The organism is Staphylococcus delphini (assembly GCF_900636325.1).
GTDB classification, from domain to species: domain Bacteria; phylum Bacillota; class Bacilli; order Staphylococcales; family Staphylococcaceae; genus Staphylococcus; species Staphylococcus delphini.
In genome coordinates this window covers 749,729-865,071 of record NZ_LR134263.1, presented here as the reverse complement: position 1 = coordinate 865,071, position 115,343 = coordinate 749,729, and the positions used below count along the sequence as shown (strand labels likewise).

Annotated in this window: 103 protein-coding genes, 6 tRNA genes, 3 rRNA genes, 1 CRISPR repeat array and 2 riboswitches (1 of these 115 cut by a window edge); of the genes, 16 read left to right on the top strand and 96 right to left on the bottom strand. The window is 38.5% G+C overall.

What is annotated here, in order from left to right:
- Positions 1–248: the 5' portion of a copper-sensing transcriptional repressor CsoR gene (csoR, locus tag EL101_RS03890; RefSeq protein WP_019165818.1), read on the bottom strand. It extends 40 nt beyond the left edge of the window; the window shows 248 of its 288 coding nt (coding positions 1–248); it begins with the start codon at positions 246–248; its stop codon lies off the left edge, out of view.
- Between the two features lie 131 nt (positions 249–379).
- Between csoR and cls the strand changes: the two genes are divergently transcribed.
- On the top strand, positions 380–1,870 hold the full coding sequence (gene cls / locus EL101_RS03885; RefSeq protein WP_096597966.1) for a cardiolipin synthase: 1,491 nt from the start codon (positions 380–382) through the stop codon (positions 1,868–1,870).
- 20 nt (positions 1,871–1,890) lie between these two features.
- Positions 1,891–2,547: an HD domain-containing protein gene (locus EL101_RS03880; RefSeq protein ID WP_096597968.1), complete on the top strand. Its 657-nt coding sequence runs from the start codon at positions 1,891–1,893 to the stop codon at positions 2,545–2,547.
- Between the two features lie 53 nt (positions 2,548–2,600).
- Here EL101_RS03880 and yidC read toward each other — a convergent pair whose 3' ends face one another.
- From yidC to EL101_RS03850, 6 genes are all read right to left on the bottom strand, one after another.
- On the bottom strand, positions 2,601–3,467 hold the full coding sequence (gene yidC, locus EL101_RS03875; protein WP_096543018.1) for a membrane protein insertase YidC: 867 nt from the start codon (positions 3,465–3,467) through the stop codon (positions 2,601–2,603).
- Positions 3,468–3,555: 88 nt separating this feature from the next.
- Positions 3,556–4,194: a thiamine phosphate synthase gene (thiE, locus tag EL101_RS03870; RefSeq protein ID WP_096598060.1), complete on the bottom strand. Its 639-nt coding sequence runs from the start codon at positions 4,192–4,194 to the stop codon at positions 3,556–3,558.
- Positions 4,184–4,987, bottom strand: coding sequence for a hydroxyethylthiazole kinase (thiM, locus tag EL101_RS03865; RefSeq protein ID WP_096597970.1), 804 nt, complete (start codon positions 4,985–4,987; stop codon positions 4,184–4,186). Before thiM ends, thiE begins: the two co-directional genes overlap by 11 nt.
- Position 4,988: 1 nt before the next feature.
- The gene (gene thiD / locus EL101_RS03860) at positions 4,989–5,795 is read right to left on the bottom strand and encodes a bifunctional hydroxymethylpyrimidine kinase/phosphomethylpyrimidine kinase (protein ID WP_019165812.1); all 807 of its coding nucleotides are present in this window, start codon (positions 5,793–5,795) and stop codon (positions 4,989–4,991) included.
- On the bottom strand, positions 5,795–6,478 hold the full coding sequence (gene tenA / locus EL101_RS03855) for a thiaminase II (RefSeq protein ID WP_096597972.1): 684 nt from the start codon (positions 6,476–6,478) through the stop codon (positions 5,795–5,797). Before tenA ends, thiD begins: the two co-directional genes overlap by 1 nt.
- A 66-nt stretch (positions 6,479–6,544) precedes the next feature.
- Positions 6,545–6,648, bottom strand: a riboswitch (TPP riboswitch).
- 413 nt (positions 6,649–7,061) lie between these two features.
- Positions 7,062–7,418: a single-stranded DNA-binding protein gene (locus tag EL101_RS03850; protein WP_096547111.1), complete on the bottom strand. Its 357-nt coding sequence runs from the start codon at positions 7,416–7,418 to the stop codon at positions 7,062–7,064.
- 180 nt (positions 7,419–7,598) lie between these two features.
- Between EL101_RS03850 and EL101_RS03845 the strand changes: the two genes are divergently transcribed.
- Entirely contained in the window at positions 7,599–8,033 is a 435-nt protein-coding gene (locus EL101_RS03845) for a YwpF-like family protein (RefSeq protein ID WP_014613354.1), read from the top strand.
- Positions 8,034–8,147: 114 nt separating this feature from the next.
- Here EL101_RS03845 and fabZ read toward each other — a convergent pair whose 3' ends face one another.
- The 28 genes from fabZ to fdaB form a co-directional block, all read right to left on the bottom strand.
- Positions 8,148–8,591: a 3-hydroxyacyl-ACP dehydratase FabZ gene (gene fabZ, locus EL101_RS03840; protein WP_014613353.1), complete on the bottom strand. Its 444-nt coding sequence runs from the start codon at positions 8,589–8,591 to the stop codon at positions 8,148–8,150.
- Positions 8,591–8,788 carry a DNA-directed RNA polymerase subunit beta gene (locus tag EL101_RS03835; RefSeq protein ID WP_241523322.1) on the bottom strand — a complete coding sequence of 66 codons (198 nt, stop codon included), beginning with the start codon at positions 8,786–8,788 and terminating at the stop codon, positions 8,591–8,593. The genes fabZ and EL101_RS03835 overlap by 1 nt, the downstream gene beginning before the upstream one ends.
- Entirely contained in the window at positions 8,781–10,046 is a 1,266-nt protein-coding gene (gene murA, locus EL101_RS03830; protein WP_096597976.1) for a UDP-N-acetylglucosamine 1-carboxyvinyltransferase, read from the bottom strand. Before murA ends, EL101_RS03835 begins: the two co-directional genes overlap by 8 nt.
- Before the next feature lie 110 nt (positions 10,047–10,156).
- The gene (locus tag EL101_RS03825) at positions 10,157–10,387 is read right to left on the bottom strand and encodes a DUF1146 family protein (protein ID WP_096597978.1); all 231 of its coding nucleotides are present in this window, start codon (positions 10,385–10,387) and stop codon (positions 10,157–10,159) included.
- Positions 10,388–10,780: 393 nt separating this feature from the next.
- Complete coding sequence (locus tag EL101_RS03820; RefSeq protein ID WP_014613349.1) at positions 10,781–11,185, bottom strand: F0F1 ATP synthase subunit epsilon; 405 nt, start codon at positions 11,183–11,185, stop codon at positions 10,781–10,783.
- Between the two features lie 22 nt (positions 11,186–11,207).
- Entirely contained in the window at positions 11,208–12,620 is a 1,413-nt protein-coding gene (atpD, locus tag EL101_RS03815) for a F0F1 ATP synthase subunit beta (RefSeq protein WP_096543027.1), read from the bottom strand.
- Positions 12,621–12,644: 24 nt separating this feature from the next.
- Positions 12,645–13,511, bottom strand: a complete 867-nt coding sequence (gene atpG, locus EL101_RS03810; protein ID WP_096598062.1) for an ATP synthase F1 subunit gamma — start codon at positions 13,509–13,511, stop codon at positions 12,645–12,647.
- A gap of 37 nt (positions 13,512–13,548) precedes the next feature.
- Positions 13,549–15,060, bottom strand: a complete 1,512-nt coding sequence (gene atpA / locus EL101_RS03805; protein ID WP_014613346.1) for a F0F1 ATP synthase subunit alpha — start codon at positions 15,058–15,060, stop codon at positions 13,549–13,551.
- A 26-nt stretch (positions 15,061–15,086) separates the two neighbouring features.
- Positions 15,087–15,626 (bottom strand): F0F1 ATP synthase subunit delta, encoded by a 540-nt coding sequence (locus EL101_RS03800; protein ID WP_096597980.1) that lies wholly within the window; start codon positions 15,624–15,626, stop codon positions 15,087–15,089.
- Positions 15,626–16,150 (bottom strand): F0F1 ATP synthase subunit B, encoded by a 525-nt coding sequence (locus tag EL101_RS03795; RefSeq protein ID WP_096534009.1) that lies wholly within the window; start codon positions 16,148–16,150, stop codon positions 15,626–15,628. The genes EL101_RS03800 and EL101_RS03795 overlap by 1 nt, the downstream gene beginning before the upstream one ends.
- Positions 16,151–16,310: 160 nt before the next feature.
- A complete protein-coding gene (gene atpE, locus EL101_RS03790) occupies positions 16,311–16,523 on the bottom strand; it encodes a F0F1 ATP synthase subunit C (protein WP_014613343.1) in 213 nt (70 codons plus the stop codon).
- Positions 16,524–16,565: 42 nt separating this feature from the next.
- Entirely contained in the window at positions 16,566–17,288 is a 723-nt protein-coding gene (gene atpB, locus EL101_RS03785; RefSeq protein WP_019165804.1) for a F0F1 ATP synthase subunit A, read from the bottom strand.
- A 33-nt stretch (positions 17,289–17,321) separates the two neighbouring features.
- Positions 17,322–17,678, bottom strand: a complete 357-nt coding sequence (locus EL101_RS03780) for an ATP synthase subunit I (RefSeq protein WP_019165803.1) — start codon at positions 17,676–17,678, stop codon at positions 17,322–17,324.
- Between the two features lie 168 nt (positions 17,679–17,846).
- The gene (gene wecB, locus EL101_RS03775) at positions 17,847–18,986 is read right to left on the bottom strand and encodes a non-hydrolyzing UDP-N-acetylglucosamine 2-epimerase (protein ID WP_096597982.1); all 1,140 of its coding nucleotides are present in this window, start codon (positions 18,984–18,986) and stop codon (positions 17,847–17,849) included.
- A gap of 22 nt (positions 18,987–19,008) precedes the next feature.
- Entirely contained in the window at positions 19,009–19,638 is a 630-nt protein-coding gene (gene upp, locus EL101_RS03770; RefSeq protein WP_019165801.1) for a uracil phosphoribosyltransferase, read from the bottom strand.
- Between the two features lie 33 nt (positions 19,639–19,671).
- Positions 19,672–20,910, bottom strand: a complete 1,239-nt coding sequence (locus EL101_RS03765; protein ID WP_096597984.1) for a serine hydroxymethyltransferase — start codon at positions 20,908–20,910, stop codon at positions 19,672–19,674.
- A gap of 20 nt (positions 20,911–20,930) precedes the next feature.
- Positions 20,931–21,458, bottom strand: coding sequence for a TIGR01440 family protein (locus EL101_RS03760; protein ID WP_096543031.1), 528 nt, complete (start codon positions 21,456–21,458; stop codon positions 20,931–20,933).
- A 117-nt stretch (positions 21,459–21,575) separates the two neighbouring features.
- The gene (locus EL101_RS03755; RefSeq protein WP_096597986.1) at positions 21,576–22,001 is read right to left on the bottom strand and encodes a low molecular weight protein arginine phosphatase; all 426 of its coding nucleotides are present in this window, start codon (positions 21,999–22,001) and stop codon (positions 21,576–21,578) included.
- A complete protein-coding gene (locus EL101_RS03750; RefSeq protein ID WP_096597988.1) occupies positions 21,998–23,050 on the bottom strand; it encodes an L-threonylcarbamoyladenylate synthase in 1,053 nt (350 codons plus the stop codon). The genes EL101_RS03755 and EL101_RS03750 overlap by 4 nt, the downstream gene beginning before the upstream one ends.
- Before the next feature lie 165 nt (positions 23,051–23,215).
- The gene (prmC, locus tag EL101_RS03745; RefSeq protein ID WP_096597990.1) at positions 23,216–24,058 is read right to left on the bottom strand and encodes a peptide chain release factor N(5)-glutamine methyltransferase; all 843 of its coding nucleotides are present in this window, start codon (positions 24,056–24,058) and stop codon (positions 23,216–23,218) included.
- The gene (gene prfA / locus EL101_RS03740; protein WP_096597992.1) at positions 24,048–25,124 is read right to left on the bottom strand and encodes a peptide chain release factor 1; all 1,077 of its coding nucleotides are present in this window, start codon (positions 25,122–25,124) and stop codon (positions 24,048–24,050) included. The genes prmC and prfA overlap by 11 nt, the downstream gene beginning before the upstream one ends.
- Entirely contained in the window at positions 25,124–25,726 is a 603-nt protein-coding gene (locus EL101_RS03735) for a thymidine kinase (protein WP_096597994.1), read from the bottom strand. Before EL101_RS03735 ends, prfA begins: the two co-directional genes overlap by 1 nt.
- Positions 25,727–26,128: 402 nt before the next feature.
- A complete protein-coding gene (locus EL101_RS03730; RefSeq protein WP_014613331.1) occupies positions 26,129–26,383 on the bottom strand; it encodes a type B 50S ribosomal protein L31 in 255 nt (84 codons plus the stop codon).
- A 122-nt stretch (positions 26,384–26,505) separates the two neighbouring features.
- Positions 26,506–27,819 (bottom strand): transcription termination factor Rho, encoded by a 1,314-nt coding sequence (gene rho, locus EL101_RS03725; RefSeq protein ID WP_014613330.1) that lies wholly within the window; start codon positions 27,817–27,819, stop codon positions 26,506–26,508.
- Between the two features lie 354 nt (positions 27,820–28,173).
- Positions 28,174–29,607, bottom strand: a complete 1,434-nt coding sequence (locus tag EL101_RS03720) for an aldehyde dehydrogenase family protein (protein WP_096597996.1) — start codon at positions 29,605–29,607, stop codon at positions 28,174–28,176.
- Between the two features lie 187 nt (positions 29,608–29,794).
- Entirely contained in the window at positions 29,795–30,124 is a 330-nt protein-coding gene (locus EL101_RS03715) for a winged helix-turn-helix transcriptional regulator (RefSeq protein WP_096597998.1), read from the bottom strand.
- 47 nt (positions 30,125–30,171) lie between these two features.
- Positions 30,172–31,437 (bottom strand): UDP-N-acetylglucosamine 1-carboxyvinyltransferase, encoded by a 1,266-nt coding sequence (locus tag EL101_RS03710; RefSeq protein WP_096598000.1) that lies wholly within the window; start codon positions 31,435–31,437, stop codon positions 30,172–30,174.
- 345 nt (positions 31,438–31,782) lie between these two features.
- Positions 31,783–32,655: a class IIb fructose-bisphosphate aldolase FdaB gene (gene fdaB, locus EL101_RS03705; RefSeq protein ID WP_096598002.1), complete on the bottom strand. Its 873-nt coding sequence runs from the start codon at positions 32,653–32,655 to the stop codon at positions 31,783–31,785.
- 262 nt (positions 32,656–32,917) lie between these two features.
- Between fdaB and EL101_RS03700 the strand changes: the two genes are divergently transcribed.
- Positions 32,918–33,442, top strand: a complete 525-nt coding sequence (locus EL101_RS03700; protein WP_096598004.1) for a DUF2529 family protein — start codon at positions 32,918–32,920, stop codon at positions 33,440–33,442.
- Between the two features lie 96 nt (positions 33,443–33,538).
- On the opposite strand, the gene EL101_RS13195 is transcribed toward EL101_RS03700, so the two are convergent.
- From EL101_RS13195 to EL101_RS03680, 5 genes are all read right to left on the bottom strand, one after another.
- On the bottom strand, positions 33,539–33,700 hold the full coding sequence (locus tag EL101_RS13195) for a hypothetical protein (RefSeq protein WP_164715566.1): 162 nt from the start codon (positions 33,698–33,700) through the stop codon (positions 33,539–33,541).
- 123 nt (positions 33,701–33,823) lie between these two features.
- A complete protein-coding gene (glpT, locus tag EL101_RS03695) occupies positions 33,824–35,179 on the bottom strand; it encodes a glycerol-3-phosphate transporter (RefSeq protein WP_373364889.1) in 1,356 nt (451 codons plus the stop codon).
- A gap of 431 nt (positions 35,180–35,610) precedes the next feature.
- The gene (locus EL101_RS03690) at positions 35,611–37,224 is read right to left on the bottom strand and encodes a CTP synthase (protein WP_096598008.1); all 1,614 of its coding nucleotides are present in this window, start codon (positions 37,222–37,224) and stop codon (positions 35,611–35,613) included.
- A gap of 408 nt (positions 37,225–37,632) precedes the next feature.
- Positions 37,633–38,175 carry a DNA-directed RNA polymerase subunit delta gene (gene rpoE / locus EL101_RS03685; RefSeq protein WP_096598010.1) on the bottom strand — a complete coding sequence of 181 codons (543 nt, stop codon included), beginning with the start codon at positions 38,173–38,175 and terminating at the stop codon, positions 37,633–37,635.
- 878 nt (positions 38,176–39,053) lie between these two features.
- On the bottom strand, positions 39,054–39,917 hold the full coding sequence (locus tag EL101_RS03680) for a GNAT family N-acetyltransferase (RefSeq protein WP_096598012.1): 864 nt from the start codon (positions 39,915–39,917) through the stop codon (positions 39,054–39,056).
- 170 nt (positions 39,918–40,087) lie between these two features.
- Here EL101_RS03680 and EL101_RS03675 point away from each other — a divergent pair, with 170 nt between their 5' ends.
- On the top strand, positions 40,088–41,680 hold the full coding sequence (locus tag EL101_RS03675; protein WP_096598014.1) for a BCCT family transporter: 1,593 nt from the start codon (positions 40,088–40,090) through the stop codon (positions 41,678–41,680).
- Positions 41,681–42,418: 738 nt separating this feature from the next.
- Here EL101_RS03675 and EL101_RS13455 read toward each other — a convergent pair.
- Entirely contained in the window at positions 42,419–42,640 is a 222-nt protein-coding gene (locus tag EL101_RS13455; protein WP_240622762.1) for a VOC family protein, read from the bottom strand.
- Between the two features lie 240 nt (positions 42,641–42,880).
- Between EL101_RS13455 and coaW the strand changes: the two genes are divergently transcribed.
- Positions 42,881–43,678 (top strand): type II pantothenate kinase, encoded by a 798-nt coding sequence (coaW, locus tag EL101_RS03665; RefSeq protein WP_096598016.1) that lies wholly within the window; start codon positions 42,881–42,883, stop codon positions 43,676–43,678.
- 399 nt (positions 43,679–44,077) lie between these two features.
- Here the strand turns inward: coaW and EL101_RS03660 are convergent, their stop codons facing one another.
- The 3 genes from EL101_RS03660 to EL101_RS03650 form a co-directional block, all read right to left on the bottom strand.
- Positions 44,078–44,749 carry a DUF2750 domain-containing protein gene (locus EL101_RS03660; RefSeq protein WP_096598018.1) on the bottom strand — a complete coding sequence of 224 codons (672 nt, stop codon included), beginning with the start codon at positions 44,747–44,749 and terminating at the stop codon, positions 44,078–44,080.
- 115 nt (positions 44,750–44,864) lie between these two features.
- On the bottom strand, positions 44,865–46,055 hold the full coding sequence (gene ldmS, locus EL101_RS03655) for an L-aspartate--L-methionine ligase LdmS (RefSeq protein WP_096598020.1): 1,191 nt from the start codon (positions 46,053–46,055) through the stop codon (positions 44,865–44,867).
- 4 nt (positions 46,056–46,059) lie between these two features.
- A complete protein-coding gene (locus EL101_RS03650; protein WP_096598063.1) occupies positions 46,060–47,178 on the bottom strand; it encodes a M20 family metallopeptidase in 1,119 nt (372 codons plus the stop codon).
- Positions 47,179–47,342: 164 nt separating this feature from the next.
- Positions 47,343–47,448, bottom strand: a riboswitch (SAM riboswitch).
- A gap of 296 nt (positions 47,449–47,744) precedes the next feature.
- On the opposite strand from EL101_RS03650, the gene EL101_RS03645 reads away from it, so the two are divergent.
- Entirely contained in the window at positions 47,745–48,215 is a 471-nt protein-coding gene (locus EL101_RS03645) for an S-ribosylhomocysteine lyase (RefSeq protein ID WP_096598022.1), read from the top strand.
- Positions 48,216–48,275: 60 nt separating this feature from the next.
- Here the strand turns inward: EL101_RS03645 and EL101_RS03640 are convergent, their stop codons facing one another.
- Both EL101_RS03640 and EL101_RS03635 read right to left on the bottom strand, forming a co-directional pair.
- Positions 48,276–48,629, bottom strand: coding sequence for a DoxX family protein (locus EL101_RS03640; protein WP_096598024.1), 354 nt, complete (start codon positions 48,627–48,629; stop codon positions 48,276–48,278).
- 11 nt (positions 48,630–48,640) lie between these two features.
- On the bottom strand, positions 48,641–49,942 hold the full coding sequence (locus EL101_RS03635) for a pyrimidine-nucleoside phosphorylase (protein ID WP_019169564.1): 1,302 nt from the start codon (positions 49,940–49,942) through the stop codon (positions 48,641–48,643).
- Between the two features lie 216 nt (positions 49,943–50,158).
- On the opposite strand from EL101_RS03635, the gene deoD reads away from it, so the two are divergent.
- Positions 50,159–50,869: a purine-nucleoside phosphorylase gene (gene deoD, locus EL101_RS03630; protein ID WP_019165775.1), complete on the top strand. Its 711-nt coding sequence runs from the start codon at positions 50,159–50,161 to the stop codon at positions 50,867–50,869.
- Between the two features lie 238 nt (positions 50,870–51,107).
- On the opposite strand, the gene EL101_RS03625 is transcribed toward deoD, so the two are convergent.
- The 6 genes from EL101_RS03625 to EL101_RS03600 form a co-directional block, all read right to left on the bottom strand.
- A complete protein-coding gene (locus tag EL101_RS03625) occupies positions 51,108–51,512 on the bottom strand; it encodes a thiol-disulfide oxidoreductase DCC family protein (protein WP_096598026.1) in 405 nt (134 codons plus the stop codon).
- A 63-nt stretch (positions 51,513–51,575) separates the two neighbouring features.
- Positions 51,576–53,006, bottom strand: coding sequence for a Na+/H+ antiporter NhaC (gene nhaC / locus EL101_RS03620; protein WP_096598028.1), 1,431 nt, complete (start codon positions 53,004–53,006; stop codon positions 51,576–51,578).
- A gap of 469 nt (positions 53,007–53,475) precedes the next feature.
- Positions 53,476–54,840 carry an EVE domain-containing protein gene (locus EL101_RS03615; protein WP_096598030.1) on the bottom strand — a complete coding sequence of 455 codons (1,365 nt, stop codon included), beginning with the start codon at positions 54,838–54,840 and terminating at the stop codon, positions 53,476–53,478.
- 76 nt (positions 54,841–54,916) lie between these two features.
- Complete coding sequence (locus EL101_RS03610) at positions 54,917–55,153, bottom strand: hypothetical protein (protein WP_019165770.1); 237 nt, start codon at positions 55,151–55,153, stop codon at positions 54,917–54,919.
- A 16-nt stretch (positions 55,154–55,169) separates the two neighbouring features.
- The gene (manA, locus tag EL101_RS03605; protein WP_096543080.1) at positions 55,170–56,108 is read right to left on the bottom strand and encodes a mannose-6-phosphate isomerase, class I; all 939 of its coding nucleotides are present in this window, start codon (positions 56,106–56,108) and stop codon (positions 55,170–55,172) included.
- 406 nt (positions 56,109–56,514) lie between these two features.
- Positions 56,515–57,219, bottom strand: a complete 705-nt coding sequence (locus tag EL101_RS03600) for a FadR/GntR family transcriptional regulator (RefSeq protein WP_096598032.1) — start codon at positions 57,217–57,219, stop codon at positions 56,515–56,517.
- Between the two features lie 185 nt (positions 57,220–57,404).
- On the opposite strand from EL101_RS03600, the gene EL101_RS03595 reads away from it, so the two are divergent.
- The gene (locus EL101_RS03595) at positions 57,405–58,310 is read left to right on the top strand and encodes a lytic transglycosylase (protein WP_096598034.1); all 906 of its coding nucleotides are present in this window, start codon (positions 57,405–57,407) and stop codon (positions 58,308–58,310) included.
- Positions 58,311–58,788: 478 nt separating this feature from the next.
- Here EL101_RS03595 and EL101_RS03590 read toward each other — a convergent pair whose 3' ends face one another.
- The 4 genes from EL101_RS03590 to glmS form a co-directional block, all read right to left on the bottom strand.
- Positions 58,789–59,643 carry an HAD family hydrolase gene (locus EL101_RS03590; protein ID WP_096598036.1) on the bottom strand — a complete coding sequence of 285 codons (855 nt, stop codon included), beginning with the start codon at positions 59,641–59,643 and terminating at the stop codon, positions 58,789–58,791.
- Between the two features lie 74 nt (positions 59,644–59,717).
- Positions 59,718–60,497, bottom strand: coding sequence for an ABC transporter ATP-binding protein (locus EL101_RS03585; RefSeq protein WP_096598038.1), 780 nt, complete (start codon positions 60,495–60,497; stop codon positions 59,718–59,720).
- Between the two features lie 111 nt (positions 60,498–60,608).
- On the bottom strand, positions 60,609–60,872 hold the full coding sequence (locus EL101_RS03580; protein ID WP_096598040.1) for a hypothetical protein: 264 nt from the start codon (positions 60,870–60,872) through the stop codon (positions 60,609–60,611).
- A gap of 206 nt (positions 60,873–61,078) precedes the next feature.
- Positions 61,079–62,881, bottom strand: coding sequence for a glutamine--fructose-6-phosphate transaminase (isomerizing) (gene glmS, locus EL101_RS03575; protein ID WP_096598042.1), 1,803 nt, complete (start codon positions 62,879–62,881; stop codon positions 61,079–61,081).
- A gap of 931 nt (positions 62,882–63,812) precedes the next feature.
- Between glmS and EL101_RS03570 the strand changes: the two genes are divergently transcribed.
- Genes EL101_RS03570 through EL101_RS03555 form a run of 4 tightly spaced genes read left to right on the top strand, consistent with a single transcriptional unit; the run spans position 63,813 to position 68,988 of the window.
- Complete coding sequence (locus tag EL101_RS03570; RefSeq protein WP_096598044.1) at positions 63,813–65,369, top strand: PTS mannitol transporter subunit IIBC; 1,557 nt, start codon at positions 63,813–63,815, stop codon at positions 65,367–65,369.
- A 31-nt stretch (positions 65,370–65,400) separates the two neighbouring features.
- Positions 65,401–67,425, top strand: a complete 2,025-nt coding sequence (locus EL101_RS03565; protein WP_096598046.1) for a BglG family transcription antiterminator — start codon at positions 65,401–65,403, stop codon at positions 67,423–67,425.
- A gap of 22 nt (positions 67,426–67,447) precedes the next feature.
- Complete coding sequence (locus EL101_RS03560; protein WP_096598048.1) at positions 67,448–67,882, top strand: PTS mannitol transporter subunit IIA; 435 nt, start codon at positions 67,448–67,450, stop codon at positions 67,880–67,882.
- On the top strand, positions 67,882–68,988 hold the full coding sequence (locus EL101_RS03555) for a mannitol-1-phosphate 5-dehydrogenase (protein ID WP_096598050.1): 1,107 nt from the start codon (positions 67,882–67,884) through the stop codon (positions 68,986–68,988). The genes EL101_RS03560 and EL101_RS03555 overlap by 1 nt, the downstream gene beginning before the upstream one ends.
- Positions 68,989–69,112: 124 nt before the next feature.
- Here EL101_RS03555 and glmM read toward each other — a convergent pair whose 3' ends face one another.
- The 21 genes from glmM to EL101_RS03450 form a co-directional block, all read right to left on the bottom strand.
- Positions 69,113–70,468: a phosphoglucosamine mutase gene (gene glmM / locus EL101_RS03550; RefSeq protein ID WP_096598052.1), complete on the bottom strand. Its 1,356-nt coding sequence runs from the start codon at positions 70,466–70,468 to the stop codon at positions 69,113–69,115.
- 27 nt (positions 70,469–70,495) lie between these two features.
- Positions 70,496–71,428 (bottom strand): CdaR family protein, encoded by a 933-nt coding sequence (locus tag EL101_RS03545; protein ID WP_096598054.1) that lies wholly within the window; start codon positions 71,426–71,428, stop codon positions 70,496–70,498.
- Complete coding sequence (cdaA, locus tag EL101_RS03540) at positions 71,429–72,235, bottom strand: diadenylate cyclase CdaA (RefSeq protein WP_014613287.1); 807 nt, start codon at positions 72,233–72,235, stop codon at positions 71,429–71,431.
- Positions 72,236–72,466: 231 nt separating this feature from the next.
- Entirely contained in the window at positions 72,467–73,372 is a 906-nt protein-coding gene (rocF, locus tag EL101_RS03535) for an arginase (RefSeq protein WP_096598056.1), read from the bottom strand.
- A gap of 378 nt (positions 73,373–73,750) precedes the next feature.
- Positions 73,751–73,823: transfer RNA gene (locus EL101_RS03530), tRNA-Lys, on the bottom strand.
- A 3-nt stretch (positions 73,824–73,826) separates the two neighbouring features.
- Positions 73,827–73,901, bottom strand: a tRNA-Gln gene (locus tag EL101_RS03525).
- A 4-nt stretch (positions 73,902–73,905) separates the two neighbouring features.
- Positions 73,906–73,989: transfer RNA gene (locus tag EL101_RS03520), tRNA-Tyr, on the bottom strand.
- A gap of 20 nt (positions 73,990–74,009) precedes the next feature.
- Positions 74,010–74,085 (bottom strand) — tRNA-Val (locus EL101_RS03515).
- Between the two features lie 9 nt (positions 74,086–74,094).
- A tRNA-Glu gene (locus tag EL101_RS03510) sits at positions 74,095–74,166 on the bottom strand.
- A 1-nt stretch (position 74,167) separates the two neighbouring features.
- Positions 74,168–74,242 (bottom strand) — tRNA-Asn (locus EL101_RS03505).
- Between the two features lie 9 nt (positions 74,243–74,251).
- Positions 74,252–74,366: ribosomal RNA gene (rrf, locus tag EL101_RS03500) — 5S ribosomal RNA — on the bottom strand.
- A gap of 78 nt (positions 74,367–74,444) precedes the next feature.
- Positions 74,445–77,366: ribosomal RNA gene (locus EL101_RS03495) — 23S ribosomal RNA — on the bottom strand.
- A 544-nt stretch (positions 77,367–77,910) separates the two neighbouring features.
- Positions 77,911–79,462, bottom strand: a 16S ribosomal RNA gene (locus EL101_RS03490).
- The 16S, 23S and 5S rRNA genes sit together here with 6 tRNA genes alongside, the layout of an rRNA operon.
- Positions 79,463–79,990: 528 nt before the next feature.
- A complete protein-coding gene (locus EL101_RS03485; protein ID WP_096598516.1) occupies positions 79,991–81,055 on the bottom strand; it encodes an Mrp/NBP35 family ATP-binding protein in 1,065 nt (354 codons plus the stop codon).
- Positions 81,056–81,393: 338 nt separating this feature from the next.
- Positions 81,394–82,815 (bottom strand): MDR family MFS transporter, encoded by a 1,422-nt coding sequence (locus EL101_RS03480; protein ID WP_096598514.1) that lies wholly within the window; start codon positions 82,813–82,815, stop codon positions 81,394–81,396.
- Positions 82,816–82,920: 105 nt separating this feature from the next.
- Positions 82,921–83,382 carry a SepA family multidrug efflux transporter gene (locus tag EL101_RS03475; protein ID WP_019165089.1) on the bottom strand — a complete coding sequence of 154 codons (462 nt, stop codon included), beginning with the start codon at positions 83,380–83,382 and terminating at the stop codon, positions 82,921–82,923.
- Positions 83,383–83,407: 25 nt separating this feature from the next.
- Positions 83,408–84,751, bottom strand: a complete 1,344-nt coding sequence (gene sdrM, locus EL101_RS03470) for a multidrug efflux MFS transporter SdrM (RefSeq protein WP_096598512.1) — start codon at positions 84,749–84,751, stop codon at positions 83,408–83,410.
- A gap of 470 nt (positions 84,752–85,221) precedes the next feature.
- Entirely contained in the window at positions 85,222–85,422 is a 201-nt protein-coding gene (locus EL101_RS03465) for a hypothetical protein (protein WP_096543231.1), read from the bottom strand.
- A gap of 12 nt (positions 85,423–85,434) precedes the next feature.
- Positions 85,435–86,115 (bottom strand): PAQR family membrane homeostasis protein TrhA, encoded by a 681-nt coding sequence (trhA, locus tag EL101_RS03460; RefSeq protein ID WP_096598510.1) that lies wholly within the window; start codon positions 86,113–86,115, stop codon positions 85,435–85,437.
- A 10-nt stretch (positions 86,116–86,125) separates the two neighbouring features.
- Positions 86,126–87,316, bottom strand: coding sequence for a UTP--glucose-1-phosphate uridylyltransferase (locus tag EL101_RS03455; protein ID WP_096598508.1), 1,191 nt, complete (start codon positions 87,314–87,316; stop codon positions 86,126–86,128).
- Between the two features lie 72 nt (positions 87,317–87,388).
- Positions 87,389–87,895, bottom strand: a complete 507-nt coding sequence (locus EL101_RS03450; RefSeq protein WP_096598506.1) for a metal-dependent hydrolase — start codon at positions 87,893–87,895, stop codon at positions 87,389–87,391.
- Between the two features lie 189 nt (positions 87,896–88,084).
- Between EL101_RS03450 and EL101_RS03445 the strand changes: the two genes are divergently transcribed.
- Positions 88,085–88,345: a SunI/YnzG family protein gene (locus EL101_RS03445; protein ID WP_096543235.1), complete on the top strand. Its 261-nt coding sequence runs from the start codon at positions 88,085–88,087 to the stop codon at positions 88,343–88,345.
- A gap of 154 nt (positions 88,346–88,499) precedes the next feature.
- Here the strand turns inward: EL101_RS03445 and EL101_RS03440 are convergent, their stop codons facing one another.
- The 7 genes from EL101_RS03440 to EL101_RS03410 form a co-directional block, all read right to left on the bottom strand.
- Positions 88,500–89,870: a YjiH family protein gene (locus EL101_RS03440; protein WP_096598504.1), complete on the bottom strand. Its 1,371-nt coding sequence runs from the start codon at positions 89,868–89,870 to the stop codon at positions 88,500–88,502.
- 120 nt (positions 89,871–89,990) lie between these two features.
- On the bottom strand, positions 89,991–90,953 hold the full coding sequence (locus tag EL101_RS03435) for a FecCD family ABC transporter permease (RefSeq protein WP_096598502.1): 963 nt from the start codon (positions 90,951–90,953) through the stop codon (positions 89,991–89,993).
- Positions 90,950–91,975 carry a FecCD family ABC transporter permease gene (locus tag EL101_RS03430; protein WP_096598500.1) on the bottom strand — a complete coding sequence of 342 codons (1,026 nt, stop codon included), beginning with the start codon at positions 91,973–91,975 and terminating at the stop codon, positions 90,950–90,952. Before EL101_RS03430 ends, EL101_RS03435 begins: the two co-directional genes overlap by 4 nt.
- 143 nt (positions 91,976–92,118) lie before the next feature.
- Entirely contained in the window at positions 92,119–93,108 is a 990-nt protein-coding gene (locus tag EL101_RS03425; RefSeq protein WP_096598498.1) for an ABC transporter substrate-binding protein, read from the bottom strand.
- Positions 93,109–93,177: 69 nt separating this feature from the next.
- Positions 93,178–94,254, bottom strand: coding sequence for an alanine racemase (locus EL101_RS03420; RefSeq protein ID WP_096598496.1), 1,077 nt, complete (start codon positions 94,252–94,254; stop codon positions 93,178–93,180).
- 3 nt (positions 94,255–94,257) lie between these two features.
- Positions 94,258–96,021 carry an IucA/IucC family protein gene (locus EL101_RS03415; protein ID WP_096598494.1) on the bottom strand — a complete coding sequence of 588 codons (1,764 nt, stop codon included), beginning with the start codon at positions 96,019–96,021 and terminating at the stop codon, positions 94,258–94,260.
- The gene (locus tag EL101_RS03410; protein WP_096598492.1) at positions 96,005–97,189 is read right to left on the bottom strand and encodes an MFS transporter; all 1,185 of its coding nucleotides are present in this window, start codon (positions 97,187–97,189) and stop codon (positions 96,005–96,007) included. The genes EL101_RS03415 and EL101_RS03410 overlap by 17 nt, the downstream gene beginning before the upstream one ends.
- Before the next feature lie 100 nt (positions 97,190–97,289).
- On the opposite strand from EL101_RS03410, the gene EL101_RS03405 reads away from it, so the two are divergent.
- Positions 97,290–99,248, top strand: a complete 1,959-nt coding sequence (locus EL101_RS03405; RefSeq protein WP_096598490.1) for an IucA/IucC family protein — start codon at positions 97,290–97,292, stop codon at positions 99,246–99,248.
- A 120-nt stretch (positions 99,249–99,368) separates the two neighbouring features.
- Positions 99,369–100,514 carry an MFS transporter gene (locus EL101_RS03400; protein ID WP_019165074.1) on the top strand — a complete coding sequence of 382 codons (1,146 nt, stop codon included), beginning with the start codon at positions 99,369–99,371 and terminating at the stop codon, positions 100,512–100,514.
- Positions 100,515–100,584: 70 nt separating this feature from the next.
- On the opposite strand, the gene EL101_RS03395 is transcribed toward EL101_RS03400, so the two are convergent.
- The 12 genes from EL101_RS03395 to EL101_RS13450 form a co-directional block, all read right to left on the bottom strand.
- Entirely contained in the window at positions 100,585–101,076 is a 492-nt protein-coding gene (locus EL101_RS03395) for an Asp23/Gls24 family envelope stress response protein (RefSeq protein WP_019165073.1), read from the bottom strand.
- A 53-nt stretch (positions 101,077–101,129) separates the two neighbouring features.
- Positions 101,130–101,375, bottom strand: a complete 246-nt coding sequence (locus EL101_RS03390) for a DUF2273 domain-containing protein (RefSeq protein WP_096598488.1) — start codon at positions 101,373–101,375, stop codon at positions 101,130–101,132.
- A gap of 12 nt (positions 101,376–101,387) precedes the next feature.
- Positions 101,388–101,930, bottom strand: coding sequence for an alkaline shock response membrane anchor protein AmaP (amaP, locus tag EL101_RS03385; protein WP_164715565.1), 543 nt, complete (start codon positions 101,928–101,930; stop codon positions 101,388–101,390).
- A 280-nt stretch (positions 101,931–102,210) separates the two neighbouring features.
- On the bottom strand, positions 102,211–103,725 hold the full coding sequence (locus tag EL101_RS03380) for a BCCT family transporter (protein ID WP_096598484.1): 1,515 nt from the start codon (positions 103,723–103,725) through the stop codon (positions 102,211–102,213).
- A gap of 56 nt (positions 103,726–103,781) precedes the next feature.
- Positions 103,782–104,792 (bottom strand): zinc-binding alcohol dehydrogenase family protein, encoded by a 1,011-nt coding sequence (locus EL101_RS03375; protein WP_096598482.1) that lies wholly within the window; start codon positions 104,790–104,792, stop codon positions 103,782–103,784.
- A 180-nt stretch (positions 104,793–104,972) separates the two neighbouring features.
- A CRISPR array of direct repeats spans positions 104,973–106,188; the repeat unit is 36 nt; unit sequence GTTTTACTTCTTTCTAAATAAACATAGTGCTAAAAC.
- A gap of 190 nt (positions 106,189–106,378) precedes the next feature.
- A complete protein-coding gene (locus tag EL101_RS03370) occupies positions 106,379–107,227 on the bottom strand; it encodes a hypothetical protein (protein ID WP_096598480.1) in 849 nt (282 codons plus the stop codon).
- Positions 107,224–107,541 (bottom strand): CRISPR-associated endonuclease Cas2, encoded by a 318-nt coding sequence (gene cas2 / locus EL101_RS03365; protein ID WP_240622758.1) that lies wholly within the window; start codon positions 107,539–107,541, stop codon positions 107,224–107,226. The genes EL101_RS03370 and cas2 overlap by 4 nt, the downstream gene beginning before the upstream one ends.
- A 55-nt stretch (positions 107,542–107,596) precedes the next feature.
- The gene (cas1, locus tag EL101_RS03360) at positions 107,597–108,472 is read right to left on the bottom strand and encodes a type II CRISPR-associated endonuclease Cas1 (protein ID WP_096598478.1); all 876 of its coding nucleotides are present in this window, start codon (positions 108,470–108,472) and stop codon (positions 107,597–107,599) included.
- The gene (gene cas9, locus EL101_RS03355; protein WP_096598476.1) at positions 108,462–112,466 is read right to left on the bottom strand and encodes a type II CRISPR RNA-guided endonuclease Cas9; all 4,005 of its coding nucleotides are present in this window, start codon (positions 112,464–112,466) and stop codon (positions 108,462–108,464) included. The genes cas1 and cas9 overlap by 11 nt, the downstream gene beginning before the upstream one ends.
- A gap of 253 nt (positions 112,467–112,719) precedes the next feature.
- Positions 112,720–113,025 carry a hypothetical protein gene (locus EL101_RS03350; protein WP_126489870.1) on the bottom strand — a complete coding sequence of 102 codons (306 nt, stop codon included), beginning with the start codon at positions 113,023–113,025 and terminating at the stop codon, positions 112,720–112,722.
- Between the two features lie 23 nt (positions 113,026–113,048).
- On the bottom strand, positions 113,049–113,471 hold the full coding sequence (locus EL101_RS03345) for a carboxylesterase family protein (protein ID WP_119529683.1): 423 nt from the start codon (positions 113,469–113,471) through the stop codon (positions 113,049–113,051).
- Positions 113,472–113,877: 406 nt separating this feature from the next.
- Entirely contained in the window at positions 113,878–115,038 is a 1,161-nt protein-coding gene (locus EL101_RS13450) for an MFS transporter (RefSeq protein WP_240622759.1), read from the bottom strand.
- Positions 115,039–115,343 lie beyond the last annotated feature (305 nt).

Here is a 115,343-nt window from a genome sequence, read left to right as displayed (position 1 = left end):
TCCATCGCTTCGTCTTGGTGCCCTGCGTCAATCTTATGCATGATGCAACCTTTCATATGATGATCTAACAGACGCGACGCCACACTGTTTAAAGCCGAACGTGTCGCTCTAATTTGGGTCAATACGTCATCACAATAGACATCTTCGTCAATCATTCGGTTGATTGCTTTCACTTGGCCTTCAATACGATTCAAACGCGACTTCAAGTTACGTTTAATTTCTTCAGAATGATGTGCTTGTTCAGTCATGTCACATCCCCCAGATTCATTTTGATACTTTTATGATATACCCTATATAGGTATATGTCAATGCGTAAAATTCCTCTATTTACTAGAACATGATACAATAAAAGCACTTCACGAAAAAGGAGACAACAGTGATGCCAGAGTTTTTTTACGCGATATTTTACAATCAAAATGTACTGTTTAATTACTTATTAGTCGGTGCATTTTTATTAAATTTAATCTTCATCTTTACCATTATTTTTATGGAACGAAGAAGTGCGAGTTCCATCTGGGCATGGATTTTTGTATTAGGCTTATTCCCGCTTGTAGGCTTTGTCCTTTATTTATTATTCGGCCGACAAATCCAGCGAAAGTCCATTTTTAAACTTGAAAAACAAGATCGTATCGGCTTAGACTCTATCGTGAATGAGCAACTCACTGCGATTAAAAATGGGGAGTTCGAAGCAGATAACCCACATATTCAAAACTACAGTCGCATGATCCAAATGTTACTGTATAACAATGCTGCCTTTTATACGAACAATAACGAAATTGAGTTATTGACAGATGGTAACGAAAAATTCGATCGTTTAAAGGAAGACATTCGCAATGCAGAGCGCTATGTACATATTCAATATTATATATTCCGTCACGATGCGCTTGGTAAAAGTATTTTAAAACTGTTAGAAGAAAAACTCGAACAAGGTGTCGAAGTGAAAATGTTATATGATGACATGGGATCGCGTGCACTCACATTACGCGATTTTAAACGTTTTAAAGAAAAAGGAGGTCATGTAGAATCATTTTTCCCATCCAAACTGCCGCTCATTAATTTACGTATGAACAATAGAAATCACCGAAAAATTGTCATTATAGATGGTCAAATCGGCTATGTGGGTGGCTTTAATGTCGGGAATGAATATCTCGGCTTATCTAAAAAGTTTGGGTATTGGCGTGATACACACTTACGTATTCGCGGTAATGCTGTTAGTGCACTTCAATTGCGTTTCATCTTAGACTGGAACTCCCAATCGCACCGTGACAACATTACATATAGTAGTCAATATTTCCCAAAACCGCAACAGACCCATACTGGCAATATTGGGGTACAAATTGCTTCAAGTGGTCCAGACGAATTTTGGGAACAAGTTAAATATGGTTATTTAAAAATGATTTCGATGGCGAAAAATGACATTTACATTCAAACACCTTACTTCGTGCCTGATGAAGCTTTTATGGATGCACTCAAAATTGCAGCTTTAGGCGGTGTTAATGTTAATATTATGATTCCGTCTAAACCTGATCACCCATTCGTTTACTGGGCCACTTTTAAAAATGTCGCGAGTTTAATCGAAGCCGGTGCACGTGTTTACCTTTATGATAACGGCTTTTTACATGCCAAAACATTGACCATTGATGATGAAATTACGAGTGTAGGTACAACAAACATGGATAATCGGAGTTTTACGTTAAATTTTGAAGTGAATGCATTTGTATATAATGAAAAACTAGCGAGAGAAGTACGCGAAAGTTTTGAAGAAGACTTAAAAGTATGTAGCGAATTGACGAAAGAACGCTATGCCCAACGTAGCATTTGGATTAAATTTAAAGAATCCGTCAGTCAATTGCTCTCCCCTATTTTATAAGTTAAGGAATGACTAACGAAATGAAACAACACACGATTCAAGCAGCAGAACAATATATGAGAAAGGCACATCAACATGATAGCAGCGGACACGATATCGCGCATGTATTACGTGTTAGAAAGCGCGCCCTTGAAATCGCACAACACTATCCGTCCGCTGACCATTACCATATCGAAATGGCATCACTCCTTCATGATACGGTTGATGACAAATTGGTAGACGCCCAAAGTGCCCGTCAAGCATTATTGCACTTTTTTGAAGAACAACAGGTCGCAACAATCGATCAAGAAGCCATTTTTTACATTATTGACCATATGAGCTTTCGAAAAACTCAAACAGTCGGCACACTCAAAACCATTGAGGCGCAAATTGTCCAAGATGCTGACAGACTCGATGCGATGGGCGCGATTGGCATTGCACGTACATTTCAATTTGCCGGTCACTTTAACGAGCCGATGTGGACAGGGGCCCACAGTTTAACCGAAATGCAACAACTGTCAAACATAGGCGCAGTACCACCATCAGCAATCAAACACTTTTTTGAAAAGCTACTCAAATTAAAAGATTTAATGAATACACCCGTAGCAAAAGACATGGCGCAACAACGTCATGATTTTATGGAAAGCTTTTTACAACAATTTTTTGCTGAATGGGACACCGAAATCAAACAATCATGAATAGGAAAAGGCTGGGAACTTAGCGTCCCAGCCTTTAAGTATGTGCACTATGATTATTTCTTTTTGTTCTTTTTACTTACAACTTGTGTGTTCTTACCTGTTTTGTTGCCATTTTTTTCTGCTTCAAACTTTTTAATTAATGGCGCCACTTCTTCTTTTGCTTTTTTACCATATACCACATTGGCAATATAAGTTTGAACGACAAGGAATGCAGCTGATACTGACCAATATAAGCCTAATGCCGCCGCAGAACTAAATGAAATCCACACAATCATAATTGGTGAGATAATCATCATCATATAACCCATTTGACGTTGTTCCTGTGGCATATTAAAACTTGACACATACGCTTGGATGAAGTAAAGGACACCCGCGATGACGGTAATCCAAATATCCGGTTTATCTAAATGGAACCATAAGAAATCTGAGTACTTCGTGATACCGCCACCAGACGGATATTTAAGGACAAAGAATAATCCCATGATGATAGGCATTTGAAGTATGAGCGGTAAACAGCCTAACATACTTGCCATTGGATTCATGTTGTATTTTTTGTATACTTGCATCATTTCTTGGTTCGCTGCCATTTTGTCTTCTTGTGTACGTGCACGTTTTACTTTTTCTTGCGCTTCTGTAATTTCAGGTTTCGCAATTTTCATTTTTTCACGCATCATATGCATGTTTTTGTAGTTTGATAACATGAAAGGTAATAAGACGATACGTACAACCAATACGATAATGATAATCGCTAAACCATAGTTATTATTTAAATGATCCCCTAACCAGTGAATCAATCTGTCCATTGGTTGAACAAACGTATTGAAAAAGAATCCGTCTCGATTACTCGGTTTACTATAGTCACAACCCGCTAGAAGTAAAACTACACCTGCAAGCATTGTTATTAACGCTTTGTTCTTCATTTTTCCACCTCTAATGATATATTCACATAAATGATATTTTATCATAGAAATAGACGCGGTGGAAATATATTCCGGTATAAATTGAACTTTATTTAAAATATTGTAAGTAACGTTTCACAGATTTTTCAATATCTGTACTATGTGTAATGGATGAAATCGTCGCAATCCCATCAGCGCCATTTTTAAGAAGTGGTGCAACGTTTTCTTCAGTAATCCCACCAATAGCAACCATCGGAATATTTTCATCGTATTCTCGCATGCGTCGAATTAAACGGATGCCACCTGGTTTACTTGCATCTAACTTAGAACTTGTTTCATAAACAGGTCCCACACCAATATAATCGACGTTGGTAAGGTCAGACTGATCATATTCTTCAAAACTTCCGACACTAAGACCAATAATTTTATCTTCTAATAAATGTTGAAATGATTGGACTTTCGCATCTTCTTGGCCAACATGTATGCCATCCGCATCGACTTCAATCGCTAAATCCACATCATCATTAACAATAAATGGTACGTGATAATGACGACACAAATCTCGTAAACGAACGGCCATTGCAGCTTTCTCCTCACCTTGTAAAGATGAAGGGCCTTTTTCACGAAATTGATACATTGTAATACCCGCTTCTAACGCTTCTTTTAAAATGGTATCTAAACTACCTTGTTTGACATCTTGTGTACCTGCAATAAAATACACACGTAATTGTTTTCGATTAAATGTCATTTTCACTCACTTCTCTCTTTTTAATCTCCAATAAATAAGACTCAGCTAGTGTTTGATTTAATGCATCGATAAAAGCGACTAAAAATGTACCCGGTAAATCTGCACCTTCACGTAATTCAGCTTGTTCTGCTGAAATGTTATAGTACGAAACGGCTTCAATGAGTTGGTCGATAGATGGTTTTGTCTCACCCAATAGGAAACTTGCCACTACCGCACCTAACAAACACCCTGCTCCGGTAATTTTTGTCAACAATGGAGAACCATTTGATAAGATGACCACTTTGCCATCTTGTACAATAACATCTTCTTTACCTGAGACGACAATCGCGGTTTGATACTTTTCGTAAGCTTGTTGTGCAATGCTGACCACATCAATATCCGAAGCACTATCGGTTCCTTTCATCGTCGTCGCTGTATCCACTAATGTCAAAATTTCAGATGCATTGCCTTTAATGACAGCTACATCAATTTCTTCTAAAAAGCGTTGACAAAAATCTTTACGGAATTGCGATGCGCCTACTGCAACAGGGTCAAAAACGATCGGTACTCCCATTTGATTCGCAGTCTTAGCAATGGCGAGCATGTCTTCACTATTTCTCTCCGTTAACGTACCAATATTGATTAATAAGCCTTGTGTGACCTTAAAAAAATCTGCTGCTTCTTCTGGGGCTTCACTCATCGCCGGACTTGCCCCCATACTCAACAAACCGTTGGCAGTAAAGTTTTTCACGACATCATTCGTATAACAAACGACAAGGGGTTGTTGCTTTCTAACTTCTGCTAAATAATTCATGTTAATCCCACCCATTTAATTTTTCATATGCAAAGTGATTCACTGGACCTCGACCTTTACCAATTTCTGGTGTATGTTGAATCGCTAATGAAATATATTTTTTGGCTTTGGCTACGGCGTCATAAACAGATTTTCCTTTAGCTAATTCTGCTGTAATGACGGCTGAAAATGTACATCCCGTGCCGTGTGTATGTTGCGTTGGAAAACGTTCGCTTTTAAATTCGTAATGACCCTCTTGCGTAAATAAGTGATCGATGGCATCTCCTTCTAAATGGCCACCTTTAATAATGACCCCTTTCGAACCAATATCATGAATGAAAAAGCGGCCCACTTGATGAATTTTTTCCACCGAATCAATAGTAACGCCAGCGATTTCTTCAGCTTCTGGAACATTAGGTGTTGCTACATCTGCATATGGTAACAGTGTTTCTTTAAGACGATTTCGTACTTTTTGGTCCATTAAAGAATCACCACTTTTAGCAACCATAACTGGGTCAATCACATATGGAATATCAATCTTTTGCAAATATGACGCAATCACTTCCATCATCTCTGGTGTCGGAATCATCCCTGTCTTTAACGCATGTGGCATTTCATCATTAAACACACTGGCTAATTGCTCTTCTAACCAACTTGCTTCTAAATTGTGAATATGTTGCACACCCATTGAGTTTTGAGCCACGATACTTGTCACTGCAGCCATGCCATAGACACCACAAGAATGAAAAGATTTCAAGTCTGCCATGGCGCCTGCACCACCACTTGGATCTGTACCTGCAATCGTTAGCGCAATTTTTGGTTTTTCCATCATTTTTCTCCTCCAAATTCCCATTTTTCAAGTTGATACGCCATATTGAAAAAGTTTCGTTCATGAACTGTACTTTGTAGAAAGTTTTGTCTCAATTGTTGTTGAACTTTTTCGGAACTCACTTCTGCATATGAATCGAGCCAACGATCAATATAGGACAACAGTGTATCCATTTCTTTATTGTAAAAATCGAACCACGCTTTTAATGGATGATTGGCCTCAAAATGATGATTTTCAATCGCCATTTTACCTAATTGTTGATACACATATGGACACGGTGCCATTGCAGCAATGGTATAAGCGACATTGTCAAAAGCATAAGCGTTATAATACATATGTTTAATATAGTGGTCGGCAGACGGATACCAATCCCCTTGTTGAATGACACTTTGATAATCTTCACCAACATAGTCCGCTAGAATATGATGGGCCTCTACTTCTCCAGAACTCGCAAACTGAATTTGTTCTGTTAAAAATTGAATTTCACCTTTCGTATCCACTTTCGGTATCAGTAGCGCATATATTTTGGCAAATTCATTCAAATAACGTGAATCTGCACGTAAATAATGTTTAACTGATTCTGCCGCAATGTCCCCGTTAAGCATGCCTTGTATAAAACCATCTTGATAAATTTGTTCAATAATAGGTTGTGCTTCTTGTTTAATTTGTTCAGAAAAACGCATCTTCATTCTCCTTTAATATGAAAAAAGACTACCTTGAAAGTAGCCTTGTTCACACACTGAAGCATGCGTGTCCATGTGCTACTTCCCTACGTTGGTTTCATCCAAATCAGGTTCAGAGGGTCTGAATATCCATTCATCTCAGCCATCAATCGGCACCCCTAGTAGTCCTTCATTTTTTAGTTACCTTTAATGTATCAGAAACCTAACGCAAGTTCAATTATGTAAAAGCACTAAACAAATTGCGAAATATATGTATAGTTTAACAAAACAAATGACTCTATTAGATTATTTTGCATTTCTTATGAATCATTCGATAAATATTAATGAGAATAAAAGTGGCGATTGGCCACTAAATACAATACAGTATTTAATAGCCAATACACCTCATTTCAAGGTTGATAGTTAGACAATTTTGGTAGTAGGTTGTCTACCAAATTTCATTAGAGCTCAAGTCAATATGTTGAAGATAAAAGTAATGGTGTGAGATAAATCGAATTATTTCAATCGGAGAATATACTTTGAGAAGGGTTGATAAAAATAGGTGGGATTATCAAATATTGGAAAATCTTTGCTTGTTGCTTTGCTATTCATCGTTGAACTCATCTGTGTTTGACGCTATCGTTACTGTGCCAATTGGAGAGATTTGTGAAACGAGTAATTCTGTAGCATAACGTTTTTCATCATTATGAACATAACGTCTCGTTTGGATTTGCCCGCTTATCGCTACAGTTGTCCCCTCTTGGATCGTTTCGTGAATTTGAAGAGCAATATTACCGAACGCTTTACAATTTAAGTAATCAGTGATGGGCTTTTGGTTTTTACTTAAATACTCTCGCGTGACAGCAACGGTAAAGGTAACAAAGTAACTCTCTTCCTTTTCGTAAAAACTGGGCGGGCGGTTAATGATACCTACTGCTTGAAAATGGTTAATGTTGTTCACCTCCTGTACCTGTAATATAAACCTTTCAATGTGAAATGACAAAATGCAAATTCCTATAAAATTAAAGTATGCATCGAGAGATATTTAAGCCTTATCGAGAATTATTTTAAAAATTGCGTTATAATTAAAAGTACCATAGAAATTTCGTAAAGTTTTTTAAATGAGATGGGGGTGGCTCCAATGAAGACGTTTAAAGCTGTTCGTTTCCAAATCGTTTCTGAAAATAGTAGCGTGGCTGAATATGAACTTCTAGACGGCGTAATTATTAATAAAGAGAATAGTGGTACGGGTTGGGTGTTAGAAATCGTTATTTCAGATATACATCAAGAACAGATGCAAGCGTACATGGAGGCGGAAACACTTTTAGATATTCGTGTCGTCATTACGCGACCATCGAATGATCCTGCACTATTTGATGCGACAATCAAGCATATTACACCTTTAAATGGCAGCATTTCAGTTGTATTTGAGTGTCATATTTATACATTGCGACAAGTTTATGCGGAAAATTTACTCGAACAACTGGTCAACGAAGGTATGCAAGGTCAAGAGCTCATCACAACGTTCAATCGCATGATGAAATCTAAACCACGCCTTAAAGACGAACGACAATAACATTTGAGGCATACATATATGTACTAACTTCAAATTGAATCGTGAAAATTGATCACCAATTCAACCTACAAAAACCACCTCATTATGAAGACGAGGTGGTTTTTTATATCTGATTTATGCGTTTGGATCTTGTAATGCAAAAGTCAATTCACAACTACATGCAATTTGACCATCAACAGTTGCTTTTGCAGTCCCTTTACCAATCGGTCCTTTAATTTTTGTAATTTCAACTTCTAACACTAAAGTATCACCAGGCACCACTTGCTTTTTGAATCGACATTTATCAATTCCTGCAAATAAAGCGAGTTTCCCTTTGTTTTCTTCACTATTTAACATCGCTACTGCACCTGTTTGAGCCAACGCTTCAGTAATTAACACGCCCGGCATAACCGCATAATCTGGGAAATGCCCTTGGAAAAACGGTTCATTACCAGACACTTGTTTAATGCCTACACAACGCTGACCTGGTTCGTATTCAACCACTTTATCAATCAATAAAAAAGGTTGTCTGTGCGGGATGATGTTTTTAATTTCATTATAATTAAAGATTGTTTCCATTAGTGATGTCCTCCAATTGTTTCGATGATATGTTGCCAAAACCTTAAATTAAATGTATTCAACACGTTATCATGGTTGATAATAAAGCCTGTCATTAAACCGACTACAAACATCATGATTGCGATAAAAACAAATAAAGTTAATTTAAAACTAATTGAATCCATTATTGTTTGTAGCCCGTATTTCCATTTAGTCATTAATTCTTTCAATATTGGCACCTAAAGATTTAAGCTTGCCATGAAAATCAACATAGCCACGGTCAAGGTGTTTTAACTCAGTGACAATCGTTTCACCATCCGCTACAAGTCCAGCTAAAATTAATGCTGCAGCTGCACGTAAATCAGTCGCTTTCACTTGTGCACCTTGTAACGCACTTTTCCCTTCGATTTTAGCGCTGCGACCTTCAACTGAAATTTGTGCGTTCATACGTTTGAATTCCGCTACATGCATAAAACGGTTTTCAAATACGGTTTCAGTGACCACTTTATGCCCTTCAGCTGTAAGGAGTAACGCCATCATTTGGGACTGCATATCTGTTGGGAAACCAGGATGTGGCAATGTTTTAATATCGACAGGCTGTAATTTTTCCGGTGCTGTCACTCGGATGCCCTCTTCTGTAAAATCTAATTCGACACCCATTTCTTCTAATTTATATACGAGACTTGTCATATGCTCTTTAATCGCACCTTTGACGAGCACATCACCGCGTGTAATGGCAGCTGCAATCATCAATGTACCCGCTTCAATACGGTCAGGAATGATGGCATGCTTCACCCCTTTTAATGATTCAACACCATTAATGATCACTGTATCGGTACCAGCACCTTTGACATCGCCGCCCATTTCATTGATATAGTTGGCTAAATCCACAATTTCTGGCTCTCTCGCAACATTTTCAATCACTGTACGCCCTTTTGCTAACGATGCTGCCATCATGATGTTCTGTGTTGCACCGACACTTGGAAAGTCGAAATGAATTTCATTACCGACAAGTCCTTGAGGTGCTTCTGCATAAATGTATCCTGCTTCTTGATGAATCTCAGCACCGAGCGCTTCTAATCCTTTTAAATGCTGTTCAATCGGACGTGAACCAATCGCACATCCTCCTGGTAACGCAACTTTAGCTCGTCCTAAACGCGCCAATAACGGCCCCATAACTAAAATACTCGCTCTCATCTTACTCACATATTCATATGGCGCTTCTTCACTTAAATCTTTCGACGCATCAACGGTGACTGATTGTTGTTTTTCATTATATTTAATCTTCGCATTTAATACACTCAGTACATTATTAATCGTTTCCACATCACTTAACGCCGGAACGTTGACAAGTTCACTTTTGCCATCACTTGCTAACAAAGACGCTGTGAGAATCGGCAAAACTGCATTTTTCGCTCCTTCTACTCCGACTTCACCTTTAAGTGTATTTCCACCTTGAACAATAATTCTATCCATCTTATTAATCCTCCACTATGCTTACAGCTCTGTTCTATTTTTGCTCTGAAAATGAATCTATCTACCCATAACGTATTAACTTATTTTATACACTTTAAACATCTTAACGATTAAAATAAGTATTTAATTTGAGTTGAAAATTGTAATAAATCAATGATAAAATTACTCACGCTTGCGCCAATCACTATTGCCAAAAATATCATGATGACTTGTACTTGTAATGGAAATCCCTTTTTGAAAAACTGGTCTAAACGAACGGCGTTTAATCCCCAATAGGCGACACAAATGCATAAAACATGCATTATAATATGTGCTATCGCAAATTGTCCTAAATAATCCATTAATTGATATTGCTCCTCCACATATAATCTCTTTTACTAATTTTACATGATTTAAAGCCCAAATCATACTATAAGCAACTTAAAGAAACACAATTTTTCACATTATAGTGCTAAATGACAAGCAATTTACATTTTACTGTCTTTCATAGTTTTTGTATAGAATTTTTGCAAAGCATGCGGTATCTTTTCAGCAAACGAAATGTATGCGTTATCATCTCAATCGTCGACTTCCTATATTTCAAAAATCAGTCGATATGTGTGCATCTACTCAAATGTGTGTAAGGCATATTTTACAGCTTGCTTTATTGTCGACCATGACATTCTCGCCTTCAATAACGCCAAAAAGCTCGGTCTGCCACGAGGGACATACCGAGCTTTTTGATGTGCATTTGATTATTTATATTTCGCAACTTCGATACGGTTTTCAGCGCGCTTCAATGCACGTTCAGCACGTCTTAAATCCGTATCATCACGATCGCCTTCAAGGTAGAAAGTTGCACGTTGTTTCGCTGATTTCGCACGTTCTAAGTCAATATCATCTGCTGACTCTGCAGCTTGAGCTAGAATATTCACTTTTTCGTGACGAATTTCAGCAAACCCTTCTGTTACAGCTATATAATCCGATTTGCCATCTTTAGTCACTTTCACATGACCAATACGCAATGGTGTAACCGTCGGAATGTGACCGTACATCACACCCATCTCGCCTGCTGTCGTTTGTAAGACAACAATTTCGACATTGTCTTCTTTATAAACAGAACCATTAGGAGTGACGATATCTAAGGTTAATGTGTTCATTATCCAAGCCTCCTAATTTGTATTAAACTTCTACACCCATGTCTTTAGCTTTAGCGATCACATCATCAATGCCGCCGACTAAGCGGAATGCATCTTCTGGAATGTGGTCGTATTTACCATCTAAAATGGCTTTAAAGTCTTGAACTGTTTGTTTAACTGGTACGTATGAACCTTTTTGACCCGTAAATTGTTCAGCGACGTGGAAATTTTGTGATAAGAAGAATTGAATACGACGCGCACGTTCAACTGTTTTCTTATCTTCTTCTGATAATTCATCCATACCTAAGATTGCGATAATATCTTGCAATTCTCGGTATTTTTGTAACGTCGATTGAACTTGACGTGCCACATCATAATGCTCTTGTCCAACAATAGTTGGCTCTAAAGCACGTGATGTTGAAGCCAATGGATCCACCGCTGGGTAAATACCCATTTCACTTAATTTACGCTCTAAGTTTGTTGTCGCATCTAAGTGAGCGAAAGCTGTTGCTGGTGCCGGGTCAGTATAGTCATCGGCAGGTACGAATACAGCTTGGATTGACGTAACAGATCCTTTGTTTGTTGATGTAATACGTTCTTGTAATTGACCCATTTCTGTTGCAAGTGTTGGTTGGTAACCTACTGCTGATGGCATACGACCTAATAATGCCGATACCTCAGAACCTGCTTGTGTGAAACGGAAGATGTTGTCAATGAACAATAACACGTCTTGGCCTTGTTCATCACGGAAATATTCAGCCATTGTTAGACCAGAAAGTGCAACACGCATACGCGCACCTGGTGGCTCGTTCATTTGACCGAATACCATCGCAGTTTTCGCAATAACGCCACTGTCTTTCATTTCATAGTACAAGTCGTTACCTTCACGAGTACGTTCACCTACACCGGCAAATACTGAAATACCACCGTGTTCTTGTGCGATGTTATTGATCAGCTCTTGGATTAATACGGTTTTACCTACACCGGCACCACCGAATAAACCGATTTTACCACCTTTAATGTATGGTGCTAATAAGTCAACAACTTTAATACCTGTTTCTAAAATTTCTACTTCTGTAGAGAGTTCATCAAATTTAGGCGCTTCACGATGAATTGGGTCACGACGTACAGAAGCATCAATTGGCTCTTCTAAGTCAATATGTTCACCTAATACATTAAATACGCGTCCTAATGTCGCATCGCCGACAGGGACACTGATTGCTGCTCCTGTATCTCTTACTTCCGCACCACGTTGAACACCGTCAGTAGAGTCCATTGCGATTGTGCGTACAACATCATCGCCTAAATGAAGGGCAACTTCTAATGTTAAGCTCTCAGTCTCACCGTCTCTTGACACATCAATAAGCAGTGCGTTGTTAATGTTTGGAATTTCGTTATGTTCAAAACGCACGTCAATTACTGGCCCCATGACCTGAGTTACACGGCCTAATCCCATGTTTCTTCCTCCTTATAATCAAAATTATTCTAACGCTGCTGAACCACCAACAATTTCAGTAATTTGTTGTGTAATGGCTGCTTGTCGCGCTCGGTTATATTGTAATGATAAATCGTCAATCATTTCTGTTGCATTATCTGAGGCATTCTTCATTGCATTCATACGTGACGCATGTTCACTTGCTTTTGCATCAAGAATCGTACCATAAATTAAACTCTCAATATATTGAGGTAATAATATTTTCAGAATGGCATCTTTGTCTGGCTCAAATTCATAAGTGGCCATTGCACCGTGACCTAAGCTAGAGTCCTCTGGAGATAATGGTAATAATTTTTTACTGCTAGGCTTATTCTCGATTACACTTACGTAATGGCTATAGTAGATGTGTAATTCATCAATTTGTTCATCTACGTATAAATCGATGGCACGTTTTCCGATTGCCTGAATTGTTTTGAATGCAGGCTGATCCGGAATGTCAGTCAACGTATTTTCAAGTTGATAGCCACGGTTTTGTAAAAATGTCGCACCGATTTGTCCTAGTACGATAATACGATACTCTTCAGGACTGCTATGACGTTGTTCGATATCACGAATCATTTTCTTTAACACGTTTGCGCTATAAGCCCCCGCAAGTCCACGATCGCTCGTAATGACCATATAACCGACACGTTTCACAGGACGTTCATTCAACATCGGATGTGATGAAACTCTATTCGATCCCGCGATTGCTGTAATTGCGTCTTTCATTTTTTCCATATAAGGACGAAATGTCATCGCATTCTTCTCAGCTTTACGCAATTTAGAACTTGATACCATGTTCATTGCATTCGTAATCTGCTTCGTCTTTTTCGTCGATTTTATACGTGAATCAATTTCTTTTAATGAAGCCACCATCTCACCACCTTATCTATTTTAATCATCTGTTCAATTATTCTTCTGAAGCTTTAAAACCTTTTTTGAATTCATTGATTGCTGATTCAAATTTTTCGTCTGCAGGTAAGCCACCTGTTTCGCGAATTTCAGTAAAGATTTCATTTGCGTTAGATTTTGTCCATTCGATAATTTCCGCTTCGAAACGTGTAATATCCACAACAGGAATATCATCTAAATAACCACGTGTTAATGCATAAATAATCAATACTTGGTGTTCAACAGGAAGTGGTTTGTTTTGGTCTTGTTTTAATACTTCAACCGTACGTTTACCACGTTCCAATTTACTTGCTGTTGCTTCATCAAGGTCAGAACCAAATTGCGCAAATGATTCAAGTTCACGATATGAAGCTAAGTCTAGACGTAATGTCCCTGCAACTTTCTTCATCGCTTTAATTTGTGCAGATCCCCCTACACGTGATACTGAAAGACCCGCATTAATCGCTGGACGGATACCAGAGAAGAATAAGTCTGATTGTAAGAAGATTTGACCATCAGTAATTGAGATCACGTTTGTTGGAACGTATGCTGAGATATCCCCGGCTTGTGTTTCAACAAATGGTAATGCAGTAATCGAACCGCCACCTAAATCATCATTTAATTTCGCCGCACGCTCTAATAAACGACTATGTAGGTAGAATACATCACCTGGGTAGGCTTCACGACCTGGTGGACGACGTAATAATAATGATAACTCACGGTATGCTGCAGCTTGTTTTGTTAAATCATCATATACGATTAAAACGTGCTTACCGTTGAACATAAATTCTTCTGCCATCGTTACACCCGCATATGGCGCGATGTATAACATTGGCGCTGGTTGTGCTGCTGATGCAGATACAACGATTGTGTAATCTAATGCACCGGCTTGACGTAATTTTTCAACTGCTGCACGAACAGTTGATTCTTTTTGACCAATTGCGACATAGATACAAATCATATCTTGATCTTTTTGGTTTAAAATCGTATCAATCGCTACAGTTGTTTTACCTGTTTGACGGTCACCGATGATTAACTCACGTTGACCACGGCCGATTGGTACTAAGGCATCGATTGCTTTGATCCCTGTTTGTAAAGGTTCGTCAACAGATTTACGCGCCATAACACCTGTTGCTTTTTTCTCGATAGGACGTGTTTTTGTTGTGTTTAAAGGGCCTTGTCCATCAATAGGTTGACCTAATGAGTTCACAACACGACCGATCAGTTCTTCACCTACAGGTACTTCCATGATACGACCCGTACGTTTCACTTCGTCGCCTTCTTTAATCTCATCATAAGGACCTAAAATAACGACACCCACGTTTGTTTCTTCTAAGTTTTGTGCCAGTCCAAGTACGCCGTTATGGAATTCTAATAACTCACCAGCCATAACGTCGTTCAATCCGTGAACTAATGCAATACCGTCACCAATTTGAATAACTGTACCTACATCCGTTACAGACATTTCTGACTCATAGTTTTCAATTTGTGAGCGAAGTAATGCACTAATTTCTTCAGCTTTTATGGCCATCTATGTCACTCCTCCATTTAATCTAATTAATGTGCTCTGTTAAATTTCTTAACGAGTTGATTTAAATCATTTTGTACACTGCCGTCATATACTTTTGTACCGATTTTCACGCGTACGCCACCAATCAGTTCTTCGTTTACAGTAGAATGAATGATTAAATCTTTAAGTCCTGTACGATCTAACAATGCGTTTTTCACTTGCATCACTTCATCCTCATCTAAAGTAGAAGCTGATTCAACATAGGCATCTGCCAGACCGTGGAATTGATAATACTGCGCTTCAAATGCTTTGAAAATAGCAGGTATTAAATGTAAATTACGGTGTCCCGCAACAATTTTTAACGTATTCATCAAATAAGGTTGTGTTCCTGCAAAAACATTATCTACAATATGGCGTCTATCCGCGATTGTAATTTTTGGTTCATAATCGATGCCTTTTAAGTAATCAATTTGACTTTCAACAGCTGTATTGATTTCTGTCAATTCATCATATACCTCGGATAAGACATTGTGTGATAATGTGACATCATACAGTGCTTGGGCATATTTTTGAGCAACGTCAGCCATTACTTATCCCCTACCTCTTTAACGTACTTCTCAATTAAAGCTTTTTGATCTTGTTCAGAGATTTCTTTACGTAATACTTTTGATGCGATCAGTACTGAGAGTTCCGAAACTTGATTATTAATTTCTGCTAATGCACGTTCTTTTTCACTCTTAATTTCACTTTGTGCCGTTTCAAGCATACCATTGGCACGTTGATTGGCTTCATGAAGGATTTCTTCTTGTTGACGTCTTGCTTGTAACTTGGCATCTTCAAGAATTTTATGAACTTCATCTTGTGTTTCTTTAAGTTTTTGTCTATTTTCTTCTTCTAAACGTTGCGCATTCAATTTTGCACGTTCTGCATCATCAATGTCTTGATTAATTGAACGCTCACGATCGTCCATGACTTTTTTAAGTGGTCCCCAAGCAAACTTTCTAAGTAGTGCGAGTAAAATGAGGAAAGTTACTACTGTTACAATAATATCCCCGATGTTCACACCACCACCAGCTGCTGCAAGGGTAAATAAATTAGCAGTCACTATGATGTACACTCCTTTCAACCATTTCATCTGTTCAAACAATAAAAACGAATGGCGAAAGCCTAAGCTATACTAGACCTCGCCCTGACAAATGTTTTTCATATGTAAGAATAAGAAATTAACAAATGTCTTGATTACGTCATGCTTCCTAACTGATTAGCTTCGATTAAATGAATAATACGATGAATGTAATAACTACGCCGATGATAGGAAGTGCCTCTACTAAACCGATACCGATGAACATAATTGACATTAATTGTGTACGAGCTTCTGGTTGACGTGCCACACCTTCAACTGTTCTAGAAACGATTAAACCGTTACCAATACCTGCACCTAATGCTGATAAACCGATTGCGATTGCTGCTGCGATTAAATTCATTATATAAATCCTCCTAATTGTTTTTAAATTTTAATTTTTATTTTAATGGTTGTCTGCTACTTTATGTGACATATACACCATTGATAACATGATAAAGATATAGGCTTGGATTGAGCCTACGAAAATTGAAAAACCTTGCCAAATGATTAATCCAGGAATACCAATAATAAAACCAAATGCTACTGTTAAAGTCACTTTTGAAAGTAACCCTAATAAAATCTCACCGGCATAAATATTACCGTAAAGACGTAGACCTAATGTCAATGTCGATGCAAACTCTTCAAAGACATTAATAGGAAGTAATGCCAAATACGGTTTTGTGTAGCCTTTAAGATAAGCTTTTGGACCTCGCATTTTAACACCATAGTAATGGGTTAAAAGGACCATCATCGTTGCGAGTGTCAAAGTCACATGTGCATCAGCAGTTGGTGACTTCCACCATAGTGTATGACCGTTCACAAACTGCAATGGAAGCCCTAGCATGTTCGCCACAAAAATGAATAAAATTAAAGTGACGGCTAAGAAGTGAAATTGTCCACCTTTTGACCAGGCCATATTACTTTCGATAATGCCACGGACAAAGTCAAAAACCCATTCGATGAAGTTTTGTGCGCCTTTTGGTCTTTTCTGGAGGTTGCGCGTACATAAGACTGCAATAACAAATACTATCACTGCTGTTACTAACAACATCATAATAGTAGATAAGTTGAAATTAATATCTACTCCGAGAAAATGCCAAGTCACCACGGGATGTTTGTGATCCATTCTAGATTTCACCTCTTTTCAAAATATAATCAATCACGATTCCTTCTTTAACAAAGGACGAAAAACCATTAACACATATGAAACCATCAATCCTATGAGCACGCCGAGTATATGTATTTGCGCTTGAAATAGTACCCATATGACACATGCCACTATAGCGACGAGATAGCGCCAACCATTCCCCGTTGAAATAGGTTCTGCTGTGAAACGCTTTGATCGCCATAAATAATATTCAAAAATGCACGTATTCACTATAGATGCTATTGTCCCTACGATGAGCCCAAGTACAATCGGTTGTTGCACATCTAACGAATAGAGGATTAATAGCCCTGCTAAAAACGTAGCGTAATATGTTAAAAACGGCTGAAACATTTTATAAAAACGATTCATATTGAGCCTCTTTTCTGCCTTAAGACACAATTCTGAAAGCCGTTCCATACATACAACTTTCATGATAATATAGGGCGAAAAGTGTGTCAATTGCACAATTAAAAGGGTCAATTTTTGTAAATTGAATTGTCACAATTTTGACACATTCGCCCCTATTCAAATATCCCTTTACTTTTTTACTTGGAACGGTGCGGGTTTTTGCTCGATTAAACCGTAAAAGTATTTAATATTTTCACAAATACGCTGTGACGCTTGCCCATCACCATACGGATTTTGTGCGACACTCATCGCTTCGTACAACGCTGCATCCGTTAATAAAGCTTTCGTCGCTTCGTAAACATCCGCTTCTTCAGTGCCAACGAGTCGGAGTGTCCCTGCTTCCACACCTTCTGGACGCTCTGTCGTATCTCTTAATACGAGCACAGGCTTGCCGAGTGAAGGGGCTTCTTCTTGTACACCACCTGAATCCGTCAAAATAAAGTGCGCTTGATGTGCGAAGTTATGAAAATCAACAACTTCGAGTGGTTCAATTAATTCAATACGTTCATGATCACTTAAATGTTCATAAGCAATTTCACGTACTTTAGGATTTTTATGCATTGGGTAGACGATGACCGCATCTTCAAACTCCTCAACAATGCGTCTGGCCGCTTTAAAAATATGATGCATAGGTTCACCAATATTTTCGCGACGGTGTGCAGTGAGTAAGATAATACGCTTATCTTGATGACGTTGAATGATGTCTGATTGGTATTGTGGATCGACAGTCGTATGCATGGCGTCAATCGCTGTGTTACCCGTTACAACAACCTTTTCAGGGTCTTTATTTTCTTGCAATAAGTTTGCTTGTGCCTGTTCAGTCGGTGCAAAATGTAAATCAGCCATAATACCGGTCATTTGACGATTCATTTCTTCTGGGAATGGAGAATACTTATTCCAAGTGCGTAACCCGGCTTCAACGTGGCCAATGCTAATCTCGTTGTAAAACGCAGCGAGACTTCCTGCAAAAGTTGTTGTCGTATCTCCATGGACCAATATCATATCTGGTTGTGCCTGTTTGATGACATCTTCTAACCCGAGTAACACGCGTGATGTCACTTCTGATAACGTCTGTCCCTGTTTCATCACGTTTAAGTCATAATCAGGTTCAATTCCAAACGTTTCTAATACAGAATCTAACATTTCGCGGTGTTGTGCAGTGACAACGACTATCGGTTCTAATGCTTCATCTTTTTTGAGCTGTAAAACGAGCGGTGCCATTTTAATCGCTTCAGGCCTTGTACCAAAAATCGTCATTATCCTTTTCATGTCAATGCGCTCCTTGTATGAATTATTTTGTACCGAATAGACGGTCTCCAGCATCGCCGAGACCAGGGATGATATAAGCATTGTCATCTAACTTTTCATCCAATGCGGCAATAAAAATATCCACATCTTCATGTGCTGCTTGAAGTTTTTCAACGCCTTCTGGAGCGGCAATTAAACACATAAAACGAATATGTTTCGCGCCTCGTTTTTTCAATGAGTTAATTGCTTCGATCGCTGATGCACCCGTTGCAAGCATTGGGTCGACTACGATGATTTCGCGTTCTTCAATATCTTGTGGTAGTTTCACAAAATATTCGATCGCTTCAAGTGTTTCAGGGTCACGATATAAACCGACATGTCCGATTCTTGCTGCCGGTACAAGGTTTAAAATCCCTGTTGTCATACCGAGTCCTGCACGTAAAATCGGTACAAATGCGAGTTTTTTACCTGATAAACGTTTCGCAATAGCTTTTGTGACAGGTGTTTCGATTTCAACATCTTTTAGTTCCAAATCACGCGTCACTTCATAAGCCATCAGCATGCCTACCTCATCAACTAACTCACGAAATGCTTTTGTACCTGTGTTGACATCTCGAATATAACTTAACTTATGTTGAATTAAAGGGTGATCAAATACATGTACTTTACCCATGTGATTGCCTCCGTTTGTTCTAAAATAATCGGTTTATGAATATAAAGGGAATTTTTCTGTCAATGCTTGAACACGTGACTTCGCGTCTGCTAAAACTTTTTGGTCTTCATGGTTTTTAAGGACATCGCTAATGATGCGGCCGACTTCTTCAAATGCTTTTTCATCAAAACCACGCGTCGTCGCAGCCGGTGTACCTAAACGGATACCACTCGTAACGAAAGGTTTTTCTTGATCAAATGGGATTGTATTTTTGTTACATGTAATACCAATTTCATCAAGTGCCTCTTCTGCTACTTTACCTGTAATGCCTACAGAACCTTTAACATCTACTGATACAAGATGGTTATCTGTACCACCAGATACAATTCTAAAGCCATTATCTATTAAAGTTTTTGCAAGCATTTGCGCATTTTTAATCACTTGTTGTTGATACGTTTTGAATTCTGGTTGTAATGCTTCTCCAAATGCAACAGCTTTCGCAGCGATCACATGCTCAAGTGGACCACCTTGAATGCCAGGGAAAATTGTTTTATCAATCTCTTTTTTATATTCTTCTTTACATAAAATCATACCGCCACGAGGACCGCGTAATGTTTTATGCGTTGTTGTTGTAACGAAATCCGCAAATTCAACTGGGTTTTGGTGAAGACCCGCTGCAACAAGCCCTGCAATATGCGCCATATCTACCATTAACTTCGCGCCAACTTCATCAGCAATTTCTTTAAATTTCTTGAAGTCGATTGAACGTGAATAAGCAGAAGCACCCGCTACGATTAATTTAGGCTTGTGTTCTTTTGCTAACTTACGAACTTCTTCATAGTCGATATGCTCTTCGTCTTTCGTTACACCATATTCCACAAAGTTGTAGAACTTACCACTAAAGTTAACTGGTGAACCGTGCGTTAAGTGACCACCATGACTTAGATTCATACCGAGCACTGTGTCTCCATGTTCAAGTGCAACAAGATATACAGCCATATTTGCTTGTGAACCAGAATGCGGTTGGACATTGACATGTTCAGCATTGAAAAGTGCTTTTGCTCTATCAATTGCAAGCTGCTCCGTTTGGTCTACAAATACGCAACCCCCATAGTAACGGCGTCCAGGATAACCTTCAGCATATTTGTTCGTCATGACTGAACCTTGTGCTTCCATGACTGCTTCAGAAACAAAGTTCTCAGATGCAATTAATTCAATGCTTGTGTTTTGACGATGAAACTCTTTTTGAATACTTTCAAATACAGACTTATCTTGTTTAGCAAGAAATGACATAGACAATTCCCTCTTTTCTGTTAAAGTTGATATTTAGCACGTTCGCCCCCGATTTTTTTCGGTCGAGATGTTGCTACAGTCACAATTGCTTGGCCAACTTGTTTCACTGTAGTCCGAACAGGTACTGCCACATGCTTCAGATGCATACCAATCAATGTTTGACCGATATCAATACCTTTGTCAGCTCGGATATGTTCGACTACCATGGGCGCTTCCATATGACGATACGCATGTGTTGATAAAGAACCCCCAGCATGCACATCTGGAACGACAGAAACTTCAGTCATCACGTATGGATCAAAATCTTTGCGCTCGATCGTAATGGCACGATTGATATGTTCACAACCTTGAAACGCAAATGAAACACCTGTCTCCTGTTGAATCTTAACAAGTGCTTCGAAAATTTCTTTAGCGACATCTATCGAGCCAGTTGTTCCAATACGTGCCCCTTGAACTTCAGAAGTCGAACAACCTATGACACATATCTCTCCTTCATTAAAAAACGATTGGGCTTTAAGTTCTTCTAATAATTGATTTAAATCCTGCATAGCGTTACCCCCTTGTTCATCGTATGAGTCAAAAAAACAATAATGAAAGAACTACGAAACATGCTATACGTCCTTTATTATAACTTATTTTTTCTTTAACTTATACTGATTATACAATTATTCTGTCACTAATTTAGACCTTAACTTGTTGAGCATCCGAGTTAATTGTTCAAAGACTTGTTCATACGTTTCATACTGCCCACCATAAGGGTCTTCTACTGGCAAATCTTCATCCACATAATCGTTTAATGCATACACATTCACTTGTGGGCCATACATCGCTTGAATCATTTGGCGATGTGAAGTCGTCATCGTTAAAATCAAATCCGCTTCAGCATCCGCTGCATCAAACAATTGTGCGCCATTCGGTATCGGTAATACATGGCGTCGTAACAATTCACGACTATGTGGCGATATCGGTTGCCCTTCTTGTGCCATCAGTCCTCTTGAAACAATTTCAAAGTCTGGCATTAATTGTTTCGCAATACTTTCGGCTAATGGACTACGACACGTGTTGCCCGTACATACAAATACGATTTTCATAACGACTCATCCTTTACGACTTGTTGACTGACCGCTTTAAGCATCCGATTTCTCAACGCTTCAGTGTCAAAGTTATCTTCAAATCCATAAATGTACGCCATGTCGACATCATCGAGTTGGTCCAGTTGATGTAACACGTCATACAGATTATGATTGGCACCTTGAATATCGGATTCGCTTTCACTTATGACAATGACTTGCGCACTTGCTGGCAACAACTGTTTCTTCGTTTCAGGGACGATAAATGCGATTTTCGACCAGTCTTCGTGTGCGTCTTCGTGAATCGGTGCATTGAGTTGCGCTATCATTTTAAGAGGCGTTGACGGCGCATAATGACGATATTTCATCCCTGGCGCAATCGGTTTTTCAGTAGCTTGCGGACTGTGGACTTCGACAGATTGTGGCAAAATATCATTCAACATGTTGCGTGTTATCGTCCCTGGTCGCGCAATACGAAATGGAAATGACGTACAATCTACAACCGTGCTTTCGAGTCCCGCATCACTTTGCGTTGATTGCATAATGCCATCCACACGATGATTCAAATCATGAAACGCATGTTCAAACGTGGTTGGGGAAGGACGTCCACTTAAATTTGCGCTCGGTGCTGCAATCGGCAAATCGACCGCTTTTAACAATGCTAACGCGACAGGATGACTCGGCATACGCACTGCCACGGAATTCAATCCACCTGTCACCCGATCACATAAAAATCCTTGTCTTAACGGTAATATAAAGGTAATCGGTCCCGGCCAAAAAGCTTCCATTAACTTACGTGTCGCCTCCGAAATGTTTGCTACAAAATCATCAAGCTGATCCGTATCATGAATATGCACAATTAAAGGGTTATCGGAAGGACGCCCTTTCGCTTCATAAATTTTACGAATGGCCGTATCATCTTTTGCATTGCCACCTAAACCGTACACTGTTTCTGTCGGTAGCACGACGAGTCCACCATTTTGTAAAGTTTTTACAATTTCTGGTAATTTCGGATATTCTTCTAATCGTGTTGTATAATCTCGAACATCCCAAATTTTCGTTTCTGACATTAACGTCCACCTCTCCTTCTCTTCTATTTTACTACAAAAATAAAAATGGGTGCATGACTTCAATCGTAAGAATACGTCTTAGATTTTACTGTCGTGCATCCATTTTTAATTGCTGTTATATTGACGCTCATTCGCGAAATTTTCATTGCTTCATAGACAAAGCGACTATGGCTGCGTCCATTTAAAATGAAAAATTCGTGCATGACCGTTGATGTCGTTAATGACTTCTGGCGTAATATGCGGATACAACTGTTGCATCATGCGCGTTAACTGTAGACCTTGTTGGAAGCCAATTTCAAAGACGACCGGCGCACCATCTTGCATGACATGAGGCAAATCACGTAATATCGCTGCATATACTTGATAGCCTTCTTGACCTGCAAAAAGCGCCACATGCGGTTCATATTGGATCACACTGTCGTCCATCAATGCGCGTTCATGCTCACCAATGTACGGTGGATTCGAAATTAAACCATCCAATCGAACACCTTGATCAATCAACGGCTGTAACACATTTCCTTGTATAAAGGTGATGTCTTGTTGGAGTCGCTGCGCATTTTCTCGTGCGACCGCTATCGCTTGAGACGAAATATCTGTCGCAATCACACGCAATTCAGGTCGTTCAGCTTTTAAAGTGACAGCAATTGCACCACTTCCCACACCAATGTCAGCAACAACTTTAGCAGCTGCCAACTGTGTTAAAAAATAATGCACCACTTCTTCTGTCTCGGGTCTAGGAATAAGCACATCCGAAGTCACTTTCAATTGGCGGCCGTAAAACTCAGCTTGACCGACAACGTATTGCACTGGCATCCCTGTGAGCAGTCGTGATAAACCGTCATTCAACTGTTTAAGCGTCGATTCGGGCATTAGCGTCATTTCATTCAAAATGAGTGAAGTTCTCGACCATTGCAACGTATCCATCATGAACCATTGGATGGCATTCGCTTCGTATCCATTAGCCACCATTTGCTGTTCAGCCTGTTGTCGCCACTCTTTATAATTCACCAGTATTAAGCTCTTTCAATTTTTCAGTTTGTTCGTGCATCGTTAACGCATCCACAATTTCGTCTAACTTGCCTTCCATAATTTGATCTAATTTTTGTAATGTTAAACCAATACGGTGGTCCGTCACACGACTTTGCGGATAGTTATATGTACGGATACGTTCTGAACGGTCACCTGTACCCACCGCTGACTTACGTTGCGCTGCATATTTTTGTTGTTCTTCTTGCAATTTCATATCATACAAACGCGCTTTTAACACTTTCATCGCTTTTTCACGGTTTTGAATTTGCGATTTTTCTGAAGATGTCGCGATGACCCCAGTTGGAATATGGGTAATACGTACGGCAGAGTCCGTTGTATTAACGTGCTGTCCACCTGCACCACTTGAACGATACGTATCGATTTTCAAGTCTTCATTGCGGATTTCAATTTCTACGTCTTCTACTTCTGGTAAGACTGCAACTGTGGCTGTTGACGTATGAATACGGCCACCTGATTCTGTTTCAGGGACACGTTGTACACGGTGCGCACCATTTTCATATTTCAACTTACTGTAGGCACCGTCACCAGAAACTGAGAAACTGATTTCTTTATAACCACCGTGGTCACTTTCTGTCGCCTCTACAATTTCAAGTTTAAAACGATGTGACTCAGCAAACTTTGAATACATACGGAATAAGTCACCAGCAAAAATAGCCGCTTCATCGCCACCTGCAGCCCCACGAATTTCCACAATCACGTCTTTTTCGTCATTCGGATCTTTTGGAATGAGCAATAATTTTAACTGCTCTTCAAGTTCTGGCACTTCTGCTTTCAATACACTTGCTTCTTCTTTTAACATTTCCACTTCATCAGCGTCATCTGTTTCAGCAAGCATTAATTCAATTTCCTCAGCATCTTCTTTTACTTGTTTATATTGACGGTACACTTCTACCGTTTTTTGTAATTCTGATTGTTCTTTAGAATATTTTCTAAGAAGATTTGAATCACTCACAACTTCTGGATCGCTTAACAATTCATTCAGTTGTTCATAACGTTCTTCAACAATGTCTAATTGATCAAACATTATTTCAACGCCTCCTTATCATTTTCACTCGGTGCTACGATATGATGCGCACGACAACGCGGCTCATAACTTTCATTTGCACCTACAAGTATAATCGGATCATCCACTTTTGCAGGCTTGCCATCAATCAATCGTTGTGTTCGACTCGATGACGCCCCACAAACCGCACAGACCGCTTGTAATTTTGTAATATGTTCACTCACCGCTAGCATTTCAGGAACAGGGTGAAAAGGTTCGCCTTTAAAATCCATATCAAGACCTGCAGTAATGACGCGATACCCTCTTTCGGCAAGCGTTTGTGCAATGTCTACAATATCACGATCAAAAAATTGAATTTCATCAATGCCGATAATATCCACACCATTTAAGTCATGATGCCATATCTCACTTGCTTTAGAAATGTTAATCGCTTCTATTTCATTACCGTTATGAGAAACGACTTTTTCTTTATGGTAGCGGTCATCAATGGTTGGTTTAAATACCACCACTTTTTGCTTTGCATAGACACCTCGGCGTAAGCGTCTGATGAGCTCTTCTGACTTACCACTAAACATGCTTCCAGTAATGCATTCTATCCAACCTGAATGGTACGCTTCATACATGATTCTTTCCACCTTTTTCAAAACAAAATCAATTCATTATATCATAAAATATACGCCTTCGTTGATGTAATTCGTATGTATATCAAAATTCATTAAATTCTTGTTTTTTTATTTGAAAACGTGCACACTTACTTTTAAAATACAGTATCCCAATCTCACTGCATGTATTTAGCTCGTATTTTTGATAATCGCATTACTTTTATTTCAATAAGTGGCTACGAGTGTGCCACAATAAAAAAGTGGGTACACAATCTAAAGGTTTAGATTCCGTTGACCCACTTCAACGCACAACACGTTTCCTTATGATGCAATATCAAAGAAAACGTGTTGACGTACATTTTATTCACATTTCATCAAGCACACAGTTTGAGCGGACAGCTATCCACCCAAAGCAATGTTGTCTTAGTTGTCTGATTTGAGACCAAATTTTTTGTTGAAACGTTCCACACGACCATCTGCCGCAGCAAATTTTTGACGTCCTGTGTAGAATGGATGTGAATCAGAAGAGATATCTAAACGAATAACTGGGTACTCGTTACCATCTTCCCATTCCATTGTTTCGTTTGAAAATTTAGTAGAACCGCTTAAAAATTTGTAATCAGTTGTCGTATCTAAAAAGATAACTTTACGGTATTCTGGATGAATCCCTTGTTTCATAATTTTCAGCTCCTTTGCCCTGAACCATCCGGAACAGAGTTATTTCTGAGTTTTTACCCAATACTTAAACATTATATAGGCCGCATGATGAAATTGCAACCCTACATCTGAAATTATTCTAATTAAATAATCGGCTTACCTGTTTTACTACTTTCAGCTGCACTTTGTTGTAACAGTTCAAAGAATTCGGCATTCGACTTCGTTTTCTTCAACTTACGAATGAAACGCTCTGTGAAGTCAGGTGAATTTGAAAACATATTGCGTAATTGCCACAAGCTATCCAATTCGTTTTTCGGAACGAGGAGTTCTTCTTTACGCGTCGAACTTCTAGAAATATCAATTGCTGGATAAATACGACGTTCAGAAAGGCGTCGATCTAAATGGAGCTCCATATTCCCTGTTCCTTTAAATTCCTCATAAATCATATCGTCCATACGCGAACCTGTATCAACAAGCGTAGTAGCTAAAATCGTTAAACTGCCACCTGCTTCGATATTTCTGGCAGCACCAAAAAATGTTTTAGGACCATGTAATGACGCTGGATCTAAACCACCTGATAATGTACGACCACTCGGCGGCACAACAAGGTTATATGCACGCGCTAAACGAGTCAGTGAATCCATTAAAATAATGACATCTTCACCAATTTCGACGAGACGTTTTGCACGTTCGAGCAACAATTCAGCGACTTTCACGTGATGTTTTGGATGCTCATCAAACGTAGAATGTACCACTTCTGCTTCATCAACTGAACGTTCAATGTCAGTCACTTCTTCTGGTCGTTCACCGATAAGTAAAATGAAAAGTTTCGCATTCGGTTTGTTCGTAACAATCGCATTGGCAATTTCTTTCAGTAAAGTGGTTTTCCCTGCTTTAGGTGGTGCAACAATTAAGCCACGTTGACCTAAACCAATAGGCGTAATTAAATCCATTACACGTGTTGAATAGTTTCGAGGTTCTGTTTCTAATTTAATTCGTTCATCTGGATATAAAGGTGTAAGAGCTTGGAAGTGAGGGCGTTTTTTGACTTCTTCTGCATTGTGATCATTCACAAAGTCAACTTGTAGTAATCCATAATATTTTTCGTTTTCTTTCGGTTTTCGAACTTTCCCGGTTACTTTATCGCCTAATTTAATTTCGAATCGACGAATTTGGCTGGCAGAAATGTATATATCTTTTTCGCCTTTTGAGAAGTTAACCGTTCTTAAAAAGCCGTAACCATCTTGTTGGATATCATCGAGGATACCTTCCATATAGTAGTTTCCATCTTGTTCCATTTGCGCTTCCATAATTGCCAGAACGAGTTCTTTTTTGTTTAATTTACTATAGTTAACAAGTTTAAGAGATTTTGCCTTTTCAGTGAGGGCCTTTGTTGTATAATTCTTGTATAATTCATGAAAAGATTCATATTGCGGAGATGTTCGTTCCCTTGACATGTTAAACACTCATTTCATTTTAAATTCTATTTAATCGCAAATGTTACGATTAAACCTTACTATATCAAATAATGGGCTCAATGACAAAATATCAATGGAAATGACAGGAAAAATTCAAATTTGATACATCCTCATTTTTTCGATAAATGGCGTGAATTTTACTCATTTTTTTAAGTTTAGAAAATCACAGAAAATTGGCATGTCCATAAAATGAAGAACTTCTTATTTTTCCTCTCAATTTAGCCATTTTCGACTTTTTTCAATACACAAAATTTCTTTAAAAAAGGGCTAGGAAAACGCCATGTTCTCCTAGTCCTTTCCTCATTCATTTACTTCACACAGGCATTAAAACTGTTATTCACCTTTGTAATAGCCTGCAATTGATTTTACTTCTAAAAATTCTTCAATACCGTAGTCGCCCCATTCGCGGCCAATACCTGATTGTTTATAACCACCGAATGGTAAGTCTGACGCACGGCCAGCTTCGTTAATTTCAATTGTACCTGCTTCAATTGAACGTGCAACACGGATAAGGTTATCTTGATTTTGACCGAAAACATAACCTGCAAGTCCGTATTTAGTATCGTTCGCAATTTCAATCGCTTCGTCTAAATCTTTATACGTAATAATTGACATGACAGGTCCAAAAATTTCTTCTTGGGCAATTGTCATTTGATTGTTCACATTTGTAAAGATGGTAGGTTTCGCGAAATATCCTTTCTCTAGGCCATCCGGTTTACCTGTACCACCATATAATAATTCAGCGCCTTCATCGATACCTTTTTGAATATAGTCTTGTACTTGATTGTATTGTTTTTCACTCACAATAGGACCCATTTGTGTTTCGGCATTTTGCGGATCGCCGACTTTCACGTTCGCCATTTGTTTTTTAACTTCTTTAAGGAAATCGTCTTTAATACTTTCCGGTACTAATGTACGTGTGCCTGCTGTACATACTTGTCCGGTATTGTTTACGACTTTCATCACTGCCGCTTTAGCCGCTTCTTCAAGATCCGCGTCATCTAAAATGATAAAAGGCGATTTTCCGCCAAGTTCCAATGATACTTTCTTGAAATCTTTGCTCGCTGCTTCCATAATTTTTGAACCTGTGCCACCAGAACCTGTAAATGACAGCATGCGGACATCAGGATGTTGACTTAACGGTGTACCAACGCCTTCACCATCACCATTGACAAGGTTAAATACACCTTTAGGCACGCCAACTTTATCGAATATTTCAGCTAAAATAATTGCTGCATATGGCGTCATTTCAGATGGTTTGAGGACAACTGGACTTCCTGCCGCAAATGCCGCCGCTAATTTAAGTGATGTTTGGTTCGTTGGGAAGTTCCAAGGTGTGACAAGTCCTGCAACACCAATCGCTTCTTTCACGATTAAGTTATCTCCACGACGTTCTTCAAATTGGAAATCATTCAATGCGTCACGTGCGGCTTTAAAATGGTTTAAACCCATTTGATAGTGCACCTTTTCTGATTGTGTCACAGGTGCACCCAGTTCTAATGTCATCGCTTCTATTAAATCATCTTTACGATTTTCATATTCTTTAACAATACGATCTAACAAGTCTTGTCGTTCTTTGACAGACGAGTTACGAAATGAAAGGTACACGTCATGAGCAGCTTGAACTGCTTGGTCTACATCTGCTTTATTCCCTTTTGCGATATGACCAAATACTTCTTCTGTGGCTGGGTTGATGACTGCCATCGTTTCACCGCTATGACTGTCAACCCATTCACCATTAATATATTGTTTCGTTTGATCTCTCATGAACAAACACTCCTTCATTTAATGTCATACACTTTGTATTGCCAAGTTCATTGCTTTTTAAACCTGACCTCACAAATCAAAAATATTCTGTCATTACCGTTAACTGATAAAAAATAAAAGAGTAAGCACATACGCCAATCTTTAATCGTTCGCGTCGTCTTACTCTGTTATTATTTTATTTGAATGTTTATTTCGCTTTTTCTTCTAAATCAATATAGTCATGCGCCCAACTTTCGAGTGGCTTTAATGCACGAGCCAGCGCTACGCCTTTTTCTGTTAAATGGTAACAAACTGAAGGTGGATTTGTCGAGATGACCTCTTTCGTTAATAAACCTGCATCGGCCAACTCGGCGACTTTCATTGATAAGGCTCTATTTGTAATGGGGCATAAATGTCTTTTCATCTCTGAAAAATGCGCTTTATATTCATCGCAAGTCGAAAGGTAATGCAAAATCAAACCGTTCCAACTGCGCCCTAATATTTTAAATGTTTCTTCTAAATATGGACATACTTCCATGGTTATCACCTCGCATTTTTAAATTTGTGATAACAGCACATAACGAATTAAACTTCGACTTGCTCCGTCCAAATATCAGCACCTAACGCTTTAAGTGTTTTCACAATATCCGTATAACCGCGATAGATATGTTTAACATTATAAATCGTCGTCACACCTTCCGCTAACAATCCAGCTACGATTAAGCAAGCCCCTGCACGTAAGTCACTTGCATATACTTCAGCGCCCGTTAATTGTGAAGGTTTTACTGTCGCAGTACTTTGGTCTGCTGTTATCAATCCATTCATTTTTTGTAACTCTTGTACATGTCTGAAGCGCTCTGGATAAATCGTTTCAGTGACAAAACTAGGTCCATTTGCTAAGAAGAGTAAAGGTGTAATAGGTTGTTGTAAATCCGTTGCAAAACCGGGGTATACGAGCGTTTTGATGTCCACGCTTTTGTAAGGTGAAGAAGATTGGACTATCATGTAGTCATCGCCAGTCTCTATTGTAACACCTAACTCTTTCAATTTCACAGTGAGTGCTTCCATATGTTTCGGAATAATGTTGTCAATGTGTACCGACTCACCACAAGCGGCCGCAATACACATGTACGTTCCAGCTTCGATACGATCCGGAATAATTGAATGGCGGCTACCATGTAAATGCGGCACACCGACAATTTTAATCGAACTTGTCCCTGCACCTGTGACCTTTGCGCCCATACTGTTTAAAAAGTTGGCCACATCGACCACTTCAGGCTCTTTTGCTGCATTTTCGATAATCGTCTGCCCTTCCGCACGTGTCGCAGCAAGCATAATATTAATCGTTGCACCTACACTGACAATATCTAAATAAATGTTCGCGCCCACCAAACGTTCTGCCTCAATTTTCATTGACGTCAAGCTCGACTCATCTACCGTAGCACCTAAAGCCTTAAACCCTTTAATATGTTGATCTATCGGTCTCGGCCCAAGTGGACAGCCTCCAGGTAAACCAATGACGCACTTTTTAAAGCGACCGAGCATGGCCCCCATCATATAATAAGAAGCACGCAAAGATTCAACTTTATTGTTTGGCAAAGGGGCATTTTCAATATGTGTCGGGTCTACTGCTAAAGTTGTGCCGTTCAGCTCAGTCTTAATGTTTAAATCTCCCAATAAACTGACGAGCGTTTCAACATCAGAAATTTGCGGCAAGCCATCTAACGTTACCGGTGCTTCTGCCATTAATGTTGCAGGTATAATGGCAACTGAACTGTTTTTCGCACCATTGATTTCAACACTCCCTTTTAAAGTTTGACCACCTCTTATTTTTATCACTTCTTGTGCCATGTCATTGAACTCCTTTTCCCTTGCTCATTTTAACCTTACAATACTATATTAAAAGCATTATAAAGTAAATTTTTTCAAATTGCAAAATGAAAAAACAACGCTTTGAGATGTTTAGCTCTACTTTGTGTTCAATTTTTGTAAATGTGACAGCGATTGAACAACTTTGCCCATCTTTACATCAAGTGGCATCCGACACGTTTTCACGTTGTCTCGTCAACTCGATCATCAAAATATGAAAAAGAGAGTAACCGACTCACAACTTGAGATCACGCTACCCTCTTTTGAATTTAATGATGTTGACACTGCACAAACATGTGATACGTGTGTAACATCTCTTAAAATAGATTAACCTTTAATGTTTGCTGCTTTACCTGAAGTACCGAACTCTCTAATTTTACCGATAACAGTTTCTTTAATCGCTTCACGAGCTGGTCCTAAATATTTACGTGGATCGTAAACTTCTTTGTCTTGATCTAATACTTCACGAACACGTTTAGCTGAAGCAATTTGGTTTTCAGTGTTAACATTGATTTTAGCTGTTCCGAATGAAATTGCTTTTTTAATGTCATGTGTAGGGATACCTGTACCACCGTGTAATACTAATGGTAAACCAGTTGAAGCACCGATTTCTTCCATTTCTTTAAAGCCTAAGTTTGGTTCACCTTTGTATGGTCCGTGAACTGAACCTAAAGCAGGTGCTAATGTATCGATACCTGTAGCTTTAACTAAGTTTTGACATTCAGTTGGGTCAGCGTAGATTACACCCTCAGCAACAACGTCATCTTCTTGACCGCCAACAGTTCCTAATTCAGCCTCAACAGATACACCACGTTCGTGCGCGTATTCTACAACTTTTTTCGTAATTTTCACGTTTTCTTCGTATGGCTCGTGTGATGCATCAATCATAACAGATGTGAAACCAGCATCAATCGCTTCTTTACATTTTTCAAAGCTTGAACCATGGTCTAAATGAATCGCAACAGGAATTGTGATTTCGTAGTCGTGTAATAGTCCCTCTACCATTTTAACTACAGTGTAGAAGCCACCCATGTATCTTGCTGCTCCCTCAGATACACCAAGAATTACAGGCGCATTCTCTTCTTGAGACGCTTGTAAAATCGCTTGTGTAAACTCCAAGTTGTTAAGGTTATATTGACCTACAGCATAACCATTTTCTTTTGCGTCGATTAACATTTCTTTCATTGAAACTAAAGGCATGAAAGTTCCTCCTTGCGTGCATGTCGCACGAATATTTATAAATACAGTATAGCAAAGTCATAGTTATTATGCACCGCAAAATCGTACTAAATTTGTGAAAAATATCGTAATTTATCATGTAAGCGCAAACATTGCTGCGAATTGATTCTGACACGATTATTCTATACAATGAGTTTTGAATTTCGTAGCGTTAACAGCTGTTAAAAAACCAAAAATTTAGTTATATATATACAAAAAATTGACCAAAAAGGAGGCAACAATCATGTCAAAAATGCTCACAACACAATTAACAGGTATATTTAATCGACTCGATCAACAAGAGTTGGATATTCAAATGGCTGCACAAAGTTTAATTCAAGCGATGGGTGGCGAAGGTCATGTTTACGTTAAAGGTTACGGTGATTTAAAATGCTTTGAATCCTACATCTTAACAAGTTTTGAGAAATTGCACTCAAGTTTGGCGTTAGACGATTGTCCGTCGTTTGACGTGTTAGACACAACAGATAGAGTGTTACTATTCGGAGCGGCGTACAGCGAGGAAATGGCACGTGATTTGGAACAGTTAATCGCGGACGACCGTGATGTTGTCGTCATTACGAATAAACCTAAAGAAGTTGAATTACCGGATCATTTAATGCATTTTATTAATTTGTCGACACCAAGACCGATTGTTTACACAGAAGATTATGATAAAGTCGCGCAACCGCATCTCATGGCGTTGAATTATGTGTATTATGAAATTTATACGCAAATGGTTGAAATGATGCGTGATTTAGATTTGGAATAAGATTTATATTCGGGTCTCACTTTTACACACTGGAAACATCTTTACTTATTGATGACATTTCCAGTGTGTAACTTCTATATCAAGTGCCCCCCTATTCTATTCCTTCTCTTTCTTTTTAAACACGTGCTCAACGATTGAAAAAACGACTAAAGTAACGATGCTGACAATGAAGGACGCAATCATCATATCGTTCCAAATAAAATGTGCGATTAAAATAGATGCAATGATAAAGCAAATCAATTTAAGCCAAAATTGCATGGTGAGACACCTCCACTTTTTACACGTTTTATCACTCATCTCAAATAGATAAAAATATAATTAGATAACAACATACAAAAAAAGACAAGTACCTCTTCAAAAGATACTTGCCCTTTATATATGCTAATGTACGACTTCTTGTCCACGTTTATTCCACGTGAAGAGGAAGCTGATCATTGCTAACACACTAATGATTGTTAATAAAATGAATCCTGCACTCCAGCCCATATGATCTACAATCACACCCATCACAATGTTCGCCATTACAGCACCACCGAGGTAACCGAATAAACCTGTTAAACCGGCTGCAGTCCCCGCTGCTTTTTTCGGTACATAATCCAATGCTTGTAAACCGATTAACATGACTGGACCATAAATTAAAAAGCCAATTGTAATTAATGCAAGGTTGTCAATGAGTGGGTTGCCTGGTGGGTTGAGCCAGTATACGACAACCGCAATCGTTACACCAATCATAAAGATAAAGCCTGCTGGACCACGACGGCCTTTAAATACTTTATCGGATAACCAACCACAGATCAATGTACCTGGAATACCTGCCCATTCATATAAGAAATATGCCCAGCCTGATTCTTTCATATCAAAGCTTTTCACTTCACTTAAATAGAGCGGTGCCCAGTCTAACACGCCATAACGGACAAAGTAGACGAAAATATTCGCAATCGCAATAATCCACACCCATTTGTTGTTAAGGACGTATTTGAATAAAATCTCTTTCGTCGTCAATTCTGTTTCGAATGTCTCTTTCTTTTGTGTCGGATAATCATCACGGTACGCTTCGATTGATGGTAAACCGACTGATTGTGGTGTATCACGTACTAAAACGTATGACGCAATCGCAATGATAATCGCAAGTAACGCCGGATAAATAAACGCCCCTTCAAAGCCTTGTAAATAACCAAAGCTCAATGAACCTGTTAAATAAATCCCAAACAATGCGATCGGTGCCATTAAACCGCCACCGACGTTATGTGCGACGTTCCAAATTGCTGTTTTACTTCCACGTTCACTCACACTAAACCAATGTACGAGCACACGACCTGAAGGCGGCCATCCCATACCTTGGAACCAACCATTGAGGAATAACATGATGAACATGATGGTCACACTTGACGTTAACGCCGGAATAAAACCCATCAGTAAATTGACGATAGCTGTTAACACAAGACCTAACGTTAAAAAGATACGCGCGTTACTTCTATCACTGACCGTCCCCATGACAAACTTACTAAAACCATAAGCAATAGAAATCGCGGATAACGCAAAACCGAGTTCTGCCTTTGAAAAGCCCATATCCGCTAAGTACGGCATCGCGATAGAAAAGTTTTTACGCAACAAATAATAACCTGCATAGCCTAAAAAGATACCGATAAACACTTGTAACCTTAATTTTTTATACGTCTCATCTTGTTGATTTTCTGACACAGGTGCTGCAGCTGTAGGCGGTTTTAAAAACTTCAACATAGGTACCCCTCCCCTTAATTATTAATTAAATATTAATTTCATGTAAATTTTAGGCATTGTCACAACGTTTGTCAATCGCATTTTTACAATTTTGTAAAGGCTTTCACATCAATATTGAATATTAATCAAACAACAGTGACTGATTACCTCAACCGTCCTTGTCACTTCAACTATTAATTGCTTGCCATAACTTTTCTTCAAATCCAATCGTTGCCATTTTTCAAAATTCCACCTTAAATATAATCGTTATTTTAAATATAGCAAAAGATACCAAGAATGTTAATGTAAGCTACCTTTTTTAGGTAAAATCGTTCATTTAATTTTCTATCCTGCATGTCATCATTTGAGTGTCACTTTTGAAAACAATGTTTCGCCTATAAAATCAAAAAAACAGCCCTATGGAAAGTTCCATAAGACTGCAATGTGTATTATTTCGTTTTATTTTGTTGTAACAATGCCGCTTCAATGAATGATTTGAAGATTGGTTGCGGACGGTTTGGTCTTGATAAAAACTCTGGGTGGAATTGGCATGCGATAAAGAATGGATGTTCTTTTAACTCCACCATTTCGACTAAACGACCGTCTGGGCTTGTACCTGAGAAGATCATGCCTGCTGCTTCAAGTTGTTGTCTATATTCGTTGTTGAACTCATAGCGGTGACGGTGACGTTCTTCCACTTCAGTTTTACCATAGATTTTTTCAGCTAATGTGCCTTCTTGAATCGTACATGGGTATAAACCTAAACGTAATGTACCGCCTAAGTCCTCGATATCTTTTTGTTCTGGTAATAAATCGATCACTGGATATGGTGTATTTGGATCTAACTCAGCTGAATGTGCACCTTCTAAGCCAACAACGTGACGTGCATATTCGACTGTCGCAAGCTGCATCCCTAAACAAATACCGAAGAACGGAATTTGTTGTTCACGTGCATATTTAATCGCTGAAATTTTACCTTCACTTGCACGGAAACCGAAACCACCTGGCACGAGGATACCGTCGACATCTGATAAATATTCAGCAGCGTTGTCATCGTTAACCTCACTTGAATCAATCCAGCGAATGTCGATATCTTTCATGAATTGGTAACCCGCATGTTTGAGTGACTCAGCTACTGACAAGTATGCATCTTGGAGTGACACATATTTACCGACAAGACCAATTGTCACTTTACCTTCTAAGTTATTCACAACACGTAATAAATGATTCCATTCATCCAGTTGTGTATCGCGATCCACATGTAGTCCTAAACGTTCAATAACAATATCGTCCATGTTTTGATGACTTAATTGTAACGGAATTTCATAAAGTGATTCTGCATCACGACATTCGATGACACTTTCTTTATCAATGTCACAGAATAATGCAATTTTGTCTTTTAAGTCTTGCGTCATCTCATATTCTGTACGCACAACGATTAAATCAGGTTGAATCCCTAAACCACGCAATTCTTTCACACTATGTTGTGTCGGTTTCGTTTTCATTTCACCTGCTGCTTTAATGTACGGTAATAAAGTACAGTGCACATACATGACGTTGTCGCGTCCTAAGTCACTCTTAATTTGGCGAATCGCTTCAATAAATGGCAACGATTCGATATCACCTGTTGTCCCCCCGATTTCAGTAATGACAACATCTGCATTTGTACTTTCCCCAGCGAGTAACAAACGTGACTTAATTTCGTTTGTAATGTGTGGAATGACTTGGACTGTCCCACCTAAGTAATCACCACGACGCTCTTTTTGTAGCACGTGTGAGTAGACTTTCCCAGCTGTTACGTTAGAGTATTGGTTTAAGTTAATGTCGATAAAACGCTCATAATGACCTAAGTCCAAGTCCGTTTCAGCACCGTCATCCGTCACGAAAACTTCCCCGTGTTGATATGGACTCATTGTACCTGGATCCACATTTAAATATGGATCAAATTTTTGGATTGTCACCTTTAATCCTCTATCTTTTAATAAGCGTCCTAGTGAAGCGGCTGTAATCCCTTTACCTAATGATGAAACCACGCCACCAGTTACGAAAATAAATTTAGTCATAATTCCATTTCCTCCTCGTTTGTTGTCAGAAGTACCTTTCAAAATGTAGGGGTGAATTTGTATACCAATCATTGATGATGTACGGGACTGCATTCTTAATTTTAAAAGTTGTGGTCGTTGCAGTGCGGTGAAGATCGTATAGCCAACACGTCACATTAATGAACACACGGTCACTTTTATCATTTTAGAATCACTTAACGTCCGCAATGTTTCATAAAATTAAAAAAGTTCCCACTCACAATATCATGATTGTAAGGGGAACCTTAACGATAGATGAGACTCGTTATTTCAGAGCCATCACTACTTTCTATCGTCTTCATTTATTTATCCGTCCTAATTAAAGGAGCCCGAATAAAATTTTATCATGTTGTCGTAAAAAGTCAATAAACTTTATTTAGAAATCAGAAATTAAAACGTTTCTTCCTCTTCATCTTCTTCAAGCTCATCGTCTTCATCGTATGTTTCATCGATGTCTTCTTCGTCTTCTTCAACTACGAGGTCTGACTCTTCAATTTCATCTTCAACACGTTCATCTTCAGGATCATCTAAATCTTCTTGATCGCCAGTACGATTTGGAATGTTGTCATCGCCATCTAAATCATCTTCACCTAATAATGTTAAGTTTTTATCTTCTTCATCATCTTCATCAAGAATATCGAATTTTTGAATTGTTGGTGCGATTTTTTCTTCTATATCATCTACTGAATACCAATCGCGAAGTCCCCAAACGTTATCGCCTACACTTAAAAAACGACCATCCGTATTTAAATCTGTGTAGAATTGAACGATACGGTCTTCAATTTGTGCATCTTCGTAATGACCAATACGTTTAAACTCATCAATAATATCATAAAGGTTCATCGTTGCATTTTGTTCACTTAAAAGCGTATAAGCCATATCGATAAATGATTTTTCATCAACCATTTCTTGTGTGTAATCTTGTAATTTCATCAGCACATCTTCCTTTCAAAGGTTAACATTTCTGTTCATTCGGATATTTCAATTTGTAAAAAACAGGTGCGCATGACCGTCACCTTTTGATTATGTTGCGCTACATTCGTAGGGTTTGGGACATAGAAAATTTCAAGCCTCAATCCATTCAAAGATTTATGCTTCATTAATGACTTTAAAGCAGTCGGAAAAATGAGAGTAAATGGAGACAAAATTGATGCTATTGTTTTCTTGGTTCCATAAACTTGCCCTCGTTTTTTCTGTATTTAATATAAGATTGCCCAGAAGGCTGAGACTCCTGAGGGAATGCGTGCATATTGCTGACAGTCGCTTCTTTACTTTAATAGTGGTTGCTGTTTATCGCAGTAGCTGTCTGACTTCTCAACGTATACACTTTTGAGAAGTCTAGTCAGCCTTGCGGGGGCAGTACGACGAAATCTTTGTTACACATGAGATTTCTGTACTGCTCCCAAAATCCACAATGAATGGGTGCGCTGGGAATCAATAAACGGTGTTCCAAAAGCAGGATTTTCGACAGAACTCCCGCGATTTCGGCAAAATTTGGAAATCAATTTTGCTCATCGCTCGGTTCTGCTCAAATCCTAAGCGCTTTTGTCACAACCTCCCCTCAGTCCCTAGGAAAGCGAAGCCATGATGGCAATCAAAAAGCATAAACCTTAAAAATAGGGCAAGTTTAACAAAAATACTGCATCAATAGCATCAAAAATTTTTGTCTCCCATCCCTTATTAAACATCGACTTTAACAAAATTAAATTATAAATCACTACTGATGATTTCGCAATGTTTTCAGCGAGATTTTTCGAAGTCATATGAAATGATTTGAGGATTGGCAGGTGTATGAATGATGATACACACCACTAATAATTAATATATTTTTCTAACGTGACATAATCATCCGTTGTCAATGTCTCCACAAAATTACTTTTCACAAACAGCGGTGTCAGTTGATGATTAGGTCCAAACAATGTGACTTCAATTACTTTAATATCATGATTTTCTTTGCGTACATATGTCGCCAATTGACGCAGTGCATTTTGCGCAATGCCCGTATCTCTATGTGCATCATCGACGTAAAGTGCGCGAATAATCAGTCGTTCATTAAATGCTTCAATCGCTAAAAATCCTACCTTTTGTTCGTCTAAAATGAAGTTAACAATTTCAATCGGTCCTGCTTTCGAATCCTCGCTTTTGATGAGTTTTAATGAGGATACATATTTATGGTCCAAATCGAGGTAATAAAGACGCTCTTTGCCGATAGGTCCCTCTTCTTTCGTTGCCGTATGCATAAAGCCCGCACGTTCATACACATTCCAAGCCGCTTCATTTTCTGCATCCACGACTAAATACAAATGATTAAAATCCGGAAAAATCATTTGCACATATTCTGGTAAAGTCATCATAATTTTCGTGCCGTAGCCATTCCCTTGATACGCTTCATTAATGGATAACGAACGGATGTACACCACTTCATATGGCGTGTCATAGCCCTCGTGTTGATAATGTTGATGTAATACGAAAAAACCAATCACTTCATCTTGGTCATTCAGTACGATATTCGCGACTCTGTTGTCATCATTTAATGCATCATCTAAAACTTCTTTGGGTAATGAAGAATAGATGCGTTGTCGTTCATTTAATTCGAATTGATATAACGCATCACGGTATTGCTTATCATATAATTGTATAGTAATATCATCAAAGCGTTTACTTTTTGTTGTCATTATTTTGACCATCCCTTTATTTTTTATTCTCCATATATAATGTTGACATAATTAAAGGGGTTCAAACAATTATTTATAGAGATAATTTAGAACTTTTATCATTAGCGACCTCATTGTTATCTTCAACTCTTATTATCTCTCAATTTCGTGGCATTAAGAAAGGGGTTCACATGAACAAACACAACAATTTAAAGAAAAAGAATCGCAATATTGTTTACACCGTTTCGTTCAGTATTATTTTAATTCTCACTTTATTAGCAGCCATCTTTCCTAAAACATTTGGCGCATATGCCCAAAATACATATGATGCGTTAGCTTTAAACTTTGGCTGGCTCTTTTTAATTATCGTTTTTGTACTCGATATTTTCTTAATTTTCTTAGCACTTTCGAGATATGGCCGATTTAAATTAGGCCGCGATGATGAAGAACCAGAATTTTCATTTATGTCCTGGATCGGTATGCTTTTTTCGGCTGGTTTAGGTGTCGGCATTGTCTTTTGGGGCGTGGCTGAACCGTTAACCCATTACTTGCATTCACCGTTTCCAAAATCGGTCGACGGTCAATCGGTAGAATCTGCACGACTTGCGATGGGTTATACTTTTTTCCATTGGGGGATTTCGCAATGGTCGATTTTCGCGATGAGTGGTTTGATCGTTGCCTATTTCCAATTCCGAAAAAATCGTGATGGTCTGATTTCTACTGCAATGGAACCTGTTTTTGGTGAGACGTATCGACGTCCATTTCGTAACGTCATTGATATTTTGGCTATTATTGCGACGGTCATGGGGATTGCGACTTCAATCGGTCTCGGGATTTTACAAATTGCAGGTGGTTTGAACCATGTCTTTAAAGTTCCGAACACGTCGCTCACATTAATTTTAATTACGTTACTGATGACACTCATTTTCCTCGGTTCTGCATTAACAGGGATCAATCGCGGCGTGAAGTGGCTGAGTAACTTAAATATTATTATTGGTGCATTGTTATTGTTGTTTATTTATATTTTCGGGGATTTACGTTTTATCGTCGAAACATTCACCGTTTCAATCGGGGACTATTTGACACATTTCATACAGTATAGTTTACGTATGGATCCTTATACGGGTGACAATTCATGGATTCAAAAATGGACCGTCTTCTACTGGGCATGGGTGATTTCGTGGTCGCCATTTATAGGTGGTTTCGTCGCTCGTGTCTCAAGAGGACGAACGATTCGCGAATTTATCGTCGGCGTCTTAATTATTCCACCTTGTATTTCATTTTTATGGATTTCAGGGTTTGGTGGCACTGCGATTAATTGGGCATTGCATCATCAAGATGGAATTGAAAAAATTGTCGATCAAGATTATACGGTGGCGCTATTTGAATTATTAAGTAAGTTTCCGTTATACGAATTGACAAGTGCATTAGCCATTATTTTAATTTTTACTTTTATCGTGACGAGTGCGGACTCAACCACACATATTGTCTCAGGTATGGCGACTGGTGGCGTTGAAAATCCGAAGCGTAAACATAAAATGGTATGGGGGATTTTAATTGGTGCTATTTCTGTTGCATTAACTGTTGCTGGAGGTCTGACAAGTTTACAAACCGCATCAGTCGTAACAGGATTGCCATTTTCGATTATTTTGTTATTGATGATTTTTTCATTGATGAATGCGTTGAGACGTGAGCATACGAAGCATTTTAAAATGACGCATATTGATGATGAAAAAGACTTTTCTCGTACCATTGAAGAACGTGAGCGCGATAATGAGATGTGATAGGCGAACTTATTCACACCGCAGCATTTCAACATTAGTAAAGGGGATAACACATAAAAATTTCAAGTCTCAATCCATTCATATATTTTTGACTGATTAAATGATTTTAAAGTAGTTGGAAAATGAGGATGAATGGATCAAACATTGATGCTATTGATTTATTGATTTCATAAACTTGCCCTCAGTTTCGCTGTGTTTAATATAAGATTGCCCAGAAGGCTGAGACTCCTGAGGGGATGCGTGCGTACCGCTGACAGTCGCTTCTTTACTTTAATAGTGGTTGCTGTTTATCGCAGTAGCTGTCTGACTTCTCAATGTTTGCACTTTTGAGAAGTCTAGTCAGCCTTGCGGGGGCAGTACGACAAAATCTTTATTTCATATGAGATTTCTGTACTGCTCCCAAAATCCACAATGAATGGGTGCGCTGGGAATCAATAAACGGTGTTCCAAAAGCAGGATTTTCGACAGAACTCCCGCGATTTCGGCAAAATTTGGAAATCAATTTTGCTCATCGCTCTGTTCTGCTCAAATCCTAAGCGCTTTTGTCACAACCTCCCCTCAGCCCCTAGAAAGCGAAGCCATGAAGGCAATCTAAAGCCACAAATCATAGGGAGGGCAAGTTTAACAAAAATATTGCATCAATAGCATCAAAAATTTTAAAGCCCCATCCCTTGGTATACACAACAAAATATAGTAAAGGAGCTGAGGAAACTTAATGTCCTAGCTCCTTTTTTATCTTTATTCAAAATAATTCATGAGCCTGTTGATGCCGTAGCGATCGGTAACTTGACCGTGTATGGCACCGAAAAATGTTTTTTGAAGCGGCATATGAGGACCCCCTGCTTCACTTAACGCCTCATAAATCCGTTGTTGTTCCGCTAATTGATCAAAAGTTAAAATTAAATGGTAGCCTTGCCGTTCAATCGGTTTCCCATAATTTGAAGATAAATGTAATGTCATGCCCGCTGTCATTTCTAACTCTGCATGAAAAGCAGTTTTCCCTCATGCTCATTTAAACGTTTCAGCGCCCTACCAAATGTCTTCTGATAAAATTGTGCCGCTTCTTCCACATCACTAACAATGATATATGGACTTAATTGCATCGTTCACACCTTCATTTCTTAACAAATTTAGTCTTGTAATTTCGTCATTATCATATAGTATATATTGGTGATAAACAATTATTTTGAGGTGACAGATATGCGAATAGGTATCGATGCAGGTGGGACGTTAATCAAAGTTGTGATTGAACAAGACGGTGAGCGTAGTTTTAAAACTTATCCCACGACATCACTTGAAACTGTAGCAAACTGGTTGAATCAACAAGCGTGCGAAGATATTCATATGACAGGGGGCAATGCGAAAGTTTTAAGTGAATTACTCGATTGCGAACCACAACTTTTCATTGAATTCGATGCAGCTGCAAAGGGCGTACAAATCTTACTAGAAGAACAAAATATTCATATTCAGCAATATATTTTCACGAATGTCGGTACTGGGACATCCCTTCATTTGTCTGACAATGAGGGACAAAAACGTGTCGGTGGCATCGGTACAGGCGGTGGCATGATTCAAGGCCTCGGTTATTTATTAACGGGTATTACAGATTATCAAAAATTAACTGAGATGGCGCAACAAGGTGATCGTGAAATTATTGATTTAAAAGTTAAACATATTTATAAAAATGATACGCCTCCGATTTCTGGAGAACTGACAGCGGCAAACTTCGGCCATGTGTTGCTTAATATGGACAAAACATTTACGAATGCTGACAAAATCGCTTCTGTCATCGGGGTTGTCGGCGAAAGTGTGACAACTGTATCGATTCATGTGGCGAGAGAACATCAAGTGGAAGACGTGGTATATATTGGGTCGTCATTCCAAGATAATCCATTGCTTCAAAAGGTAGTGACGGATTATACGATTTTAAGAGGATTTAAGCCGCATTATTTACAAAATGGTGCCTTTTCAGGTGCATTAGGGTCGCTATATTTATAAAAGCATACTCAATCTTAATATACACATCGTACTTAAATAGATTTTAAATAGTTAAAAAGCTAGGCGGAATGGAGACGTACCTAGCTTTTTCTTATGACGCCATATATTTTTAATCGTAGGCATGGGGGACAATCTTTAAAATGAAGATCATCCATTTTTTATGTTATCCATCTCAATTGGCTTTCTATTCAATGTTTTAAAAGTCACTATAAAGAAATGCAATCTCCCCTTTTAGTTATGCTTTTAATCATTTCATCCCACATCTTAATTAAAAAAGGCTGAGATATTGTCATCTCAGCCTCTCATCATGAAACGGTTTGCCATATGCCTTATACTTACATCTTTTAAGTGACAACTCCCAAAATCAGTTGTTTCGCGATGTAATGCGCATTATCACTTCTAAAACGTTAATTCATTGGCGAGTTTTTGCGCTGAGACGATGGTACCGACTACGCCTGGTTTTACATCAATTGCGACATAACGATTGTCATCACGCAACTCATCCAACCAGTCCGCAAACACTTCGCCTTCTACATCAATCAATTCAAACGTTTCGAAATCTTCTTCCGCTACTTTTTCAGCACGTTTACGCAAGCTCCAAACTGGCATAAAATGCGACTGATCAAAGTTGTCGTTTTCATCATAAACAATCATAAATTGATGGTCGTCTTTTTGACTCAAACCATAAACGGTATCTGTTTTCGCCACATCTTGCACAAATTCACGAATACGAATGTTGTCTAGATCTGTCATCAAATCATTTGTGGCTTCTACAATTTTAATTTCATGGCCTTCTGCATCATTCGTCACGTTGACCAATGCTTCATCTTCTTCATCAAACATTTCGTCTAATTCATAAGTCGCAAAACGGTCAATATCCATTGTTTTAATTTTGTCGTATTCAATATTCAAATTTTCTAAATACGCTTTGGCTAACGATTCACGTGTCCAAAAGCAAAATAACAATTTGTCATTATAACGGTGCTTAATCATTTTTTTATCTTTGACTGCTATAAAAAATTGTTCGTTTGTAAGTATATCTTTATAAAAACGCTCATTCTTGTATGACATGACTCTGCTCCTTTTCCAATCAAAATCACTGACAAATATAAACGAGACATCGCTATTCGTCAAATTTCGATGGTATGTTCTCTTTCAACTATAACATACCTCAGTGGATCGTGTTTTATAAGCCTGCACGCGCTATAAATTGTTTTTCATACGCCTCGATTTGTTCTGGACTGTCGGCATGCCAAATACACCCAAATCTTGAATTGACGTGTTCCGATTCATACCAATCCCCATCATAGTAGGACAGTGGATAAAGGACGCCTTGTTCCACGAAATGACGGACCGCCTCGAAAAAGCGCTCGTTGTCACCGTTCGCAAAATAACTGTAAAATTTGTGATGCGGCCCTGTGAGTGTATCTTTGAGCAACAACATGCTTGTCGATCCGTTTTGTCTAAAATTCAAATCAATGGCATACACATCGCCCTGTTGATCGACGAGTAAATCAAAGCCTGCAATGCCGATAAATCCTTTTTTCACAGCGATGTCCATAAATTCATAACCCGCTTGGATCACTTGTTCTGGTACATCGATCGCATTAATGTTGCCGTTATAAAAGCCATATGCATTCGTCAATTGCTTGGCAGAACCTAAGTACACGATACCGTCTTCGGGGTGCCACGCAAATTGGACACAATAGTTATCGACAGCTTCGATACATTGTTCGATGATTAACGTGTCTGTCGCTGCTTCTGCTTGTTCAACACGTGCGATGGCTTTCTCCAAATCTTCCTCGTTATAACAAATCATGACGCCGTACCCCCCTGCTGTCGGCAAGTCGTCTCCTGGTTTAATAACGAGTGGCAATTCCCATTGTCGGACTGCTGTTTTGAAATCTTGAAATGCGACAATTTCACGCTCAGGTATATATTGGCCACCTGTCCATTTCGGAATGAATGACTTATTGTTTAAGTCTTTGAATAACTGTTTGTCCATCGCATAGTGCTTCGCGTCAACAATATTATCTCCATGGACATATTGGAAATAAATTAAACGTGATTGCTCTTCTGTCAGTTGTTTTAATGTGTATTCATAGCTTTCTTGGTCGTGAAACGTAATGACATTTTCTGGAATGTCTCGCCCTATGAGTTGGAATAACTGTTGTAATTTGTCAGTGACACTCGCTTCGTGCACGATGACTGGCAATTGTGCAATTAGTAATTCACGCCCTGTTAAAAAGTTGGATTGATGTTCATCTGGTGCGAGCCAAGGATTCGAAACATATGAGGGTCTAGACGTGTAAACGATGTTCGTGTCATAAATTTCTCCCATGGTTAATTGACTTCGATATTGAATATTGTGTACCATTTTGTCATTTCTCCCTTTTATGTTGATGCTCCTTTTGTATCTCTGCTAATAACGTTTGATCTTGTATTAATTTAGCCCCCATTAATGCGATCATTTTCGCGCCTTTAATGAGTGCTTCATCCCCCATTGGACTAGCGGCTGCTTCACGAAAACGGTGGGTATGACCGACTAAACTTCTTGGTCCAATTTTGACGTGTGGATGAATCGTTGGCACGACATGACTGACATTCCCCGTATCAGTCGAACCGTAACCAAAATCATCATGACTGACTTCTTCACCGAGTTCCGTGGCATAATGCTCAAATAATTGATCTAGCAACGGTGATTTAATGAATTCATTCACGCCATTTTGAATCGGTTCAAATTCAAAATCACATCCTGTTTGTATCGCCGCACCACGCGCAATATCATGCACTCTTGAAGTGAGGACATCTAAGTCTTTTCTTGTCGTAGCACGTGTGTAAAAGCGCGCATGCGTAAAGTCAGGAATAATGTTCGCTGCTTGACCGCCATCTAAAATGACCCCATGCACACGTTCAGTCTTTTTAATGTGTTGACGGAGTTGTGCGACCCCATTAAAATAGCTCAACATCGCATCTAAAGCGTTGCGTGCTTCTTCAGCATTTTCTGAAGCGTGCGCACTTTGGCCGTAAAATTTAATATCTAGTACGTCTACAGCAAGTGTTGGAATGGTCGGATACGTTTCATTACCCGGATGGATCATTAAAGCAATATCGACGTCATCAAAGAGCCCTTCTCGTACGTATGATGCCTTCGCACTCCCATTTTCGCCACCTTCTTCTGCCGGACAACCGAATAGAATGACTTTACCGCCAATGTCATCTACCACTTGTTTTAATGCAACCGCTGCTAACATACTTGATGTGCCAATAATATTATGACCGCACGCATGCCCTAAACCTGGCAATGCATCATATTCAGCGAGATAACTAATAGTCGGTCCCTCAATTTCCGAATCATATGTCGCAATAAAGCCTGTAGAATGTCCTGCAATGTCGCGCTCAATCTCAAAATGATGTTCCTTCAAATTTTCAATCAGCAAACGTGATGCAAAAATTTCTTCGTTACCGAGTTCCGGACGTCCGTGAATTTGATGACTCATATCTATATAAGCCCATCTATGTTGATCGATATAATCTAAAATACGTTGCTCTACCGTTGTCACCGTGTTACTCCTCCTTAAACAAAAAATGTTATCCCCATTTACATCCAACACAAACATTGATAAGTGTGACTGATGTATATATGTGATAACACCTCTGCCTTCATTTATCTTTCAGCATTTACACTGTTGGAATTCGCACCTTTATCGCCGTACGATGAGGTTGCTGGGTTTCATCGGGCCAATTCCCTCCACCACTCTTGATAAATATTGATTCAATTTTGTAATTATTTTAACGAATTTTCTGCACTTTGTCATGTTATTTTTAACACTCTTCAAAATTTTCATACTATATTTCACCCTTTTTGCATCACATTTTCATTTCGAGACGCCTTTATGCTGTGTCACAAAAAAATTTTTTAAAGCCTTAATCCCTATTAAACGACTCGTAATAATAGGTTTAAAGCTCCTTTCCCTATTATATCGGCATGTGAACACTTTGTCGTCCCCTTTCATCTTGATTGGAATATGTTAAAATGGATTTAAACATGAAGGAGGTCATACCAATGCCAAAAATGAACGTTGAAAGTTTTAACTTAGATCATACGAAAGTGGTCGCGCCATATATTCGTCTTGCGGGTAAAATTCAAGGGCTCAATGGAGATGACATTTACAAATATGATATTCGCTTCAAACAACCGAACAAAGAACATATGGAAATGCCTGGACTCCATTCTTTAGAACATTTAATGGCTGAAAATATTCGTAACCATTCAGACAAGGTTGTCGATTTAAGTCCAATGGGATGCCAAACAGGGTTCTACGTCTCTTTCATTAACCATACCGATTATGATGATGTGTTAAACATTGTCGAACAAACGTTACAAGATGTTTTAGCCGCTGAAGAAGTCCCTGCGTGCAATGAAGTTCAATGCGGTTGGGCTGCTTCACACTCATTAGAAGGTGCAAAAGAAATCGCCCAAGTCTTTTTAGATCAACGTGACCAATGGCATGACGTCTTTGGTACAGGTAAATAAGCATTCAAAAAACCGAGCAACGACACGACTTTCACTGTGTGGTTCCTCGGTTTATTTTTACTATAATTTTTTAATGATATACATAAGTACAAATTGCATTGGGAGACGTCCATATCTCACAGTATCCGATAATGGTTTGTCACCTAACGGCAATTTTTTACGTGCCATATAAATGTTGGCTGGAAAAACGGCGAGTAAAAATGCATTAATCCAATTTTTCAATGCGTCTGACGGGCGTCGTAACACTAACAACGCACCGATCACAATTTCGCAAACGCCTGTCACAAGTACAGCTGTTTTACGTAAAGGTAAATACGCTGGCACAATATTTCTAAATTGGCGCTCTTTCGTAAAATGCAAGACACCAATGGCCATAAATTCGAGACCTAATACGATTCTACCTAATTGTTTCATCCTATCATCCTTTATTCAGTAATGATTGTATGAATAAGCTGTGGTTGTTCTGCGTGGTCTGAAATCGTAATGTTATCATACAATTTTTGTTTAACTTGTTCTACATCTTCACTATTCGCATAAATCGTCAATAATGATTCGCCTTCTTCAACACGATCACCGACTTTTTTGTTCAATACAAGACCTACCGCTAAGTCAATGACATCTTCTTTTGTTTGACGACCTGCACCTAACATCATGGAAGCAATACCGATTTCATTGGCAATCATTTCTGAAACAACACCGCTACGTTTGGCCGGTAATTCAAATTGATATTGTGCTGTTGGTAATTTTGATGGATCATCGACAACAGATGCGTCTCCACCTTGGTTGCTTAAGAACGTTTTGAATTTTTCAAGTGCCTTACCGTTATCAATCACTTCTTGTAACATACCACGTGCTTCATCTAAATCTTTCGCTTTTTGAGCAAGTACGACCATTTGAGAACCTAAAGTTAAGACAAGTTCTGTTAAATCTTCAGGCCCTTCACCTTTCAACGTATCGATCGCTTCTTGTAATTCGAGCGCGTTACCAATCGCACGACCGAGTGGCTGGCTCATATCAGAAATAATCGCCATCGTTTGACGTCCAACTTGGTTACCAATTTTAACCATGGCATGTGCCAATTGTTCAGCATCTTCAACCGTTTTCATAAATGCGCCGTTACCTGTTTTAACGTCTAATACGATCGCGTCAGCACCGGCAGCAATTTTTTTACTCATAATGGATGACGCAATTAATGGAATAGAGTTCACTGTCGCTGTGACGTCACGAAGCGCATAAATCTTTTTGTCTGCTGGTGTTAAATTACCTGTTTGACCGATAACCGCTACTTTATCTTCATTCACTAACTTTACGAACTCTTCTTCTGAAATTTCAACGTGGAAGCCTTCTACTGATTCTAATTTATCAATCGTGCCACCCGTATGACCTAACCCACGACCGCTCATTTTCGCAACTGGCACATCTAATGCGGCAACTAATGGCGCAAGAACAAGTGTCGTTGTATCACCTACACCACCTGTTGAGTGCTTGTCGACTTTAATCCCTTCAATGTTAGAAAGGTCGATTTGGTCACCTGATTCCACCATTGCCATCGTTAAGTATGCACGTTCTTCATCAGTCATATCTTGGAAAAAAATTGCCATTGCTAAACTAGACATTTGATAATCAGGAATGTCATCATTTGTATAACCATTGACAACAAATTCAATTTCTTCTTTCGTTAATGCATGTCCATCCCTTTTTTTAGCAATAATATCCACCATTCTCATGGCTATTCCCTCTTTTCTATATCATTTTATAGTTACCATATTGTTGTATACGCTTTTATTATATACGAATGACTCCGATTGGTGAAACGAAAGCATTCCTCATGATTTGTCAATGCATCAACTTTTATTCATGCATTCCCTTCAAAACTTCGTCGACATTTAACGATACATCTGTTATCTTTAAAGTGATAATAACGAATTAAGGAGATGTTTTAGATGACTCAAGGCACACCACACATTCAACCTAATGGTAAAAAAATTGCAAAAACAGTCTTAATGCCAGGTGATCCATTACGTGCAAAGTTTATTGCTGAAAACTTTTTAGAAAACGTTGAGCAATTTAACGACGTACGTAACATGTTTGGCTATACAGGTACATATAAAGGAAAAGAAATCTCTGTTATGGGATCAGGTATGGGGATTCCAAGTATCGGTATTTATTCATATGAGCTATACAATTTCTTTGATGTAGACACAATTATTCGTATCGGTTCTTGTGGCGCAATGCAAGAAGATATTCAACTTTACGATATTATTATTGGTCAAGGTGCATCAACCAACTCAGATTACGTTGATCAATTCCAAATTCCAGGTCACTTCTCACCACTCGCTGACTTTGATTTAGTTGTGAAAGCGAAAGAAAAAGCAGATGAAATTGGTGCGCGTGCCCACGTAGGTAACATTTTATCTTCTGACACATTCTACAATGCGAACCCAGACTTCAACCAAAAATGGATTGAAATGGGCATTTTAGGTGTTGAAATGGAATCTGCAGGTTTATATTTAAATGCGACTAAAGCAGGTAAAAAAGCATTAGGTATTTTCACAGTAAGTGACCATTTACTTCGCGATGAAGCAACAACAGCAGAAGAGCGTCAAAATTCATTCACACAAATGATGGAAGTCGCATTAGAAATCGCTGAATAATGATGAAAAAAGCCACCTGACATAAACATGTAGGTGGTTTTTTTATGACTCAATTTTGTTTCAGACGTTTTTTTATCGACAAAAAGATGCATTCGTTTTATTAATTATAGATGACTATGATGTACTCACGCTTCGAGCTGATTATGAATCATTATTTTTGTAACAGACACCCCGTAAACAGAAATAAAAAAAGACCCGATAACCATGAAAGCCATTATCGGGGTTTTTACTAGTTTAGTTATTCTTTTGTAGGCACTTGGGTTTGTTTAAAAAAAGACTGTTCATAGGTATTGGCTTTGGCCCAAGTCGTTTTCCACATTTTATCACGGTTATCCGCAAACAATTGATAACCTAAATTACGCAACGGTTTTGGAACGAGCCACAGTAATGCAGCTAACCACTTATAACCATCTAACGTAAAAATCAATTTCGCAATCGCTGTAGATTGAAATGTGAGATGGTCCCCTTCTTGGAGTACCACACTATTATAATCCAACACTTCAGGGTGCGCTTTTTTCAACGCCTCCCCTGCTGTGCTTTTTAACGGCACAAACTGATAACTTCTAGAAAGTCCATGACGTATTAACCAAATGGCATAATTATAACAATAAATACAACGATCATCGTAATAAACGATTGGCATATCATCACCTCTTTCTAGTTATTATACCCGTTTTTCATTTCATATATCATTTTCAGTGTTTGCTTAATTTGTTGCTTCTTGTTGTTGATAATACGTTTTTTCAGCTGGTGACAATTTAATAATTTTAAAACCTGTAAAGCCGTAAATAATCGAAATAATTGGCACAATAAAGTTCAATATCGCAAATGGTCCGTATTGACTGACAGAAACGCCTAATGTCGTAAAGATAAACACACCACACGTATTCCAAGGGACAAATACAGATGTCAACGTTCCTCCATCTTCTAATGCACGTGACAAATTTTTAGGGTGGAGTCCTTTATCAATAAATGTTGAGACATACATCCGAGACGGCACGATGATAGAAATATATTGTTCAGAACAAGATAAGTTTGTCCCGACACATGAAATGATAACAGATGCAATCAATGAACCTGTATTTTTCGCAAACTTTAATACGACAGAAATCAGCGCTTTTAACATGCCAGAATATTCCAATAAGCCACCGAACGTCATCGCAACCAATGTCAGCGAAATCGTATAGAACATCGATTCGAGACCACCACGATTAAACAATTCGTCAATCGTTTGATTACCTGAATCGATTGTAAAGCCTGTCTGTAACACTTTTACCGCGTTAACGAGTGTATCGCCTTGTACAAAAATTTGGGTAAAGAATCCTAACACAATCCCTAAAACAATTGCTGGAATGGCTGGCACTTTGAATGCAACAGCAACAATGACAATGAGAGGTATTAACAACAACCACGGTGAAATGACAAATGCATCTTGAATACCGTTCATAATCGTATCAATTTTTTGTTGTTCTAAATGATCACTGCCATACATTTGTCCCATCACAAAGAAAATAATTAATGAAATCAACAAACCTGGAATTGTCGTATAAAACATGTGACGAATATGTTCAAATAAATCGACATTCGTTAATCCTGAGGCAAGGTTGGTCGTATCTGAAAGTGGGCTCATTTTATCACCAAAATATGAGCCCGATATTACTGCTCCTGCAACCATACCTGGTGACAAGCCCATACTCATACCGATACCCATTGATGCCACACCGACCGTTGCCATCGTAGACCAACTACTGCCGATTGCTAACGATACGATACCACAAATGACCACGACTACAGCTAAGAAATATGTAGGGGAAATCAATTTTAAACCGTAGTAAATCATTGCCGCAACGACACCACTGCCAATCCATGCCCCGATAATCAAACCAACGAGCATAATAATCACGACAGCGGGTAAAGCATGACGAATCCCTTTATACATCATTTCTTCAACTTCTTCCCAACGATAACCGTGCGCCATTGTAATGATAATCGCAACAGATGTTCCAATTAATAAAGGCAGGTGGGGCGGCTGTTGAAGCTTAACAACTGTGTATAGCATCGCACTAATCATAATCGCAAGTGTTAACAAAGCGTACCATACACTGATATCTTTTTTAACTTTGACTTTCTTTTCCATTTGAATCCCTCTCCCCTATGATTTATATTTATTCTTTATTGTGTATAAATATAATATGATAGGCACTAGGATGCTTCAATATCATTTTTCACTTTTCCTTAAAAATCATTATACACATTTTTCTGTTTTTATAGAAAGCGATTTCACGAAATGGTGTTAGAAAAATTACTCACGGTGAAATGACCATTCAGCATGAAATGATTATATTATTTTTTTATTAATTGGATGATGATGAGACATTTGGTACGATTAAAATATCAATGTGAAGGTGGAAATGTTATGGCTCGTCTAAAAAATATAGATTGGAAGTTGTATTTGGCGTTGTTATTTATTTTTGCGCCTTTGATTTTATTTACAGTATGTTACTTACTAGGCGGCTATAAAATTTTAGGTTAAAGCAACTTTTGTATGCCCTTAGTCTATAAAGATTAAAAAGACATTCAGCCTCTCAACCGAATGTCTTTTTTCACTAATGCTTCACTTGTACAATACGTGTATATTTCAAAAATTGAGCCGAATACTTCGCTTTCACTTCTTGTGGCGTTAAATACGTCACGCCTACAATGTGCCAATGCGGATTAAATCGATAAAATGAGTCTTTCTCCCTACTCCATTTCACCATAGTGCCATTTTTGTTATAACGTGGTAACGTCACTTCATGCCCTTCTAAGACATTAATGTACGTTTGAAAAATATCTGCATCGATACGTTCAAATTGATCAATGACTAAAAATTGACGATCCGTTTTAGGCATGAGCTCTGTAATAAAGCCTTCTCTATAGTACAATGCACCCGCATCATTAGGTAAATATCTGCCGTACAACATCTCTTCAGAAAAGTCAGGATGCCCCACTGTAATGACTGATGCGGCGTTGGCTTTTTCAACAAGCGTTTTAGCTGATGTTAACCCCTCTGCTTTATCGTGCGCTAATAATAAAATGAACGGTTTAATGTCATCGCCTAGTTGACCATCTTCTGTATGTGTCACGGCTTCAAATTGCCCTTTCAAGCCATCATTTTCACTCATTTCCATAATCGCATCGAATTGCGTTGGCGTCAGACTGGCAATAGCTTGTTTCGCATTTTCTTGTAAGAAGTACAGATTCTTCAGTTTCGGATGCTTGTTTAATGTCATCAAACTGACAGGCGGAATATCTTCTATGTAACGAATTTCAATCGCTGTGCTGTTCGTTCTACCCGCTTCTGGTGGTCTCGTATGAATATGATGTGCGACTTCTGCACGACCGATGACAGATTGATTAGAAAAACGGTTGTAAATGACAATCTGATCACCGACTTCTAATTGTGTGTAATGATGATAGCCATTTCTTTTAATCCCATTAATCGTGTGTGTATAGATCGTATACGTTTCATCGGGTTCAAAGTTTTCAGTTTCCGCCATAAAAAAGTATCGTGGAATAGAAATGTCACCGCTCCCTAGCCCTTTAATCAATTCAAATTCATCATAAGAAATCTTATTGAACAATGTTTCTTTCATATTGTTCATGCGAAATTCTAGCGGTTCACTTCTTTTCAAATAATCTGTCGTTAATGCTTTAAATGTTTCAACAAATTTGAACTCAACATGTATTTTATTTTGCGCCCCTGTTTGAACATTGGTAATCTCACCCCAACCGAGTAAACCGGCATCTGTTTGCACTTGGTAGAAGATGACTCTATCACCGACTTTGGCTTGTTTAAAAGCACGAAACCCTTGTGTTGGATTAAACTGTGCTCCTGATTCAAATACTGTTTTTTGTCCAACGAGTGGTTCATTGTGATTCCATCGATTATAACCACAATTCAGCCAAAAATAATTCGTTTCTGCTGTCATGGTAACAATGTATCTCCTTTTTAATTATTTTATCTCATTTATTATAAAAGTATTGTCAGCAAACAACAATGCTTTTTTATCCGTTCATGAGTTGAAATAGGCCAGCAACTACTGGAAATAAATTAATCATAATACCGCCGAGCTTTAACATCGGGCTAATGTCACTTTGAGGTAAAGTCCATAACGTCGCAATGATGCCTACCATTCCAATGATAATCGGAAAAATCAGAGACGGAAATAGCGGCGCTTGAAAGAAAATCGTTGCGCCTGCCACTATGCCACAAATCAATGCGATATACAGTCCAATTTTCATAACAATCTCCTATTCTTTAGACGTAACTCACCATCAGCGTAAAGTCACCTTCAAATACGTTATCTAAATCTTCTGCTGTTAAAATTAAATGGTTCCCTTTTTGAATATCATAAATTTCGCCATCAGAAATGAGTTGCCCTTGCCCTTCAAGCACAGAGACTAATACAAACTCTCGAGGCTTCATATAATTCAAAGTTCCACTAATTTCCCATTTCGCGACTGTAAAAAAGTGGTTTTGTACAAAAATCGTACATTTGTGATTTTCGATAACTTCCGTTTGTGGAATGACATTCGGACTTTCATCACCAATTTGAATAACATCCTTACATTTTTCAAGATGAAGTTCGCGCTTCTTGCCCTCTTGATCCACGCGATCATAATCATAAATGCGATAAGTCGTATCCGATGACTGTTGCGTCTCTAAAATCATAATGCCATCACCAATTCCATGCACCGTTCCAGCAGGTACAAAGAAAAAATCACCTTTATGTACAGGCACACGCTTAAACAAACGCTCAAATTCACGGCGCTCTAGCATCTCATTTAACGCTTCGTGCGAGTCTGCGTGTGTGCCATAAATAATTTCAGCACCTTGTTTGGCATCAAGAATATACCAACATTCCGTTTTGCCATATTCACCATTTTCATGTTCGTAGGCATACGTATCATCTGGATGCACTTGGACAGATAACTTTTCTGTCGCATCTAATATTTTTGTTAATAATGGAAATTTCTTTGTCGGAAATTCACCGAACAATTTCGGTTGATTTTCCCACACCTCATCTAATGTCTGTCCTTTAAAAGGGCCATTTAAAATGCGATTCGCACCATGTGGATGAGCTGAAATTCCCCATACTTCCCCGGTATGGTCACTCGGTAAATCATAACCAAATTGTGCGAGATTTGTTCCACCCCAAATTCTTTCTTGAAACACTGGTTCGAGTATTAATGGCATTGGGGATCACCTCTCATTCTTTCATAGTTTACTCATATTCATTATGTATGTTAGATATCATTTTTGGGCGTGACATAGAAATCTGATATACGTATAGATTTCATCGTGCCATCCCGACTTGGATAACTTAAATTGAAATCAGCTCAAATGTCAGCACGTTTTCAATTGAGCTATCACCGACTCCAGTAAAACATAAAAGGATTCTATTGCGCACCAGACAGTCAATGTCATGACGCAACAAAATAGCACATTAATCTATTGTCATTGTAACACATCTAAAATAAAAGCGCTTCAGATTTTAGAAAGTGTACAGTTTTCTAAAATCCAAAACACTTTACCGTTCATATCGGATATTTTATTTTCTATTATTTCGTTACGTTGATTTCATATCCACGCATCTTCATCTTTAATGCTCATTGACGATATAATTTTCCACGAGCGTTTGACGAATTTCAGCTAAGTGCGCCGTCATCAAGTTTGCAGATGCTTCACTGTCTTTATTTTTAATCGCTTCTAAAATGACACTATGCTCTTCCATTAATTTTTCCATCGTCTTTTGTCGACTATAAATATAAATGTGACGTGTCCCTTTCATCGTCTGTTGAATCAAGTCCGCGATATTATTCAACAACTCGTACAACAAATGATTATCCGATGCTTTCGCGATAGCTAGATGAAATTTCAAATCCGCTTCTTCTCCAGATTGATGGCGTTCAATAGCCTTGTTCATCTCATCTAAAGCTTCTTCCATCACTTGAATTTCTTCTTCTGTTCGTCTTGAAGCGGCCAATTTCGCCGTCGCAACTTCTACCACTTCACGCAATTCTAATATTTCACGCACCCTTTTTTGTGTAAGTGCTTGCGAGGTAAAATCAAACAGGAGTGGCTGTTTTTGCTTAACGAAAGTGCCATACCCATGTTTAATATCAATCAATCCGATGATACGCAATGCATTCAGTGCTTCACGTATCGACGCATTACTCACCCCATACTCTGCTGCCAACTTTTGAATTGAAGGTAAGCGGTCGCCCTCTTTTAACACGCCATCTTCAATTTGTTGGATCAAAATGTCTGCAATTTGCTCATATATTTTTTGATTTGAAATCTTCATTTACGCCTCCACAACCCTTCGATATTATTTTATCAAAAAAGTAGCGCTTTCACTTGAATATTGTGAGCATGCTTGACAATAATTTTACATTTTAAGCAAAAATTGAATCCATTTTTGCCCTTTTTTATTTTCAAACGATACCGATTTTTGATAATGTTGTGTATATGCGAAAGGAGTGCTCACAGTTGTTTACATTTACGAAACTATTTTGGCACAATACGCAAAATCAAAAACCTAAATTATTCGGAATTGCTTTGATTGGTTTTGCAATATTATTATTACTGACAATATTAGCCATGTCACCATACAATCTTTTATTACAAGTATGGCAAATGTCGATGTTGACAGGGCAACAAAATTTAACAACCTTGATTTTAATGATGGTTGGCGCAATACTTTTAACGATTTGTTTATTCGCAATGCTGATATTCCCATTTTTTGTCGGTGTCATTAGCGCCATTCATCACAGTATTTTAGATACGACAAAAGCACGCTGGAAAGATTTATTCCGTGCATTCAGAAGAGGCGTTTGGGGCAAAACCGTTATTCTTGGTATTTTAACATTGCTCTTTATCGTCGTTATGGCCATTATTTATGCTTTAGTGAATGCGGGGATGACATTTCTCATTCAACAGATTTTCAACTGGGTGAGTGGTACAGGACTCGGACAAGGCGTTTTACAATTCATCGTCAGCATCCTAATTGTACTGATTTCATTCGTATTAAGTATCGTCGTTTGGTTTGCAGGTCTTTTCATTACAAACATTGCAGTATCAGTGAATGAAGATGCCTCAAGAACGATCAAATCACACTTTAAAGAAGCGTGGTCTGGCTTTAAAAATGGTAATCGCACATTTTTCCGCTTCTTTATCAGTATTTTATTACTGAACTTAATCTTTATTATTTTAAATGAGCCGATTAATTTCTTAATTCAACAAAGTTTGGCACATATGTCGCAAAACTTGGCGTATTATTTAATGATGGTTTTAAACGTTGTCTTCTTATTGCTTCGTTATGTTGTTTATTTATTGATTATTGGTACGGCGGTTCAATATTTTGTGCGCCGCGGACGTAAAGAAGAACATGTTTAAAATTTAGCATATCATTGAAATATTAATAAAATTGCCCTCATTGATAACCATTTTGACTTTTATCATTGCTATCATAGGCTTGCTTTCCTAGGGGCTGGACCTATAACTAACCAACACTTTGATTTTAATGTTGCATTTGTTGAAGCGTTGGTGGATTTGCCGGTCCAGCTGATCCCTTAGGCGTCTCGCCTATTTTAGCAATGAGGTAACAAAGTCTGTAAATCAATGAGGGCATCCTTTTACAATAAAAAGTTGAAAGCATCAAAATTTTTGAATCTTGAACTTTTATATCATTACAAAAGTTTTGTCCTATGCATCACTGTGCTAAAACTTTTATGATGGATTCATTACACACAGTGAATTTTTGAAAGGGTCTGAGATGTTTTTGTATCTCGGGCTCTTTTTACGTAAAAAACCATCAAACGTTGTTGTGTTGTTGTCTGATGGTTTTTCATGTTTGGATTGTTTTTTGAGGTCATTATTTCAATAAATACTTTTTAAGAAATTGTGCTGCCCCGTCTGCATTGTTGTCGACATCTGTTTCATAATCTGTCATTGCTTTAATATGTGGTGCAGCGTTGGTCATCGCCACAGTTACAGCACCTTTTTCAAACATCGTCCGGTCGTTATCGCTATCTCCAATGACTAGCGTATCCGATATTGCGATATTGTAATGCGCGCACATTTCTTCAATACCTGTACCTTTATTGATGTGATATGCCATCGTTTCAACATTATTCGGTGTAGAATTCGACACTTCAATATGCCATGCTTCTGATTGTGCCATCATCTTTTCGCGAAATTGTTGAATATGTGCTAAATCAGGATGGAATAAATAAATTTTTGAATACCCTACCTCAGATGGCATATCAGCGCGCCACGTTAACTTGCCCTCAATCGCTTCATGTCGAGAAAGCCACTCACTTTGGTGCACAGCTTCTGGTTTGTCACCTTCAATCATTTTCAGCATCCACGCTTTGTCTTGTTCTAAAGCAAATCGCGGGTCACGAAATGGGAACACTTCATAATATATGCCGTCTTGTTGCGCAGCCGTGACAATGTTGTTCACCGCTTCAACACTTAAATCGTGTTCAAATAGCACCTCTTCCCCAATATGTCCTAACGTACCATTTGAGGAGATGATTCCATCAAAAGTCAAATTTTCAGGAATCAGCAAATGAATTTCTTCATACGCACGCCCTGTCGCCAAAAACACTTTATATCCTTGTTCACGCAATTGGTTCAAAATCTGTGCTGTTTCCTCAGAAGCTCTGTTGTTGCTACGGAGAATCGTGCCATCCATATCTAAAAAGATTGCCTTCACGTTTTGCATAGTTACTTTCCTTTCATTCATAAATTATATGTTCATTGTGTCACCAAAAAAGATATGACGCAACAATCAACTCACTAAACTTTCACAATTTGATATCGCCCATGATGTTGATACAATGCGACAGGCATATCAAAAAGTTGAGACAAGGCATGATGGGTTAAAACCGCTTCTATGCGCCCTTGATTCTGTATTGCTCCTTGCTTAAGTAAAAGTGCATGTGTAAAATCTTCGGTCACTTCTTCAATAAAGTGCGATACATAAATGACTGCCGTTTGTGGAAAATGTTGACGAATCTGTGATAACGTTGCCATCAACTGTTCTCGACCGACAAAATCTAAACCATTTGCTGGCTCATCTAAAATTAATAATGGCGGTTGGTTCATCAAAGCACGCGCTAATAACACACGTTGTTGCTCTCCTGTAGATAATAACCCGAAATATTGTGTTTCAAATGCCCGCATATTGAGTAATACCAACATCTCTCTCGCCAATACGACCTGTGCCTCAGTCGGTTGTTCATACAGTCCGATTGATTTGAAAATGCCACTTAACACAACATCTCGCACGATTTCACCTTCTGAAAAGCGATCTCTTAATGAACCTGACACATAACCGATATGTTCACGAACGTGGTGTGCCGAATAGCCGCGTTGACCCGGAACCATACCGAATAATTGAATCTCACCCGCTGTTAAAAAGTCATAAGCATTAATCACATTCAGTAAGGTCGTCTTACCCGCACCGTTTAAACCGTAAATTAACCAACATTCTCCCTCGTTCACTTGCCAATTAATGTCGGCTAATAGTGTTCGCCCACTTTTACGTTTCGCACCTTGTTGAATCGAAAATAACATGTGCCCACCCCCATATTGCATATTAGTTTTATCATAGCAAAGTTTGAGGATTGTACCAATAGTGTGGGGGAAAGTCGCTGAAAAAGGCCAGGAAACACTTCCCAGCCTTACTTAAAAAATAAAGAAGATAAATATTGAAAAAACAATCACGTTAAACGGCACCATTGTGAATAACATCTTTTTCGCTTTCCCTTTTAAAGCATGCGTTTTATTTAATGTCATTTCAACGACCACTGTGCTGAGCAAAATCACGAAAGTCATGAGTCCGTACAGCAACACATTTTGCGTATAAAAGTGAGTGAGCGGCAACGAAAAAAACACAAGCATCGTTGCGTAAACGAGTGAAAAATAATAGTTGTTAACGAATTGTGTCATCAAAAACACCTCTATCATTAGATTGATTCATGTTATCACTTATCATATACCCTCATATGTATCCATTAATTGAAGTTATTCAAATAATTAAATCTCTAAAAATATGATATTTTTCTCATATATCAAAAAAAGAGACCAGAAATTGAGTTTTCCTAGCCCCTTAAAAATCTATCAATACCGCTTACAAATTAATTGTACGCAACTCCTTATTCCACTGTTACTGACTTCGCCAAATTACGTGGTTTATCTACATCTAAGCCACGGTGTAATGCAGCATAGTATGAAATCAATTGTAATGTCACAACTGATACGAGTGGTGTTAATAACTCGTGAACGTGAGGAATGACATACGTGTCGCCTGATTTTTCAAGACCTTCCATTGCGATGATACATGGATGTGCACCACGCGCAACAACCTCTTTCACGTTACCACGAATTGACAGGTTCACGCCTTCTTGTGTTGCTAATGCTACGATTGGTGTGCCTTCTTCAATTAAAGCAATCGTACCGTGTTTTAATTCTCCGCCTGCGAAACCTTCAGCTTGGATGTATGAAATCTCTTTCAATTTCAACGCGCCTTCTAAGCTGACGTTGTAGTCGATCGTACGTCCGATAAAGAATGCGTTGCGTGTTGTTTCTAAAAAGTCTGTCGCAATTTGTTCCATTTTCGGTGCATCATCTACAATTGTTTCGATTGCAGCAGTGACTTTAGCTAATTCACGTAATAAGTCGATGTCTGCTTTACGACCACGTTCTGTTGCTACGACTTGAGAAAGGATAGATAATACCGCGATTTGTGCTGTATAAGCTTTAGTTGACGCTACCGCAATCTCAGGACCTGCATGTAACAATAATGTGTGATCCGCTTCACGTGATAATGTTGAACCTGCAACGTTTGTAATTGTAAGTGATTTGTGACCGAGTTTTGTTGTTTCTACTAATACGGCACGGCTGTCCGCAGTTTCCCCTGATTGAGAAATGTAGATGAACAATGGGTTTTCAGATAATAATGGCATATTGTAAACGAATTCTGATGCCACATGAACTTCTGTCGGAATACCTGCCCATTTTTCAATGTATTCTTTACCGACTAAACCTGCGTGATAACTTGTACCCGCTGCAATGATGTAAATGCGGTCAGCTTCTTTTACATCTTTCACGATTTCCGGGTCGATTTTTAACTCACCTTGGTCGTCTTGATATTCTTGAATAATACGACGCATGACGGCAGGTTGCTCATGAATTTCTTTTAACATATAGTGTTCGTAAATACCTTTTTCAGCATCTGAAGCGTCGATTTCAGCAATGTAGCTTTCACGTTCAACGACTTCACCATCTAAGTTTTTAATCACGACATCATCGCGCTTAACAAGTACGATTTCTTGGTCTTTTAATTCTTTATACTCGCTTGTCACTTGAATCATCGCTAATGCATCTGATGCGATAACGTTGAATTTTTCACCGATACCGACTAATAAAGGAGATTTGTTTTTAGCAACATAGATTGTTTCGCTGTCATCACGGTCTAATAAACCTAACGCATAAGAACCGTGTAATAAACTTACCACTTTTGTGAATGCTTCTTCAGTTGATAATCCTGTTTCTGAAAAATGCTCAACTAATTGAACGATAACTTCAGTATCTGTATCTGAAACAAGTGTCACATTTGGGATATATTGTTCTTTTAATTCTTCATAGTTTTCAATCACACCGTTGTGTACCAATGTAAAACGTTCGCTTGTTGACTGATGTGGGTGTGAATTTTCGTAGTTAGGAATACCGTGTGTCGCCCAACGTGTGTGACCGATACCCGTTTGACCGTCAATCTCGTTGTCTGCTTCACGGCGTAATTCAGCGATACGTCCTTTCGCTTTTGTAACAGTCACTTCATTGTCATTGCGTGTGGCAATCCCTGCTGAGTCATAGCCACGGTACTCTAACTTTTCTAAACCTTTTAATAAAATCTCTTTTGAATTTTGATATCCAATATAACCAACAATTCCGCACATAATAAATTCCTCCACATTGAAATAACGGTGCCATTGTACATTTTTTCACATATTGGTACATACTGTTTTCATGTCTCAATAATGAAAATTGCATTAGCATCGTTCTCTAATTATTATTTTGCTATTGGCGATCTTACTAACTTTGTCCAACAAGTTACCCTGTTGATTTGATTAATAAGCTAACGAATGAGCCACATCCGGGATAGCATCCGCCGATCATATTCGATCACTATCCTCCTCGTCCACAACTACATTCTATACATCTGTTACACACTCTGCTTTAGTATGTAAGTCATCAATCTATAGCGTGTACTTGCGCTGGCGCTTTGTAATGCCGACTACCTCTACCCTCCTTCATCAGAATATAACCTATTGTACAATGAGTGAAACTTTCTTTGCAAATAAAAGTACAATATTTCCGAAAATTATTGTTGCGTGTTGGAGCCTCATATCCTGTACTTTTTAGTTAATTATATATTTTTGATATTCAATGCTGTTCAATTATAATCTTTAATCATTATTTGCGCACAATGGTCAATGCAATTTCCTCATCTATCCTTTAAAATCGCTTTCATTTTAAGTTAAACATCAGTTTGTCCTCATCAAAGCCTTTTGTCATTTTTTTATCTCAAAAGCCTCTTCCAAAAAGATGCCTTGAGACATTATTTGTCATTTTACACTTAACTACATGTCGTATCTTGAATACACCACGAAACCGCCTCATTTCTTTTTACTATTGTCGCATAATTTTTCAGCTGTTATTTTCTAAAGCGTTTCTTCATCATGAGCCTGTTTCTTCTATAGTTATATCACTAAATGTATTTTGTCATTTTCAACGTGACAAGTTGGTATTTTCTATTTATTGTAAACGACTAAATAACGCTTTAAGATGTACACACAAATCAATTTTTTATTAAGGGGTGTCAAATAGATGGCAAATCAAGAAAAAACAGAACAAAAGCCGATGAAAGAACAGATTCAACGTCGTGTTCAAGCATTCGGTTCATTTTTAAGTAGTATGATCATGCCGAATATCGGTGCGTTCATTGCTTGGGGTTTGATTACTGCATTATTCATTCCTGATGGCTGGCTTCCAAATGAGGAACTTGCCAAAATGGTCGACCCGATGATCAAGTTTTTAATTCCACTACTCATCGCCTTTAGCGGGGGGCGTCTTGTCCATGATTTACGTGGTGGGATTGTCGGTGCGACTGCAACAATGGGTATCATCGCCGCATTCCCAGATACACCTATGTTAATCGGTGCGATGATTATGGGTCCATTAGTCGGTTGGCTGATGAAAAAAGTAGATCAGTTTTTACAACCACGTACACCAAACGGCTTAGAAATGCTATTCAATAACTTCTCAGCAGGTTTCCTTGCATTCTTCATGACTATTTTCGGTTTTAAAATTTTAGGCCCTATTGTTGAAGGTTTAATGAAAATTCTCGGTGCAGGTGTGGATTTCCTAGTTTCACATCACTTGCTTCCACTTGTAAGTATCATTATTGAACCTGCAAAAGTTGTCTTTTTAAACAATGCGATTAACCATGGTGTCCTTACACCGCTCGCATCAGAACAAGTGAGCCAAGCAGGTCGTTCGATTCTTTACACATTAGAGTCTAACCCTGGTCCTGGTTTAGGTATTTTACTTGCTTATATGGTCTTTGGTAAAGGGACTGAAAAAGCAACATCGTACGGGGCTGCATTCATCCACTTTATCGGTGGTATTCATGAAATTTACTTCCCTTACGTTCTTGCACGTCCATTGTTAATCTTTGCAGCAATGGCGGGTGGTATGACAGGTGTTGCAACATTTAGTTTATTCAACTTTGGTTTAACAGGCCCAGCGTCTCCAGGTTCAATCCTTGCATACTTTGCAGTCACACCTAAAGGCAGTTATCTCGTGATGATTTTAAGCATTTTCTTATCAACGTTAGTGACATTCATCGTCGCATCTGCCATTTTGAAATTTTCTAGAGGTTCTAAAACGAGTCTTGCGGATGCAACAGCCAAAATGGAAGCGACAAAAGGTAAAAAATCTCGTGTTCGCGACACATTCATTCAAGAAGATGAAGCAACAACAACTGAGCATACAACGGCAACTACTGATAACACAACACTTGCAGAAGAAGATCCAGAAGCATTGTTAGACAAATATGACACTGAAAATGTTGAAGCACATGACTATAGCCATATCGACCACATTATTTTCGCTTGTGACGCAGGTATGGGTTCAAGTGCGATGGGTGCAAGTCTGTTGCGTAAAAAATTCCAAAAAGCTGGTATCGACAATGTAGAAGTGACCAATACAGCAATCAACCAACTTCCAGGTGAGTCACAACTTGTCATTACTCAAAAAACATTGACAGACCGTGCGATTAAACAAGTACCTAACGCGATTCATCTTTCTGTAGATAATTTCTTAAACTCACCACGCTATGAAGAGTTAATTCAAAACATTAAAGAAAAAGAGAATCAAGAATAAGAAATCACGTAATGGGGATGTGAGCTGCTTCATGTATATCAGACGTCGGGAGCGTGACATTTTAGAAATACTGCTAAAAAATCAAGGATTACCTATTTCTAGATATGATATCGCTCAACAATTAGGGGTATCTTCGCGAACGGTGCATCGAGAACTGAACAATCTCGATGCGACCCTCGCACCTTTTGAAATCACCATTCAACGTCCTAAAAATCAAGGACTCCTCTTGGTCGGTGCACATGATGATATTGCCCGATTACAACAAGAACTCGGTCAAGACACTGTCATTGATTTAAGTACAGAAGAACAAAAAGTTATTATTTTATATGCTTTAATTCAGTCTAATGAACCCGTAAAACAAGTCGGACTCGCTTCGGAAATTGGCGCATCACTGCAACAACTGAGCAAAGTGTTGGATGAGCTCGAACAAGATTTAAATCAGTTTAAAATTGAGCTCATTCGAAAACGCGGTGTCGGCATTTCAATTCTCGGAAGCGAAATGCATAAACGTGAACTGTTAAGCCAATTGATGATGGAACGTTTAGATAGTACGAGTGTGTATTCCGTCATTGAAAACCATTTTGTCTTTCAATCGTTAAATCATAACCGTCTGCCTATGGTCGATATGAAAGAAATTTTCCAAGTTGAACGATTGCTGATGGATGATTTGAACCATTTGCCGTATGCATTGACAGAATCGAGTTATTTGGCACTCATCGTTCACATTGTCTTAAGTATTGAGCGTATGCGTCATGAACAATACGTCTCTATTAACGCGGACACTATGACAGAAGTTCAAGCGACTGATGAATATCACATTGCTTGTAAAATTTCAGATCGTCTCGGACAGCATTACGGCATTACGTTCAATCCGGCAGAAGTTGCCTTTATTACGATTCATTTACGTGGCTCAAAGCGAAAAAATGATAAAGAGGATCAACAATTGTCGCAAAATGTACCACAAGTTGCTGCGTTAATTGACATGGTCGCAACGGAAACTGGACTGAAGTTTAACAATATCCATGAACTGAAAGAAGGCTTGTTGTTACATCTTACGCCTGCTTTAAATCGGATACACGCTAAAATCGAAACTTACAATCCGATGACGACACGCATTCAAAGTGCTTATCCGCTATTATTTCAAGCCGTACGACATGCGGTCACTGATTTATGGCCACACCTTCATTTTCCAGACCATGAAATTGCCTTTTTAGTCTTACATTTTGGTGGCGCTGTACAAAAACGTCAACACGCATCCTCTGTGCTTGTCGTATGTAGTAGCGGTGTCGGGACAAGTCGTATTTTGGCCAATCGCTTAAAAGAAACGTTTCCTATGATTGACCATACGACGCAAATGTCTGTAAGTGATTTAAAATCGCATGACCTCACACAGTATGACGCGATTATTTCTACCGTAGAGTTGGATTTAGAACACCCGTATTTAACGGTGAATCCCCTACTTCCTGAACATGAAATTGCAAAAACTTCTGCATTTTTGCATCAACAACTGCCGCAAATGTCAGAAGTACATCCGCGTGTAAACGATATGGACACGTCGCCTACTGTAACAGGTACGACTGATGCGACAAAAGTGAACCAAAAAATTGATGCGATGCGCGAAAGTTTACAACTGTTAGATGCATTTGAAGTATTCCAAACGGATCTGACGGAGTGGTCGTATGATATCGCGCAACATCTTTATCACAAAAAGATTACGCATGATTTAACTGTTGTACAACAACTTTTGAAAGAACGTCACGATAAGCAATCTTTTGTATTATCACCATTTCGAGTCGCGATTCCACATTTTATCAGTACACACGTCGAAACACCTTACATCGGCGTATGGCACTTAGCGACACCTTACGACTTTGGTGAAGGACTCACCGTCGACACGTTATTCTGTGTCTTTTTACCGGAAGATACACAACTTCAACGTCTCGTCAGTGAAATCTATGGTCAGTTGTCACTTGCTTTAGACGAACATGAGGACGCACTGACCGACGCAACGCACATTGAACAATGGATTAAGCAAAGTATTATCACATTGAATTAACTATAACTAGGAGCGATTGATTATGGAAAACTTATTAAGAGACGAAAATATTTTATTAAAGCAATCTATTTCTACACAAGAAGAAGCGATTGAAAAAGTAGGACAACTACTTGTAGACAGTGGTGTCGTTAAAGCGGGCTACGTACAAGCGATGAAAGACCGCGAACAAATTGTATCCACATTTATGGGTAACGCTTTAGCCATTCCACACGGCACAGATGAAGCAAAAAATGAAGTCATCGCATCAGGTTTATCATTATTACAAATTCCTGAAGGCTTAGACTGGAACGGTGAAGAAGTGAAAGTGGTCATTGGTATTGCTGGTAAAGATGGTGAACATTTAGACTTGTTATCACAAATTGCGATTACATTCAGTGAAGAAGAAAATGTAGACAAAATCGTCAATGCGGCATCTCCACAAGCAATTCGTCAAGTGTTCGAGGAGGCGGATGCATAATGAAAGCACTTCATTTTGGAGCAGGTAATATCGGTCGTGGTTTTATCGGCTTTATCCTCGCAGACAACCAGTTTGACGTGACATTTGCAGATGTTAATACAGATATTGTCAATGCCCTTAAAGCAGAACAAGCTTATGAAGTGACACTCGCTGATGAGGCACAAACGAAGACGACCATTCAAAACGTCAATGCCATTCATTCTGCTGAAGAAACAGAAGCACTTAAAAACGCTATTTTAGAAGCAGATTTGATTACAACTGCAGTCGGTGTCAACATTTTACCAATCATCGCTCAATCATTAGCACCGATTTTAAAAACGCGTACAACACCTGTGAACATCGTCGCTTGTGAAAATGCGATTAATGCAACAGATGCATTAAAAGCTGCTATTTTAGAGGAAGTGGATACATTAGATGACAACATTCATTTCTCTAACGCTGCCGTAGACCGTATCGTCCCTATCCAACACAATGCCAATATTTTAGATGTCACAGTAGAACCATTTTACGAGTGGGTGATCGAACAAACGACTTGGCACGGTCAACAATTGGACGGTGTGAAATATGTAGATGCGCTCACACCTTATATCGAACGCAAATTGCTGACAGTGAATACAGGTCATGCTTATCTTGCTTATGCAGGTCATTATTTCGGTCATCAAACGATTTTAGAAGCGGTTCATGATGACAAGATTGCGAAAGAATTAGAACGTACATTAACGGAAACAAGTCAATATATTACTAACACATTTGACTTTTCTGCAAAAGAACAAGCCGTATATCGTGAAAAAATTATCGGCAGATACCACAATCAATATTTGTCAGATGACATTCAACGTGTCGGACGCGGTGTCTTAAGAAAATTAGGACCACAAGACCGTATTATGAAGCCATTGAAAGCATTATATGAAGCCAACGAACCGCATGATGCGTTAACACAACTGGCCGCATATGCACTTGTGTACAAAGATGCACAAGATCCAGAAGCTGTTCAAAAAGAAGAACGTATTCAAGCAGTCGGGGTTGAAACGTTTTTACAAGAACATGCTGAACTAGATGACAAATTAGCACATGCCATTGCGAACAAATATCAACAATTATCATAGCATTTAAAAAAGCTGGGAATTGTACATCCCAGCTTTTTATCACTTGTTTGGTTTCCATTTCTTAAACAGAAAGACCCCCTCTCAACAAGGTATACACGATACTTGTTAGAGGGGGGCATGATTTTTAAGCGTCTAAGCCCATTTTTTCTTCTACTACTTTTGCAATACGTTCCGCGAAGTTATGCGCATCTTCGTCTGTTTTAGCTTCAACCATGACACGTACGAGTGGTTCTGTACCTGATGGACGCACTAAAATACGACCTTCGCCATTCATTTCCGCTTCAACTTCATCCATCACGGCTTTGACGTCTTGATTGTCTTCTACGCCATATTTATCCGTTACACGAACGTTCACAAGTGATTGCGGATATTTCTTCATTTGACCCGCAAGTTCACTTAACTTTTTACCTGAACGTTTCACAACTGCTGCCAAATGTACACCTGTTAATAAACCGTCACCAGTTGTATTGTAATCCATCATAACGATATGACCTGATTGCTCGCCGCCTAAATTGTAGTTACCACGACGCATTTCTTCCACAACGTAGCGGTCACCCACTTTCGTTTTATCAGATTGAATCCCTTCCGCTTCTAATGCTTTGTAGAAACCTAAGTTACTCATCACCGTTGACACAATCATATTATCGTTCAATTCTTGATTTTTCGCCATCTCTTGGCCGATAACAAACATAATTTGGTCACCATCGACAATTTGACCTTTTTCATCGACTGCGATTAATCGGTCACCATCACCATCAAATGCTAAGCCAAAGTCACATTCATGATCGACAACTTTTTGAGCTAGCGCTTGTGGGTGTGTAGAACCAGTTTCATCATTAATATTGTAACCATCTGGATTACAGCCAATTGTCACTGTATCTGCTTCAAGGTCACCGAATAAAAATGGTGCTAACGCTGCAGTTGAACCGTGTGCACCGTCCAGCGCAATTTTTAACCCTTCTAAATTCACTTCGATAGTTGATTTTAAATAGCTTAAATATTTTTGCGCCCCTTCGAAATAATCCGATGTGTGCACAATATCTTTACCTGTTGGACGTGGTAAATCAGGATTTTCTTGATCCAATAATGCCTCGATTTCATTCTCTTGCGCATCTGACAATTTGAAGCCATCTGAACCAAAGAACTTAATACCATTATCCGCAACAGGGTTATGTGAAGCTGAAATCATCACACCTAACTCTGCACCCATTTCTCTTGTTAAATAAGCCACTCCTGGTGTAGAAATGACACCTAAACGCATGACTTCAGCGCCAATAGAAACTAAACCTGCAATTAATGCATGTTCTAACATTTCACCTGACACACGTGTATCTTTACCTACAAGGACACGTGGATGCTTTTTATCTTCGTTATGTGCTAAAACGTATCCCCCATAACGACCTAACTTGAATGCGAGCTCAGGTGTGAGTTCTTGGTTTGCAACGCCTCTTACACCATCTGTCCCAAAATATTTACCCATAAATCATATCTCCTTTTATTTCATTCATCATTCTACATTTATTTTTGCTTTTAATTTTTCTGGTGATGTTTTCGTCACATTTTTCGGTAAGTCTAATTTTACTTCCCGTTCCGTATTAGATGAAACACCTTTCACATCAATTTCACCACTAATTTCATTGATCTTCTCTAAATCATGACGGTTCCCAAATATTTCTATCGTATCTGACTCCAGATCAATACTTGAAATGTTGATACCATCTGAAGGCGTGCCTTTTGTCGATACGTCTAATTTAACTTTTTTGGAATAAGGTTCTACTTCTGCAGTTAAATCTACGGTCGGATGATCGACTTGCACATCCAGTTTATTCATATTCTTATCAAAAACTGAAATATTCGCTTCTCCCGTGGTCTTTTCTGAAATATTGTTCTCATTACGGAAACTTGCCTTTACAAATGCAATGCGGTCTAATTGCGCCTTGCCTCCTGTGATTTTTACCGTATCTGGTGACACCGATGTATCTGTAATCTTGAAATTCGGATCAATCACATATGGACTCACATTTGGCTCAATATGATACGTTCTCGTTTCCTTTTTCTCAACTGAGACGGTCACTTCTTTCGGATAAACACGGTAGTTAATATCTTTATCTAGACCACGCACTTGAAAGTCTAATGAATACTCACCTGGCTGAATGTTTGTCGCGTCTAACACAACTTTAAAATCTTCTGTTTTTTGTGCGCGTAACACTTTAGATTGCGGTCCATTCAACTCGACATCAACCGTATCAGGCGCACCAGAGATATACAGACTTTTATCGTTGTTAATCACTTCAACCGGTGCATTTTTGATTGTTTTATTCCCGTCTTTGGAAACACTGTCAGTATTGAACGAATCACCGAGTACATGATTGACTGATAAAAATAAGAGCAATGCTAAAATAAAAGCAGTAAAACGTAAGCCCCATTTCGATTCTAACATCTAATTCACACCTTTCTTTCCAAAGTGTGAGCCAAACCAATGCTCTGTTAACAGTTCTTCAAACACTTCAGGTGATATATCTTTTCTCAACTTCCCATCAAATGTAACGGAAACGGATCCTGTCTCCTCAGACACAACGACGGTAAAGGCATCAGAAACTTCTGAAATTCCAACTGCTGCACGATGACGCGTTCCGAGGCTTTTCGCGATTTTCGGACTATCTGACAACGGTAAATAACTGGCCGCTGTTGCAATCTTGTCACCTTGAATAATCATCGCGCCATCATGTAATGGCGTATTCGGAATAAAGACGTTTGTCAATAATTCTTGAGAAATGTCTGAATGCATCGGTATACCCGTTTCAATGTAGTCCTGTAAACCGGTTTCTTTTTCAAACACAATTAACGCACCTATCCGTCGCTTTGCCATATACTGCACGGCTTTAGAGACTGAATCCACTAATTTTGGCACTTCTACTGTAGACGTCGTGGCATAGCGTTTGAACAAACTCCCTCTCCCAAGTTGTTCTAACGCACGTCTAATCTCAGGTTGGAATATTACAATTATGGCTAAGAACCCCCACTGTAATACCAAATCAAAAAGTCTCGAAGTCGTTGTCAGTTGTAAGTATTCACTGATTGCTTTCCCTACAAGTATAAATAATATCCCTTTTAATAATTGAATTGCTTTCGTCCCTTTAAAGACTGTAATCAGTAAATAAATGACATACCATACAATTAATAAATCTAGAATACCTGTGATGACCTCAAGCGTACTTAAATTTTCAAAGAGGTGTGAAATTTGCATAGTATCTCCTCCGGTAATCTATTCCCATGTCCCTTATTATACCAATGTTCATAAGCGTTTGTCATATCAGAGTAAAAAGAAATCACATTTAAATATTTGATTCGATGTATTCAATCGTTTCATGTAAAATGGGAGGAATTCCACTAAACAACAAATCGAAAACGAGGTAAAGATGACTTATTTGATCCTTACCTCGTTTCAATACTTGACACTTATATTTTAAATGATAGTTTATAACAATGTTTCGCCAAAGAACGAACCTAACAGTGCGACGGCTTGTTGAGCAGTGCGATTTTCGACATCTAAGAGTGGATTCACTTCAACAATATCCATTGACGTAATCATATCGGATTGGTTGAGTAATTCTAATGCATAATGACTTTCACGATACGTTAAGCCACCTAAAACTTTCGTTCCTGTCCCCGGCGTTTCATTAGGATCTAACGCATCGACATCTAATGATAAATGCACACCATCAGTCTTATCCTTTAAATATGCGATACTTTCTTCAATGACTGAACGAATGCCCCGCTCATCAATATCAGCCATCGTATATGTACGAATTTGATGCTTCTTAATATATTCACGTTCACCAAAATCTAAATCACGCATACCGATAAGCACAATATTTTCCGGCTTCACTTTAGGTGCAAAGCCGCCAAGTTGAACGAGCTTTTCATCCCCTTCACCCGCCAATATACGTAATGGCATCCCGTGCATATTACCAGATGGCGATTCTTCTGGTACATTCAAATCACCATGTGCGTCATACCAAATGATGCCCAGGTCGTCGTAATGCTCTGCAACACCTGAAATCGAACCAATAGCCAATGAATGATCCCCACCTAAAATCACTGGAAAATGGTCTTGTCGAATACTCTCTGACACTTTATCTTTTAATGATTTTGAGAAAGTGAGAATTTCCTCATAATTTTGTAAGCCCTCTTGTTGAGACATAAACTTCTCAATATCGACAGGTGGCGATTCAACGTTCCCTGCATCAATGACCTCATGACCAATACGTTTTAAACGAGGTAACACACCTGCATATCGAATCGCATCTGGACCCAAATCAACACCTAGTTTCTTCTGCCCAAATGTAGTGGGTGCACCGATGAGTTCTATAATTTTATTCATTTGTTATCTCCCCTTTTTTTAATGATTCATTTAACAATGTTTGCAGCTCAATTGCCCCTTTAAATCAATTGAATATGCATACAATTTCAGAATAGTTGTTTAGGCCATTGAATTCAAGCATTGTAAAAACGCAAAAGTCGTATGAGATTTAACTATATGTGCTTTAATGAATTTTTATAACTACGAACTGTGTTTTGGAGGATGGAGCATGAATGAAACAGTAGATTTTATTCATTTTAAATTTTGCTAGAAAAAGTGTGCGGAGGCGAGCGATGTTTGAGATGCGCGTGTTGGATACGGTGCTGCTAATGGTAAGATAGCAAAAGCGACAGAAGACAAAAATAAAAACCCTATCCCATTTGGAATAAGGTTTGAAAGTGAGCCATAGAGGATTCGAACCTCTGACCCTCTGATTAAAAGTCAGATGCTCTACCAACTGAGCTAATGGCTCTTATGGCTGGGCTAGCTGGATTCGAACCAGCGAGTGACGGAGTCAAAGTCCGTTGCCTTACCGCTTGGCTATAGCCCATCGATGGTGGAGGGGGGCAGATTCGAACTGCCGAACCCGAAGGAGCGGATTTACAGTCCGCCGCGTTTAGCCACTTCGCTACCCCTCCGCTATGTATGCAATTAAAAATGGTGGAGAATGACGGGATCGAACCGCCGACCCTCTGCTTGTAAGGCAGATGCTCTCCCAGCTGAGCTAATTCTCCATATATAAATGACCCCTACGGGACTCGAACCCGTGTTACCGCCGTGAAAGGGCGGTGTCTTAACCGCTTGACCAAGGGGCCATGGCTCCACAGGTAGGACTCGAACCTACGACCGATCGGTTAACAGCCGATAGCTCTACCACTGAGCTACTGTGGATCAATCTTAACCTGGCACCGTCCTACTCTCGCGGAACGTAAGTCCGACTACCATCGGCGCTAAAGAGCTTAACTTCTGTGTTCGGCATGGGAACAGGTGTGACCTCTTTGCCATTGGCACCAGATTAAGTTGTAGAATGTTATACATTCAAAACTAGATAGTAAGTATATTTATCACAAGCATTACCTTATGAACAATTATTTTGATTAAGTCTTCGATCGATTAGTATTCGTCAGCTCCACGTATCGCTACGCTTCCACCTCGAACCTATTCACCTCATCATCTTTGAGGGATCTTATAACCGAAGTTGGGAAATCTCATCTCGAGGGGGGCTTCATGCTTAGATGCTTTCAGCACTTATCCCGTCCATACATAGCTACCCAGCTATGCCGTTGGCACGACAACTGGTACACCAGAGGTATGTCCATCCCGGTCCTCTCGTACTAAGGACAGCTCCTCTCAAATTTCCTACGCCCACGACGGATAGGGACCGAACTGTCTCACGACGTTCTGAACCCAGCTCGCGTACCGCTTTAATGGGCGAACAGCCCAACCCTTGGGACCGACTACAGCCCCAGGATGCGATGAGCCGACATCGAGGTGCCAAACCTCCCCGTCGATGTGAACTCTTGGGGGAGATAAGCCTGTTATCCCCGGGGTAGCTTTTATCCGTTGAGCGATGGCCCTTCCATGCGGAACCACCGGATCACTAAGTCCGTCTTTCGACCCTGCTCGACTTGTAGGTCTCGCAGTCAAGCTCCCTTATGCCTTTACACTCTATGAATGATTTCCAACCATTCTGAGGGAACCTTTGAGCGCCTCCGTTACTCTTTAGGAGGCGACCGCCCCAGTCAAACTGCCCGCCTGACACTGTCTCCCAGCACGATAAGTGCTGTGGGTTAGAAATCCAATACAATTAGGGTAGTATCCCACCAATGCCTCCACGTAAGCTAGCGCTCACGCTTCTAAGGCTCCTACCTATCCTGTACAAACTGTACCGAATTTCAATATCAGGCTACAGTAAAGCTCCACGGGGTCTTTCCGTCCTGTCGCGGGTAACCGGCATCTTCACCGGTACTATGATTTCACCGAGTCTCTCGTTGAGACAGTGCCCAAATCGTTACGCCTTTCGTGCGGGTCGGAACTTACCCGACAAGGAATTTCGCTACCTTAGGACCGTTATAGTTACGGCCGCCGTTTACTGGGGCTTCGATTCGTAGCTTCGCTTGCGCTAACCACTCCTCTTAACCTTCCAGCACCGGGCAGGCGTCAGCCCCTATACGTCACCTTACGGTTTAGCAGAGACCTGTGTTTTTGATAAACAGTCGCTTGGGCCTATTCACTGCGGCTCTTCAGAGCGTGAACCCCAAAGAGCACCCCTTCTCCCGAAGTTACGGGGTCATTTTGCCGAGTTCCTTAACGAGAGTTCGCTCGCTCACCTTAGAATTCTCATCTTGACTACCTGTGTCGGTTTGCGGTACGGGCACCGTTATTCTAGCTAGAGGCTTTTCTCGGCAGTGTGAAATCAACGACTCGAGGAACAAGTTCCTCTCCCCATCACAGCTCAATCTTAAGAGTGCCGGATTTGCCTAACACTCAATCTCACTGCTTGGACGTGCACTCCAACAGCACGCTTCGCCTATCCTACTGCGTCCCCCCATCGCTTAAAACGAATAATGGTGGTACAGGAATATCAACCTGTTATCCATCGCCTACGCCTGTCGGCCTCAGCTTAGGACCCGACTAACCCAGAGCGGACGAGCCTTCCTCTGGAAACCTTAGTCAATCGGTGGACGGGATTCTCACCCGTCTTTCGCTACTCACACCGGCATTCTCACTTCTAAGCGCTCCACATGTCCTTGCGATCATGCTTCAACGCCCTTAGAACGCTCTCCTACCATTGTCCAAAGGACAATCCACAGCTTCGGTAATATGTTTAGCCCCGGTACATTTTCGGCGCAGTGTCACTCGACTAGTGAGCTATTACGCACTCTTTAAATGATGGCTGCTTCTAAGCCAACATCCTAGTTGTCTGGGCAACGCCACATCCTTTTCCACTTAACATATATTTTGGGACCTTAGCTGGTGGTCTGGGCTGTTTCCCTTTCGAATATGGACCTTATCACCCACATTCTGACTCCCAAGTTAAATTATTTGGCATTCGGAGTTTGTCTGAATTCGGTAACCCGAGAGGGGCCCCTCGTCCAAACAGTGCTCTACCTCCAATAATCATCACTTGAGGCTAGCCCTAAAGCTATTTCGGAGAGAACCAGCTATCTCCAAGTTCGATTGGAATTTCTCCGCTACCCTCAGTTCATCCGCTCACTTTTCAACGTAAGTCGGTTCGGTCCTCCATTCAGTGTTACCTGAACTTCAACCTGACCAAGGGTAGATCACCTGGTTTCGGGTCTACGACCAAATACTCATTCGCCCTATTCAGACTCGCTTTCGCTACGGCTCCACATTTTCTGCTTAACCTTGCATCAGATCGTAACTCGCCGGTTCATTCTACAAAAGGCACGCCATCACCCATTAACGGGCTCTGACTACTTGTAAGCACACGGTTTCAAGTTCTCTTTCACTCCCCTTCCGGGGTACTTTTCACCTTTCCCTCACGGTACTGGTTCACTATCGGTCACTAGAGAGTATTTAGCCTTAGGAGATGGTCCTCCCAGATTCCGACGGAATTTCACGTGCTCCGTCGTACTCAGGATCCACTCAAGAGAGAATTTGTTTTCGACTACAGGATTATTACCTTCTATGATTAACCTTTCCAAGTTATTCGTCTAACAAATTCTTTTGTAACTCCGTACAGAGTGTCCTACAACCCCAATAAGCAAGCTTATTGGTTTGGGCTCTTCCCGTTTCGCTCGCCGCTACTCAGGGAATCGATTTTTCTTTCTCTTCCTCCGGGTACTAAGATGTTTCAGTTCTCCGGGTCTGCCTTCTTGCATGCTATGTATTCACATGCAGATAACACGACATAACTCGTGCTGGGTTTCCCCATTCGGAAATCTCTGGATCAAAGCTTACTTACAGCTCCCCAAAGCATATCGTCGTTAGTAACGTCCTTCATCGGCTTCTAGTGCCAAGGCATCCACCGTGCGCCCTTAATAACTTAATCTTAACGTTATGATAAGCGTTCGCATTCTGCCTTATTTCTTTCTTCGCTTGTTCATTTACAGAAAGTAAACTTCACTGCGCGCATCAAGAAATGCGTTGACTGACAAACGCTTTCATTAACGTTTGGTCAATCCATAAATACGTCACCTATCACAATAATATTTTGGCAAACGTTCGCATTCGGCTTCATCACTTCACATTCACTCAGTTACTTACGCGTAGTAAGCACCTTCGCTCATGCTTGCGATTCATAGACTGACAAACGTTTTCAAAACATCATGTCTGTCTACCGAAATACAATCTTGTCCAAAATCACCAGTTATTAATTATGTGAGTCGTCATTTGACGACTAGCGATAATTTTTTGTTTCAAGCTTTTAAACGCTTGTCACTCGGTTTTGCTTGGTAAAATCTATACTTACTTATCTAGTTTTCAATGTACAAATCATTCTGAATCCTCAAATGAATGAGCATTCAAAACTGAATACAATATGTCACGTTAATCCGCTTATCACCTGATGGTGATATTCCGTATATTATCCTTAGAAAGGAGGTGATCCAGCCGCACCTTCCGATACGGCTACCTTGTTACGACTTCACCCCAATCATTTGTCCCACCTTCGACGGCTAGCTCCAAAATGGTTACTCCACCGGCTTCGGGTGTTACAAACTCTCGTGGTGTGACGGGCGGTGTGTACAAGACCCGGGAACGTATTCACCGTAGCATGCTGATCTACGATTACTAGCGATTCCAGCTTCATGTAGTCGAGTTGCAGACTACAATCCGAACTGAGAACAACTTTATGGGATTTGCTTGACCTCGCGGTTTTGCTGCCCTTTGTATTGTCCATTGTAGCACGTGTGTAGCCCAAATCATAAGGGGCATGATGATTTGACGTCATCCCCACCTTCCTCCGGTTTGTCACCGGCAGTCAACTTAGAGTGCCCAACTTAATGATGGCAACTAAGTTCAAGGGTTGCGCTCGTTGCGGGACTTAACCCAACATCTCACGACACGAGCTGACGACAACCATGCACCACCTGTCACTTTGTCCTCCGAAGAGGAAAGCTCTATCTCTAGAGTTGTCAAAGGATGTCAAGATTTGGTAAGGTTCTTCGCGTTGCTTCGAATTAAACCACATGCTCCACCGCTTGTGCGGGTCCCCGTCAATTCCTTTGAGTTTCAGTCTTGCGACCGTACTCCCCAGGCGGAGTGCTTAATGCGTTAGCTGCAGCACTAAGGGGCGGAAACCCCCTAACACTTAGCACTCATCGTTTACGGCGTGGACTACCAGGGTATCTAATCCTGTTTGATCCCCACGCTTTCGCACATCAGCGTCAGTTGCAGACCAGAAAGCCGCCTTCGCCACTGGTGTTCCTCCATATCTCTGCGCATTTCACCGCTACACATGGAATTCCACTTTCCTCTTCTGCACTCAAGTTTTCCAGTTTCCAATGACCCTCCACGGTTGAGCCGTGGGCTTTCACATCAGACTTAAAAAACCGCCTACGCGCGCTTTACGCCCAATAATTCCGGATAACGCTTGCCACCTACGTATTACCGCGGCTGCTGGCACGTAGTTAGCCGTGGCTTTCTGGTTAGGTACCGTCAAGATGTGCGCAGTTACTTACACATTTGTTCTTCCCTAACAACAGAGCTTTACGATCCGAAGACCTTCATCACTCACGCGGCGTTGCTCCGTCAGGCTTTCGCCCATTGCGGAAGATTCCCTACTGCTGCCTCCCGTAGGAGTCTGGACCGTGTCTCAGTTCCAGTGTGGCCGATCACCCTCTCAGGTCGGCTACGTATCGTCGCCTTGGTAGGCCGTTACCCCACCAACTAGCTAATACGGCGCGGGTCCATCTATAAGTGACAGCAAGACCGTCTTTCACTGTAGAACCATGCGGTTCAACATGTTATCCGGCATTAGCCCCGGTTTCCCGGAGTTATTCCAGTCTTATAGGTAGGTTACCCACGTGTTACTCACCCGTCCGCCGCTAACGTCAAAGGAGCAAGCTCCTTATCTGTTCGCTCGACTTGCATGTATTAGGCACGCCGCCAGCGTTCATCCTGAGCCAGGATCAAACTCTCCATAAAAGAAGTAAGCTTGATATAGCTCGTTGATTGTTTAAGTCAATCACTCTTGAAAGTACTTTTGAAGTACTCAAATTATCGGAATTAACGTTGACATATTGTCATTCAGTTTTCAATGTTCATTACGTTTGTTAATCAAGTTTACTATATCTTTACTTAATTAACAAGACTTTTATTATTTTAAACTCAATCCTCAACATTTGCAATAGTAAATTTTACACCATTCAAATATTTTTGAATTAAATTTGTTTGCCGTTTTTAACGACTTTTACATCTTATCACCACTGTGATATGTTGTCAATAAGAAATTTAAACTTTTTATTTCTTATTTCAAACGAGCGCTTTATTTCGCTCACAAGAATATATTGTATACAGGTCGTTCTGAAAATGCAACCCCTTTTTTAAACTTTTTTACAGAAATTGAATTCAAGCTATTACGCCTATTCATCTGTCCACTTTTCAACTCGTATTATCCCTAAAATGAAGCCGAGTAAGAAAGCATACCCCCCACTTCCTACTCGGCTACAATCGTTATTGATTTGTTTTAACAATGATTTTCTGAGCGATGTCTTTATAAATCTGTCCTAAACGATCTTCTGGTTGATATATAGAAGGTGAAAAGTCTACCGGTTTCCAAGACGGTTGCTCTAATGGCAATTGACCAAGCAACTCACTTTGTAATTCATCAGCAAGTTTTTGTCCGCCACCTTTACCGAAAATGTATTCTTTGTTCCCTGTTTCTTTACTTTCAAAATAAGACATGTTCTCGATGACACCTAAAATCGAATGATCCGTATGTTTCGCCATTGCACCAGCACGGGCTGCTACAAATGCGGCTGTTGGATGTGGTGTTGTTACGATAATTTCTTTACTTGATGGCAACATCGTATGTACATCGAGTGCTACATCTCCTGTGCCTGGCGGTAAATCTAATAGTAAGTAATCTAAGTCTCCCCATTTCACTTCAGTAAAAAAGTTCGTCAACATTTTACCTAACATCGGGCCACGCCAAATCACAGGGGCGTTCTCTTCAACAAAGAATGCCATTGAAATTACTTTAACACCGTGACGTTCAACAGGGATGACTGTTTTACCTTCGATACCCGGCTTTTCATCAATTCCCATCATGTCCGGTACACTGAATCCGTAAATATCCGCATCAATTAAGCCGACGCGTTTCCCCTCACGTGCTAATGCGACTGCTAAATTGACTGCGACTGTTGATTTCCCAACGCCACCTTTACCTGAAGCAATAGCAATAAATTCTAAGTGATTCCCTTTCGCTAGCGCACCTTCAATCGTTTGTTCTTCTTGTTGTTGCACTCCTGCATATTGTTTAACTTTTTCTTCAGGGAGAGCTTCAAAACGAATGCCTACCGTTTTCGCACCATTTTCTTTTAGTTTTTCCACAATTGCCATTTGTAATTCAAGTTGTGGTTGTCCCCCCAATTGGGCCATCGCAACTTTAACGCTAACATGTGCTTTTTCTTCTTTGATGGTCACCTCTACAACCCCTTCAGTTTCTTTAAGAGGTACATTAATAATTGGATCGTTAATTTCTCCAATAAGTTGTTTCACCTGTTCGACTGTTAACACTTCCGACATCTCCTTTTGTATACGCTTTATTCCTCATTTTAACAAACTTTTACACTGTTGCATAAGGTAAAAACTCCACCTATCTATAAAAATTGCGTGTCTCACTCATCAGTTCATCACTTTTACATATACAAGTGTGGCATGATGCTCATTCACTTTATTTTGGTTCGCTTCCTCACCATCATTTCTACTTCATTTCAAACATGAATTCTACCTGCTTCACTGTTTATTGATTCACGTCGCTTCTATTGATGCATAAAAAAACATCAAACAACGTCATGCTGTTTGATGTTTCATCTTTTATCATTTCATTATCGTACGGCGTGGCGTTTATTGCCTCACTCTTTTTTCCCTCTATCGTAAATAAAGAAGCTGATAATAAACCCGATTAATAAGAAGCCTGAAGTAACGTAAAATGCTAAATCGACACCGTGTGCCATTGCTTCACGTTGGATCATTGATTTGGATACAGACGCATCTGGTTGATAAAGACCTGCGCCTAAGCTCATTAATGTAACCATCAATGCCGTACCCATTGATCCTGAAATTGTTCGTAGCGTATTCATAATTGCTGTACCATGTGACACCATATCATTCGGTAATGCGTTAATTCCGGCTGTGTTGAGTGGCATCATCAATAACGATACTGAGAATAGACGAATTGTAAAGACGATGATGACATACGTATAAGATGTATGTGCCGTCAATTGAGCCATCATCAATGTCGTAATTAAGAGTAATGCAAATCCTGGAATGACAAGTACTCTCGCACCTAATTTATCGTATAAACGACCGTTGACGACTGACATAACGCCGTTAATGACTGCACCAGGTAGTACAACGAGCCCTGATAAAAATGCTGACAGACCGAGTGAATTTTGAATATATATCGGAATTAATAGTGCTGGACCGACCATTGATGTAAAGACGATCATAGATGAAATGGACGTCAATGTGAATGTTCTCGTACGAAAAGCAGATAATCTGAGTATAGGGTTGTCAATACGTAATTGACGGGTAATGAATAAAGCTACAATAACAATACCAACAATTAAACTTACTAATACGATTAAATCATCGAACCCACGCGTACCTGCAATACTAAAGCCGTACAACATAATACCGAAACCGAGTGTCGAGAGGACAACAGATGCTTTATCGAGGACAACCTCTTTTGTATCACTAAAGTTACGCATATAACGCCAACCGAAAATTAAACCTGTAATCGAAACAACAACGACAACGAATAACGGGGCACGCCATGAATAATTGTCAACGAGTATCCCTGACAATGTAGGTCCAATGGCTGGAGCGAACTGAATGACAAGTCCTGATAACCCCATCGCGAATCCCCGTTGATTTTTGGGGAATAACGTAAATAACGTAAACTGACTGAGCGGCATAATCACACCTGCCCCCATCGCTTGAATGACACGTGCAGTCATCAATATTGGGAATGACGGCGCTAACGCAGCTGTGATAGAACCGACAACAAAAGTACCCATCGCTGTTAAATACAATGTTCTAGTAGGTACTCTATCCATTAAGTATGCCGTTAACGGAATCATAATACCATTCACTAACATAAATCCTGTAACTAACCATTGAGAAGTACTTTCGTGAATATCCAGACCTCTCATAATACTAGGAAGTGCAGTATTCAATAATGTTTGGTTTAAAATTGCAATAAAGGCACTGATCAAAATAACAGCAACGATGATATTTCTTTGTGTTTTATCTACATGAACACCTTTGTGCATACACTTTCCTCCTCTTACATTTCTATACCAATGCTTTATTTTACGACTAAAAAGTTAGCTTGGCAAAGTTTTTGATTTCTCTTTAAAATTGCGCCATGACACCTCTTATTTTCGATTCAAATCCTCAGCATCCGGATAAAACACTTCTTTACAAACGTAGAGAAACGCGATGATTAACATCAATACCCAATAGTCGATTTGAATATATTGATAATGAATATGAATCACAAAATAAAACATCGTAATCATCATCGCATACGAAATCAAATGAAATGTGAAGCCCTCGAGGTAAGGGTTCGGATATAATTTCTTTTGGAGCCAGTCCATCAAATACTCGACACCAAAAATCACAAAGTAACCGAGGATAATATAGCTGCCGTAATAAATTAAATTGTCATAAAATCCTTCATTATAAGTAAACATGCCAAGGCGAAAGTAAATCAGTAAACGACTTAAGCCGAATAAGCCAAAACCGAGTAACGTTAAAAAGATAGCCCCAGAAATGACAAAAATGGAGAGGATGATTAACAAAGTGACAAAGTTAAACAAATTAAACTTTCCTTTCACCAATCAAACCTCCCCATATCTTTAATTATTTTTCAGAAACTGTACGTAAACTTTTATCTTTACGTGTAAACCAAACTATCCATAAACCTGCTAATACGATGATACAAAATACCATAACATTTTGGATGCTCGTTTTAAAGATAACTACATCCATCGCATAAATGTAGCCAATAATTGCTGAACCAATCGAATTCCCCATATTACGAGTCAGTGTAAAGAGTGACATCATCTTTTTCATACTTTCCGGCGATGTTTCTTCTTGCACCATCACACTATCTTTCGTATAAGCTGTCCCAAAACTCATACCTAAGAAGAACAATGTCACTGCAACAACGATAGGGTGAAATGCACCAATCAATACACTGATACTTCCTACAATTAAAATACCTATTGCGAGCAAATATAAACCTCGAACAGTACGATTCGCTTCAATTTTTTCTAAAGTGAAGTTAATTAACAACCAGCCGATTGACAGTGGAAAAATGATGAGTCCACTTTGCAAAGGGCTTAAACCTAAATGATCTTGTAAATAAGATGGAATAAAAACATTAAAGCCAATTAACGTCACTGCAATGAAAAAGTCAGTGAAAAATGCTAAGCGCACTTTAGAGCCAAATTCTTTCGTTGGGATAAAGGATAATGACACTTTTTCCGAACGCTTGATCATGACACCAAAAAGGATGACAAATAAAATAAAGCATACGATATTCATCCAAATATGACCTGTGATGAGCACACTCGCCATGAGTAATGCGAGTAACACATAAAATAAGCCCATGCCGACAAAATCGACTTTATGTTTAGACGTGGACTCACTTTCAAAATGATATGACGTTAACACAAGCACCATCACGATGACAGCAATAGGAATATTAATGTAAAATAGCCAATGCCATGAAGAAACTTTTAAAATAAAACCACCGAGAAATGGTCCGAGAATACTCGAAATTCCCCATACACTGCCGATAATCCCCATCACTTTATAACGAAACGGAATCTCAAATGCGAGTTTTGGTACGATTTGTGCTAATGACATGTTTACCCCTGCACCAACACCTTGAAGTAAGCGGGCAAACACGAGCATTTCAAACTGGGAACTCATCCCCGATAAAAGACTACCGACTAAAAATAAAATTAATCCTAACATCGTCACGTAGATGATTTTAATCCGTGACATTAACTCACTTAAAATAGAAATAGATAACACAATCCCTACAAAATACACTGTAAATACGAGTGAAATGGGTTGTGTTGCATGTAGGTCAGCACGCATCGTCGGTAACGCTAACGACACAATCGACGTTTCGATAGCTGCCATAAACATGATTAAGACTAGTGAGCAAATGATACTAACTCGCTTTAAATTCATACTTTTCTACCTTTCCATAAATACTTGTTGTCGCGGACATAAGGTTTGTGAAGTAAACCTATTTTAATATCGTAGTTTAATCACCTCTGCCCAATTAAAAAGTTTAACTCAACTGAAAATGAAAAAAGATGCTTTCAAACGCTCTCATCTTTCAATACAGAGACCGTTCACATCTATCCGAAGCACAAGACTCACGCGTTCGTCCATCACACCTCATTTTACAAACATCTATCAGCTTGCTTTTATGTAAAGTTTAACACCGTTCATTTTCATTATCTCTACTTATTGTGAATTTGATAAGCAATAAAATCAAACTTTATGTATGCAATAGTCATTTTTAAACATGTGTCCGATATGGTTATAGTACATCGAATGATCAGAACGATTCATATAAAGATAAGAGACTGTTATGGTGTCATCAATCCTCGCTACATGAACGATTGACGTCTCGGAACAGTCTCTTTCTACGGTTATTTAATGTTCTTTTTATGTTGCCGGTGTACAGAAATCATGATAATGACAATCACGATACCTAAGCCTAATGATACTAAACCTAGAAGTGGCGATGCGGTTAACGCCCCTTCTCCCAACAAGTAATAATATGCGAAATATACTTGAAATAAAAGTAAAACCGTTAGCGCAAACATGAATAGCTTATAATGCGGCTTCATCCAAACACCCACCTACATAAAATATAAAATACCTATGAAATGAAATAATGAAGCAATGAGTATAAATATATGCCAAATCATATGAAAGTATGGTCTGTTTTTTTGTGCGTAAAACCATGCTCCTATCGTATAAGCTAAACCGCCCAATAAAATAAAAATAAAGAATAGCCATTTGGATTGACTGATGATGATAGGTAAGTAAATCACGCCGACCCATCCCATAATGAGATAAATCATCAAGCTTAACTTAGGATTCACTTTCGTTGCAATGGCTTTATATAAAATCCCCCAAATCGTCGTACCCCAAAGGATGATCATAATGGTCCAACCGAGCCAACCGCCTACAAGTACAAGTGAGACGGGCGTGTATGTACCAGTGATTGCCACATAAATCATACTGTGATCAATGATGCGCATCACATATTTATGAGGAGACGCTTGTTGCATCGTATGATAAACCGTTGATGAAATGAACATCAAAAAAATACTAATGACAAATACAGACACACTGACAGACATCAATACGCCGTGATGGGCATAACTGTATACAGCCGCATAAGGCAACACTAACAACATGATGAATGCTGCGACACCGTGCGAGACGCTATTACCAACTTCTTCTCCAAATGACAACGGGCTCATTTCTTTAAATGTTTCTAACGTCGTTTTTTTCTTTGTAGCACTTTTTGCCATATCATTACCTCTATTCAATGATGTTCATGCGTTTCAAATCATTTGTAGCTGTTTCGATACTGTCTTGACCTTCTTTATTTTTCAACGGACTAAATTCCTCATCTCGAGCAACTTGTAACGTCACAAATGAAGTGGCGTATTGAAAAATATCAAAATAAAACAGTTCAAACTTTAATGTCGGCTTTTTCACAACACCAAAATCTTCATCTAGTTGTTCAAGCGCTTTAATTGCAAGATGATAAGGAAGTGATTTGTCTACTGCATTTTCAATAAATGTGCGGCGAAACGCGTGAATACCAATATTGGCATTGTTAAATTGATTCGCTACTTCAGGGTCAAGCTCTGAATATTCTAATACTGTGTCTTTACCACTTCGAACTGCTAAACGGCCCACCTTCTCACTTGCAAGTGGTGCAATCGATTTAGACGTCACATCTTTATGGTGATGAACAGTGAAGCCAGCGAACAATGGATCCAACACTTTGACAAGCACATTATCAATATTATTCACGAAAATGTACTCATTATGACGTTCAGCCATTTGATCAAGGTATCCAGCCTTTTTCAATGATTTGAAAATACCACCGTTACCATTCGGCGTTTCCATAATACTACCGTTTTTATCCAATATCAATTGACCTTGCTCATTTAATGCCACGATATTGTCTTGTTTAAAAAAGTAAATATGTTCAACATCATAACCGAAGTGATTGTGGTCTTCAAAAAATGCACGGGTCGCCTCATCATTAATATCACTCGTCATTATGTACCAATCGACAAAATGACCTGTCTTTTCTTTTAATGCCTTTAATTGGCGTGCTTGCAATTCAAACAAGCTCACACCTTCAATTTCAAATGAACCTTTAGGCCCTTTGTAACCTAGACGCGTGCCTTGACCGCCCGCCATTAATAATACTGCGAATCGACCTTCTTGAATGGCTTGTAAACCAAGTTGTTGATAAAATTCGATTGTTTCAGCCGTCATTTGGTCAGTTGTTTCATAGTTCACTTCTTGGACGTCTGAAACATCATCAATCGTTTGACGGTTCACATAAACTTGCTGATAGAGTGATTGAATTTCTGCTAAATCTAGTTGAGCAATTTTGTCGTTCAGTCGTTCTTTCTCATTCGTACTCATTAGCTTTTCGTATTCTGTTAAATGCGCTTGATTATATTTTTCAAGTTTATGACTTTCTAACATAATAAATTATACGCTCCTTTAATAAAGCTGTGACTCAATTTCATTAACACATCACTTCATCTGCTTTGATCACTATTGCAAAAAGTAATTTAAAATTTGTTTCATTGTTGATTCAAACAACAAATACAGTGTGACAAAACTAAAAGTAGTCGCAAGTGATAAATCTATTGTACCACCTGTCTTAAAGTGAATTGGGAAACGTATGCGAATCGGTATTGGAAAAAATAAATGTACGCCTCTCGGTGTTAACATATCTAATATCACATGTGAAAGCATACCACAAATTATGCCAATCATATAGTAAATTGGTGTTTCGATCATATGTAATGCATAGTAAACCCCGAACATAAAGAGTGAAGAATGTGTAAAAGTACGATGACCAAACAGATGTTTGATAATATGACTGAAAATAGGCAGTCGTTGTCCAATCTTACTCCGCGTATGACATATGTCAGGAAAAATACTCGCTAGACCAGATACAACAATGCATGTGGCCATTTCAAAAATATCTAATTGGAAATGTATGCCCACTGCAGCTCCAATAAGAATACCTGCAGCGGAGTGCGTTTTACCGGTCATGTTAACCACCTTTCTATTGATGTGTGGATTATACCATAAAACGCGCAAAAACACGAACATATTTTCGCATATTTCGTCAATTCCCAAATAGTATAACACATTTAACTCACTGTAACTCATTTTATTTGAAAAAGCGGTTTCAATCAGTTACAATGAATCTACAAATAGAAATAAAGGATGTGTTTTGTAATGGCAATGACAGTAAAGAAAAACGAAGAAGAAGTGCATATTCAATGGAGAGTAGCAGATATTCACATTCCTAATGACGAAATCCTCAATGTGAGTGAAGATCAAGATATTCATGCAGTACCTCAAGTAGATGCGAAAAAAGTTTATCGTATCGGTTCTACATTTGGTAAAACAAACCGTGTGATTATCGACACAAACAAACAACAATACATTATTTATACGTTTAATGATAAAAAAGTATACAACGAAGTGACGAAGTAATACTTAAAGTTATGAAATGGGATGGCTCACGCTGTCCCATTTTTTTCGTGTTTAATTAAGACTAGAATGATTGAGCGTTCACACTCACATAAAAGAAAACAGGCTAAGGAAGCATCATGACGCCCTCGCCTGTTGTCTTATTTTCAACTTTGTTTTAGAAAAATAAATGTGCCACAAACACAATAATGGGTAACGTAATCAATGTTCGGATTAAAAAAATCGCAAAAAGCTTTCCTAATCCAACTGGAATTTTTGATCCTAAAATAACGCCACCGACTTCTGATAAATAAATCAATTGACAAACACTTAATACGCCGACAATGAATTGTGTCATTTGACTTTCAACACTTTCGATTAAGATCGATGGTAAAAACATGTCTGCAAAGCCGATAATCATTGTTTCAGAGGCCGCTTGTGCTTCTGGTACTTGTAACAGCTCTAAAAGCGGTACAAAAGGCAAGCCAATCCATGTGAATATTGGTGTGTACGTCGCCAAAATGGTCGCTACTGTACCGACAGTCATCACGACAGGAATAACAACAAGCCACATGTCCATCACCGTTTTAAAGGCGGTAACCATGTATTGTTTAAATCCTGGTGCACGATATGCTGTCGACACTGCATCTTCATAACCTCGACGGAATGATTCTTTGTAACTGTATTGTTTTTCTGGTCTTTCTTCAGCCGTTGCACCATCTGAAAAACGATCTTCTACATAGCGTAAAGGCCAAATTCTAGGCATAATGAGTGCTGCGATGAAACAGGCTAACACGACTGTCCCATAAAAAAGTGCGAAACGATGAATTAAGCCAATCGTTTCTGCAATGACAATCGCAAAAGTTAATGATACAACACTAAACGTCGTCGCAATGACTGTCGCTTCACGTCGCGTATAATAGCCTTCATCATATTGTTTGCTCGTAATCATCACGCCGACCGTGCCATCACCGATAAATGACGCGAGGTTGTCTACAGTTGAACGTCCTGGAAGTGTAAACAACGGTCGCATAACAGGTCTAAAAATCGGACCTAAAAACTCTAGTAAACCATATTCAAGTAACAATGGTAAAAAGATTGCTGCAAAGAAGAATACCGCGACTAGCGTTGGGAGTAATCCTGTAAAAATAAGGCCTCCCGTATCTTCTGAATATACCCATGAAAATCCTTTGTTTAAAAATGTCATACAAGCGATAATGATAGCCAGCATCCGAATGACAAACCATGGCCATGTCACAATAAATGCATTCGCTCTAAAGCTATTCTTTGGTATACGATGCTTTAAAACAGTACTACATAATATCGTTAAAATCCCTGAAACGATAATAATCAGCATAATAATCCATGGAATCGCTGGTCCGAGTATCGCTTGAAATTGTTTTGCTAAAAATGCAATCGGTAACGTTGTTGTACGTTTCCCATCTTCTATCACAGGGAGTGGAATTAAAAACAACACAATTCCAGTGAGTGATAGAATAATAAATTTCAATCTCCCTATATTTTTTTCTTTCTGATTCAAATCTTCCATTTTCTCCCGCCTTCTCCCCTTAGTATCAGACAGCTCAACAATTGATATAAATTATACAAAATTTCCTATATATATGCAATGTTGAATCAAATGTTAAAGATTTAATTGCAAGTTTATCCGTTACATTTTTCGTAACACATAAAGGAAATATGGGGCACCAATAATCGCAATCAACACACCGACTGGAATATCAATAGGCGGTGCTATGATACGTGCTAAACCATCCGCAATGACCATCAATAGTGCACCGACAAGTCCTGACATCGCAACGATATGACGGTGCTGATGACCGACAAGACTTCGTGCAATGTGTGGCGCAATGAGTCCTAAAAAGCTTAATCCACCCACAACAGAAATGGCGGCACCTGCCAACATCACGGATGCGAAGAGTAAAATCATTTTCGTGCGTTGTACAGGTGTACCTAACGCCATCGCCACTTCTTCTCCTAAATGTAAAATATCGAGCTTTCTCGCATATACAAAAATAACAGGAATCGCAACAATCAACCAAGGTAAAATAGTCAACACGTGGTCCATCGAACGACCGAAAAGACTGCCGGTTAACCAAACGAGTGCAATGTTGGCTTCCATAGGGTTACGGATGAGTAAGTATTGTACTAACGCCATCGCAACAGCACCAATGGCCATCCCGATTAACGCCAGTTGTGACCCTTTAATCCCTTTCCAACTAATCAACAACGATAAAATGAGACTGATGACTAATGCCCCAATAAATGAAGCAACCGGCAGTACGAATAATGGGGCAGTCGGGAAGACAATAATGACAATGACTGCCGCCAAACTTGCCCCTTTCGTAATCCCAATCACATCCGGTGACGCAAGAGGATTGCGAATGACACCTTGAATGACTGCACCAGAAATCGCTAATGCCGCTCCGACTAATATACCGAGTAACATACGAGGTACTCTAAATTCGCTTAATATAAAGTTGTTGCCTGACCATACTTCTTTTATAACCGTAATCGGTGAAATCCAAACCGCACCTGCACTTAAACTTAAAATGGCGCTTACAATAAGAAGTACGATGATGAAACTATAGCGTCTACCAAAATGAATATTCATCGTGTTTTCACTCCTCTCATTGTAATCCATAAGAAGTATAACGCACCGACAAAGGATGTCACGATGCCGACTGGTGATTCGAATGGAAAGGCAATTAAACGGCTAATCACATCTGAAATCAATACTAAATTAGCCCCCATAATCATAGACAGTGTAATGATTAAAAAATAATTCCGGTTCAAATAATGTTTGACGATATGTGGCACGATGAGACCCACGAAACCTATAGGGCCTGCGATAGACACACTTGCACCTGCTAAAATAATGACGAGTAGTCCAGCTAAGGCACGAATAAGTTTCGTATTTTGGCCGAGACCCATTGCCAACTGATCCCCTAAATTTAAAATAGCAAGTTGACGCCCAAGTAATAATGCGGCGATAAGTCCACCAATGATCCACGGTAAAACTTGGAATATTTGCGGCCATTTAATCGTATGCAACGCGCCAACAAGCCAAAACATCACTGTTGTCGTGGCATCTTCATTTAACAAGATGATACCTTGCGTTAAGCTTGTGAAAAACAAGTGGATTGTCATCCCGGCAAGTGCCAATCTTACAGGCGTCATCCCTTTCGTCGTACCTGCAAGTGTATAGACTGTAAAGCCTCCAATAAATGCACCGACAAAGGCAAACACTACAGTATTATCAGCCAATGCAGGGAGAAAAACAGTAATGAGGACGACTGTAAACGAAGCACCTGCATTGACACCGAAAATTTGTGGTGACGCAAGTGGATTTCGTGTAATTGCTTGCATTAACACCCCTGCCACAGCCAGTGCTGCGCCAATCATCACACCTGCAATCATTCTTGGCATACGTACATGGTGGATTAAAAATGTTTCTTTTGTAGATTTTAGATGAAAGAAATAATCTAACATCGCTTGAAAAGAAATTTTAGATGAACCAATTGCAAGATTTAAATAAACCGCAAAAATAAGAAAGCACACGCTTACAATAAACGTAAGCGTAGTGCGTCTTCTTTGGTGATGTTCATCATTTAATTTTATATTTAACTTTGACATAACAAATCACCTTTTATATACAATGACAAGCGCTTGGGATCATTACATTGTAGCCCGTTCATTGATCATGCACGTCAACTTACTAGAATCGTACATTGAACGAACGCACTTAATGAGTTCATTCTTTCATCCCATTCGAACGCTTACTTGTCGTTGCTTTCCTTTTTAGAAATCTCAACAAGCTCTTTAACGATTTCTTCTGAAGAGATTAAACCTCTTGATTTTGCCCATGTTTGACGATCTACAACATGCACACGATTATTTTTAACTGCGTCGATTCGATTCCAAACTGGGTCTTTTTTCATTTTAGCGTAATATGGATCATTTTCGCCATTCACCATAATAAACATACGTTCAGGGTTCACTTCAGCTAATTGTTCTGAGTTCATATTTAAGTACGGTGCATTTAAGTATTCAGGTAATTGATCTGCCACTTCTTTAGTTAATGCTTCTTTAAAACCAAGGTCACGTAAAAATTGACCGACGTATGATTTGTCAGAGTGTGCTAAAAGACCTGATTGAGAAATGACAGCTGGTAAAACTTTTTTGTCTTTATCCATTGTAATTTGTTTCGTATACTTATCAATTTTTTCTTCATGTTCTTTCAATCGTTTGTCAGCTTGATCTTCTTTAGATAATGCTTTAGCGATTGTTTTAAACGCTTCGATATTGTCTTTGTAGTCAGAATCTAAACTTGGTAATAAAATAGTCGGTGCGATTTTACTTAATTGCTCGTAGTTCCCTTTATGACGGTTATTATCTGCAATAATTAAATCAGGTTTAAGTTCGCTGATGACTTCTAAGTTAGGTTGTTTACGTGCACCTACTGATTTGTAATCGCCAACTTTATCGCGAAGTGGATCGATAAGGTTTGATTTTTTACCATCATCCGCAATACCCACTGGTTTCACACCTAATGCGACTAAAGCATCCACAAATGAATATTCTAAAGCAACGACTCTTTTAGGTGCTTTGTCAATTTGAGTTGTGCCACCGTCGTGCTTAATTTCAACACCTTTTGTACTTTCTGACTTATCTTTTGACTTGTCAGTATCACTTACATTGCCACAAGCTGCAACAATAATCATTACAGCAATTAGGGCGACAATACCCCACCATTTCTTTGTTTTCACTATACTGCCACTCCTTTGAACTATGTTTTTCAAATACATTTTAATAATAATTGATAACGATTCTCAATGTCAATACTGTTTGATAAAATTATTCTTTTTGATATCGACAAATCCACTTACTAATTGCTCGATGCCTAAATCTTCTTCATAGCTTCTCGGAATATGTTGCATATGCATGCTATGTGCGAGGGCGCTATAGTCTAAGTGGAACTCAATCTTGTCGCCGATTTGATAAAAATCAGCAAGTCCTAAATTCATCATGAGTGTGTCGCTGGAGTGACCAACAATTTTAAGCTGGCGATCTACAGGTTGAATACCCGAAATAACGGTATCGAGCTGTCCAATATCGACTAAGGCTTGCATATAAGATTGACGTGTTTCAAGATTTAAGCGCGGTTTAATTTCTAAAATACGCCCACTTAATGTCACTGCATTATCAAATAAATACGGCAAGCGCATGTTATAAGCCGTTTCATAACCTCTAAACAGTGCTTCACCGATTCGCAGTTCATTAATACGTCCAAGGTCTGCATACATGGCAAGTGTCAACATGCTCGAATTCCCACCTGAAATCGTCTTAAATTTCACGCCTGTGTCCCGTTCGACCGATTCAATAAAATAATTGATATACACAATATCTTCTTCAGTCGGTGGAATTTGACGGAAACACATGAAGTTAAATGACAATCCCTTTAAATAGACTCCTTTTAAGCGAATGATTTCTTTAATGAGTGGCACAACTTCATATGTCAATGCGCCTTCTCGCCCGTCTTTCCAATCGACCATTAAATAAATATGATGTTTTACCCCTTGTGCAACTGCTTCGTCACTGAGCGCGCGAATCGTCTCCAGTTCTGTTTGGATGCTGATTTGACTGTGGCACACAACATCGTGGATTTCATGTGGCAATGCCCCTTTAATCATCATATCGTGTTCAGTGGGCTGTTGTTCACTCGACATCATCGCTGTTAACCGTGATTCAGCTAAAGTGTTAAAGCCCATTTCACGAAACTGTTGACGTACTTTGGTATCGCCACCCATACACTTCATCACTGGAACCATACGTACCCCTTGTCCTGCAAGCATGTGCTGTAAAACCATCGCATTATATTTAATTTTACTCAGATTAATGTGTATTTGAGGCATAAACTACAGCTCTCTTTCTAAAGGATTTTTTATGTCTATTTGCACGTATTGTTTTACTTTTTGTTCCATTCTCATATTAAGTAACGCTTTAACGGTCATCCTGTCACCGAATAACATACGTTTTAATGCGTCTGCATGTGGACGTGTTGGATCAATGGCTGCTTCGATTTCTGCTGCTGCGATAGCATACAATGTCGCTTCGTCAATTTGATGCACATGATGGAAATGATGAATCAATGTGCCGAGTTGATTTTGAATGACTGCATGCTGAAACTTGGCGATTACTGCTTCAATCTCATCACTCACTAAGCTGTCATTCGTAATTTCAAAATCAGGAACGGTTTGCTTTAATGTTTCAGGATAAATCCGCGAACCGCCTAAATCACGTACAATAAACGACAATGTCTCATTTTCTTTATCTATTTGCAGAATCGTATTTTGTTGATGCGCTTCTAACGCGATACCGTATTGTTGAATATACGCAATGAGTGGTGGAATGAGTGCTTCCATGTATTGACGGATGAACTGCTCTATCGTTTCCGCATTGATGTCCCCGTAAAGATACTCAATCAAACTATCGACGACGACTTGGCCATCGACAGGGTTCACTTGCGTCAGAACAGCTGTCACAAGTTGTGTGTAGTCATGTGTATGCACTTCAGGCGAATGACGCACAATCATCGCAAATTGACGTGCCAAATCCGCTTCCACATCAATATATGCGCCATACGGTTCACTCGCAACAGACAAGGTCGGATAAATGTCTAACATGTCTTGTAATTGATAGCTGAGTTTAGGACCATCGACCGTCGTCACAGTCGAAACGGTACGCACAGCACTCGTCGCTTGAACGTTGACAGGCAATTTCACATGATATGGGTAATGCATTAAGCGCATCGTTCTAAATGATAATGTCGCTTTCGAATCTACTGTAAAAGGTGTTGGAATGATGTCGTGTTGCGCAATCATAGTTTTAAACCGGTCAGTTATCACATTTGCATATTGCCATGGATGAACGAGCATAATCCGGTAATCATCCAATGTCCCTTCATACGTTTGCATCCACTGTCTTAATTGACTTTCTTTATCTGGGAACATCTTTTTCAATACGAAATCCTCTTCGCCAGTCATCGTCGTACTTTTTAATAAATTTTTACGTACGAGTACCATTTTTAATGGAATGATTTTCATAAATTCTGGCGCATATTGTTGAACTTCTTCTGCATTGAGTGGCAATTTCGTCTTCGTTAATGGATGTGACGGATGCCCTTCCCAAACCATGCCTTCTGTGTAACCAAGGACTGAGAATACTTCATCACCATTCATATGATTTAACCATGCAATAAAGTTCAACGTGTCTGGCATGCGCGAAAATTTTAATGAATGCCGCATCACACGTTCGCGTTGACGCAGTTGTTGATAGCTCAGTTCAAGACCGAGACGACTATGTAGTAACTCCTCCACCAATTGATCATGAAAGGTTATGCCAAAATGTGTGCCTAAAATCTCAATCAATTGTTCTACTGTTTCAATCGTGACGTCCGCTGTGCCAACACGATAAACAATAGGACCGCTCAATTCGAGTTGATATAACGTACTGATCGTCTCATATTGAACTGCTAACACATGTTGCTGATATTGAATTACAACTTGATTTTGTTTGAATTGAAGTTGTGTCTTTTCAGGAAATAATTGTTCTTTCATACATGCGATGAGAATCCGGTATTGAATATTTTGATCTGCATTCAGTTTATGCGTGAGTGTCATGAACTGTCTTGCCTCCATTCATCTTAAAATTTGTTAAAAAGCCTAAAATTGCAATGACGGTCGTCGCGCCACCCATCACTAAAAAGGTCGTCGTGATACCTATCAACTCTGTAAAATAGCTGAGCAACATTGCGCCAAGTGGAATCATCCCTCTATCCATCATAATGACACTTAAAATTTTGCCTCTACTCTCTTGTTCGACATCGTTTTGAAAGTAGATACGATTCGTCGTTCGTGCAAACTGACCAAAGAGCCCAACGAAAAAGATCATTAAAAATAAGCCAATTTCGCCAAGTGGGTATAATAAAAGTAACGCAATACCAAACAATATCGAACTGAGGTAATAGCAATTGTCAGTTGGAAATTTTTGTAGTACATAAGGAATCGTGAGCGTTGCTAATATACCACCAATCGCACTCACTGTCATCGCTGTCCCAAATACTGATGCACTATTAGGATATACCTCATCTGTTAAAATCGGTAACATTGTGGTATAAGAATAACCCATCGCCATAATGAGTAGCGACGTCATAAAAATTCTTCTCCCTTGCAAATGCAGTTTAAAATATTGCATGGCGACAGCTAATGAAAATTGCTTGTTTTTAACAGGTTTAACGACTGCCAGTTTTAACGGAAGACTTGAAACAAGTGCAAGTGCATAACAAATCGTTTGTACGACAAATGCAATCGGCACATCATAAGCTGCAATGATGAAGCCCGCCACAGCAGGTCCGATTGAACGACAAACATTTAATAAAAAGGAATGATATGAAACAGCTTTAGAAACAGTAAGTCTTTCGGAGAGGTCGGGTAGTACAGCTTGTCTCACCGGTGTTTCAATGGCACTCATACAGCCGCGCAAACAGGCATATATGTATAAATAAAGCATAGGTATGTCATTCATGAGCAATACACATGCCGTTAAAGTCCCTGTAATGACCATCGAACTCGTCACGGTTATTTTAATCAGCGTTGATCGACGGTAACGATCAGCAATACTGCCTGCCCATAAACTTAAAATGAAAATCGGTGCAAGTCTAAAGAAGTTGATGAGTGCAAGGTCCATTGGGTTTTCATTGAGTTGATAAGCATACCAGTTGAGTGCAATTTGACCAATCCAATTCCCTAAAAATAGTAAAAAGGTACTCGGAAAAAACCATTTTGCCAAAATATTCACCTTCTTTAATTGATAATGATTCTCATTTCCGATATTATGGATTATACGAATCCTTTTCGTATTTGTAAAATAAAATGAATGAGGTGTCGTCATGAAAACGGAACAAAATCATCTGAGTATAATAGAGAAAGACTTTACAAAAGATGAAATGGAAAATTATCAAACAGTTCTCCAATTTGATTCGAACTGGGCTACACAATTTAAACGACATGTTTTAGTAGGTCGTGACAAAATTACTGCACGACTGATGGCATCACTGTATCGTGAAAACTTGGTCGGAAGTTATACTCATAGCACGTTTGTCCAAGCAGAACAGTTCGCGCATTCTGCCATTCCATCCGGCGAACTACTCATGATTCACTTTACATATGGTCAGCTCACATTATATGCCCGTGTCATCGGTCATCACGCATTTAACCGCGTTGATGTGACAGGACCGTTTTATTGGAGAACACCAGATGGAGAGGACCGTCGCGTATTGCATCCTAATGAAGTACTCGAAGTCATCATTAATGAAGACACACAATATCAAGGGGCAGCCGCAGAACAATTTCGTGATGATATGGAGAATAGTGCCGCACATATGACACTGGCGCTAAGTTACCAAGCACAACATCCATTAAAAGACGCGTCATCATTACTTGATTATATAGAAGCACAAGATGATCCTTATTTAACATCTGAGCAACTCGTGATTGAAGGGCATCCGTTACATCCTGGTGCGAAATTACGTAAAGGCATGTCCGCACAAGAAACGATTGATTACTCCTCAGAATATCAACACGCGATACCGATGCAGTTCATACTTGTTCATCATGATATCGCACGCACAATGGCACAACAAGGTACATATGCAGAAGCGGTCTATCATGCATTTGACGGGTTGAAGTCAGTTGCGCAACAAGCGATAGGCTCGCATGCGCCGCTAGAAGATTATATGCCGTTGATCGTTCATCCGTGGCAATATGAACATATCATTCGCACAGAATACCAAAACGAACTCGATACAAAAGCTATCATCCCGTTAGATTATGCAAAATCATATTATGCAGGATTGTCATTTCGCACATTAATGCCTAAAAAGCCTGACGTGTCACCCCATATTAAACTTTCAACGAACGTGCACATTACAGGCGAAATCCGTACGCTGTCAGAACAGACGACGCATAATGGGCCGTTAATGACCAACATTTTAACCGACATTTCAGCACGAGATGCACTTTTCAACACTGTTTCAACTTCACCAGTACCAGAAATTGCCGGTGCGCATTTTTATCAACCGACAGACCGTCAACCCGATGAACAAGAACGCCGCAGTGAACAGTTAGGCACACTATTTAGACAAAATATTTATGACATGATTGACAGTGATTGCCTACCAGTTATCCCGTCAAGTCTAGTTGTCACGCATCCAGAAACAGCACGTCCACTCATCATCGAATTGGTTGAACGTTTTAGTCAAACAAATGACAGCACAACAGACATCGATGTCCGTGCACAGTGGTTTAAAACATACGCCGCTTCACTCATTGATTACATCGTGCCACTATTAGTAAAATACGGCATCGCATTAGAAGCGCATTTACAAAACACGATTGCTGTATTTGAACCCAGCACTGGCGCCTTTTCACAGATGCTCATCCGTGACTTTGAAGGCTTACGCATCGATGCAGAACAGTTAGCACAAATGGGCTATGATACGTCTCATTTCCATGAAAAATCACGCATATTAACGAAGAGTCAAACGTCTGTATTCAACAAAGCCTTTTACTCAACGATTCAAAATCATCTCGGTGAACTCGTTGCAGCACTCGCCCGCTTTTATGATGATGCCGCACTTGAAAATACGTTATGGTCGATCGTTCGTCAACAAATCGAACAATGTTTTGACAAGCTTGAAGCGGCCGACATTGATCCAGAACGTTTAGCTCATATGCGAGACGTATTCTTTAATGAAACGATTGATTATAAATGTGTGACAACGATGCGGTTAATGGATGAAGCACATGAATATACGTACGTTAAAGTCGACAATCCACTTTCAACATAAATGATTTAAAAGTATCAAATCGGCATATTTCTACTAAAGATTGAGTCAAAAGCATTTCTTATCCTATGTAATTGTATTAAAATAGCTTATAGACAAAAATTACATTTGAGGAGAATGACTATGACAATCATGCGTACCTTAACGTTTATGTTAAGTATTTTTATCGTAGGAATGGTTGAAATGGTTGTCGCTGGCATTATGAATCTGATGAGCGCAGATTTAAATATATCAGAAGCATGGATCGGTCAACTCGTGACGATTTATGCTTTTACTTTTGCTTTAACAGGTCCTATTTTAGTGAAGCTTACCGAAAAATATTCACCTAAAAGTGTGTTACTGTCAGCGATTGCCTTTTTCATAATAGGAAATTTGATGATTGCACTCTCCCCTAACTTTACAATTTTAATTATCGGTCGTATCATTTCGTCAGCTGCTGCTGCATTGATCGTCGTTAAAATACTTTCCACAACTGTCGTATTAGCGCGACCTGAAAACCGTGGTAAAATGTTAGGCATTGTATATACAGGATTTAGTGCATCCAATGTATTCGGCGTTCCGATTGGTACATTAATTGGCGATTGGGCAGGATGGCGTTTTACATTCGGGCTCATCATCTTAGTCGGATTGATTGCAGGCGTACTGCTCACGATTTACTTGCCAAAAGAAGTGAAATCATCCCTACAGCCCACGCAAAATCACACCAGCCGAATTTTAGACAAAGGAGAAGTAACGAAACTCCTATCGATTACTTTTATATTATTAACAGCAAATTCAGTGGCTTATATTTACATTAATCCACTCATTTTATCTGGCGGACATAACATCCAATTTGTCTCTCTCGCCTTACTCATAATCGGTATCGCGGGGATGCTTGGGACATCTATGGGTGGATTCTTTACAGATAAACTGTCATTTAAAACATGGCTATTAGTGAGTGGGGGTGCATTTGTCATCGTCATGCTCGTGTTAAATCAACTTTGGACAGCATCTACTATTTTACTGATCGCTTTATTTATTTGGCATATCATTCAGTGGAGTACCAATCCAGCAGTACAATCCGGGCTTATTGACCAAGTAGAAGGCGATAACAGTCAAGTGATGAGTTGGAACATGTCCGCGTTAAATGCGGGTATCGGTTTCGGTGCCTTGCTCGGTGGTTTGATCGTGTCACATATTGATTTACATGCGACGATTTATTTTGCCGCCGGTATTGGCTTCATCGGCTTTATCATTATCTTGATGTTAAAGAAGAAACGCGTTGTTTAGATTTGATTGCGAAAGATATAGAAAATGGAGGTATACGCCATATTGCAGCGTATACCTCCATTTTTATATCTTATTGTAAACCTTTGTTCTCGTTTTGATCTTTGTTTTTCTCATGCTTTTGTTGCCATTCTTTACGTGTCATCACGTCATCCACTTGCATGTTCACTTCAACTACGTCTAAACCAGTAATGTGTTTCACTTGTTCTTTAATTAATTCTGTGACTTTACGGAAGATTTTCGGCGCAGATTCACCATATTCTAAAATAACTTTCAAGTCGATTGCCGCTTGTTTTTCGCCAACTTCAGCAGATACACCTTGTGTCACATTGTTGCCACCTGAGAATGAACCACTAATGCTATCCACAAAGCCGCCTTTCATATCTAAAATACCGCGAACTTCACGCGCTGCAATCCCTGCGATTTTTTCTACAACTTCATCAGAGAAAGTTAAGCTGTTTGAAAATTGTTGGCCTTGATTATCTTCACGTTGTTGTCTTTCATTTTCGTTCACACCTGTTTCTCTATTGTAACTTTCTTTTGCTTTATTATTTTCAACTGCCATTTCAAAAACTCCTTTATTATTTATTTTTGTTTACTTTTTCCAGGGTTATTGAATCAACTTAACCGATTAAGTAAATTTAAGAAATCTTGTGTACGGTCTTTAATATACCCCACACCAGTACCGATTAAACATAACACGATGATTAAAATTGTTTTCCAAAAGCCAAGTGTTAAAAACAGGATGGCAATAATGAGGAAGAAGAAAAACCCAATGATACGCCATTTGTAGTTTTGTAATATCTTCGCAACTTGCTCTACTGAATCTCGCTCACTTTGACCGTTTCGATTTTCATTAGACATAGGACCCCTCCTTTACACGACTCGTGGACCATTGTCTCTTTTCTGGTCACGGACATTGACTTTGACTGATTTAACATGTAATTCTGAGAAACGTTCAACGCTCTCTTTAATGTCTAATCTGATTTGTTCAACGAGTGATGGAACATTCGTCGATTCTGATGGCACGATAAAATCTGTTGTAATATCAATGAAACTGTTCTTTTTCTTGTTGTATAGTTTAGATACGACGTTCGGTTGACGAATCGCATCATATTTTGAAAGCGTATCATAAACCGTATTTTCAATTGATTTTCGTGAAATATAAATATGGCCATCTGAATAATCTTTATAGAGACCCGGTTTACGATATGTGGGTTTGAAAGCTCTGAAAAATAAAATCAAACCGATAAGAATAAGTAATCCAGCTAGACCGATTAATAACGGTTGGAACCAATTAAACTGATAAAAGTAATTTTGGTATTGTTTAATCGGCTGATAGTCAACATACATAAATAACAAAAAGCCGACAATCACCACGATTAATAAGCCTAGAATAAAATTTTTAATTCGTGTCATAATCAAATGCCACCTCCTATTCAATTGTTTACATCAAGCATATACCCTCATTTTTGACAGAAAAACTAAAATTTTGTCATATTTTTAAAAAATTATTTGTTCTTTTGTATCTAACTTTTTTTCGACATAATTATGTTTACAATGTTTTGCTTAAAAGAAACGTTGAAAATGATATAGATAGCATTGAATCACAGTCAATCATTTGCACTCCGTTTTTAACAATCGCGACATTGAAAAAAGAAGCGAAACTGTTTTTCAACAATTTCACTTCTTGTAATAATTATTTTCTTTTACTTAATCGCGGTCGTTCTGCAGCAAGGGCTTTGAATAATGACCAAATCATAAAGATAATCACAAAGGAAAATGGGAGCGCCGCAATAATTAATAAATTTTGGATAGCTTGCGTTCCACCTGTCAGTAACATAATGAGTGCAAAAAGGGCGAGCATAATGCCCCAACTGACTTTGACCCAACTATTTGGATGATTATCACCATTTGTACTGAGCATACCGAGCACATAAGTCGCTGAGTCTGCTGATGTCACGAAGAAAATCATCACGACCACTAATGTGACAATACTCATAACGAAACCAAGTGGAAAATGTTCCAACGTCGTAAAAGTAGCTGTCTCAATCGCTCCACCCGCAATGTTCGCAATACCAGTATCTTGTAAATAAATGGCTGATGCTCCAAACACTGCGAAGAAAATGAAGCAGACGAAGGACGGTACGAATAACACGCCTACGATAAATTCTTTAATCGTCCGTCCTCTTGAAACACGCGCAATGAAAATACCCACAAATGGCGCCCATGAAATCCACCATGCCCAATAAAAGACCGTCCAGTTTTGAATCCATTGTGTCTTTTCTGGGTTATTAATCGTTAAACGTAAACTCATATCGAAAAAGTGTGCAATGTAATTACCTAAACTATTCGTAAACATGTTCAATATGTAAAGCGTCGGCCCAATAATAAAGACAACAACGAGCACGATAAAAGCAAGGATCATGTTAATATTACTTAATATTTTAATCCCTTTACTTATCCCAGACCATGTCGACCAAATAAATAATGCCGTCGCAATAATGATGATCAAAATTTGTGTCGTGAAGTTGGCCGGAATATGAAATAAGAAATTTAAGCCTTCACTAATTTGAAGCGCACCGAAACCTAATGTCGCCGATACACCTGTGACCGTCGCAATAATCGCGAGTATGTCTAACAATTTGCCGAGCGGTCCTTGCATCCGTTTTTCGCCAAACAGCGGTGTTAACGTCGCACTGACTAAACCAGGGTAACCTTTGTGAAAGTTGAAATACGCGAACGCCAACGCAACAATCGCGTAAACCGCCCATGCATGAATGCCCCAATGGAAAAAGGCGAATTGTAAACTGTCATCAATAGCCGCTTGTGTTCCTACTTGATGAATCGGTGTCGCCGTGTAAGCATGTGAAATGGGCTCGGCAGTCGTCCAAAAAACGAGACCAATCCCCATTCCTGCACTAAACAACATCGCAAACCATGATTTTAATGAAAACTCAGGCTCTTCCCCTTCTTCACCTAATGTAATCTGACTGTATCTCGAGAAGAGTAAATAAACACAAATCAAGAAAATGGCTAATAACAATAATAAATAGTACCAACTAAAATTTTGGCCAATCCAAGTTGTGATCGATTGCGTCGTTTGTTCCATCTGTTTTGGAAAAATTGCGCCAACTAGGACGAATAAACTACATAACAGTAATGAAATCCAAAAGACGAGACTCACATGTTTCTTTTTCTCTGTTTGTTTCATGACTTTAACTTCCCCTTAATCGTTAGTTAACAGTCACATTCCCTATTTCAAACAATTTATTCAACAATTTCAATCACAAGTTTACCGATATGTGATTGACCTTCCATCATTTCATGTGCTTTCAATACATTTTCAGGCGTTAAACCTGTTAAAACTGCATTTAAAGTCGTTTGATATTGACCTGCATCGACTTTTGCAGTTACATCTTCTAAATATTTGCGATACATCCATTCGTCGACACCATGAATCGTACGGGCAAACATAAATTCATGCGTAAACGTAACGCTTTTCTGTTTCAAAGCATTTAAATCTTGCTTGTGATTGAACGCAACAATCGTCGCAATATGACCTCTTGGCTGAACTAAATCAATCATCACATCATAATAGTGGTCTGTATCATATGTACAGAAAATGTAGTTGGGACACGCTAAATTTTGGGCATCAAATTGTTTAACCAAATCTTCTTTATGATTCAACACAACGTCAGCCCCCATTTTCTCAGACCAAGCTTTCGTTTCAGGACGCGATGCTGTCGTAATGACAGTGAGACCATACGCTTTCGCAATTTGTGTCGCGATACTGCCAACACCACCCGCACCGTTAATGATGAACAAAGTCTTGCCTTCGTTTTCTTGAGGATTGGGAGAAATATTGAATACATCGAACAATGTTTCATAAGCGGTAATCGCAGTTAACGGTAACGCTGCCGCTTCAGCAAATGACAATGTTTTCGGCATATGCGCCAAATAATTTTCATTCACGAGCTGATACGTCTGATTGGAGCCATCTCGTTGGTTCGAACCTGAATAGTACACACGGTCACCCGCTTTAAAATCCGTAACCGCATCACCGACTGCTTCAACGACACCTGCCGCATCAAAGCCAAGTACACGCGCATCAACATTTAATGGCGCTTGACGCATTTTCGTATCAACCGGATTCACCCCAGTCACATGGACCTTGACTAAAATATCATGTGCCCCGGGTGTTGGTACCTCACGCGATACTTTTTCAAACTTTTGACCTTCACCTAATTGGAACGGTTGTCGTGCAATAATTGCTTCCATACATTTCCCCTACTTTCTTTCTGTTTTTATGAGCATTTGTAGTTATTATAACATGGAGGAGGAATAGGAAGCGGTGGGGGGTAATTTCAAAAAAATAAAAAAAGCCCCCACTATAACTTTAATTTGAGGTAAAAGCATAGTGAGAGACGTAAATGTAGTTCATATTTGATTTTTAATAGGTTTGTTATACTCACTAAATAAACATAGTGCTAAAACGCATTACTCGTTGCGAATTCGAACTTACTTGTTTTACTTCTTTCTAAATAAACATAGTGCTAAACTGAATAGAAAGAATATTATCCATCTTAATGGTTTTACTTCTTTCTAAATAAACATAGTGCTAAAACTTGTTAAAGGTAATGTGTTTGATGTTAGGGTTTTACTTCTTTCTAAATAAACATAGTGCTAAAACGCACGCGTGAGAAGCTAAGCAGTATGATATGTTTTACTTCTTTCTAAATAAACATAGTGCTAAAACTTTGTGTTTCTCTTATATTTCAAAGCGTTAGTTTTACTTCTTTCTAAATAAACATAGTGCTAAAACTGATTTTATTAAGTCGTTTGCCAACTTTTCGTTTTACTTCTTTCTAAATAAACATAGTGCTAAAACCCCCACATCAAACCTTGTAACCATTTTGCAGTTTTACTTCTTTCTAAATAAACATAGTGCTAAAACGCGCATTAATGGATTATCTCCAAAAATAAGTTTTACTTCTTTCTAAATAAACATAGTGCTAAAACACTGTGCTCAATGCTGAGTATAGAAAAACAGTTTTACTTCTTTCTAAATAAACATAGTGCTAAAACGGCTCAGCAATCATTAAAGCTCCAACTGCGTTTTACTTCTTTCTAAATAAACATAGTGCTAAAACAAAAACTCTTTCATTTCTAGTACAGTCATGGTTTTACTTCTTTCTAAATAAACATAGTGCTAAAACTCGCTTCATTATACTTTTCATCTGTATATTGTTTTACTTCTTTCTAAATAAACATAGTGCTAAAACTGGTGTTCTTAAAGTTGATACTTCCAAGGTGTTTTACTTCTTTCTAAATAAACATAGTGCTAAAACTGCGGTTATGCGCGACAGACAAAATGGCAGTTTTACTTCTTTCTAAATAAACATAGTGCTAAAACAGCAAAAACGGCGTTCAGATAATAAACGTGTTTTACTTCTTTCTAAATAAACATAGTGCTAAAACTGCCCTCAACCACAAAATCTAACACATGAAGTTTTACTTCTTTCTAAATAAACATAGTGCTAAAACGTAACCTCAATTTCAGGGGGCAAATTTGGGTTTTACTTCTTTCTAAATAAACATAGTGCTAAAACATACCGCCTTCCATCTCTTCTGCCATACGGTTTTACTTCTTTCTAAATAAACATAGTGCTAAAACCTCAAATTCCAAAAATCTCAACTCGATTCTGTATCAAATTGAGGCTTAGCACACATAAAAGAAGCAAATCATTATGCTCAAATGATATAGGAATTCAACTTAATCACGAAGTAAGTCACATAGCTATAACTTACTCATTGATCGTTTTGTATTTCAATCCTCGAACCATTTATATTGTGTTTAGTATAACTTAATTGTAATGATTTATAAACTTAAAATAACGTTCAAACTCAGAAAGATTTTCACCTAAAAACTCGTGATAAGCAATCATGTTAGTCAATTGATGTCTCACCATCTCTTCTGGAATAAATAACGATAGTTCTTCTTTTATTTTTTCAATGTCATGACACTCTTTATTAATTTTACAAAGAAATATGTTTTCTTCATTAATGATGATAGAAGGATGATTGGTGAAAACAATTGTTGTGAAATGATACTTCTTTAATAGTTGCATAAATACTTTAATATCGCGAATACCCAAGTGAGACTCCGGAAATAATACAATCAAAATGTTTTCTTTTGTTGAGTGAATGAGTAGATCAATGAAAACTTTTCTTTTATTTATTTCATTTAAATCCTCAAGATCGTTATGGAAATCTAATCCAAACAATTTGAGCAATCTTCTCAACTTAAAAATCGATGGTTGTAATTCTATCTGATAGTCATCATCGTATATACCTAACGTGTTTTTTAAATCAATTAGACTTTGTTCAAACTTTAAGAATGAGTGATTTGCTACTTCATAATTAATAATTTGTTCTTCAAAAACCTGATACACTTTATCTTCTATCAATTTTTGACCTAATAGATTTCTATCTCCACAATTCAAAATAATAGGATTAAAGTTTTTCGGGCTCATCGTCTCATAATCGTCCGATATAAAATGTGCAAACTGACTATCTTCAACCTCCTTATTCATCATGTAATCCGTAAAGTTTTGAATAAAAGCTTCACATTGGTTAGTATCTTCAAAAGTAATAATATTCATGCTTCTCTCTTTTAATTTGAGAACCTCTGTAATATGACTTGCTATTTTCATAATTCAATCACTCTATCGGAACTTAAACCTATCTGTCCTTTTGGCGGCGATCCCACCAGATATTTCATATTTGAAAATTGATTTTCTGTTACAACCAATGTTTGCACCGCACCATTTGAAGGCACTATACTTTTTAATTTATTAATTTGATGATTCAATGTAGAACTGTTAAAAATCAACTTACAATATACAGAATACTGTAGTCTCACATATCCTTCATTCGTCAAAAACTTAACAAATTGTCGATATGCGCGTCTTTCACTCGATGTCTCTACTGGTAAGTCGAACATTAAAATTAATCTCAAATATCTCACCTCAACATATATCTCCTTATAAAACATTTGTTACTTTCTTAAAATCCATGTTAGATTAATATGTCCAAGTTGGTATTTTTACAACTTCTATATCCCCTGTCGATAGATATTTAAATAAACTGTCTACATAAATTTCTACAGCACTTAGAAAATAATATCTTTTGTTCTCAACCTTGAGCTTTCTGTTTAAAATATTCAATATTGCTCTTTTTTGATCAGTTCCAAATTGTTGATCTACATTTTTTAAAACCAAATAATCTATAAGTGGTCTAAAAATCTCCATAAAGTCAGACGCTAAATTATAAATATTGAATTCATTATGATGTTTGATGCCCAATTCGGTAAGATAGCCCTTACTTACAATCGTTCTTGCTAAAATAGCTAATAACACTTGATAGCCATAATCCATAGCAGCATTTTGAATAGTGTCATCACCCCTTGCATGCCCAGATTCTAATATGATATTAAAATAAACTTTTGCCGCATGTCCTTCGCGATTAGTAATATCATCTAACTCTACACTATTAGTAAACGTGTCAAATAATTCAATGCTACTTTCTTTAAAACATTCCTGAACAACTTGCTTTTGATTTAAAATTTTGTGTTTGACTAATAATTGCCAAAGTTGTGCTTTTCTTTCCCTTTTCCAACTCATTTGATTTTGAATAAGTCTCGCTTGTCTATGATGACCATATAGGGGTAATAAAAGTGTGTTCGGTAAATGTTTTGCATTACATAAAATCGTTACAATCTTCTGATCACTTAATGCGACCATGAGATGCCCAGTCATTGTAACGTTAGGATGTTCAATGACTAGACACGTGATTTCATTTAAAGGAATACGGCTTAAATTATCATTTTTAACAATCAATTGATTCATTCTAAGTGACAATTTCGATTCTTTTGTTATGATTACTGTTCTAAAGCTCATTTCTAGACTCCGCTAATTTAAACAATGATTTAGGTTTCGTTGTTTTTAAGCCTGAAATTGACGTATATGCAATTTTAACATCTTTCCCTTTTCCTAAAAACGCACGATGCCCCATACCACTTTTTCGACTTCCAATTTTTTCTGATCTTGTAGCCGATGCTGTAACGACTTTAAATAATTCGCCTAATGCTTTTATAAAATCTTCATGCGTTTGATGAGATTCTGAAAAAAGTGTCCGAACTCTTTCTATTTTTAACTCACTATCTAAATAATGGCGATAGTCGTTAATGACCTTTTCAGATATCAAATCATATACTTTGATTAACTTTTCAACACTTGTCTCTTTATTGTGCATCACCTTGTATAAAGAAAGTTGTTCCTCAACAGTCAGCTCAAATTGTTTTGCATTAATCACTTCTTTGCTTGAAACGAAATAACAAGGGTGGTTATTCAAATACAACAAGTCCCCTTTGTTGAGTTTATATACAATTTGGGCATCCAATACCTCATCTTTATTCTCTCGTCGCGCTAAGTATAATGCCAATTCTTTTTCATCTGTATTTTTAAATTTATAAAAATCAATTACATAATAATCAATCATTTGATATTGCATTTTCACTTTGCCTTTTTTAGTCGCCGTTTTGATTGCAATGACAAATGTTTGATGTGGTTTGAGACTCGTATATACAGCATCTGCACTTTTATTGGATTCATACTTAATTTCAGCTATTTTAGGTGATTCAGGCATTTGGTTATAAAATTGTTGCGTTGTATTTGCTAACTTTTTAGAGAAATTGATTTTAAAATGATTCATATCTAACTTGATTTTTGAAATAAGCCGTTCACCTTGACTCACTTCCATTTTTTCGAGCTTTTTGAAAAAGAACAATTCTCTCGCCTTTTGGTTCGTGTTGAACTCACCTAAAGCTTTCCATTTCTCTCTTACTTTCTCCCATTTGAAATTGAAATCAAATAAATCTACATTAGGATAAGCCATTTGCGCTCCGTGATATACGACACCATTCAAATAGGCATCAATCGCGTGATGTGCATCGTTTATTTGACGTATTTTAGGAATTTCAAATTTCTTTCTAAATTCACTCACCATTTTCGCTTTCATAGGGATCACTTTCGAATTCGGATATTCTTCTATAAGGAAGTCCCTCACATGTACTGAAATCTGGCGCGTTTCGACGAGCTGGCGTTGAATAAATCCTTCCTTGTCCATAGCGGTAAATTCCGGTTTCATTAATTTATGCAATTTACTGTCACTGATTAATCCCGCTTTATTTAAGCTTTTCCAGTAAGCGATTCTTTCATAAGGTCGTTGGATGAATTGTAACGGAACTTGATCTCCTTTCGTTTGATTCATCGCTTTAATGACTAATACTTTATTATCGATTGAATCATCTTTAATAAAGCTTCTTGGGATAATGTGATCCACTTCGTAATATTTTGTCGCATTTGGAGATAGTAGTGCATCTAAATCTATGCTTTGCCCAGAATACATACACTTTCCATTTTGAGATAAGTACAACCATAACTTTTCTTGTTGTAACTGTTCATTATTCAATTTATTAGCGACGTCAATGATGTATTTGTATTCATCCACTGATTTTAATTTGTTTTTCTTGATATTGTCATCCCATAGTTGTTTCCGACTTTTTTGTTTTTTACCTTTCTGTTGATCTTCTGTCGCAAATTCCATAATAATCTTTTCTGGTTCACCAAATATTGAAGTCAATTCTCTCACCAGTTTAATCGTTGACCATATGCCTTTTTTCAATGCTGGAGAAGTTGCTAAATTTGCAATATCTTGGTATTGAATTGTGTTTGATTGCACTTGATTTTCTTCTTTTATAAAATTCTGAAAGCCATAAGCATCATTTGTGATAATTTCCATAAAGTTTTCATCAGAACTTCTCAACAGTTCAATAATCGAATGGTCATGATACTTATGTGTTAATAATCTTTCACTCAATCTTCCCCAACCCGAGTAATTCAACTTTTTCAATTGATTGATTTGTTGTGACGTTAACTCTGGATAGTTTTCTTTCAATTTTTGAACTAATATCTTTTTGTCTTCAAATATAGTAATCCATTGAATAATTTCTTCAATTTGCCCTCTTTTATCATCAATATTGCCAAAAATTTTAGTCATATCTTGATAGGAAGATAACTTCGATACAAACTTTTTATCATCTTGTGTTCCAAAAATAGATAGCTTTTCGCCGTGATTCATAAAGGTTTCGCGATGATTTGAATTCAACATGATTTCTAAAAATTTGCTATGACTCACTGTTTTATACTTCTTAAAAATATGCTCTATTGCAAATGATTTAATTTGAGGCGTCAATCTGTATTTACGATTTTTTGGATCTGTTTGAAGTCTTACTTGGATCGCATTTAATTCATTCAATAGTTCCATTTCTTGATACAACAAACTATTTTTCGGCAATACATCTTCATGCATCAAATATGTACATTTATTCGTCATACGTCTAATAAATTGAGTCGCACTTTTCGAACGATCTACAACTTCATCAAAATTCCATGGCTTAATGGGTTTATTAGATTTTCTTGACATCCAACCAAACTTTGCTATTGTTTGGTCGTTAACAAGCGGCCCAACATAATAAGGGATTCTAAATTGAATGAGACTTAAAACTTTTTCAATCATGTCATCCGTGATTTCAGCATGATACTTTTGTTGGTTTCTCAAAATCGTTTCTGCTTCGTATAAATTGATTTGCATTGGAATACTTGCATTATCTGTCGTATTTAAAACTTTTAACAACGTGTCGTTTTGTGCTTCAAAATATAATGGACTCTCTTGAGGAATGAATTTTTTGAGTTCATCCATCAGTTTTTTGTATTGATCTTTAGGTCGAATTAAATATTGATCGAATAAACAGAGCTGGCTTAAATTTTCTTTATTCGGAATCGCTTCATATTGTTTTAAACTTTCCTTACTCGAAACGAAAATCTTTTTAAATTGTGCTTTCGTTGGATCCGCTTGATATACAATATCTTTCACTAGCTTTAATTCATTTTTAAATTTATCGTAAGCTGCTACTTTTGATATGGCCAAAGATTTATTTCCATTTAATATATCTTGAAGCGTCAACGCCAAATAAATTTTGTTAGCACGCTCAATCAACTCTAATTGCTCTACTGTTAAAAATGACGTTAAGTTCTCTTCATAATTATCAGCAAAAGAATGCGATTGTTTCGCTTCTTTTAACTCCTCCGCATTGTCAGCAAGACTAAATAGATCAGCTTCTTTAAATTTAAGACCTAACAGCATTTTTGAAAAATGTTTAAGTGCTTTCTCAATTTTAACAATCGCTTTTTCCCGATCATTTTTAGTCATTTCGTTATCTTGTAAAATTTCATAGATTGCTTTTATCTTATCGTAATCAAGATTCAAAGAAATATGATTGATACTTTCATATAATTCAATCAATTCTACAAAATCGTCCATACTGTCATTGTCGCTTAAATTTTCGACATTTAAATGATTAAAAAGAAAGTGTCCTCTATATTTCACTAAATGATATAGCGCCACATAAATAAGTTCTGGATCGAATTTTTCATCTTTTAATAAGAGCGCTTTTTGTAAATGATAAATCGTCGGATATTTTTTAGGAGCATAGCCTAAAAAGTTTAAAACCTCAGAGAGACTTTTGTTTTTAAAATCCATGTTGTTATTTTTCCAAGTGAACTGTCTTTGAAATTGATAAAAGTTAGGATTTTGAACTAATGGCGCTAATATTTCTTGTAAAAGGCCTAAACGTTTAATACGCCGATTATTTCTTCTTCTTGCAGTTCGAAATTGTCGACGATCTTGAGCTGTCTGTGCACCATCAAATAAATATACGCCTATTGCATCTTTATCATAATACTTTAAAATGTTAAAATCTTTATCCATACACGCATAACCGACACTTCCCGTACCAATATCGAGACTTAGAACATAAGGTTTTTGAGCCAATACGCTTACCTCCATTTAATTTATTTATTAATATTATCGCAAATAGTTTGATAATTGTGAACACTTATGTTATTATTTATTCGAAGGTTTTACTTCATTCTAAATAAACATAGTTAAGTTAAAATAAGCTTAAAGCGTCAATGTAATATTTTATTAACACCCTACTGTGTCAGTGGGGTTTTTTAATTGCAATAAAAAATCACAAAACACGTCTTAACCTGTGCTAAAACATGTTTTGTGATTGCATTCGACATCACGCCCTCATCAATTGCGCGACGTGTTGTTGTAATTGTCTTGAGACTGCTTTTAATTTTTGATCTTTTGCGCCTTCAAGCATCGGGGCATTTGACCATTGTTCAAAGTTTCCAAATAAGAGTGGTAAATCGAAACAATGCGGCGCGCCAAGTCTGTCATTTCCCCCGTCAATGATTTGAAAGTGAACGTCACTGCCTTGATTTTCAAATTGCTGTAATAATGCTATTGTCGGTTGTTCAAATTCTGCAATCCTCATCTTCTCAAGTTCACCTGGGATATGACCATGTGGCTTAAATGCATTCATTTCATTTCGAGTCACCCAAGCGATCACATCTTTGTTCCCCCCCTGACACTTCTACTTGCCTGATCAATCAAATCTTTGGATAATTGTGTGCTTTCAATGGGAATAAAGCTTGTAGGAATGCGACTGGATTGGTGATGTGGAAGGTGTGCCATCACTTGATTTTGTGCATCTAAAATCTCTTGGGTTGTTGCAGTTGCCATTGTTTTGGGTGCTAAATAGTCTTGTAATTGCGCAGACAACTGTTGTGAACTGCGCGCAGTTAATGGCTTGATTCGACCTGGAAAGCTTGCGAGGAGGGCTATGTTTAACAAATGATGCGCATCAACATGACCTAGCAAAGCCACTGTATACCATGCACCTGCTGACTGCCCGCCTACAGTGATATGATTAGGATCCCCACCAATGCAATCGGTTGATGATAGCCGATATCTTTTAACACAAGCCATCGTGCAAGATTCAAGCTGTGTTCATTCAAAATAAGTTCTAATTTTTTAACATATGGCCTATACAGCGACAATGTTAAAGAGAAAAAATCATTCATAGCAGACCTCCTTTAATAGTTAGTTCAAAAAGAATCATAAAGTTGTTAATTTTACATTTGGAACTAACAACATTTTTATTAATTGCTATTGTAAAATACAAATAAAGTTGAAATGGATACCTGAATCAGCTCTAGTCATAGCATTTACGGATTTTAAAAACATATCAAAAACCAAGACCTGTTTAAAGTCTTGGCTTTTGATGTCATCATTCAATGATTTGTGTTTCAGCAATTAATCCTTATATTAGGCTTTTCACATCATTTAAAACAAATACATTTTTCTACCATCCAACATACACACGCAACCATTTTTACATTCCAAATTTAATCTTGCCTCTAAACTTATAAACCGCCAATGTCAACAAACCTAATATCGGAAAAATAAGGTAGACATGAGAAATGTCCATGTATTTAACTAAAAACGACGATAACACATATGAAATGGCTGAAAAAATGGTCGATATACTGATAATATGAGATTTTGCTTTGCCAATAGCTTTGATAGGTACTTTGCTTTGTAAAATAATTGAAAATGGAATGTTAAATGCCGTAATGCAAGCCCCTAGAAGAAACATGACAATGAAATATAGGATCATACTCGAATTATACGAAAGCAATATAATCAAAATACCTTGAGATATCGCGCTCACTACAAATAACTTGTCCGATTGATACGAATCCAGTTTTAAATATTTCGAGGTCAATATCCCTGTTAACACGCCACCAACCATCATCAATATTTCAGTTGCTGTAAAAATATCAGGATTGGCACTAATATTTTCTCTAATATACGGGATAATGAGTGTCGTATAGGGTGTAATCATAATATTTGCCGCAATCGCTATCATCAAAATGTAATTCACAATAGAAGTATCGTAAGCCACGTTCTCTTCTTGCTCAGCCACCTTTTCAAATTTGTGGACCAAATCTTTTGATATCGATAATATGAAGACTAAACTGATCGCATACATGACTAACTCAATATAGATGATCTTATCAATTCCTGTCCTTGCAATTAAAAATGAGCCGATTGACATTCCTAACACATAGAGCACTTTTTCAACAATAGATAAATATGAATTCAATGTAACAATTTGCTTTTCTCCAAAACTCTTAATGAATTTCGGTGTAATAGAACCGCTGACCACGTCTAAACAGTTCAAAACAATCGTTAGTAGACAGACCGTCCATACATCATCAAAATATTTCAGTGAAAATAAAGCGATAATCAAAATGCATATTCTTGTAATAAACAAATTGCTATATAATTTCACATGATTAAATAAATCAATTTTGTTGGTAATCACTCTAGACGTCAAAAATCGAATGAAAAAGACGATTGAAACGATGAGAGCCAAAGTAGAATAAGTTGATTTTTCCCCAATAATCCAATAAACCGCCACAAATGTTGCACTGTTCCCTAATATAATCAAAGCATACGAAATCAGATATATAATGATACTTTTATTCATGATATCCCCTATTAAATGTCCTATTTTCTGTTAAATTTCATTGATTGAACAATCGCCTTGTTTCTCCACTGCTGTTGTTATAGCTTTCTACACAAGTGCTTAGTTATTTCCAGCACAAATGCTTTCGTTTTATATGACAGTTTAGGTTGATGTGTTTGGTACGGTACCATCACCCCTTACATTCCGACAATTATATCTTACATAAACAAACAGAAAATTCAATCTTTTTAGTGAAAACCAGTTCGAAAAAGAGAACAACATTTTAATCACTCGGGAGGATCAAACCGCAAGAAGTTGTCATTTCC

What these genes read in the sequence shown, in the direction of transcription:
- cls (WP_096597966.1), top strand. Translation starts at nt 380, where the DNA reads ATGCCAGAGTTTTTTTACGCGATATTTTACAATCAAAATGTACTGTTT.
- EL101_RS03880 (WP_096597968.1), top strand. Translation starts at nt 1,891, where the DNA reads ATGAAACAACACACGATTCAAGCAGCAGAACAATATATGAGAAAGGCA.
- yidC (WP_096543018.1), bottom strand. Translation starts at nt 3,467, where the DNA reads ATGAAGAACAAAGCGTTAATAACAATGCTTGCAGGTGTAGTTTTACTT.
- thiE (WP_096598060.1), bottom strand. Translation starts at nt 4,194, where the DNA reads ATGACATTTAATCGAAAACAATTACGTGTGTATTTTATTGCAGGTACA.
- thiM (WP_096597970.1), bottom strand. Translation starts at nt 4,987, where the DNA reads ATGAATTATTTAGCAGAAGTTAGAAAGCAACAACCCCTTGTCGTTTGT.
- thiD (WP_019165812.1), bottom strand. Translation starts at nt 5,795, where the DNA reads ATGGAAAAACCAAAAATTGCGCTAACGATTGCAGGTACAGATCCAAGT.
- tenA (WP_096597972.1), bottom strand. Translation starts at nt 6,478, where the DNA reads ATGCGTTTTTCTGAACAAATTAAACAAGAAGCACAACCTATTATTGAA.
- EL101_RS03845 (WP_014613354.1), top strand. Translation starts at nt 7,599, where the DNA reads ATGAAGACGTTTAAAGCTGTTCGTTTCCAAATCGTTTCTGAAAATAGT.
- fabZ (WP_014613353.1), bottom strand. Translation starts at nt 8,591, where the DNA reads ATGGAAACAATCTTTAATTATAATGAAATTAAAAACATCATCCCGCAC.
- EL101_RS03835 (WP_241523322.1), bottom strand. Translation starts at nt 8,788, where the DNA reads ATGACTAAATGGAAATACGGGCTACAAACAATAATGGATTCAATTAGT.
- murA (WP_096597976.1), bottom strand. Translation starts at nt 10,046, where the DNA reads ATGGATAGAATTATTGTTCAAGGTGGAAATACACTTAAAGGTGAAGTC.
- EL101_RS03825 (WP_096597978.1), bottom strand. Translation starts at nt 10,387, where the DNA reads ATGGATTATTTAGGACAATTTGCGATAGCACATATTATAATGCATGTT.
- EL101_RS03820 (WP_014613349.1), bottom strand. Translation starts at nt 11,185, where the DNA reads ATGAACACATTAACCTTAGATATCGTCACTCCTAATGGTTCTGTTTAT.
- atpD (WP_096543027.1), bottom strand. Translation starts at nt 12,620, where the DNA reads ATGGGATTAGGCCGTGTAACTCAGGTCATGGGGCCAGTAATTGACGTG.
- atpA (WP_014613346.1), bottom strand. Translation starts at nt 15,060, where the DNA reads ATGGCCATAAAAGCTGAAGAAATTAGTGCATTACTTCGCTCACAAATT.
- EL101_RS03800 (WP_096597980.1), bottom strand. Translation starts at nt 15,626, where the DNA reads ATGGCTGACGTTGCTCAAAAATATGCCCAAGCACTGTATGATGTCACA.
- atpE (WP_014613343.1), bottom strand. Translation starts at nt 16,523, where the DNA reads ATGAATTTAATCGCAGCAGCAATCGCAATCGGTTTATCAGCATTAGGT.
- atpB (WP_019165804.1), bottom strand. Translation starts at nt 17,288, where the DNA reads ATGGATCACAAACATCCCGTGGTGACTTGGCATTTTCTCGGAGTAGAT.
- EL101_RS03780 (WP_019165803.1), bottom strand. Translation starts at nt 17,678, where the DNA reads ATGAATCGTTTTTATAAAATGTTTCAGCCGTTTTTAACATATTACGCT.
- wecB (WP_096597982.1), bottom strand. Translation starts at nt 18,986, where the DNA reads ATGAAAAGGATAATGACGATTTTTGGTACAAGGCCTGAAGCGATTAAA.
- upp (WP_019165801.1), bottom strand. Translation starts at nt 19,638, where the DNA reads ATGGGTAAAGTACATGTATTTGATCACCCTTTAATTCAACATAAGTTA.
- EL101_RS03765 (WP_096597984.1), bottom strand. Translation starts at nt 20,910, where the DNA reads ATGTCATTTCTTGCTAAACAAGATAAGTCTGTATTTGAAAGTATTCAA.
- EL101_RS03760 (WP_096543031.1), bottom strand. Translation starts at nt 21,458, where the DNA reads ATGCAGGATTTAAATCAATTATTAGAAGAACTTAAAGCCCAATCGTTT.
- EL101_RS03755 (WP_096597986.1), bottom strand. Translation starts at nt 22,001, where the DNA reads ATGAAAATCGTATTTGTATGTACGGGCAACACGTGTCGTAGTCCATTA.
- EL101_RS03750 (WP_096597988.1), bottom strand. Translation starts at nt 23,050, where the DNA reads ATGTCAGAAACGAAAATTTGGGATGTTCGAGATTATACAACACGATTA.
- prfA (WP_096597992.1), bottom strand. Translation starts at nt 25,124, where the DNA reads ATGTTTGATCAATTAGACATTGTTGAAGAACGTTATGAACAACTGAAT.
- EL101_RS03735 (WP_096597994.1), bottom strand. Translation starts at nt 25,726, where the DNA reads ATGTATGAAGCGTACCATTCAGGTTGGATAGAATGCATTACTGGAAGC.
- EL101_RS03730 (WP_014613331.1), bottom strand. Translation starts at nt 26,383, where the DNA reads ATGAAACAAGGGATTCATCCAGAATACCGTAAAGTTATCTTTTTAGAT.
- rho (WP_014613330.1), bottom strand. Translation starts at nt 27,819, where the DNA reads ATGTCAAGGGAACGAACATCTCCGCAATATGAATCTTTTCATGAATTA.
- EL101_RS03720 (WP_096597996.1), bottom strand. Translation starts at nt 29,607, where the DNA reads ATGAGAGATCAAACGAAACAATATATTAATGGTGAATGGGTTGACAGT.
- EL101_RS03715 (WP_096597998.1), bottom strand. Translation starts at nt 30,124, where the DNA reads ATGGAAGTATGTCCATATTTAGAAGAAACATTTAAAATATTAGGGCGC.
- EL101_RS03710 (WP_096598000.1), bottom strand. Translation starts at nt 31,437, where the DNA reads ATGGCACAAGAAGTGATAAAAATAAGAGGTGGTCAAACTTTAAAAGGG.
- fdaB (WP_096598002.1), bottom strand. Translation starts at nt 32,655, where the DNA reads ATGCCTTTAGTTTCAATGAAAGAAATGTTAATCGACGCAAAAGAAAAT.
- EL101_RS03700 (WP_096598004.1), top strand. Translation starts at nt 32,918, where the DNA reads ATGTCAAAAATGCTCACAACACAATTAACAGGTATATTTAATCGACTC.
- EL101_RS13195 (WP_164715566.1), bottom strand. Translation starts at nt 33,700, where the DNA reads ATGCAATTTTGGCTTAAATTGATTTGCTTTATCATTGCATCTATTTTA.
- EL101_RS03690 (WP_096598008.1), bottom strand. Translation starts at nt 37,224, where the DNA reads ATGACTAAATTTATTTTCGTAACTGGTGGCGTGGTTTCATCATTAGGT.
- rpoE (WP_096598010.1), bottom strand. Translation starts at nt 38,175, where the DNA reads ATGAAATTACAAGATTACACACAAGAAATGGTTGATGAAAAATCATTT.
- EL101_RS03680 (WP_096598012.1), bottom strand. Translation starts at nt 39,917, where the DNA reads ATGACAACAAAAAGTAAACGCTTTGATGATATTACTATACAATTATAT.
- EL101_RS03675 (WP_096598014.1), top strand. Translation starts at nt 40,088, where the DNA reads ATGAACAAACACAACAATTTAAAGAAAAAGAATCGCAATATTGTTTAC.
- EL101_RS13455 (WP_240622762.1), bottom strand. Translation starts at nt 42,640, where the DNA reads ATGACATTACATTTATCTTCAAATTATGGGAAACCGATTGAACGGCAA.
- coaW (WP_096598016.1), top strand. Translation starts at nt 42,881, where the DNA reads ATGCGAATAGGTATCGATGCAGGTGGGACGTTAATCAAAGTTGTGATT.
- EL101_RS03660 (WP_096598018.1), bottom strand. Translation starts at nt 44,749, where the DNA reads ATGTCATACAAGAATGAGCGTTTTTATAAAGATATACTTACAAACGAA.
- ldmS (WP_096598020.1), bottom strand. Translation starts at nt 46,055, where the DNA reads ATGGTACACAATATTCAATATCGAAGTCAATTAACCATGGGAGAAATT.
- EL101_RS03650 (WP_096598063.1), bottom strand. Translation starts at nt 47,178, where the DNA reads ATGAGTCATCAAATTCACGGACGTCCGGAACTCGGTAACGAAGAAATT.
- EL101_RS03645 (WP_096598022.1), top strand. Translation starts at nt 47,745, where the DNA reads ATGCCAAAAATGAACGTTGAAAGTTTTAACTTAGATCATACGAAAGTG.
- EL101_RS03640 (WP_096598024.1), bottom strand. Translation starts at nt 48,629, where the DNA reads ATGAAACAATTAGGTAGAATCGTATTAGGTCTCGAATTTATGGCCATT.
- EL101_RS03635 (WP_019169564.1), bottom strand. Translation starts at nt 49,942, where the DNA reads ATGAGAATGGTGGATATTATTGCTAAAAAAAGGGATGGACATGCATTA.
- deoD (WP_019165775.1), top strand. Translation starts at nt 50,159, where the DNA reads ATGACTCAAGGCACACCACACATTCAACCTAATGGTAAAAAAATTGCA.
- EL101_RS03625 (WP_096598026.1), bottom strand. Translation starts at nt 51,512, where the DNA reads ATGCCAATCGTTTATTACGATGATCGTTGTATTTATTGTTATAATTAT.
- nhaC (WP_096598028.1), bottom strand. Translation starts at nt 53,006, where the DNA reads ATGGAAAAGAAAGTCAAAGTTAAAAAAGATATCAGTGTATGGTACGCT.
- EL101_RS03615 (WP_096598030.1), bottom strand. Translation starts at nt 54,840, where the DNA reads ATGACAGCAGAAACGAATTATTTTTGGCTGAATTGTGGTTATAATCGA.
- EL101_RS03610 (WP_019165770.1), bottom strand. Translation starts at nt 55,153, where the DNA reads ATGAAAATTGGACTGTATATCGCATTGATTTGTGGCATAGTGGCAGGC.
- manA (WP_096543080.1), bottom strand. Translation starts at nt 56,108, where the DNA reads ATGCCATTAATACTCGAACCAGTGTTTCAAGAAAGAATTTGGGGTGGA.
- EL101_RS03600 (WP_096598032.1), bottom strand. Translation starts at nt 57,219, where the DNA reads ATGAAGATTTCAAATCAAAAAATATATGAGCAAATTGCAGACATTTTG.
- EL101_RS03590 (WP_096598036.1), bottom strand. Translation starts at nt 59,643, where the DNA reads ATGCAAAACGTGAAGGCAATCTTTTTAGATATGGATGGCACGATTCTC.
- EL101_RS03585 (WP_096598038.1), bottom strand. Translation starts at nt 60,497, where the DNA reads ATGTTATTTTCGATTCAACAAGGTGCGAAACGTAAAAGTGGGCGAACA.
- EL101_RS03580 (WP_096598040.1), bottom strand. Translation starts at nt 60,872, where the DNA reads ATGACACAATTCGTTAACAACTATTATTTTTCACTCGTTTACGCAACG.
- glmS (WP_096598042.1), bottom strand. Translation starts at nt 62,881, where the DNA reads ATGTGCGGAATTGTTGGTTATATTGGATATCAAAATTCAAAAGAGATT.
- EL101_RS03570 (WP_096598044.1), top strand. Translation starts at nt 63,813, where the DNA reads ATGGCAAATCAAGAAAAAACAGAACAAAAGCCGATGAAAGAACAGATT.
- EL101_RS03565 (WP_096598046.1), top strand. Translation starts at nt 65,401, where the DNA reads ATGTATATCAGACGTCGGGAGCGTGACATTTTAGAAATACTGCTAAAA.
- EL101_RS03560 (WP_096598048.1), top strand. Translation starts at nt 67,448, where the DNA reads ATGGAAAACTTATTAAGAGACGAAAATATTTTATTAAAGCAATCTATT.
- EL101_RS03555 (WP_096598050.1), top strand. Translation starts at nt 67,882, where the DNA reads ATGAAAGCACTTCATTTTGGAGCAGGTAATATCGGTCGTGGTTTTATC.
- glmM (WP_096598052.1), bottom strand. Translation starts at nt 70,468, where the DNA reads ATGGGTAAATATTTTGGGACAGATGGTGTAAGAGGCGTTGCAAACCAA.
- EL101_RS03545 (WP_096598054.1), bottom strand. Translation starts at nt 71,428, where the DNA reads ATGTTAGAATCGAAATGGGGCTTACGTTTTACTGCTTTTATTTTAGCA.
- cdaA (WP_014613287.1), bottom strand. Translation starts at nt 72,235, where the DNA reads ATGCAAATTTCACACCTCTTTGAAAATTTAAGTACGCTTGAGGTCATC.
- rocF (WP_096598056.1), bottom strand. Translation starts at nt 73,372, where the DNA reads ATGAATAAAATTATAGAACTCATCGGTGCACCCACTACATTTGGGCAG.
- EL101_RS03480 (WP_096598514.1), bottom strand. Translation starts at nt 82,815, where the DNA reads ATGCACAAAGGTGTTCATGTAGATAAAACACAAAGAAATATCATCGTT.
- sdrM (WP_096598512.1), bottom strand. Translation starts at nt 84,751, where the DNA reads ATGAATTTAAAGCGAGTTAGTATCATTTGCTCACTAGTCTTAATCATG.
- EL101_RS03465 (WP_096543231.1), bottom strand. Translation starts at nt 85,422, where the DNA reads ATGAAGCCGCATTATAAGCTATTCATGTTTGCGCTAACGGTTTTACTT.
- trhA (WP_096598510.1), bottom strand. Translation starts at nt 86,115, where the DNA reads ATGGCAAAAAGTGCTACAAAGAAAAAAACGACGTTAGAAACATTTAAA.
- EL101_RS03455 (WP_096598508.1), bottom strand. Translation starts at nt 87,316, where the DNA reads ATGTTAGAAAGTCATAAACTTGAAAAATATAATCAAGCGCATTTAACA.
- EL101_RS03450 (WP_096598506.1), bottom strand. Translation starts at nt 87,895, where the DNA reads ATGACCGGTAAAACGCACTCCGCTGCAGGTATTCTTATTGGAGCTGCA.
- EL101_RS03445 (WP_096543235.1), top strand. Translation starts at nt 88,085, where the DNA reads ATGGCAATGACAGTAAAGAAAAACGAAGAAGAAGTGCATATTCAATGG.
- EL101_RS03440 (WP_096598504.1), bottom strand. Translation starts at nt 89,870, where the DNA reads ATGGAAGATTTGAATCAGAAAGAAAAAAATATAGGGAGATTGAAATTT.
- EL101_RS03435 (WP_096598502.1), bottom strand. Translation starts at nt 90,953, where the DNA reads ATGAATATTCATTTTGGTAGACGCTATAGTTTCATCATCGTACTTCTT.
- EL101_RS03430 (WP_096598500.1), bottom strand. Translation starts at nt 91,975, where the DNA reads ATGTCAAAGTTAAATATAAAATTAAATGATGAACATCACCAAAGAAGA.
- EL101_RS03420 (WP_096598496.1), bottom strand. Translation starts at nt 94,254, where the DNA reads ATGCCTCAAATACACATTAATCTGAGTAAAATTAAATATAATGCGATG.
- EL101_RS03415 (WP_096598494.1), bottom strand. Translation starts at nt 96,021, where the DNA reads ATGACACTCACGCATAAACTGAATGCAGATCAAAATATTCAATACCGG.
- EL101_RS03405 (WP_096598490.1), top strand. Translation starts at nt 97,290, where the DNA reads ATGAAAACGGAACAAAATCATCTGAGTATAATAGAGAAAGACTTTACA.
- EL101_RS03400 (WP_019165074.1), top strand. Translation starts at nt 99,369, where the DNA reads ATGACAATCATGCGTACCTTAACGTTTATGTTAAGTATTTTTATCGTA.
- EL101_RS03395 (WP_019165073.1), bottom strand. Translation starts at nt 101,076, where the DNA reads ATGGCAGTTGAAAATAATAAAGCAAAAGAAAGTTACAATAGAGAAACA.
- EL101_RS03390 (WP_096598488.1), bottom strand. Translation starts at nt 101,375, where the DNA reads ATGTCTAATGAAAATCGAAACGGTCAAAGTGAGCGAGATTCAGTAGAG.
- amaP (WP_164715565.1), bottom strand. Translation starts at nt 101,930, where the DNA reads ATGACACGAATTAAAAATTTTATTCTAGGCTTATTAATCGTGGTGATT.
- EL101_RS03380 (WP_096598484.1), bottom strand. Translation starts at nt 103,725, where the DNA reads ATGAAACAAACAGAGAAAAAGAAACATGTGAGTCTCGTCTTTTGGATT.
- EL101_RS03375 (WP_096598482.1), bottom strand. Translation starts at nt 104,792, where the DNA reads ATGGAAGCAATTATTGCACGACAACCGTTCCAATTAGGTGAAGGTCAA.
- EL101_RS03370 (WP_096598480.1), bottom strand. Translation starts at nt 107,227, where the DNA reads ATGAAAATAGCAAGTCATATTACAGAGGTTCTCAAATTAAAAGAGAGA.
- cas1 (WP_096598478.1), bottom strand. Translation starts at nt 108,472, where the DNA reads ATGAGCTTTAGAACAGTAATCATAACAAAAGAATCGAAATTGTCACTT.
- EL101_RS03350 (WP_126489870.1), bottom strand. Translation starts at nt 113,025, where the DNA reads ATGAATGCATTTAAGCCACATGGTCATATCCCAGGTGAACTTGAGAAG.
- EL101_RS03345 (WP_119529683.1), bottom strand. Translation starts at nt 113,471, where the DNA reads ATGGCTTGTGTTAAAAGATATCGGCTATCATCAACCGATTGCATTGGT.
- EL101_RS13450 (WP_240622759.1), bottom strand. Translation starts at nt 115,038, where the DNA reads ATGAATAAAAGTATCATTATATATCTGATTTCGTATGCTTTGATTATA.